The organism is Buchnera aphidicola BCc, assembly GCF_000090965.1.
Taxonomy (GTDB): Bacteria; Pseudomonadota; Gammaproteobacteria; order Enterobacterales; family Enterobacteriaceae; genus Buchnera_F; species Buchnera_F aphidicola_F.
On record NC_008513.1, the window covers coordinates 230687 to 346029 of the forward strand.

The window sequence follows — 115343 nt, forward strand, 5'->3', positions numbered from 1 at the left end:
ATAAATATAAAAAATTTTTAGAAAAACTAAATTTTAATTATTTTATATATGTGAAAATTATAAACATTAAAAAATATATTATTAAAGATAATCGAAACATATTTAGTAAAATAGATAAAAAAACATTAAAAGAATTTTTTTTAAAAACTTCAGCTATTAATGGAGATATTATATTTATAATTGCAGAAAAATATAATATTGCAAACAATATTAGTAATCTTTTACGAAAGAAAATTGGTATAGATTTAAAAATCACAAATTTAAAAAAAATATGTCCAGTTTGGATTACAAAATTTCCTTTATTTAAATTAGATAAAAAAAATAATTTAAAATCTGTTCATCATCCTTTTACTTCACCTGAAAAAAATAGTAAAAATATTGAATTATTAAATCCATTAAAAATTATTTCTAGTGCATTTGATTTAGTAATTAATGGTTATGAAATTGGTGGAGGTTCTGAAAGAATTTATAATTATCAATTACAAATAAAAATTTTTAATATATTAAAAATTAACAAAAATAAACAAAAAAAAAAATTTGGTTTCTTCATAAATTCTTTACAATATGGAGCCCCTCCTCATTTAGGATTAGCGCTGGGATTAGATAGATTAGTTATGTTATTAACAAACTGTAATACAATCAGTGATGTAATTGCATTTCCTAAAACTAATTCTGCAATTTGTTTAATGACTGGAGCGCCTTGTTGATTATTTAATTAAAAATCAAAATTATAAAAATTAAATTAATAATTCTAAATATGTTTAATATAATCATTACTTTTAAAAATATTAAAATATCTAAATGAGGAATTATGGCCGGACATAGCAAATGGGCTAATACTAAACATAGAAAATCAGCTCAAGATATAAAAAAAAGTAAAATATTTACTAAAATAACAAGAAAAATAACAATTTCTTGTTTAAAGAACGGGACAGATGTAAATAAAAATTTTCAATTAAGAAGAATTTTAGAAAAAGCTAATTTATATAATTTAAAAAAAGATTTAATTCAAAAAGCTATTAATAGAGGAAAAGATAAAAACAAAAACATACAAAAAAAATCTTTTAATATGAAATATGCAGGATATGGTCCTTCTGGAATTGTAATTATTATATTTTGTAATACAGATAATAGTAATAGAACTATTTCTAATATAAGAAATATTTTTTCTAAATTTAAAGGAAAATTAGTAAAATACAATGATATTAAATATTTATTTAATTTTTTTTATTATATTAATATAAATAATATTGTTAATAATAAAGAAATTGTTTTAAGTATAATTAAAAAAAATAATATTAAAAATTTTAAACAAATAGATAAAAATAATATGGAAATAATAATTAAATTAAATAAATTTAAAAAAATAAAAAAAATATTTCTCTCTTCATCAATTGTATTTACTAATGTTAATTTAGTTATTAAACCTAAAAATATATATATTATTAACAATATTTATAAAAGTAAAATCAAAAATATGATAAATTTATTAAAAAAACTAAAAGAAACTACAAAAATAATTCATAATACAAAAATATAAAATTAATTATTCTTAAAAAAAAATATTTTTATAAAATTTTATTTACTTAAATTAATTTTATTATTCTGAATTGATTATATATGTTAAAATATGTATAAATAATTTATAAATTAAAATATATATTATATAAATAATAAAAATATTTTTTTAAATTAATTAGCATATTAATAAAAATATTTTTATACAAAAATAAAATATATTTATTCATATATAATCAAAACAGAAATTTTAATTTAATTAAATTAATAAAATAATTATGTTACATTGATAATTTTACAAGTATTTGTAATTTTACTGTTTCTTTCTAAATCATTTTTTATAATGACAATAATTTCATTTTTTTTTAAAAATTTTTTCTTTTTTAGAAACTTTATTATAACTTTATCATGATTATTAAAATTATTTTTATTAAAATAAATAGGAATTACACCTCGATATAATGTTGATAGACGAAGTTTTTTAACACAATTTGATATATAAAAAATAGGTAATCCTGATGTAATTCTTGATGCTAACAAAGCAATTTTTCTTGATGTTAAAAAAATTATTATTGCAGAAACATTTTTTAAATGATTAGCAGAATACATAGCAGACATAGCAATAGTTTCATCAACATCACTAAATTTTTCATTTAAACGATGTTTAGAAATTTTTGCACTAGGAACTTTTTCAGCTCCTAAACAAATTTTTGACATAGTTTTTACTGTTATTTCAGGAAAACTGCCTGATGCAGTTTCTGCTGATAACATAACCGCATCTGTACCATCTAATACAGAATTTGCAATATCCATAACTTCTGCTCTAGTAGGAAAAGGATTTTCTATCATTGATTCCATCATTTGTGTAGCAGTAATTACTATTCGATTTAATTTTCTAGTCATTGAAATTAATTTTTTTTGTATTCCAATTAACTCATGATCACCGATTTCTACTCCTAAATCTCCTCTAGCAATCATAATAACATCAGATTCTAAAATTATATCTTTCATTACATTGTTTGATGATACAGCTTCTGCTCGTTCAATTTTTGCAATAATTTTAGCTTTACTACCTGATTTTTTTATTAATTTTCGTGCTTTTTGTAAATCTTCTTTAGATCTAGGAAAAGACACAGCTATATAATCTACTCCTAACATTGCGGCTAATTTTATGTCTTTTTCATCTTTTTTTGTTAATGCAGATGCTGATAGTCCTCCTCCTAATTTATTTAAACCTTTATTATCAGATAAATATCCTCCAATAATTACTTTAGTAAAAATTTTTCTATTATTTTTTTTTAAAACTCGTAATTGTATTTTTCCGTCATCTAATAAGAGAATGTCGCCAGAATTAACTTCATTAGGTAAATTTTTATAATTAATACCTACAGAATTTTTATTACCATAATATTTTGGAATACTTAAATCTAATAAAAAATTATCTCCTTTATTTAAAAAAATTTTTTTTTTTTTAAAACTAGAAATTCTAATTTTCGGTCCTTGTAAATCACCAATTAAAGAAACAAAACAATTTAATTCTTTTTCAATTTCTCGAATATTTTTTACTCTATTTATGTGATCTATAGAAGTACCATGAGAAAAATTTAATCTTAATGCATTTGCTCCGGATTGTATTATTTTTTTTAATACACTTTTTTTATCTGTAGATGGTCCCAATGTAGAAATAATTTTTGTTCTTCTAAAAAAATGTATCATACTTAAATTTCCTTTAAAAATAAGAGAAATATTTTAAATAAATATATATAAAAAATAATCAATTTTATATAAAAATATATGTATATTTTATTTATTATAAAAAATTTATTTTTAAATATTATTTTATTTAAAAAATATTATTATTTATAATAAAATATTATAAAAATTTTTTGAATAAATAACATGTATTATTATACCTTTAGTTGTTATAACATTCATTACATATATAAATAATTTTTATTAAATAAATAATATTAAACTAATAAAATATAAATTAATTAAATGTTTATTTATATATAATATATTACATATATATTTTAAAAATTTAATAAAATTAATATTTATAAAATAAAAAAAAATTTTTAAAATTCTTTAATTTTAATATTTTAATAATAGGGTTTAGTATGAAATTACAAATGCATACACATGATTTAATTATTTTTGGAACTAAAGGTGATTTAGCTCAAAGAAAATTGTTTCCAGCATTATATTCGTTAGAAAAAAAAAATAAACTTGTAGATAATACACGAATTATTGGTGTTAGTAGATCAAATACTAATACAAAAGAATATATTCAAATTATTTATAATGCATTAAAAAAATTTTTAAAAGAAAAAATAAATAAAAAAATATGGGAAAAATTCAAAAAACGTTTTATTTTTTGTAAAATGAATATTAATTGTCTTCAAGATTTTAAAAAACTAAAAATAATACTAAAAAAAAAAAAACATATATTACTTAATTATTTTGCAGTATCCTCAAATTTATTTATTAAAATTTGTAAAGGATTGTCTAATATTAATTGTAATAGTAAAACATCAAAAATAATTATAGAAAAACCTATTGGTGATTCTTTAAAATCATTTAATTTTATTAATAAATCTATCAAAAAATATTTTTCAGAAAAACAAATATTTAGAATTGATCATTATTTAGGAAAAGAAGCATTATTAAATCTTATTACATTAAAATTTTTTAATCCATTTTTTAATAATAATTTTAATAAAAAAACAATTGATCATATTCAAATAACATTATCTGAAAGTCTAGGTATTGAAAAAAGATGGAGTTATTTTGATCAAACTGGACAAATTATAGATATGGTTCAAAATCATATGCTACAAATTATTTCTATTTTTGCTATGAATAAACCAAAATCATTAAAGAAAAAACATATTTGCTCTGAAAAAATAAAAATTTTAAAATCATTATATATTAAAAATAATGATATTAAAAATAATATATCATTAGGACAATATAAAAGTGGAAAAATTAATAATAATATTGTTCCATCATATGTGAATGAAGAAAATTCAAAAAAAAATAGTTTAACAGAAACTTTTGCAGCTATAAAATTATATATTAATACAAAAAAATGGAAAAATGTTCCATTTTATATTCGTACTGGAAAAAGATTATTAAAAAAATGTTCTAAAATTATTATTTTTTTAAAAAAATCATCAGAAAACTTACTAAAAAATAATAAAAAAATATTTAATAATAGAATTATTATAAATTTACAATCACCTTTTAATATTAAAATAAAATTTTTTAATAAAATTCCTCAACTAAATTCAAAATTTAAATTAACTTCTAGTGAAATGTTATTTAATTATAAAAAAATTACAAAAAATAATTTTTTTCCAGAAGAATATGAAAAATTATTATTAGAAAGTATGAAAGGAAATCAATTTTTATTTGTTAATTACAAAGAAATTAAATATTCTTGGAAATGGATTGATTCTATAATAAAAATATATAAAAAAAATCCATTATTACTCGAATATTATTCATCTGGTAGTTGGGGACCTAAATCATCAGAAAAATTAATAAAAAAAGATAAGAGAAAATGGGATAATAATTAAATAATTATAAATATATTTTATATATATAGTTATTTAAAATTTTAAATATATTAATTTTTTTTATATAATACTTTTTATATATAACAATAAAATTTTACATATTTGAAAATTTTTTAAATAATTAGGAAAAACAAATTTCATGATACGTTCGATTCTTTTTTTAATTACTAGTATATCAACTATATTCATGTATAGTATTTTTTTAAAAATTTTTGGTATACATATAAATTATATATTTCTAACAATGATTATGTTGACTATAATTTTTTTAACTTATTCAATAATATCATTATTACTTTCAAAAAAAACAGCGTTACAATCTGTAAATGGAGAAATTATTTATGTACCTCGTAATATAAAAGAAAAATGGTTAATATCTGCTATAAAAAATCAATCAAAAAAAATGTGTATTAATATTCCTGATATTGCGATATATAAATCATTGCATATGAATGCTTTTGCTACAGGGTTTCAAAAAAATAATTCTTTAATTGCTGTTTCTAGTGGTTTGCTTAATAATATGAATAAAGGAGAAATTGAAGCTGTTGTTGCTCATGAAATAACACATATTACAAATGGAGATATGATAACAATGATTGTTATACAAAGTATTGTTAATATTTGTGTTATTTCTATATCATATTCTTTAATTAAATATTTTTCTAATATTTTTATGTCGTATAAAATACATAGAGAGTATAAAAAAATTCAAAAATCTTTTATTTTTTATTTTTTAAAAAATATATTACAATTTTTTATTAAAATTTTTTCTACTATAATAGTTATGTGGTTTTCACGAAATCGAGAATTTTATGCAGATATTGGAGCAGTTGAATTAGTTGGAAAAAAAAAAATGATTTCAGTATTAAAAAAATTAAAAAATAGTGATATACCTAAAGAATCAAATTCTATAATTACATTATGTATACATGGAAGAAATAATATTATATTAGATTTATTATCATCACATCCTTCATTAGATAAAAGAATTTTAGCTATAAAAAAAAATACTAAAAAAAATAAAATATAAATATGTTATTATATTAAATATAATTTTATTATTTAATAATAATTATATTTAATATTTTAAGAAATATAAATTTTTTATTCATTTTAAGATATTATTTTATTAAAATAATAAAAATTATTTAATTTTATAAAAATTTTTATTAAATCTATATTAGTTAATATAATTAAATATTTTTATAAATAACATAAAAAATATATATTTTTGTATATATTTTAAAAATAAAATATATAATAATATAATATTTATTTATATTATTATAAAATATTGACAAATAACTATTTACAATATTATTATTTTTTAATCATTTTCTGGAGTACTTTTCATGTCTTCTTTTTTAGATCCAACTATTTGGATGGGTCTGTTTACATTAGTTTTTTTAGAAATTATTTTAAGTATTGATAATGTTATATTTATTGCTATTTTATCAAAAAAATTACCTAAAAATCAACAAAATAAAGCAAGATATACTGGTTTAATATTTGCATTATTTATGCGTTTTGGGTTGCTTGGTATAACATCAAAATTAATATCTTTAACAAAACCAATTATAATAAACAAATTTTTTATTTTTTCGGGAAAAGAAATTATTTTATTAATAGGTGGTATTTTTTTATTTATAAAAACAATATTTGAATTATTTAATCATATTTATATATTTGATAAAAAAAAAAAAAAAAAAGATCTTAGATCAAGCTTTTGGTATATAGTTATTCAAATTGTAATATTAGATGTAATTTTTTCTATTGATTCAATAATGACTGCTATTGGTACAACACATAACCTTTTTATTATGATAATAGCAGTAACAATATCAACTATTTTAATGATTTTTTTATCTAAATTATTAATTAAATTTATTAATTCAAAAAAATCTATTATTACATTATGTTTAAGTTTATTACTAATGATTAGTTTAAACTTAATTATAGAATCATTAGGTTTTTATATATCTAAAAAATATTTATATATATCTGTTGAATTTTCATTATTCATAGAAATTATAAATCAAATTAGAATTAATAAAAAAAAAAAAAAAGAATCAAAAAAATTATTTAAAAAAAAAATATTATCATTAATTTCTTATATAATTAAAAAATATAATAAGAAACATAATTTTATTAATCAAAAATTTTTATTTAATAAAAAAAAAAATATTAAATATTTAAATAATGATATAAATGATAATAATAATATTATTAAAGAAATAAAAATAGTAAATCAAATATTTCATTTAAATAATTATTCAATCTATAAAATTATGATTCCTAAAGAAAAAATTAAATGGATTAATATTAATGATAGTTATCAAAACATAAAAAAAAAATTATTAAATATTCCGTATAAAATAATAATATTATGTAATTGGAAATTTAATGAAGTTATAGGTTTTATTAAAAAAGAAAAATTAATTAATTTAATTAATAAAAATAAAAATATAAACAATTATATTGAATATAATTCATTAATTTTTGTTCCTGATTCATTAAATATAATTAATATTATAAAAATTTTACGTTATTCATATAACAATATTATTTTAATAAATAATAGATATGGAAAAGTTGTTGGAATATTAACTATAAAAAACCTTTTTCAAACTGTTTTTGGAAATTTTTTGGATATTAATAATACTCCTAAAATTATTTTAAATAAAAAAAAATGGATAATGAATGGTTCGATTAAATTAAAAAATTTAGAGAAAATTTTAAAAATTAATTTTAAAGAAGTAAATTATAAATGTTTTTCATTAGCAGATTTTTTAATCTATAAATATAAAAAAATTCCTAAAACAGGAAAAATAATAATTTATAAAAATTATTATTTTAAAATATTAAAATCTAATTTATATAAAATTTATTTAATACAAATAAAAAAAAATGATATTAATACAAAAAATAAAAGGAATTATTAATGAATTTTAAAAAAAATATTTTAGCAATTGATACCTCGTTACATTCATGTTCTATTTCTTTGTTATATAAAAAGAAAATTTATAGTTTATTTAAGCTATGTTCGAATGCACATGAGAAAAATATATTTTATATGATTAAAAAAATATTAATCCAATCAAATACTACTTTAGATGAAATTAATTTCATCGCATGCACTATCGGACCAGGAAGTTTTACAGGAATTAGAATTTCTATAGGAATTTCGCAAACTATTTCTACTATATATAATATTCCTATTATTGGTTTTTCTACATTAAAAATTTTATCAGAACAAAGCTGGAGAAAAAATTATGTTAAAAATGTTTTACTTATTATTAAGATTTCTAAAAATCAAATTTTTTGGGCTAAATATATAAAAAATAAAATTGGTTTATGGATTGGAGAACATACAGAAAAATTATTTTCCAATATGAATATTATTAAAAAAAAAATTAAAAAATATACTGGAAAATGGTCTTTAATTGGTTTTGAAAAAAAAATAAAAAAAAATTTTAAAAAATCAGTTAAATTATTTCAAACAAATATTTTTACTCCACATTCAAATGATATTATTACTTATGCAGTAAAATATTTATTATTGTACAAAAAATACAACATAAAACAAATATACCCAAAATATTTATATAAAATATAATAAAAAAAATTATATTTAATTATTTAATTATTATTTCACATTAGTAATATTAATTTCTAAAATTAGTAAATTTTTTTTTCTTTTTTCTATTTGAATAGACATTTTATTAGGCTGAATTTTTATATATTTCGCAATTACTAATAGTAAATCATTTTTTAATTGCGGAAGATAACTTGATTGATAAAAAAATTTTTTTTTTTTCTTAATTAATGTTTTCAACCTTTTTTTAGCTAAACTAGCTGTATATTGTTTTTTTGATATAAATAAATTTAATATCATTATATTTATCTCCTAAATAACCATTGTAAAAAACTCTTTTTTTCTTCTACTATAAATCTTAATGGTATTTTATTTCCTAATAATCTTTGAACCGTATCCTGATATGCTTTTCCAGCAATGGATGTATTATTTAATACGATAGATAAACCTTGATTAGAAGATTTTAATATATTTAAGTCTTCCGGAATTACTCCAATTAAAGGAATTTGAAGTATATCAATAATATCATCAATACTCAGCATATCACCTTTAACAACTTTTTTTGGATCATATCTTGTTAACAATAAATGTTCTTTAACTGGTTTTTTATTTTCTTTAGATCTTTTAGATTTAGAAGAAATAATTCCTAAAATTCGATCTGAATCTCGTATAGAAGAAATTTCAGGATTTGTAACAACAATTGCTTCATCACAAAAATAAAGTGCAATTAAAGCTCCGGATTCTATTCCAGCAGGTGAATCACATATAATAAATTCAAAATTCATATTAGAGAGACTTTTTAATACATATTCTACTCCATTAGTAGTTAATGAATCTTTATCTCGTGTTTGTGATGCAGGAAGAAGAAACAAATTCTTTATTTTTCTATCTTTAATTAATGCTTGTTGAATTGTTGCTTCTTTATTAATTACATTTATAAAATCATATACTACTCTTCTTTCACATCCCATAATTAAATCTAAATTTCTTAAACCAATATCAAAATCTATAACTACAGCTTTTTTTCCAAGTAACGCTAAACCTGTAGCAATAGAAGCACTTGATGTTGTTTTTCCTACACCACCTTTTCCTGAAGTAATAGTTATAATTTTAGTCATATTAAACTTACCTTATTTAGTTAATTAAATTTAATTTAATGATTATATTTTATAAAAATTTTTTTATTAACCAAACTAATTTCTACACTATTTTCTAAAAATTTTATCGGAATTTGATCTACTGTGCAGTATTCTCCTGCTATTGATATTAATTCTGCTGATAATTTTGTACAAAAAATTTTTCTAGTTTCATCTCCATGAGCTCCTGCTAATGCTCTTCCTTTCATATTCCCATAAATATGTATATTACCATCTGCAATTAATTCCGCTCCTGGACTAACATTATTTGTTATTATTAAATCTGTATTAGGTGCATAAATTCTTTGCCCCGAACGTATTAATTCATTAACTAAATAACTTTTTTGATTTTTTATGAAAAGAGAAGAATAATGATTTTTATTACTATTTTTATTAAAAAAATTTTTCTTTTTATTAAAATTTAATAATGTTTTTTTTTTTTTAAACAAAATAGGTAATCCAGATTTTAAAATATCTAGTTTAACTGATTCTTTTTTACAACCAAAAATACCAATTAAAAATAATCCAATAGAAAAAAAAAATTTTTTAAGATTAATCCAATTAAAATTAAAAGCTAGTTTTTCTATATTTAATGCTATTGGTATATTTTTAAAAAAAATAGGAGATTTTTGGATTTTTTTAAGTAAAAATTTTTTAAAATATTTAAAATTTATATTTTCTAAATAAATTACTAAAGCAGTAAAATTATTATTTTTAAAAGTTATTAACTTATTTTTCATATATTTTTACCTAATTACTAATAATAATATTTAATATAAAAAAATATATTTATATAAAAAATTTTTTTTGAATATAAATATTAAATGATATTTTTAAAAATATTTTTGTTATAATATTTAAAAATTTATATAAAAAATTTACTTTTTTTATATTTTAAACAATTTTTGAAAATAAAATTATGAATAAAACAGTAATTAAAACATTTCAAATATCAAAAGAATACAAAATATTAAAAAAAAATTTTCAATTATTTAAAAACAAAACTACAATTATATCAGGAATAATACCTAGTGTTTTTTTAAAAATTAATATAATAAAAAGATTTATTTTTTATGTTAATTATTTTAATCTTTATCTTAAAATACTTAAAAAAAACAGTAAAAATGTTATTTTTAATAATTTTAACCATAAAAATAAATTATCTTCATATAAACAATTAATTTTTTTTTTAACAAAAAATAAAAAAGAATTTAAGTTACACTTAACATTTTTATTATCTCATATATCTAAAACTTGCGTGATATATGTTGTTGGTGAAAAAAAATGTGGAATTAATAGTATTAGTAAAATTTTTTCTAATTATTTAATATTTAAAAAAATAGATTATGCTAGAACATGTTCTTTATATAAAGCAAAAATAATGAAATTACCAAAATTTTATTTACATAAATTTATAAACATCTATATTTGGAATAATATAACTATTCAAAGTTTACCAGGAGTTTTTGGATATAAAAAAATTGATACTGGTAGTAAATTACTAATATCAACCTTTAATAAAAAAATCAATGGTAAAATATTAGATATTGGTTCAGGTACAGGAATTTTAAGTATAGCTCTAGCAAAAAAAAATCCATTAATAAAAATTACATTAACTGATATTTATGACGCGGCTATTTGGTGTAGTAAAAATAATCTCATAAAAAATAATTTAATTGGAAAAGTTTTATTTAGTGATATTTATTCACATATTAAAAAAAGATATGATCTGATTATATCTAATCCACCTATTCATTATAATTTAAAAATTAATTTAAAAATATTAAAAAAAATAATAAAAAATTCTAAAAAACATTTAAAAAAGAAAGGAGAATTACGAATAGTAATTAGTTCTTTTATTTCGTTAAAATATATTATTAATTTTAATAAAATTAATTTTAAAATTTTACTTAAAAATAAATCTTATACAGTAATACAAATTACTAATTAAAATTTAATAAAAATATACCCAGAGCGGGAATTGAACCCGCAAAGCTATTAAAAGCCGAGGGATTTTAAGTCCCTTGTGTTTACCAATTTCACCATCTGGGCATGATATATTATATAAAAAAATTTATTTAATAGGCGCGTTCTGGAATTGAACCAGATTCAACGGATTTGCAATCCGCTACATAACCATTCTGCCAACGCGCCATATATGATTATGAATTCAATATATAAATAATAAATATGGAGGAAGAGGGATTCGAACTCTCGGATAATTTCTCATCGGCGGTTTTCAAGACCGCTGCCTTAAACCACTCGGCCATTCCTCCTAAAAAATTATTATTATATATTATACAAATTAATTATTTAAAAGTAAAGAAATACAAAAAATATTCTATGAAATACATTTCATAAAAATAATTAAATAAATTTTTAATTTTATTAAAAAAATTATTTAGAATTTATTTTTAATTCAATATTTACTTTTTGATTTTCAAAATATGGATCATTTAATAAATTTTTCCCTGTAAAAAATTTATTTAATATAATATTATTTTTTAAATCTATATTATTTATTCCTTGTATAATAATATTTTTTTTTAAAATTCCATTATTTACAAAAAATTTAGAAATTTCTAAAGCTCTTTTAAAAGACATAATTTTATTTTTTTTTGTTTTTTTTAATTGATTATTCATATTTCCTGTAATTATAAGATAAATTTTATCTTTTTTTATTTTACTAATTTTATTTATTAAAACATTTAAAAAATCATTTGATGTAGAAGATAATTTAAAAATTTTAGGATGAAAAAATATTTTATCTTTAATATTTTTATATTTATTAAAACTTTCATAATTTTCTAAAAAAAGTTTATTATTACTTTTTTTAAAAAGATTTATAATTTTATCTTTAACAGGATTAAATTTCCATGAAAAACCTATATTAACATTATCAGTAAAAGTAGATATCTTATTTAATTGTAATTTATGAAAATGTTTGTTTAAATTAATATCTATATTACTATGTAAATATTTATTAATTAACAGTTCTAATCCAATAGAAAATAATGGAGAAAATTTTTTATATTTCTTTATCATAAATATATCTTTTAAACATGTATTATGAATATTAGCTTTTATTTTTGCTCCAATTTTTGTATAAATATTTAAATATTTTTTTAAAGGATACATAATATTCGTAGCATATTCAACATTAGAAAAATATGCGTTTAATGTATTTTTTTTTATATCTTTAATTTTATTTTCTAAAAGATTTAATTTTAATTCAAAATTAAGATAAGGATTTTTCTGATATTTTGTAAAAAAACCAGGATTTAAAGAAATAATTTTTTTTGTAATATTTTTATAATTTTTTAAACATAAAATTTTATAATTATAAAATGATTTTAAAGGATTTAATGAATTAAATTGAATGCCAAAATTCCATTTTTTTTTTACAGTATTTGATTCAGCATGAGCAACAGAAAAAATACTAGATAATAGCAAAGTACTGACTATAAAAAATTTTTTCATATATTTTCCTTGATTTTTAAAATTATTAAATAATATTAATAATATTAATATATTATTATATATTAAATACAATTATTTTATAAAAATAATATATTAAAAAATAAATATGGGATATTTTATAAAAAATATTATCTATGATAACTAAATTTTATATTTAAATAAAAATAAAAATATCATTTAAATATAAATTTAAATTTTAAAATATTTAATATACAAATATATTATTAACATTTATTTTTAATATTTTAAAATTAAATTAAATAATTATACTATTTAATTATATATTTTTCTTACATAATATATCAACAGATAAATAAAATTTATTAAATAAAAAAATGATATAAAATAAATATGCAAAAAAAATTATAATAAATATTTTAATAAATTTATGATTATAAAAATAATTTAAATATTATTTATAAAATTTTTATAATTAATACAACTATACATACTTAAAATAATAAAATTTAAGTTATTGAAAATAATAGCAGATAAAAAAATTATTTAATTTATATATAAAAAAAATTTACTATTTTTATATTATTGAATATTATAATTTAAAAATATAATAATAATAAATTGTATTTAAATATAATAAATCAAATTAATTATTTAATTTAATTTAAATAAAAAATAAAAATTATATAATTTTATATATAAATAATTTTATTCAAAATAAATAATTATTAAGATAAATATAAAATTTTTTATATGATAATATTCAAAAAAATAAAAAAAAAATTTATTAAATTAAATTATATAAAAATTTACATAAATTTTTTTTTATAAAAATTATTTATTAAATAATATAAATTTATATTTATAATATTAAAAGTAGGAATAATATATGAATAATATAATAAATTCTATAATTACATTAGATGATAGAAATTTAATTAGTAAAGAAACTATAATAAATCAAGATTATGATAATATAGATACAGAATTTTATAAAAAATATGCTTACAACATTCAAACAAATTCTAGTGATGATCAAATAACAAACAAAAAAATAGTAGATATAAATTCAGATGATAATTCATCATTACAATCTTATTCAAATTCTTCAATTGATGAAGACACAGAAACTGGTTGGTTTTCTGTTTTTGATGATGATGGATATGAAGGGTTTTTACGTGAAGGTCATATTGCTATTAATGAAAATCGCGAATTATGTATGAATAATTATACGTTATTAAATACTGATGAAAAACCTATTATAGTTCCTGAAAATAAAAAAATTTTAATTAAAATGGACGGTACAATTGTTACTAAAGAAGATAATAATGAAATAAATTATAAACCAATATTTTTAGGACAATTAAAATTCATCACTTTAAATAATAATGATGTTATATCTCGTAATGAAAGTGAAATTTTTGATTTAAGTTATTCTGGTTTAGAAAAATATAAAAACAACAATTTAGAAACAAAATCTAATTATGTGTTAAAAAATACTATCAGAAAAAATGATATTAAAAAAACAAATAATTTGATAAATACATTAAATGTTATAAGATCACTTGAATCTGATATGAAAATTAATTCATAAAATAGTATACAAATAAAATTTTTATAATTTATTTTAAATAAAAAATATTTTTTATTTGACAGAACACATTGTATAGAAACTAGATGAAAATCTGTTTCTATACTATATTTTTATATTAATTTTATTTTAGTAAACATATTTATTACAAAGAAATATAGTTTTTTATTTAAAAAAATAAATTTTATTAAATAAATTATTAAAATAAATAATAAAAATATGATTAAAACTATAACTATTTCATATAGTACATTAGGAAATTATATTTACCATGAAATCAATTTATTTTTTTTTTAAAATAGTTCTATTAACTATTTTAATTAATTTTTTTATATATAATCAATCATTTTCTTACAATAAAAAAATCAAGAAGAATAATATTATTCAATTAAATAGTAAAATATTAAATAAAAATAAAAAATCTAAACATAACAATCAATCATGGTTTAATAACTATAAAAATTATAGTGTTGGTGATACTATATTAGTAATATTTAATGAAAAAAACATTTTTAAAAACAAAGTTATAAAATATTTAAATAAAAAATCAAATAATACAATTTATGCAACTCCATTAATTAGAGAAAATTTTTTTTTAAAAAAAAAAAAAAAAACAAACGATTTTAACATCAAAAAAAAAATATATATAAATAATAAAATGATATTTAAAATATCAACTACAGTTATTAAAATTTTAAAAAACAAATATCTAAAAGTTTTAGGAAAAAAAAAAATTATTATTAATAATAGTATACAAACAATTAAATTTCGTGGAATTATTGATGCTAAAAAAATAAATTTAAATAATTCTATTCATTCCTCTAAAGTTTCTAATTTTATAATTCAATATATACATAAAAACATAAAAAAGAATATTTTATTCTTTTATATAAAAAAAATTATTCATTTTTTCTTTTAATATATTAATTATATAAATAAAAAATTATTCATTTATCTTTCATAAATAAAAAAAAATCTAAAAATATGAATATTTTATACAAATTTAGATATATTATAATATTTATATATATTATTTTAATAAATATATCTTATGTTTCTGCAGAAAAAATAAATAATCTTGTATATATTAAAGGAAGTAAAGATATACAACTTATAGGATATGGTTTAGTAGTAGGACTAAATGGAACTGGAGATCAAACATTACAAACACCTTTTACGTATCAATCATTAAATAATATGCTTATAAAATTTGGTCTTCATACTAAAAATAGTAAATCTATACAAACGAGAAACACCGCCGCGGTTATAGTTACAGCAATAATTTCACCATTTGATTGTATAGGGAAAAAAATTGATATTACTGTATCTTCTATTGGAAATGCAACTAGTCTAACTGGTGGAACATTACTCATGACTCCATTAAAAAATATAGATAAAAAAATTTGTGCTATAGCTCAAGGAAATATTCTAATAAAAAAAAAAATAAAAAACAAAGAAAATAATCCAAATCGAAAAAAAATTATCAACGGAGCTATTCTTGAAAAATCAATTTCAAATAATATTTATAAAAATAATAATGGGAAAATTTTTTTAAAATTAATAAAAAAAAACAAAAAAATATTAAAAAAAATTTTGAAAAAAATTAATTATTATTATCCTAATATTGCTTATTTAATAGATAAAAAAACTATAAAATTATATCTTCCAAAAAAAAAAAACTTACAAGAAAAAATTTTACGTAATATTCTGAATGTTTCAATTTCGATGAAAAATAAAAAATTTAATTATATAAAAAAAAATAATCAAAAAAAAATAAAAATTTTTGGGAATATTTATTTTCATTAATTCTATTTTTTATTTATTAATTAAATTATTAATATATTAAAATTTTTAATAAAAATTTTAAATTTATAAAAATTTAAAATAATATTATATACAATATAAAATTACAATATATAATTGTCACATACTATTAATTTATTTTATTAAAGATAAATATATGAATATCATTAATTCTTTTAAAAAAATAATAATTATTAAAAAACATATGTCAGAACAAAGAATAGATAATTTTTTATTTAAAACTTTTAAAAAATTGCCAAAAAGTATGATATATAGAAGTTTAAGAATAGGTAAAATAAAAATAAACAAAAAAAAAGTACATCCATATTATAAGTTAAAAATTAATGATAATATTACATTTTTTTCTATTAATATTGAAACAAAAAAAAAAAAAATTAATTTATCAAAATCTATTATACAATTATTTATTAAAAATATCTTATTTGAAGACAATGATTTAATTATTTTTAATAAGCCTTATGGTTTCGCTGTACATGGAGGAAGCGGGATAAGTTATGGAGTAATTGAAATATTTAGAAAAATTCGTTCTGATTTAAAATTTCTTGAACTTGTACATAGAATTGATAAAGAAACTTCAGGAATATTAATTCTTTCAAAAAAACGTTCAATTTTAAAAAAAATGCATATAAATTTACGTGAAAAAAAAATATATAAAGAATATTTAGCTATTTTACATGGATATTGGTCTAAAAAAAATAAAATAGTTAAACTTCCATTATTAAAAAAAAAAAACATTAAACAAAAAAAAAAAGTTTGTGTTCATAAAGAAGGAAAATTAGCACAAACAAATTTTGAAATAAAAAAATATTTAAATAATAAAACATTAGTAAAAATTATACCAATCACAGGAAGAACACATCAAATTAGAGTTCATACTGCACAATTTGGACATCCTATTGTGTTTGATAACCGATATGGAAAAATAGAAAAAAAAAAAAAAAAAATTATTAAAAAAAATAGTAGATTATTGCTTCATGCATTTAAAGTTTCTTTTCTTCATCCCAGAAATAATGAAAATTTTTCTATTACAGCACCATTGGATAAAAAATTTCAAAATTGTTTAAAATATTTTTCAAAAAATATTTTTTAAAAATTTTCTAAAATATTAAAAAATATTTGAATAATTATATTATATAAAAAATTTTACAAAAAGAGGAAAAAATGGCTGTACAAAAAAGTAAGCCTAGTAGGGCAAAAAGAGGAAAAAGAAGGTCTCATGATCATGTAATTCAGCATGCATTATCAATAGATAAATTATCAAAAGAAATACATATTCGACATCATATAACTAAAAAAGGATATTATAAAGGTAAAAAAACATTATTATTTCATTTATTGTCAAAATAAAAGTACAGTAATTTTAACATGTATAAATAATTAATTAATGAAATAAATTTTTTATTTAAAAAAAAATATTAAATTAAAATATGATAAACTATATATTATAGTATATTTCTTAAAAATTTTTATATTTCATTAAAAATAAAATATTTTTAATGAAATATTTAAATATTTTTTAAATTAATATTCTAATTAATAATTAAAATATAAAAAATTTATATTTATTATTATAAATAATATATATAATTAAAATTTAAATATTATATGAAAAAATATTCAGTAATTTTTCCAGGAAATGGTTTACATAATATGGAATTTTTAAAATTTTTTTTTAAAAAATATAATATTATTCAAGAAATATTTAATGAAGCATCTGATATATTACATATAAATATATATAAAAAATTTTTTCAAAATAAAAATTATTTAATTAATTATAAAGATATATATCAATTAATATTTATTTCTTCTATTTCCATATATAAATTATTAAAACAAAAAATATATTTAAATCCATATATAATGGGTGGACACAGTTTAGGAACATATTCAGCTTTAGTTTGTAATAAAAATATCTTATTTAAAGATTCTCTTAGAATCATTCAAATACGTAACAAAATATTATTATTATCAGCAAAGAATAATCGATTATTAACTCTGGTTATTATTGGTTTAAATTATACAATCATAAAAAATATATGTATATTAGTATCAACAAAAAAAAATAAAGCATTTATATCAGCAATTAATTCAAATACACAAATTACCATAACTGGAAATTATTCTACTGTGTATACAGTAGGAAAAATTTGTAAAAAACAATTTTTAGTAAAAATTATTCGATTACCAATGGTTTTTAGTTCTCATTGTGAACTTTTAAAAAAATATAAAAAAAGATTTTCTTATTATTTAAAAAAAATAAAAATTTTTGAAAGAAAACGTCCAATTATTAGTAATAATGATTCTAAACTATTATATTCAAAAAAAGATATATTTAATTCTTTATTAAAACAAATATATACTAAAATTCAATGGAATGACAATATTAAAAAAATAATTTCTATAGGTATAAAAATCTTCATTGAAATAGGACCTGGGCAAATATTAAGTAATTTAAATAAAGAACACAAAAAAATTTTGTCATATCCTACTAATAGTAATAAAAAATTATTATTAGTAAAAAATATAATAAAAAAACTATGAAAAAAAAAATTGCTTTAATTACAGGAGCTAGTGGAGGAATAGGAAAAAGTATTTCTAAAGAACTAATAAGAAAAGGAATATATGTAATAGGAACTACTACTACGAGAAATGGACTAAAAAAATTAAATAAAACATTTAAAAAAAAAGGAACTGGAGTAATAATTAATTTTCTTAAAATATCTATTATTAAAAAAAAAATAAAAAAAATAATTAAAAAATTTCATACTATTGATATATTTATACATAATGCTGGTATTATAAATGATAGTTTATTAATTACAATGAAAGATACAGAATGGAATAATGTTATAAATATAAATTTATCTACTATATTTTATATTACTAAAATACTTTTACCAAATATGATAAAAAATCGGTATGGCAGAATAATAATAATTAGTTCTATAATTGGTTCTCTTGGGCAAAGTGGACAAACAAACTATGCTGCATCAAAATCTGGATTAATTGGATTTTCAAAATCCTTAGCTATAGAAGTAGCTTCAAAAGGAATTACTGTCAATGTAGTATCTCCTGGATATATCATGACAAATATGACAAAAAAATTTTTATTGGCTAATAAAAAAAACATTTTAAAAAAAATACCAGTAGGTTTTCTTGGAAGAACAAAAGATATTGCTTATGTTGTATCTTTTTTATCTTCTAAAAAATCTTCATATATAACAGGACAAAATATTCATGTAAATGGAGGAATGTATATAGATCTTAATACATAAATAAAAATTTCACTCTATATAAAATAGATTTTTCTTTTTTTTGATAATAATTTTTGAGATAAATATATGAAAAATATCAACTATCGTGTAAAAAAAATAATTGCAAAACAATTTCAAATTAATATTAAAAAAATTTCATTAAATAATAATTTAAAAAATGATTTAAAAATTGATTCATTAGATTTTGTAGAATTAATTATGTTATTAGAAGAAGAATTTAACATTAAATTATTTGATATTGAAGCGGAAAAAATAAAAAAAATTAAAGATATAATTCCGTATATAAAAAAAAAAAAACTAAAAGAATAAATATTCTTATGAACCTCTATCCTTGGTTAGTTAACTACTATAAAAATATAATTAAAAAATATCACATTAGTAAACTTCATCCAATTATTTTAATAAATTCACCGATAGGAACCGGAATATCAAATTTGATTTTAAACATTTGTCAATGGATATTATGTCTTTATAAAAACAAAGAAAAATATTGTAATAATTGCTCATCTTGTTTATTAATAAAAAATAATGTACATCCAGATTTTTATTTTATTAAAAATAGTTTTAGAAAAAAATATATTAAAATTAATAAAATTAGAAATATAATTAAATGTATATATCAAATGTCTCAACAAGGGAAGGAAAAGATTATTTATTTCCAAAATATTAATTATCTTACTCCTGAAGCAAGTAGTTCTCTATTAAAAACATTAGAAGAACCTCCAAAAAATACTATATTTTTTTTACGTACTACAAATATCTCAAAAATTGATCATACGATTAAAAGTAGATCTATAATCTATTATATTAATACTTTAGATGAAAATAAAAATTTATTTTGGTTAAAAAAAAAAAATAAAAATTATAAAAAAAAAAAAATATTAACAGCATTAAGAATAAATAATAATATACCATTAATTACACATAAATTTTTAAATACATATTTATTAAATGAAAGAAAAAATTTTATGTTAGAAATATATAATAATACAATTAATAAAAGTAACGTTAATTTAATACAATTAATTAATACATATCACGAAGATAAAATAGCTAACTGGATTATTTGTTTAATATTAGATGTTATAAAATACAAAACATATAATTCTAAAAAAATAATAAATTTAGATCAAATTAAGTTAATTAAAAAAATTGCGAAAATTAATAATATTAAAAAATTAAATAAACATATAAAATCTTGGATTATATATAAAAGAATATTATTTTATTCAGATTATATTGATAAAAAATTAATTTTTACAGAACAAATTTTATTATTTTCAACTCTTTTATAAAAAGAAATTATATATTTAATATCTTTTAACAAGGAAATAAAAATGTTTTTAATTGATACACATTGTCATATTCATAATATATGTCAATTAGATAAAAAAATGAATTTAGATAAAATTTTAAAAAATGCTTATAAAAAAAATATAAGAGCATTTTTATCCGTATCAACTTCTATTTTAGATTTTTACAATTTATTGAAACTTACTAAAAATTATAATAATATTTTCTTATCTTGTGGTTTACATCCTAATTATTTTCATACAAATGAAGATCTCAAAAAATTAAAAAAAAATATTAATAATAATAAAGTTATTGCTATTGGAGAAACTGGATTAGATTTTTTTAAATCAAAACAAAAAAAAAAAAACCAAATAAAACTATTTGAATATCATTTACATCTATCTAAGAAAAAAAAAAAACCAATTATTATACATAATAGAAATTCTGATAAAGAATTATTAAATATATTAATTTCTAAAAAAGAAAAATTATATTCTGGAATAATTCATTCCTTTACTGGAAAAAAAAAATTTGCAAGAAAATTATTAGATTTAGGATTTTATATATCTTTTTCTGGTATAATAACATTTAAAAAATCTGAAAAACTAAGAGAAATTTTAAAATTTATACCATTAAATAGATTATTAATAGAAACAGATTCTCCTTACTTATCTCCCGAACCTTATAGAGGAAAAAAAAATCAACCATCATTTTTATATTTTATCGCTAAATGTATTCAAAAATATATAAAAATAGATTTTTTGAAATTTATTAAAATACTAAAAAAAAATTTTTTAAGATTATTTCAATTAAAAAATAATATTTATTTTTTACAATAAAATATAGTTTTTTTTATTAAAAAGTTTATAATAAATAAAAATTCTAAATTTAAATTAAGAAATTAATTTAAATTTACAATATTTTATTAAAATTTTAATAAAATATTAAAAAAAATATATATAAAATATCTAATTTGTATTAGAATAGGTACAATTATAAAATTAATTAAATATTAAAAATATTTAATATAATTTAAACGAAAGTTTTATAAAAATAAAAATTTTATAATAATTTTCATATTATTAATAATAATAAATTTATATATTTATTATATATAAAGTATTAAATTTATTATTTCAATTATAAAAATATATATTATGTTTGCACTAATTCATATTAAAACAATGATATTTTTATATAATATATTATAATTTTCAATATAAAAATATTATATAATTATAAATATAATCTAAATATTTTCAAAGCTTCAAAAAAAATAAAAATCTTTATTTTGATTAATTCAAATAAAGATTTTTAAAAATCTGCATGCCTAATCGTTCTCGGAAATGGAATAGATTCTCTAATATTTTTAATACCAGTAATAAAAATAATTAATCTTTCTAATCCCAAACCAAAACCAGAGTGTGGTATAGTTCCATATTTTCTTAAATCTTTATACCAAGAATAATTTTTTGAATTTAAACCTACTTTATTCATATTTTTTTCTAAATACATGATTCTATCTTCTCTTTCTGATCCTCCTATTATTTCTCCTATGTTAGGAACTAAAATATCAAAAGCAGCAACAGTTTTGTTATCGCTATTCATACGCATATAAAAAGCTTTTAATAATCTTGGATAGTTTCTTACTATTACAGTAGATTTAAAATATTTATGTACTAAATATTTTTCATGACTTGAAGATAAATCTTCTCCCCAATTAATATTTTCATAAGAAGAATTTTTATTTTTTTGTAAAATATTAATAACTTCGCTATATTCAATATTAATAAAATCTTTATATAAAAAATCATTTAAATATGAAATAATGTTACGATTTAATTTTTTTTGTAGAAAAATTAAATCAGAAATACAATTATCTAAAACATAACTAATAGAAAATTTTAATAATTTTTCTGCAAATTTAGAGATATCATTAATATTTGAAAAAGCTTTTTCTACTTCTAACATCCAAAATTCTGTTAGATGTTTTTTAGTATTTGAATTTTCTGCTCTAAAAATAGGTCCCAAAGAATAGACTTTAGATAAAGCACATGCATAAGCTTCTAATGTTAATTGTCCAGAAACAGTTAAAAAAACATCTTTTTTAAAAAATTTTTTATTATTATTATTGGTGTATTGGTTATTATTATCTAACATAGATACTTTAAACATAGAACTAGAACCTTCTGTATCAAGACTAGTAATAATAGGAGTTGATACCCATAAATATTGCTTGTTAAATAAAAATAAATTTAAAGATTGAAAAACTATATTTCTAATTCTAGAAATAGCACTAATTAAATTTGTACGTGGTCGTAAATGACAAAATTTTCTAAGATGTTCTATAGTATGTTTTTTTGCTGATATAGGATATTTTTCAGGATTTTTTATCCAACCAATTACTTTAATTTTATTAGATTGAATTTCATAAATTTGTAAATTTCCTGGAGATAAAACTAAAACTCCAGATATAATAACTGAACAACCTGTAGTAAGTTTAATAATTTCTGTTACATAATTATATAAAGATTTTTTAGCAATAACTTGAATAGTATTAATTGATGATCCATCAGTTATAGTTAAAAAAGATATTCCTATTTTTGAAGTTCTTTTACTTCGAATCCATCCATTAATTGTAATTTCTTTATTTAAATATTTTTTTTTTGTATAAATGTCTAATATAGAAGTTATAGGCATTATTGTCACCTTTATTAAAAATTAATTTTAAAATTTATAATATATATATAATTATTTATATATAAATTTTTTAATAATGTTAATAATCATTATTTCTAATAGAAAAATAAAATACTAAATTTATTTAAAAATATATTTATTTAATAAATTGTCGATATATTGTATCTTTACAATGTATTGAACAACAAGAACTTAATTGTATTGAACAAAAAACACATTGAATAAATAAATGATTACAAGAACTATTATAGCAATTAATATGTAAACGATTTGTATATTTATTACAATTAATACATTTAGAAAAAATATCATTTGTGATTTTAATTGATAAACGAGCATCAAAAACAAAAATTTTTCCTTGAAAATAATTAGGTAAATTATATTTTTTTGTTTGTTTTATATATTTTAAAATACCCCCATGTATTTGATATATTTTTGAAAATCCATAATTTTTTAGAAGTACTGTAGATTTTTCACATCGTATTCCTCCAGTACAATACATAATAATTTTTTTTTTTTTGTATAATTTTAAAGATTCTGGTAATTTTTTTAATTGTTCACGAAAAGTATTTGCAGGAATAGTTAAAGAATTATAAAAATGACCAATTTCATATTCATAACTATTACGCATATCAACAAAAACACAATCTTTATTAAAAATATATTTATTTACTTTATGAGCTGTTAAATAAATTCCATGATTTTTATTATTAAAAAAAAAATTTTTTATTTTACTAGATACAATTTGTTTTTTTATTTTTATTCTTAAATCAAAAAAAGCAATCTGTTTTTTTTCAATAGAATAATTTATATACATTTTTTTAGTTTTTTGATTAATATTTTTAAAAAAGTTTTTTATATATTTAAATTTTAAATAAGGAATACTAATCGATGCATTTATACCTTCTGTAGAAATGTATATTCTCCCTAAAATATTTTCTTTTACTAAAATTTTTTTAATAAAAAATAATAATTTTTCAGGATTAGAAATAAAAAAATATTTATAAAAAGAAGCTATAATATATTTTTTGTTTTTATAATTTTGATAAATATTTTTTAAATTAGAATTTAAAACTAAACAATTTTTTTTATATATCATGTATAATCCAATTTTATTCAAAAAAAACTATTTTTAAAAATATTTTTAAAATTAAATTTTTTTTAATAATATTTTTTTTTGATAATTAATTTTTTTTAAAATACTATAATTTCTTTTTAACAAACTTCTTTTTTCTTTAATTAAATTTGAAGGAGCATGAATTAAAAAATTAGTATTTAAAAATTGAGTTTTTAATATTTTAATTTGTTTTTCAAGAAAAATAATTTTTTTATTTAAACGTTTTAATTCTAAATCAACATTTAAAAAAGAATTAATAGGAATAAATATTTCCATATTATCAATAAATCGAACAATGGATGATGGAAGATTAGAAATTTTATTAATTTCAATAATTAATTTTAAATAAGCTATTTTTTTTAAAAAAATATTATTTTCTTGTAAAAAAATTTTTTTATTAAATGGAATATTTTTTAAATAAATTATTAATAAAGTTGTTCGAGAAACTCTAGTATCTAACCGAACACAGCGAAGAATAGAAATAATTTTTTGAAACCAATTCATAAATTTTTTAATATATATATTATTTAATCCTATATTATATATAGGAAAAGAATTCATAATTATTTTTGAATTAAATTTTTTATTTAATTTTTGTAACATTTTCCAAATATATATACTAATATATGGCATAATTGGATGTATCAATAGTATAATTTTTCTTAATAAAATACATAATGTATTTTTAATTGAATTAATTTCACAATTAAAACCATTTTTAAAAATAGGTTTAATCATTTCTAAATATTGATCACAAAATTTGTTCCATATAAATTTATATAATACAACTGAAATATTATCAAATCTAAATTTTTTAAAAAAAAAATGATATTTTTTAATAACATCATTTAATTCAATTAAAATCCATTTATCTATTAAAGTAAAAGAAAAATTCTTCTTAAATACATGTTTACTAATATTTTTAATAACAAAACGACTCGCATTCCATATTTTATTACAAAAGTTTTGAAAACCTTTCAAACGATTCATATCCCAACTAATATTTCTACTAGTAGATGCTAAGGATAAAAAAGTATAACGTAATGCATCCACACTATGTTTAGAAATTCCGTCTGGAAAATTTTTTTTAGTACTTAATTTTATCTGTTTTATCTTTTTTTCATTAAAAGAATTATTTATTCTTTTATGAATTAAATCAGATAAATGAATTCCATTTACCATATCTATTGGATCTAGTGTATTTCCAAAAGATTTAGACATTTTTTTTCCTAATTCATCTCGTATTAATCCAGTAATATATATTTTTTTAAAAGGAATTTGAGGATTTCCATTTTTATCTTTTATGATATGCATTGTAATCATAATCATTCGAGAAATCCAAAAAAATATAATATCAAAACCACATACTAAAATATTAGTAGGATGAAAATCATTAAATTTTTTAATATCTATAGGCCAACCTAATCCAGCAAAAGTCCATAAACTAGAAGAAAACCAGGTGTCTAAAACATCAGGATCTTGATAAAGAAAAACGTCATTCTTTAAAAAATATTTTTTTCTAACTGATGATTCATTTTTTCCAACATATATATTATTTTTCTTATCATACCATACTGGAATTTGATGTCCCCACCATAATTGACGTGAAATACACCAATCTTGAATATTATACATCCAAGATAAATACATATTTTTATATTGTTTAGGTATAAATTTAATTTTTTTTTCTTCTATAGCTGTAATAGCAATTTTAGCTAATGATTTAGTACTTAAATACCATTGATTAGTTAACATGGGTTCTAAAATTGTTTTACTACGATCACCATAAGGTATTCCTATTTTATAAGAAACAGATTTTTTTAAAAAATTTGTTTTTTTTAATTTTGAAAGTATAATTTTTCTTGCAATAAAACGATCTTTATTTTGCAAATCTTTAGGGATATCAGAATCAAAAATATTTGTTTTTTTTCCCGTATAATCAAAAATATTTAATTTTTTTAATATTTTTCCGTTTTTTTTAAAAATATTAATCATTGGCAATTTATTACGTACTCCAATAGAATAATCATTAAAATCATGAGCTGGAGTAATTTTCATGCATCCTGTTCCTTTCTTAATATCTATATTAATATCACTAATTATAGGAATAATTCGATTAATAATAGGAACATAAACTAAAGATCCAATATATTTTTTATATCTTATATCATTAGGATTAACAGCTAAAGCAGTATCTCCTAATAATGTTTCTGGGCGTGTTGTAGCAATAACAATATATTTTTCATATAAGTTTTTTTTATTTTTTTTTTTTACAAAAAAATACTTAATATACCACATAGTATTATTACTAATTTTATTTTCTACTTCTAAATCAGAAATCACAGTTTTTAATTGTGTATCCCAATATACTAATTTCTTACTTCTATATATTAAACCATCTTCATATAATTTTATAAACACTTTATTAACAGCAATAGAAAAATTTGAATCTAATGTAAAACGTGTTTTTTTCCAATCAATTAAAAGACCAAGTCGTTTAATTTGATTAAACATAATCAATTCAGATTTTTTTTTCCAATCTAAAATTTTTTTTACAAATTCTTTTCTTGTATATAAATTTTTATTTTTTCCTTCTTTATGTAATAAATAACGTTCTACTACCATTTGTGTAGCAATTCCAGCATGATCTGTACCCATTTGTAATAATGTGTTTCTTTTACACATGTGTTTATATCGTATTAAAACATCCATAATAGTCTGTTGAAACGCATGACCCATATGTAAAGAACCAGTTATATTAGGGGGTGGAACCATAATACAAAAACTTTTTCCTTTAAAATAATAATTTTTATGAAAAAAAAAATTATTATCATTACAATATTTTTGTACTTTTTTTTCTATAACATCGAAATCATAATTTTTTTTCATAATTTTCTTCAATAAGAAATATTTATCTAAAATAAAATAAAAAATTTTATTATAAATAATTTAATTTATAAAAATATTAAAAAATTTATTTTTATACAATAAACATGATTTAATAATTATTAATATAAATATATTTAAAAAATATTTGTATATTAATATTTTAAATATTTAATTAAAAAAAAATTTTCAAAAACAATTTTAACATTTTTTTATAAATAAAAAAAATAATTTTTTATTAAAAATAATATATGTTTATGTATATTTTAAAAAAAAATTTAATAAATTAAATTGTTTTTTTTAATAAAACATTTGTTTATAAAAATATATAATTAAAATATAATATATTTATTTATAAAATAATTATTTTTTAAATTTTATAAAATTCTTTAATATTTAAATTATTAATAAATTTTTAATAATATATTTATATATGAGATATATACATGAATACAATTTATAAAAAAAGTTTTTTAAAATTATCAGATCTTAATTACCAAGAAATTATTTATTTAATTAAATTATCAAAATTTTTTAAAAAAAAAAAAAAAGATAAAAAGGAAAAAAAATATTTAAAAGGAAAAAATATAGTATTAATTTTTGAAAAACAATCTACTAGAACTAGATGTGCATTTGAAGTAGCTGCTTACGATCAAGGAGCTAATACAACTTATTTAAGTCCTACAGATACACATATGGGATATAAAGAATCAATTCATGATACTGCTAAAGTATTAGGAAAAATGTATGATGGAATACAATATCGAGGTTATCATGATAATATTCTTAAAAAAATACAAAAATATTCAAAAATACCTGTTTGGAATGGATTAACTAATACATTTCATCCTACTCAAATTTTAGCAGATCTATTAACTATGACTGAAACATTACCAAAAAAATCAATTCAAGAAATTACATGTGCATATATAGGTGATGCTAAAAATAATATCGCAAATACATTATTAGAAGCTGCTAATATAACTGGATTAAAATTAAATATAATCTCTCCAGAAAACTATTGGCCTAAAAAAAATATTAGAGATATAAAAAATAAAAAAAATATACTTTATACTAAAAATATAGAAAAAGGCGTATATAAAGTAGATTTTATTTATACTGATGTATGGGTGTCTATGGGAGATAAATCAATGAAATGGAAAAAAAAAATAAAAGAATTATATGATTATCAAGTTAACCAAAAAATGTTGAATATGACAAAAAATTCAAATGTAAAAATACTTCATTGTCTTCCTGCTTTACATGATAAAGAATCTACATTAGGATTAAAAATACATAAAAAATATAATTTAAAAAATGGATTAGAAATTTCTAATAATGTTTTTTTTTCTAAAAAAAATCTTTGTTTTGAACAATCAGAAAATAGATTACATACAATTAAAGCCTTATTAGTTTCATGTTTGCATAAAAAAAAAATTTTAATATAAAATATTCATTTATATATTTGGATATAATATAATAATATAAAAGAGAAACTTATGTTTAAAAAAAATATAGTATTTGGTCCTTATTCACCTTGTATAAAAATTAATAATTTATTTTTCTTTTCTGGGCAAATTCCTATATGTTTAAAAACAGGATTAATGCCTAAAAATTTATCTGAACAAACTATTTTAACATTAAAAAACATTAAAAGATTATTATATAAAAATAAATTAAATATAAAAAACATAATTAAAACTACTATTTTTACAACAAATATGGATAAATTAAATGAAATTAATTTATCCTATAAAAATTTTTTTAAAAAATATACTAATGTATATCCTGCACGATCATGTATTGGCATATCAAAATTACCTAAAAAAGCAAAAATAGAAATAGAAGTAATAGCAGCTTTATGAAATAAATATGCCACTTAGTGGCATAAAATTGATATTTTAAAAAATAAAAATATATAATTCAATTTTATAAAAAAAATAAAAAACAAATTAATTTTATATTCTTTTACTTTTTATAAATTTTCTTCTTTTATTTTCTTTTATTTGAACAACAGATGACATTAATTTTATATTTATTGGTTTATTTAAAATACGTGTATGTAATAAACGTGTAAATAAATGTTTTGAATAACTTTTTGGTAATTCAATAGTGGAATAATTAGAAAAAAGTCTAATATTTCCAATTAATCTACTGCTAATATCACCTTCATTTGCTATAGCTCCTACAATATGACGAACTTCTACTCTATCATTACGACCTATATCAATACGATATAAAATCATATCTTCCATCTTTTTATAATTTTTATTAGATTTATTGTTTAAAAATCTTCTATTATTTGTATATTTTTTTTGATTATTAAACGAAATAAAAGAATTTCTTTTAAAAGAAAGAGGAGAAGATTTTTTATCAGGTGGAATAATAAGGGGTCTTTCATTTTGAACTAATTTTAATAATGCTGCAGATAAATTTTCAAAATTCCAACCATCTTTTAATTTTAATTTTGATAATAATGATTTATATAATTTTAAATTTTTATTATTTAATTGTTCCTGAATTTTATTTGAAATATTTTGTAATCTTTTTTCTATTAGAATTTCAGATTTAGGTAATTGAATTTCATGAATAGGATGTTTAATGATTCTTTCAATATTTTTTAATAATCTATATTCTCTATATTCAACAAATAACAATGCACGACCAGTTCTACCAGCTCTACCAGTTCTACCGATTCTATGCACATATGATTCTGCATCAGTAGGAATATCATAATTAATAACAAAACTAATTCTATCAACATCTAAACCTCTAGCTGCAACATCAGTAGCTATTAAAATATCTAATTTACCATTTTTTAAACGTTCTAAAGTTTGTTCTCGTAATACTTGATTCATATCACCATTTAAAGCAGCACTATTGTATCCGTTTTTTTCTAATGCTTCTGATACTTCTAAAGTAGCATTTTTTGTACGAACAAAAATTATAGTAGCAGAAAAATCTTCTACTTCTAAAAATCGAATTAAAGCATCAGTTTTTCTTCCTCTTACAATCCAATAACTTTGTTGAATGTCGGGACGAGTAATACCAGTAGATTGTATTTTTATTTCTTTTGGAGTATTCATAAATCTTCTAGATATTCTACGAATAATATTAGGCATAGTAGCTGAAAATAATGCTGTCTGATGTTTTCGAGGTATTTTTGACATTATAGTTTCAACATCTTCTATAAAACCCATACGTAACATTTCATCAGCTTCATCTAAAACAAGACTAGAAAGATGAATTAAACTTAAAGTTCCTCTTTTTAAATGATCTAATAATCTACCTGGTGTTCCTACAATAATTTGAGGACCTCTTCGTAATGCATGTAACTGTATTTCATATCTTTGACCACCATATAAAGCTAATACTTGTGTTCCTATTAAATATTTAGAAAAATCAGAAAATGATTTAGCTACTTGTACAGCTAATTCACGTGTAGGAACTAATACTAAAATTTGTGGAAATTTTAAAGAAATATTAATATTATTTAATAAAGGTAAAGCAAAAGCTGCAGTTTTTCCACTACCTGTTTGAGCCATTCCTAAAACATCTTTTCCTGATAATAAATAAGGAATACAAGCAGATTGAATAGGAGAAGGTTTTTCATAACCTAATATTTTAAGAGATTTTAATAAAAAAGAATTTAATCCAAAAACAGAAAATGAGAGATGAATTTGTGTCATTCAGAGTATAAGCCTCTTATTTTTGCAACAATGGCCAGTCTACAATTCATATTTTTATAAAATATAAAATATATTTTTTATTTAAAAGTATACCGGCTAAATTGAATGTATATAAATTTTTAAAAAAACAAAAGTAATTTTAATAAAAAAAAATTTTATTAAAATTCTTAATGTTTTTTAATAAATTCATTAAGAATTTATTATACAATAAAATTATCTAATAAGATAGTACATATATTTTATTCAAAATATAAACAAATTTTTTTTAAAAAATATAAATTTTAAATATTCTTCATACTTAATCTTATTCGACCTTGTCGATCAACCTCTAAAACTTTTACAAAAATAATTTGATTAATTTTTAAATGATTTATCACTTTATCAATTCTTTTATTAGAAATTTGAGAAATATGAATTAATCCTTCTTTACCAAATCCGATAGAAACAAAAGCTCCAAAATCTAAAATTCTTGTAACTTTTCCTGAATAAATTTTTCCTATTTGTATATCTTCAGTGATTTCTTGTATTCTTTTAATTGCATATTTAGCTTTTTCACCATTAATTGCAGAAATTTTTACTATTCCATCATCTTTAATTTCAATAACAGTACCAGTTTCTTCTGTCAGCATTCTAATAATTGAACCTCCTTTTCCAATAACATCTTTTATTTTTTCTGGATTTATTTTTATAGTATAAATTCTAGGAGCAAATTTTGAAATATCACTTCTAGGAATTTGTAAAGTATTTTCCATAATATCTAATATTTTTAATCTAGCTGATTTTGCTTGATATAAAGCAGATCTAATAATATCACTAGTAATTCCAGAAACTTTAATATCCATTTGTAAAGCAGTAATACCTAATCTACTTCCTGATACTTTAAAATCCATATCACCTAAATAATCTTCATCACCTAATATATCAGAAAGAATTATATAAGAATCATTTTCTTTAATTAAACCCATTGCAATTCCAGCAATTGCGGATTTAATAGGAACTCCAGCATCCATTAAAGCTAAAGATGCACCACAAACAGAAGCCATAGAAGAAGATCCATTAGATTCAGTTATTTCAGATACTAAACGAATTGTATATGGAAAATCTTCAATATTTGGCATAACAGCTAAAAAACTGCGTTTAGCTAACTTACCATGTCCTATTTCTCTTCTTTTTGGAGATCCTACTATTCCTATTTCTCCTACTGAATAAGGTGGAAAATTATAATGAAATAAAAAATTATCTGTTCTGTCTCCTAATAAATCATCTAAATTTTGTGCATCTCGAGATGTCCCTAAGGTTGCTGATACTAAAGCTTGTGTTTCTCCTCGAGTAAAAAGAGCAGATCCGTGAACTCTTGGTAATATACCTGTTCTTACATCTATTTTTCTAACCTCATTGTTGATACGACCATCTATTCTTAATTTTCCTTTTAAAATACGTTTTCTTACAATATTACGTTCTAAAAAATAAATACTTTCTTCAATTTTTGAACTAGTTAATTGACTATCGTTGTTTAATAATTCTGAAGTAACTTTTTGTTTAATATCATTTAATTTTTTTAATCTCTCTTTTTTCTTTAAAATATAATATGCTTTATTAATGTCTTTTTTTATTTTTTTAGAAATTAAATTAAATATCTGTTTATCAGGTTTATAAATATTTTTATATATATTTGGTATTTTATTTGCTTTATCAGAAAACAAATAAATATTATCAATTAACGATTGTTGAGATTCATGACCAAATAATATAGCATTTAAAATATTATCTTCAGACAATATGCTAGCTTCAGCTTCTACCATAAAAATAGTATTTTTAGTTCCAGAAACTACTAAATCTAAACTACTTTTTTTTATTTTTTCTATAGAAGGATTTAAAATATATTTATTATTTAAAAAACCAATACGAGCTGCACCAATAGGACCTAAGAAAGGTAATCCTGATAAACATAATGCTGCAGATGAACCAATTATAGAAATAATATCAGGATTAATTTGTGGATTTACAGAAATAACTGTTGCAATAATTTGCACTTCATATAAAAAATCTTTAGGAAATAAAGGTCTAATTGGTCTATCAATCAATCGAGAAATTAAAATTTCATTTTCACTAGGTCGTCCTTCACGACGAAAAAATCCACCGGGTATTCTACCAGCAGCATAAGTTCGTTCTTGATAATTTACTACTAAAGGAAAAAATTTTTGCCCAGGAATAGTAGTATTATCACTAACAATAGTTATTAATACTGTAGTATCATCCATACTTGCTAAAACTGAAGCAGTAGCTTGTCGAGCTATTACTCCGGTTTCTAAAATAATATTATGTTTTCCATACTTAAATTTATGTATAATTGGTTTTAACAAAATTAATATCCTTAAAATAAAATAATTTGAAAATATATTTATATCTATTAAAAAATTTTTAATAATAAATTTATTTATTTAAATAAAAAATAACCTAAATATATAGAAAAAAGCTATATTAGCTCTTTTCTATAAATAAAATTTATACTCAATTTATTAATAAAAATTTATTAATATAAATTACTTTACATAAAATTAATGACGTAAACCTAATTTTTTAATTAGAAAAAGATAATTTTCATATTGATTAGATTTTAAGTAATCTAATAATTTTCTACGACGAGAAACCATATTTAATAATCCTTTTCGACCACAATGATCTTCTTTATGCAATATAAAATGTTTTTGTAAATAATTTATTTTTCTAGTTAATAATGCAATTTGAACAGATGAAGATCCAGTATTAAGATAAGATTTTCCATATTTCATTACTAAATTCTTTACTTTTAATGTATCTTTTAGCATATATATCCTATATTTAATTTGTAATATACTTTATATAAAAATATTATTTAAATAATAAAAATTAACTACATAAAACACATTTTGGAGTTAAAATTCCAAATTTATTAATTTTACCTATTCCTAAAAATATATTATTTTTTTTAGTTATAACTTGAACTAATCCAATAGTAGAAAAGAAATTCAACGCAATCTTTATTTTTTTTTGAAAGTTATTTATATCAGAATGTAATATTTTTATTATAGGATACTTAAAAAAAAAAGAACTTACAGGTAATAAAAATGTATTTAACATATTAAACAAATAAAATTTATGTATTTGTTCTATATTTTTATTTTCTATAAAATGTAAATTTGATAATGTTACTAATTTTGATGAATTATAAGGTTTTATATATAATCGACGTAAAAAAATTACATGTCCTCCGCAAAATAATTTATTACCAATATCATTTACTAAACTTCTTATATAGGTTCCTTTAGAACATATTACTGTAAATTCTAAAAAAGGGTTAACAAATTGAATAAAATTTATTTTATAAATAAATAGTTTTCTTTTTTTTCTTGGAACTAAAATTCCTAATCGAGCATATTTATATAATGGAATTCCATTATATTTAATCGCAGAAAACATAGGAGGAACTTGATAAATTTCTCCAATAAAAGAATTTAAAATTTTATAAATATCATTAGTATTTATATTAATAGATTTAATTTTTAATTTTTTACCAGATAAATCACCCGTAGAAGTAGTTTCTCCTAATTTTGCTATAACATGATATTTTTTTGCTGAATCAGTTAAATATTTAGAAAATTTAGTCGCATTACCAAATAAAATGGGTAACATTCCTGTAGCCATAGGGTCTAAAGATCCAGTGTATCCAGCTTTTTTAGCTAAAAAAATTTTTTTTATCTGTTGTAATATTCCATTAGAAGAAATACCTTTTGGTTTATCTAATAATAATATTCCATTATAATTTTTATTATTTTGAAAAACCATTCATTAACCTATAATATATAATTAGGATATTATTTATTACTAAATTAATTAAATATTTTTAATTAATTCAGAAATAAAAATACCATTAATAAGGGAAGTATCATAAACAAAAAATAATTTAGGAACAATACGCAAATATATTTTTTTATTAAGTAATGAACGAATATATCCAGTTGCATTTTGTAAAATACCTAATATTATTTTAATATTTTTTTTATCATCATAATTAAGAAATGTAATAAATACTTTTGCATAACTTAAATCATAAGATAATTTTACTTCTGTAATAGTAATAAAAGAATTTAATCTTGGATCTCTTAAATTTTTTTGAATAATTACAGCAATTTCCTTATATAAACTACGTTCTAATCTCATAGATCGACTAAAATCTTTTAACATAAAATTTCCTAGTAATATCAATATATTTTTATTTTAAAAAAATGAAGATTTAATTTTTATATTAAAATATAAATATATTATTTTATTATTTGGAATAATTCAATAATATCACTGATTTTAATATCATTATAATTTTTAATTCCTATACCACATTCCATACCGCGACGAACTTCTAAAACATCTTCTTTAAAATGTCGTAGTGATTCTAATTCACCTTCATAAATAACTATGTTATTTCTTAAAATTCTTATTGGATTATTTTTTTTAATTATACCTTCAATTACCATACACCCTGCAATTAATCCAAATTTTGGAGATTTAAATATATTTCTAACTTCTGCTAATCCAATAATTTTATTTTTATTTTTCGGAGTTAATAATCCTAATTTAATATTTTTAATATCATTAATTAAATCATGTATTATAGAATAATATCTAATATCTAAATTTTCTAATTCAATAATTTTTCTTGCGGAAAAATCTGCTCTAATATTAAATCCAATTAATATAGAAGTAGTAGTCATACTAAGAGATACATCAGTTTGTGTAATAGCTCCTACTCCAGACATAATAATATTAATTTTAATAGATTTATCAGATAACAATTTTAAGGAATCTAAAATAGCTTCTAAAGAACCTTGAAAATCAGTTTTTAAGATAATATTTATACTTGATTGATTTTTTATATTAATATTATCAAATAAATGATCAATAGTAGTTTTTTTTTGATTAGAAAATTTTAATTCTCGTAATTTTTTTCTGCGATATATAGAAACAGCTCTAGCTTTTTTTTCATTATTAACAACAGTAAACAGATCTCCAGTATTAGGAACACCAGATAAACCAAAAACTTTAATAGGAATTGAAGGAGATGCAGATAATACATCTTTATCATATTCATTTTTTAGTAATTTAATTTTACCATATTCTAATCCACAAATAACAATATCATTAATATGTAAAATACCTTCAGAAATTATTATTGTTGCTACCGGACCACATTGTTTGTCTAAATATGATTCAATAACTATACCTTCAGCCATGCTTGTATATGAAGATTTTAATTCTAATATTTCAGCTTGAAGTAATATATTAGATAATAAATTATCAATTCCAAAACCTGTTTTTGCTGATACTAAAACAAATATGTTTTCTCCTCCAAATTCTTCAGGAATAATAGAATATTTAATTAATTCTTTTTTAATAATTTCTAAATTATTTTTAGTTTTATCAATTTTATTAATTGCGACTATAATTGGAACTTTAGCATTTTGAGCGTGTTGAATAGCTTCTATAGTTTGAGGCATTACGCCATCATCTGCAGCAGCTACTAAAACAACAATATCAGTAACATTAGTACCACGAGCTCTCATGGCAGTAAAAGCAGAATGTCCAGGTGTATCTAAAAAAGTTATTGTTCCTTTTTTAGTATTTACATGATAAGCACCTATATGTTGTGTTATACCACCTTTTTCTTTAGAAGCAATTTTAGAAGATCTAATATAATCTAATAAAGATGTTTTTCCATGATCTACATGCCCCATAATTGTTACTATAGGTGGTCTTTTTTTTTTTTTAGAAATATTTAAATTACGATTTTTCATTAAAGAAACTTCTAACATATTTTCTTGATGTAAAAATACTTGATAACCCATGTCTTCTGATACTAATTGAGCTGTATCTTGATCTAAAATTTTTTCAGAAGTTGCAGAAATACCTAAATTTAATAAATTTTTTATAACTTTAGAACTTTTAATTGCCATTTTTTTAGATAAATTAACTACTGATATAAAATCTCCTATAATTATTTTTTTATTAAGAATTTTAGACGGTTTAACAAATTTTTGTTGTAATTTAGAATTATATATTTTTGTTTTAGAAATTCTTTTTTTATTAGAAAAAAATCGTTTTTCAGAATTTTTTGAAATAAATATTTTTTTTTTTTTATTATTTTTTATATTTTTTTTATTTTTATTAATATTAGTATTCTCTTTATAGTTGTTTGTTAATTGATTGAAATTTTCTTTTTTTCTTTTTTTTTTAGATTCTAAATTTTTAGAATCTTTTTTTTTAATTCTTAAAATATTTTTTTTATTTAAAATATTACTTTTTAATATTTTTTCTTTTTTTTTTTCAAAAAAAGAATTAATATTTTTTTTATTTTCTTCTTTATTCACAGATTTTAAACTTATAGATGTATTATTTTTTGAACAAATATTTTTTTTTTTCATTAGTATTTTTATTTTTTTTTTTTAAATTTCACTGATTAAATAATCTCTTAAATAATAAATATATTTCAATAAAATATTTAATATAAAAAGTTTTATTTAAATTTTGTTTATTAAAAATCAAATTTTTAAAAAAATTTATATTATATATTAAAAATATTACAAAACTTTTTTAAAAAAATTTAATACTTATTAATATATCTTTTATTATATTAATAAGTATTTTCATATTTTAATTATTTTTATGAATTTTCATTAAACCAACAAATATTCCGAGCTTCCATAATTAATGACCAGCTTGTGCGGAAGAAAAGAAAAGAAATATCATGAAGATCATCAATACTTTGTTCTGCTAGATGTTCTAAAGTACATATTTTTTTTTCTATTAACTGTTGAATAATAAATTTATTAATATTTTTTAAATTTGCAAATTCAGAATTTAAATATTTTTTTTTATATATTTTAATAGATTTCTTTTTGTCATTTTCTAAAATAAATATAGCTTTTTTCTGCATGTTTAAAACAACATCTGTTTTAATTCCTTTAATTGATAATAACTGATTAATAGAAGCATAAGCAATTGATTTAATAGAAGAAAAACCAGAATGAATTACTAATAAAATATCATTTTCTGTAAAATTAAATTTATTTTTTAATATATCAAAAAAATTATTTTTTTTTGATTTTTTTATTTTAATAATAGGATTAGAAGTAATTATATTTAATTCCCATCCAGTTAATTGAGAAGCTAATCTTACATTTTGTCCATTTCTACCAATTGCTTGTGCTAAATTACATAATTTAACTTCTATATTAATTACATGATTAGTATTATCCAAAAAAATAGAAGATACATCAGCGGGTGCCATAGAATTAATAACAAATTTTTTCGGATTATTATCCCATAAAATAATATCAATTCTTTCTCCACATAATTCATTAGAAACAGCTTGAACTCTAGAACCCCTCATTCCTACACATGCTCCTACTGGATCAATTCTCTCATCATATGTGGTAACAGCTATTTTAGAACGTAAACCAGGATCACGTGCAATTGCTTTAATTTCTATAAATTTTTCTCTAATTTCAGGTACTTCAATACGAAATAATTCAATTAACATATCAGATTTTGATCTACTTATAAATAATTGAGCACCTTGTTTTTCATAAGAAATATTATATAATATACCTCTAACTCTATCATTAATTCGAAAATTTTCTCTTGGTAACATATCTTCACGCATAATAATACCTTCAATATTATTACCAACGTCTAAAATAATATAATCTCTACTGATTTTTTTAACAATACCTATAATAATTTGACCTTTTTTTTTATCGAATTTATTAAGAATTATTTCTTTTTCAGCTTCTCTAACTTTTTGTATTATTACTTGCTTAGCAATTTGTGTAGCAATACGATCAAAAGTTACAGAATCAATGCAATCTTCTATATAATCACATAATTGAATTTTTTTATTTTCAAATCGAGCAGCTTCTAATGTAATCTCTTTTGTTGGATTAAATACATTATTAACCACTAACCATCTTCTATATGTATTAAAACTACCTGTACTACGATTTATGCATACTCTAATATTAATATCTTGATTATATTTTTTTTTGGTAGCAATTTCTAAAGCACTTTCTAAAGCTTGAAAAATCTTTTCTCTTGGAATAGATTTTTCATGTGAAACAGCATCTACCACAGATAATATTTCTTTGTTCATATCAGTTATCCTTAAATTAAAAATGGATATATTGAACTAAATAAAGAATTCAAAGAAAAAGAAAATTTTTTTCAATCAAAATAAAAAATAATATTTTTATATACAAAATTAATTTTAATATATTTAAAATCTTATTTTTAATTTTATTTAAAATATTACTAAACTAATTAAATTTAATAATAAAAAACCCCGAATTTTTCGGGGTTAAAATTTTAAATAACTATTTTAAATATAAATACACATAATATAAAAAATAAAAAAGAAAGAAAAAAGAAATACATTCTATACCGAAGATGGGAATCGAACCCATATACTTATTTAAATTAAGTACTATCACCTCAAGATAGCGTGTCTACCAATTTCACCACTTCGGTCAAAATTTTTGTTTTTTCAAATATAAATATTATATAAAATAAGTTAAAATATTTAAATAAAAAAAAACAAAAATATTTTTAATAAAATATATTTTATATATATAAATATCAATATACTTTAATAAAATTTTTAATATAAAATTTATAATAATTACATATGTAAATTGTATATAGCCCAATTACTATATCTACATAAGATTAAACATACCAAAAAAAATATTATTAATAAGATTAATATAACATAAATAAATACATTACTTTTAGAATTTTCAGTAAATAATTGTGATGAATAATCGTTTGTTGTAGTAGATAATTCATTACTAGTACTAGATTGAAATAAAATAATAGCAATTAACATAGAAGAAATAAGGGTAAAAATGATAAATAAAAATGTATACATTTAAAACACCATAAAAATATTTTTTAAAAAAAATTATATATTAATAATTAATATATAATTTTATGCTATTAAAAAATTATTTGTTATTGATAATGAAATTATATTTAAAAAATTAAGAAATTAAATTCTATTAATATCTTAAAATTTTTTTTTAAATAGTAATATAATTTATTTTATAAATAATTATAGTTAAAATTTTCTTTATTAAAAGAGTATACACATTTTTAAAAAATAACAATGATATCTATTCTTTAGAATAGATATCATTGAAATAAATGAAATTAATATATTTTATTAAAAATTTTAATAATTTTTAAAAAATAATTAAAATCATTTTTATGAAAAACATTTGTATAAATTTTTTTTATATTAAATTAATATTTGTAGATATCTTTAAAATCAAAAATATTAATTAATATATTTTTTTTTTTTTTTAAGAACATGTTATTTTCCTTGACATTAAATCTTTAATTTGTGAAGAGTTTATTGTTTCATATTTAAGTAATGCATCTTTCATTGCATGTAAAATATCTATATTTTCATTTAAAATTTTTTTCGCACGTTGATAATTGATATCAATTAATAATTTTACTTCTTCATCAATAATGCGAATTGTTTCATTAGATATAAATTTTGAATTTATAACTGATTTTCCAAAAAAAACTTCTTTATCTTCTTCTGAATATAATAAAGGTCCTAATTTTTCTGAAAAACCCCATCTAGTTACCATTTTTCGAGCTAAATTTGTAGCTACTTTAATATCATGATCAGAACCAGTAGAAACTTTTTTAATACCATATATTATTTCTTCTGCTAATCGTCCTCCATATAAAATAGATATTTGACTTTCTAATTTTTGACGATTAACGTTTAAAACATCATTTTCAGGTAAAAATAATGTCATTCCTAAAGATTGCCCCCTAGGTATAATGGTTACTTTATGAATTGGATCATTATCAGGAACAAGTTTACCAACAATAGCATGTCCAGCTTCATGATAAGCAATTGATTCTTTTTGATGTTCTGTTAAAAATATTGATTTTCTTTCAGAACCCATAATTATTTTATCTTTTGATTTCTCAAATTCTATCATAGAAACTGAATTTTTATTATTACGTGCAGCTAATAAAGCAGATTCATTTACTAGATTTGCTAAATCAGCACCTGAAAAACCTGGTGTACTTTTTGCAAGTACTTCAGGAATAACATCATCAGAAATAGGAATTTTTTTCATATGAATTTTTAAAATATCTTTTCTTCCTTGAATATTAGGTAAAGAAACTATAACTTTTCGATCAAATCTTCCCGGTCTTAATAAAGCGGGGTCTAATACATCAGGACGATTAGTTGCTGCAATTAAAATTATTCCTTCATTACCTTCAAAACCATCCATTTCAACTAAAATTTGATTTAAAGTTTGTTCACGTTCATCATGACCACCTCCAAAACCAGCTCCTCTTTGTCTACCTACAGCATCAATTTCATCAATAAAAATTATACAAGGAGCATATTTTCTTGAATTTTCAAACATATTTCTAACACGAGCAGCACCTACACCAACAAACATTTCAACAAAATCAGAACCGGAAATTGTAAAAAACGGAACATTTGCCTCACCTGCAATTGCTTTCGCTAACAACGTTTTACCAGTTCCTGGTGGACCTACCATTAATATTCCTTTAGGAATTTTACCTCCTAACTTTTGAAATTTTTTAGGTTCTTTTAAATATTCAACTAATTCTGAAACTTCTTCTTTTGCTTCATCACATCCTGCAATATCAGAAAAAGTAATCTTAATTTTATTTTTAGACAATATTTTTGCTTTACTTTTACTAAATGACAAAGCTCCTTTTCTATTATTATTTTGAATTTTTTTCATAAAAAAAATCCATGCTCCAACTAATAAAAATATAGGACACCAAGAAATAATAACAGAAACTAAAATACTTTGTTCTTCCGGAAGAATACCAGTGATACTAATATTTTTTTGTAATAAAGTATCTAATAATTTAGGATCATAAATAGGAATATATGTCATGTACTGAGTTAAATCTTTCCTAGTAACTAAGACTTCTTTTCCATTAATTTGAGCATTTTGAATTTTATTATTATTAACTTCTAATAAAAAATTAGAATAACTAATTTTTTTATTACTTATATTATTAAAATTTATATTTTGAAATAACGAAGTTAATAAAAAAATACCAAAAAACCATAAAATTAAATTTTTAACCATTTTATTCAAATGATAATCTCCACTATATATTATAATATTAAAAATAAAATAAAATTATTTCTTACATCCATAAGCTATAATAAAAACTTCACGAGAATTGACACGAGAAGCATTAGGTTTATAAATTTTTACTAATTCAAATATATTTCGAATTTTTTTCATATATTTATTAAAACCATAACCTTGAAATAATTTAATTATTAAATATCCATTATTTGATAATACATGTCTAGAAATTTTTAATACAATATTACTTAATTTAAACATATTAGAATTATCAATAACAGAATAACCACAAATATTTGGTGATATATCAGACATAACTACATTCCAAGAATATTTGTCTAAAAATAAAAATATTTTTTTTAAGAAATCTGAATTAGATATATCTCCACAAAAAAAAACAATATCTTTTAAAAATCGCATAGGTAAAATATCACATGCAAAAATTTTTCCTGATTTTCCAATTTTTTTTAAAGTATATTCTGACCAACCTCCTGGATTAGAACCTAAATCTATAACATTCATTCCTTTTTTAAATATTTTTTCTGATTCATCTATTTCTTTTAATTTAAACCATGATCTAGATCTTAGTTTTTTTTTATTTCTTTCTTTAATATAAGGATCATTAAAATTTCTTTTTAACCAATTTTTAGAACTTTTACTTCTTTTTTTTAAAATCATTATATTTTTTTTAATAAGATTAAATTATAAAATTTATAAAAATTTTATTTAATTATTTTTAAATATTAATTTAATAAAATTTAAATTATATATAAAAAATTTAAATATTAACTTTTTAAAAATAAATTTTTTACAATAAAAAAATATTTTTACAAAAAATATTTAAGTTTATTATACATAAAAAAACAAATTTCTAAAATTAAAATAAGATTTTTTATATATTAAATTTTTAATTTCAAAAAAAAATTTTTATATAAACAATATTTTTAATTAAATATATTCAATTTTTTTAATAATATATTTTATATAACCTGTAGGTGTATTAACTTTTATAATATCATTTTTTTTTTTTCCAATTAAAGCTCTTGACATAGGTGAATGAATAGAAATTGAAAATTCTTTATAATTTGCTTCATCGTCACCAACAATAGTATATACAAAAATATTACTAGTACTAATTTGCAATACAGTTACTGTAGATCCAAAAATAACAATACCTTTAAAAGGTATTTTAGTAATATCAATTATTTGAGCACGTAATAATTTATTTTCAATTTCACAAATTCTATTTTCACAAAAACTCTGTTCTTCACGTGCTGAATGATACTCTGCATTTTCTTTTAAATCACCTAATTGACGAGCGTTTGCAATTGCTTTTACAATACAAGGTCTAGTAATGTATTTTAATTTTTTTAATTCAGATTTTAATTTATTAAAACCCCGTAATGTCATTGGAATTTTATTAAACAAGCTTATAACTCCTTTATCAAAAAATTTTATATATAAATATTATTTATTATAATATAATAATTCATATTTAAAAATAAATAATAATAAATTTTTATTAAAAAATATAATTTAAAAAATATTTAATATTTTTTTTTAAAAAAAATCTAAAAATAAAAAATATAAAATAATGAATATTATTATTTATAATTATTTATTTTTATTAAATCAATTATAAAATTTATATTTTATAAAAATTCATTTTTTCATTTTAATGAATATTTTAATATTATAATATTTTATGTTAAAATATTTAAATTTATATTATTAATATAATAAAAAATTTTTATATATATTAAAAATAATGTATATTTTTTATTTAAAAAAATTTCTAAATAAAATATATATTAAAATTTTTTTTAAAAAAAAGAGTAAAAATATGAATTTTATTCAATTAAGTAAATTAATTAAAAAAAAATTAAACTTAAAAAAAGTATTAATTTCAAATTATAATAATAATATTTTAATTACAGCAATAGGAAATTTTTTTTTAAATATGAGTTCGTTTGAAAAACAAAAACATATATATAAAGTATTAATACCATATTTTTTAAATAAAACTATACATGCTGTTACTATAAATACATATACTATATCAGAATGGAATAATAAACAAAATAGCAAAAATAATTAAATATTATATTTTTAAAGATATTAAATTATTTTTAATAAAAATCTTTAAAAATCCTAATATTATTAAAGATTTTAAAAATATAATGTATTTTATATTTCAAAATTTATTATTATGTATTTTATATAAAAATTTAATTTTTTAATATTAAAAAGATATTTTTTAAAATATAATATTCTTTATTAAAATTTATATATTAAATATATAATTTAATTTGAAAAATTTTATCAATTAAAATTATTTAATAAATTTAAATGATTTATTAAATCAAATAATTTTGTATAAAATAAACAAAAAAATTTTTTTTGTAGTTAATTATAAAATTTAGAGACATTCATTATGTATGCGATACTTTTAGATCGTAATAAACAATATAAAGTAACATGTGGAAAAATAATTAGATTAGAAAAAATAAAGATGAATATAGGAGAAAAAATAATTTTTAAAAAAATAATATTTTTATCTAAAGATGAGAAAAGTTTTATAGGAAAACCTATTCTATCAGATGTTTATATAGAAGGATTAATATCTAAACATGGAAGAGAAAAAAAAATTAAAATTATAAAATTTCATCGTCGAAAACATTATAAAAAAACTCAAGGTCATAGACAATACTACACAGATGTTAAAATAAAACAAATTATATATTAAATATACAAAAATATATTTTAAAAATATAAGGAATTAAAATGGCACATAAAAAAGCAGGTGGGTCATCAAGAAATGGGCGAGATTCACGTTCAAAAAGATTAGGTATTAAAAAGTATGGAGGTGAATATGTATCTTCAGGAAATATTTTAGTTCGACAAAGAGGAACAAAATTTCATCCTGGAGAAAATGTTAAATGTGGTAAAGATTATACTTTATATTCTATTATAGAAGGTATAGTAAAATTTAAAAAAAGAGGAAAACTAAAAAAAAAATATATAAGTGTAATAAAATTGAATAATTTAAATAAAAAACTTCAAAATCGCCAAATATCTATAAAATATTAATACATATTTCATGATTTAAAACATATTATAAAAGAGAGAAAAACATGAAATTTGTTGATTCTGTTATTATTAATGTATCTGCGGGAAAAGGAGGAGATGGTTGTATTAGTTTTAGAAGAGAAAAATTTGTACCTAAAGGAGGTCCAGACGGAGGAAATGGAGGTGATGGAGGAAATATTTGGATAGTTTCAAATACTAATATAAATACATTAACAGATTATAGAATTAAAAAAATATTTCAATCTGAAAATGGTAAAAATGGTTTAAATTCAAATCGTTCTGGTAAAAATGGAAAAGATATTTATATACCAGTTCCGTTAGGAACCAGAATCATAGATAATGACACTAAAAAAATTATTATCGAAATTTTAAAAATTAATCAAAAATTTTTAGTAGCGAAAGGTGGAAAACGTGGTTTAGGAAATACAAATTTCAAATCTTCTATTAATCAAACACCAAGAAAAAAAACTTATGGTACATTAGGTGAAAACAAAAATATATTATTAGAATTAATATTAATAGCAGATATTGGAACATTAGGTTTACCAAATTCTGGAAAATCTACATTAATAACATCTATGTCTAATGCAAAAACTAAAATAGATATTTACCCTTTTACTACATTAATTCCTATATTAGGAACAGTAAAAGCAAAAAAAAAAAAATTTATTATAGCTGACATACCAGGAATTATTAAAAATGCTTCGTTAGGTATAGGTTTAGGTATAAAATTTTTAAAACACTTATCTCGTTGTAAATTATTACTACATATTATTGATATCACTATAAATAAAAAAAAAATAAACAAAATTAGATATATTATATTAAAAGAATTAAAAAACTTTAATAAAAAATTATTTCAAAAAACTAGATGGTTAATCTTTAATAAAATTGATTTATTAAAACCTAAAAAAATCTCCCAAATAAAAAAATATATAAAAAAAAAAATAGAAAAAAACAAAAAATATTATTTTATTTCAGCAAAAAAAAATATTGGAATAAAAAAATTATCTAAAGATATAATAAAATATTTATATAAAAAAAATAAAGAATATATTTAAAGTAATATAAAAATATTCTTTTTATATTTTAAATATTTTTTTTATAAATTTTATTTATATAAAAACCCGGAAATAAAAACCGGGTTTTAAAAAATAATTATCTTTTTGAAAATTGAGGTTTTTTTCTAGATTTTCGAAAACCAAATTTTTTTCGTTCTACTTTTCTAGAAGTACTTCTTAATGTATTATCATATGAAATTAATGCTCGAGTAATACCTTGACGAATTGCCCCTGCTTGACCAGATATACCACCACCTTTTACAGTAATATAAAAATCGAAAATTTTCAACATATTTACTAAATCTAAAGGTTGTTGGACAATCATGCAGGAAGTTTCTCTACCAAAATATTTTTCTAAAGGACGTTTATTAATAATAATATTTCCATTTCCTTTACATAAAAAAACACGTGCTGAAGAACATTTACGTCGTCCAGTACCATAATTAATATATTTAGACATATGTACTAAAACCTTATTATTTATAAGATATTTTAAATATTTAAAAAAACTGGTTTTTGTGAAATTAAATTATGTTGATTAAATGGAAAAACTTTTAATTTTTTAAAAATTTTTTGACCTAAAGATCCTTTAGGTAACATTCCTTTAATAGCTTTTTTAATTATACGTGTTGGATGATGTAACATCATATATTTAAAAGTATATTTTTTTATACCACCCACATATCCTGAATGATGATAATAAAATTTATTTTTTTCTTTATTTCCTGTAACTACTATTTTAGATGCATTAATAATAATTATATAATCACCCACATCAATATGTGGAGTAAATTCTGGTTTATTTTTTCCCCTTAAAAATATTGATACCTGACTAGCTAGACGACCTAAAATTTTATTAGTAGCATCAATACAATACCAATTTTTTTTAATACTTGTTATTTTAGCAGAAAAACTTTTCATAATATAAATTTCCTATTTATTAAATAATTAAATTAATTATATATATTTTTTTATTATAATATAAAATTATTTTATTTATTTTATTTAATAAAATTATATTAATTAAATACAAATATTCATATAATATATAAAAATATATAATAAATATTTAAAATCGGAGATTAAAATGAAAAAAAAAACTCTTAATTATTTAAGAAGTCAAATAAATTATATTAATTATAAAATAATTAAACTATTATCACAACGAGAATTAATATCAATTGATATTCTTAAAAATAAAATATGTAATAATTTTAAAATTCAAGATAAAAAACGTGAAGTACAATTATTCCAAAAAATAGAAAAAATTAGTAAGAAAAAAAAAATAAATTTAGTATTTATAAAAAAAATTTTTAAATTAATTATAAAAAATTCTATATATATTCAAAAGTTTTGGAATAAAGAAATTTTTAAAAAAAAAAAAATATATAATTGTGGATATTTAGGACCTATCGGTTCATATTCATATATCGCTTTAAATACTCTTATAAGAAAAGAAAAAAAAATTTTTTTAGAAAATGCATACAAAAATTTTGAATCAATTATAACGGATTTAAATAAAGAAATTTGTAAATACGCAATATTACCTATAGAAAATAATATATCAGGAATTATTCCTGAAGTATACGAGATACTAAAAAATCAAGAAGAAATATATATTATTCAAGAAGTATATATAAAAATTAAACATACTTTGTTAACTATAAAAAATAGTATTTTTTCTGAAATCAAGAATGTATATAGTCATCAACAACCATTTAAACAATGTAGTAATTTTCTTAAAAACTTTCCAAAATGGAAAAAACATTGTTTTAATAGTACTTCTGCTGCTATGACTCATTTATTAAAAGAAAATAAAAAAGATACGGCTGTAATTGGAAATATTGTCGGTGGTTCATATTATAATTTAAAAAAAATTGCAACAAATATTAGTAATAAAAAAAAAAACATAACTAGATTTATTCTAATATCTAAAAAACCTAGAAAATTATTAAATTTTGTTTCTAAAAAAATAACTATGTTATTAACAATTATTAAAAATAAAAAAAACAAAAAAAAAATATTAAATATTTTTAGAAAAAAAAAAATAATACTTTTAAAATTAATAAAAAATAAAAATATAAATAAAAAAAAAGAAATAACATATTTTATAGAAATTCAATTAGATATTGAATCAAAGAAAATACAACATTTATTATTTAAAATTAACAAATATACAAAAAGAACAAAATTTTTAGGTTGTTATCCTATTGAAGAAAAATTAAATAATAGTATAAAATAATTGTAAATTAATATTTATTAAAAAATAAAAAATTTTATATTACAATAATAATTATAACTTGTATAAAGGAACAAAATAATAATTATGTTTAATAATTTAACAAAAAAAATAACTAATATTTTTGATAAAATATCATATAAAAGTTATTTAGAAAAAAAAACAATAAAAAAAACATTAAATAAAATAAAGTTAGCATTTTTAGATGCAGATGTTGCATTAAATGTAATTAAATTATTTTTAAAAAAAATAAAAAAAAAAATAAAAAAAAAAAAAATTAATAAAAATTTAAGTCCTAGTCAAAATTTAATAAATATAATACTAAAAGAATTAATTAAAATTTTAGGAAAAAATCATTATTCTTTTAATTTTTTATTTAATCAATTAAATATTTGTACTGTTATTGGTCAACAGGGGGTAGGAAAAACGACGAGCACTGCAAAATTAGCATATTTATTAACAAAAAAATATAAAAAAAAAGTCTTAGTAGTATCCACTGATATATATAGACCAGCTGCTATTGTTCAATTAAAAAGATTAATAGAAAAAACAAAAGCAAATTTTTTTCCATCTGTAGTAACACAAAAAATAATGACTATTATTAAATCAGCTATTAAAGAAGCTAAAAGAAAAAAATATGATGTATTATTAATTGACACAGCAGGAAGATTACATAACAATAGTAAAAAAATTCAAGAATTAAAAAAAATACAAGAATATACTCAACCAAATGAAACATTGTTAATTATTGATTCTATGATAGGGCAAGATTCAATTAATTTAATTAATAAGTTTAATAAAGAATTTAATTTATCAGGAATTATTCTAACAAAATTAGATAGTGATACAAGAGGAGGAGTTGCATTATCAATTCGTACATTAACAAAAAAACCAATAAAATATATTGGAACTGGAGAAAAAATTTATGATTTACAAATTTTTCATCCTGAAAGAATTGCAAAAAGAATTTTAGGAATGGGAGATGTAATCTCTTTAATAGAAGATATTCAAGATAAAATAAAAAAAAAAGAACTAAATTTATTAAATGAAACTACAAAAAAAGGAAAAATTTATAATTTAAATGATTTTTTAATACAAATTAAACAAATTAAAAAGATTGGAGGAATTAATTCATTAATTAATAAATTACCAATAAATATAATTTCTTCTAATTCATTATTCAATGATATAGATGAAAAATCTTTTATAAAAATTGAAGCTATGATTAATTCTATGACTAAAAAAGAAAGAGAATTTCCTACAATTATAAAAGCTTCTCGAAAAAAAAGAATTTCATTAGGTTCAGGAAATACTATACAAGAAATTAATATTTATTTAAAAAAATTTGAAAATATTAAACGAATTATGAAAAAAATTAAAACAAATAAAAAAAACAAAATATTTGAAAGTATTAAAAATTATTTAATAAAATAGATAATATTTTTATATTATGCAAATATTATTTTAAATTATAGAACAGGAAAAAAAATGATCAAAATAAGATTATCTAGACATGGAATGAAAAAAAAACCATTTTATCAAATAATTATAGCTAATGTAAGATCCTCTAGAAATGGTAAATTTATTGAACGCGTTGGATTTTTTAATCCTTTTGCCAAAAAAAATGAAGAAAAAATACGAATTTCAACTAAAAGAATACAATATTGGTTAGAAAAAGGAGCTAAAAAAACGAATAGAATTAAAAATTTATTAATACAATTTAAAAAAATATCATCAAATAACATTAAAATATAAATTTTTACTTAACAATTATGATTACAATAGGAAAAATAGGTAAACCATATGGAATTCTAGGTTGGTTTCATATGTTTTCTTATACAGAAAAAAAAAATAATATTTTTAATTATTTTCCGTGGAAATTAGAAAAATCAAATATTTTATTATATAAAAATAATATTATACATTATAAAACACATACAGATCATTTTTTAATAAAAATAAAAGATATAAATAATCGAACACAAACTTTAAATTTTATAAAACAAAATATATTAATCAAAAATTTTCAATTACCAAAATTAAAAAATAAAGAATATTATTGGAATGATATTTTCTCATGTTATATATTTGATTTAAAAAAAAAAAAAATAGGATCTATAAAAAATATTATAGACAATAAATTTTATTGTACTTTAGAAATTTTATATAAAAAAAAAAAAATATATATACCTTTTATACAACCAAATTTCATCAAGAAAATAGATATAAAAAAAAAAATTATAGTTATTGACTTAACTAATTTAAATAACCAATTAATTTAAATATACAAAAAATGATATATTTTACTGTTATTAGTATTTTTCCAAATTTATTTAAAAATATTTTTAAATATGGAATAATATCCCAAGCAATCAAAAAAAAAATAATTCAAATAAATATATTAAATTTAAGAGATTATAGTAATAATAAAAGAAAAAAAATAGATGATAAAGTATACGGTGGTGGTTCTGGAATGTTAATTATGTTTTTACCTTTATTTTTAGCTGTTAAAACAGCTAAAAAAAAATATGGAAAAAAAAGTATTGTTATATATTTATCACCACAAGGAAAATTATTAAACCAAAATTATTTAAAAAATTTTATTAAAAATAAACATATAATATTTATTTGTGGACGTTATAAAGGTATAGACGAACGTTTTATAAAAACGCAAGTAGATGAAGAATGGTCTATTGGAAATTATATTTTAAGTGGGGGAGAAATACCTGCAATAGTATTTATTGATGTAATTACAAGAATGATACCTGGAGTTCTTAACAATAAAAAATCTTTGATTGAAGAATCATTTTCAAATAATCTTTTAGATTGTCCTAATTATACTAAACCAAAAAAAATTTTAAATTATTCTGTTCCAAAAGTTTTATTATCAGGAAATCATAAAAAAATAAAAGAATGGAGAATAAAACATGCATTAAAAAATACAATTTTAAAAAAACCAAATATTTTAAAAAGAAAATAATTATATATAATATATAATTAATATTATTTAAAATATCATAAATAAATAAATTTAAACATGAGTCATTACAATGAATAATTATATAAGAAATATAGAAAATCAGTATAAAAAAAAAAATATTCCATCATTTAAATCTGGAGATTCTATTATTGTAAAAATTTGGATTTTAGAAGGAGAAAAAAAACGTATTCAATCATTTGAAGGAATTGTAATAGCAAAAAGAAATAGAAATCTTAATTCTAGTTTTACAGTACGAAAAATATCTAATGGAGAAGGAGTAGAAAGAAAATTTTTAATTCATTCTCCAAATATACATGAAATTAAAATTGTTAGAAAAGGATTAGTAAGAAAAGCGAAATTATATTATTTACGTAGTCGTATCGGAAAATCTGCTAGAATAAAAGAATCTTTAAAATAAAAATTTTAAAAGCAGTCAAAATAAAAGAATTGACTGCAAAAATTCATAATTTTATATTACAATATATCAATTATAGATAATTTATTTATTTTAATAGTTACTAGTAATCTTATAAATACCAGAATATTTTATCCATATTTTTAAATAAAAACTTATATCATAATCAAAAAATGAATTTTTTCTTATAATATAAACAGATTTCTATAACTTATATACTGAATCCAACCAATATCTTTTTTTTAATTATACAAAAAATTTTACTATTTAAAATTATATAAATTTCTAAAATAGAAAAAATCAAATTTTTTAAGGTAATATCGACCTTATCTCTAAATAACATTACAGTGTATATTTTATACTTAATATTTGTAATAATTGTTAATAAAATACTTTGTTTTTCTAATAATAAAATTATCTTATTTATATAAGGAATTAATATATTAATATTAAAATTTTTGTCTTTTATTATTAATGATTTTACTATTTATAAAATAAATGTTTAATTATTCTATAAAAAATATTTTAAAATTCAATTTTAATAAAAATATTAGTATATTAATTTAGTATACTTACATTATTAATACTAATAGATTTATAAAAATTAGATAATTTTTCATTATTAATAATAGTAAAAAATTAAGAAGATATTTTTTCTAATTTTTTATAAAATATAGAAATTTTTATAAAAACATTTTCTTCTAAACTATTTTAATTTTTATAGAAATCAAATATTTAATTATCTAAAATTTAAAATAACTAAAAAAGATTCTATAAAAAAGTTAGTAAAAGGGGAAAAGGAAAAAAAATTTCTTTATTCTAAAATTCTATTACTAATTCTTTATTTAATTTTTTAAAAAAACTATTAAATTTTTTAATTTCTTCTTTTATTATAAAAATTTATCTTATAATTATTATTATAATCTATAATTACTTTAATATTAATAACAATTAATAAGATCATATCAGTAATTAAAAATTAATAATTAGTAAAACTAATCAAAATTTTTTTATATTTATAAATAAAAACAGTATATACATTCATAATATGAAAATTTTTTCTTCTTTCTAATTTATTAATAATATTTAAAATATTAATTTTTTCTTTAGATAAATATTTTTTAAAAAAATTTTAATAAAAATATTAAGATTTCTTATTAAAATATAAATAATTTTTATATTTTATATTTAAAATTCTAATTAAAGTTATTTTATTAATTATATTAATAAATTTAATTAGATTTTTAAGTCTAATTAAATGTTTATAAAAATAGTAGACATATCTTATACTACTTTTATTTTTACTTTATGAATATAAATATATATACTTTTTTTTTTACTTTATTTTTTAAAACTTATATTTTTTTTTAATTAAAAATAAACGCCCTAAAAATAATATTTTTATTTTTTATATCATTTAAGAAAAATAAAAATCATTTATAAAAATTAGATATATTTAAAAAATCAGTTATATTATCTAACATATAAAATTAAAATTATAAAAATAATTAATTATACAAATATATCTTATATTTTTTATAAAAAACTATAATTTTTTTTTTAAAATGTTATTATATAATAATATAATTATTTTAATTTATAAATTTTTATTTATATGGTAGATATTATGAAAAAAAAAATTAATATATTGTTAATTAACGGACCTAATTTAAATTTATTAGGAACAAGAGAACCAGAAATATATGGAAAAAAAACACTAGAACAAATAGTTAATAAAATTAAAAAAAAATCAATTCTTTTAAATGTTACTTTATATGATTTTCAATCTAATGCAGAACATAAAATAGTAGAAAAAATACATAATTGTAAGAAAAATAATATACAATTTATTTTAATTAATCCCGGTGCTTTTACTCATACTAGTATTTCTATACGAGATGCTTTATCAGCTATAAATATACCATTTTTTGAAATTCATATATCTAACATCTTTGCTAGAGAAAATTTTAGATCTCACTCCTGGATGTCTGATATAGCACAAGGTGTTATATCAGGTTTTGGAAATTACGGATATCAAATAGCATTAAAGACTGCAGTAAAATTTTTATTAGAAAAAGAAAAATAATTAATTTTTATTTTTTATAAAAAACAATATATATAATATTTATATATTAAAATTTTTTGATTTTTTAAAGATATTATTTTTATAATAAATATTTAATTTTTTTCTTAATGTACCTCTATTAATTCCTAATATTATAGCTGCTTGAGTTTGATTTCCTCTAGTAAATTGCATAACACTATCAAATAATGGTTTTTCAATTTTAGATAAAAATATTTTATATAAATTATTTTCGTTTTTATCTATTAATTTAAAAAAATAATTTTTTAATGCTAATTTAACACAATCTTCTAAAGAAAACGCAAATTTTTCTTGATTAATGATTTTTGATACAATAAATTGACTATTATTTTTATTTTTTTTAAACATATATACACTTAAATAAATTTATATTATTAAAATAATAAAAAACATTATATAAAAATTTTTTATAAAACATTTTTTTTAAAATTAATTCATATCTTCTGAATATAAAACATTAATTAATGATAACATATCTTTTGGGGGATAGATAATCCAATTTTTTTTTTTGTTCGTTTTTGGATGTATAAAATTTAACATTCTAGCGTGTAAAGCTGGTCGATTAAATTTAGATAAAAAATTTTTCATTTTTTTAGAACAATTAGAAAAATTAGATTTAATACCTTTAGAATATATTTTATCTCCTAATACTGGATGAAAAATTGATGATAAATGTACTCTAATCTGATGCATTCTACCAGTTTTTAATTGAATTCGAAGATATGTGTGATTTTTAAAAATTGTTATTACTGAATAATATGTAATTGCTTGTTTACCTCCTATACCTACGGTCATTTTTGTACGATTGTAAATATCACGTTTTATTGGTTTTTCTATTTTTCCGTCTACTTCTATTCTTCCGATTACAATAACATCATATTCTTTAATAATTTTTCGTTTTTTGAACAAATTAATTAAAAAATAATATGTAGAAATTGTTTTAGCTACTACTAAAATTCCTGTAGTATTACGATCTAATCTATGAACTATTCCCGCTCTAGGTATCAATAAATTATCAGGATAATGAAAAATTAAAGCGTTTAATAACGTTCCAGATGTATTCCCATAACCTAAATGAACTACAAAATTAGTTGGTTTATTTATAATTAATATTTCAGAATCTTCAAAAATTATATTTAAAAATATATTTTCTTTTTTAATTTTAATAAAATTTGATTTTTTATTTATTATAAGAGATATTCTATCTTTAAATAAAATTTTTTTTTTGGTTTATTAGCTGTAATATTATTTACTTTTATAAATCCTGATAAAATCCATTTTTTTATAGAAGATCTAGAAAAAGAATTTAAATGTTTTACTAAAATTTTATCTAATCTAATACTTTTCTCTTTTAGTTTTGGAACTATAAAATTAATTTTTTTTAAATTTGACATATTAACCTTGTTAAAATTTTTATATTAAAATTTATAATAATATTCTTTTATTAACAATAAATTTAATATAATAATCCTTATTTTTAAAAAATTATATTAAATTATCAATAAATAATTTATTAATATATCATAAAAGTATTTGACTAATATACAAAATATATTATTAAATAATAAAAACTATTTTTATTTTTAAATAACATTTTAAAAGAACAAAAATATGAAAACTGACAAAATTCGTGCTATGTTTTTACAATTTTTTAAAGAAAAAAATCATAAAATTTTTAAAAGTAGTTCTTTAATACCTAAAGATGATAATTCTTTATTATTTACAAATGCTGGAATGAATCAATTTAAAAAAATATATTTAAAAAACAAAAAAAAAAATCAATTATCTATTGCTACTTCACAATATTGTATTAGAACTGGGGGAAAACATGATGATTTAAAAAAAGTTGGTCATACTCCATATCATCATACATTATTTGAAATGTTAGGAAACTTCAGTTTTGGTGAATATTTTAAAGAAAATGCTATTAAATATGCTTGGGAATTTTTAACACATAAAAAATGGTTAAATTTATCTAAAAAAAAAATATGGATTACATATTATTATAATGATAATGAAACAAAAAAAATTTGGTTAAATATTATTAAAATAAAAAATACTCATTTAATTAAAATATATGATAAAAAAAATATTAAATATAATTCAGATAATTTTTGGAAAATGGGAGATTTAGGTCCTTGTGGTCCTAGTACAGAAATTTTTTATTACCAAAAAAAAAATAGAAAAGAAAAAAAATCAATAAAAAGTTATAAAGAACTAGAAAAATATTGCTTAGAAATTTGGAATTTAGTATTTATGGAATTTAATCAAATTACAAAAAAAAAAATAATTAAATTACCAATTCCATCAATAGACACAGGTATGGGATTAGAACGTATTTCTGTTATTTTGCAAAATGTTAAATCTATATTTCATACAAATAATTTTATTCAATTAATAGAAGCTATTAAAAAAAAAATAAAAATAAAAATAAAAAAAAAAAATAATGTTTCATTAAAAATAATTTCAGATCATATTAGAACATCAACATGTTTAATTGCAGAAAATATATTGCCTGGAAATGAAGGAAGAAATTACGTATTAAGAAAAATTATTAGAAGAGCTTTATGTCATGGATATTTTATAGGATTACAAAAACCATTTTTTTATAAATTATCAGAATTAATTATTTATAATATGAAAAAAATGAATTATGATTTTCATATTCAAGAAAAAATTCATAAAATAAAAAAAATATTATTTTATGAAGAAAAACAATTTTATTATATTTTAGAAAATGGATTACAAAAACTAAAAAAAATTATAAAAAATATAAAAAAAAATAAAATTTGTGAACAAAAAATATTTACTTTATATGATACATATGGATTACCTATTCAAATAACACAAAAATTTTGTAAAAAAAAAAATATATCATTTAATATAAATAAATTAAATTTAATTATCAAAAATAATAAAAAAAAACAAAAAAATAAAGAAAAAAAGAAAAAAAATTTTTCTTTTATTACTTTTAAAAAAAAATCAATTTTTGATGGCTATCATATCTATGAAAAAAAATCTAAAATTATTCAAATTATTTATAAAAATAAAAATGTATTAAAATTATCTAAATCTCAATTAGGAATTATTATATTAGATATAACACCATTTTTTAGTAAATCTAGTGGTCAAATAGGAGATTCAGGAAAAATATTAAACGATAAAGGAATTTTTATTGTTCAAAAAACAAAAAAATTTGATAATTATATCCTACATATAGGATATATAAAACATGGTTGTATAAATATTAAAGATATTGTTCATGCTAAAATCAATAAAAAAAAAAGAAAAACAATACAATCAAATCATTCAGCTACACATTTATTAAATGCTGCTTTATGTAAAATTTTTTCAGAAAAAATCATACAAAAAGGTTCATTTATAAATGATAAATATTTAAGATTTGATTTTTTTTGTAATAAAACTCTTACTGAAGAAAAAATAAATTATTTAGAAAATATTATTAATAAAAAGATTCAAAAAAATATACCTATTAACTTTGTTATTACATCTTTTAAAAAAGCAAAAAAAAAAAAAATAAAATTTTTATTAGAAAAAAAATATAAAAAAACTGTTCGTATAATTTATATTAAAAATTTTTCTATTGAATTATGTAACGGAACACACCATGATAATACAGGAAAAATTGGATGTTTTAAAATTATTGCATATAATAATATTGGAAATGAAATAAAAAGAATTACCGCAATAACTGGTATGGAAGTAATACAATATTTTAATGACAAAGATAAAATAAATAAAAAATTAGAAAATTTATTTTCAACTAATATTCATAATATTTATTTAATAGCTAAAAATATAGTAAATAAAAATAAAAAACTTTTAGAAGAAAATATAAAATTAAAAAACAAAAATATTATAGAAATTTCAAAAATTTTAATATCAAAGGCGTATTTATCAAATAAAAAATTTTTAATTATTGAAAAAACATCATATATAGAATATAAACTACTTAGAAAATTATCAGATATACTTAAAGAAAAATTAAAATCATTAATTGTTATATTAATTAATGATAACAATAAGAAAATAAATTTTTTAATTAGCATTACTAAAAATTTAAAACATATTATAAATTTAAATAATATAAAAAACATTATATTTTCAGTAATTCCAGGAACTGGAGGAGGAAAAAAAACAATTATTGAAGGTAAATTTAATATAGATAAAATTCATTTATATAAAATAGATAAAATAAAAAAAAAAATTATTAAATATATTAATAAATATAAATAATAATAATTTTTTAAAAATTTAAAATTATTAACAATTTTAATGATTAAAAATAAATTTGTTTATATTATTATAATATAAACATTTTTTTACAAAAAGGGATAAAAAGAAAATGCTTATTTTAACTCGTCGAATTGGCGAAACATTAATAATCGGCGATGAAATAACAGTAACTCTTTTAGGGATTAAAGGAAATCAAATTCGTGTTGGTATTAATGCTCCTAAAAAAATTTCTGTACATCGAGAAGAAATATATAAAAAAATTCAATTAGAAAAAAAAAATCTACTTTAATTTATTAAAAATAAATTTTATTCTGTATTTTTAAAAAAAAATACAGAATATTATATTTATAAAATAAAAATTTTAAATTTTTAAATTTTTTATTTATAAAAAATGTTTTTTATTTTAAATAAAATTTAAATTGATTTATTAAAGAAAAAAAAGTAAAATAATAATAAATTTTTAATAAAAATATTTAATAAAACCATTGGTGAGATGGCCGAGTGGTTTAAGGCGCTCCCCTGCTAAAGGAGTATATATGAAAATGTATCGAGGGTTCAAATCCCTCTCTCACCAATATAATAATATAATTTATGCATCCGTAGCTTAGTTGGATAGAGCACTCGGCTACGAACCGAGAGGTTGAAGGTTCAAATCCTTCCGGATGCAAAAATCATATATTTTTTATATAAATAATATATAAAAATATTTAATATAAGAAAAATAATTTTTTTTATAAAAAAAGATATGAGAATAAGAATAAATTTATAAATATTTTTAGAAATGGAAATATTTAGATGAAAATATTAAAATTTAATTACATAAGTTTATTTTTGTTTCAACAACATTAAAAAACATATTTATAATAAAATAAATTATTTATTTAAAGCTAAATCAAGCATTTGATTTAAATTTAACATTCTAGATTTAAAATGTTTAACACAATGAATAGATTTTTGTTTTTCTAATTCCAATTCATATGAAATATTTAACGCAGTAATAAAAATTAACTGTTCTATATTTGTAACACCAGTTTTTTCTTGTAAATCTTCTAAACGTTTATTTAAAATATTTGCTATATAGTATAGATCAGAAGAATTTTTATCTGGACAATTGACTTTTATAAGTCTACCAAAAACTTCTATATCTAAAGATTTTAATGACATAAAATTTTTCTCTATAAAAATTTAATTATAAAAAATATTTAATTATAAAATTATTGTTCGAACATAATTGGAATAACTTATTAATAAAGTATCAGCCTTTCGAATACAAAATAAACCTACAGAAACTACTCCGGGAATATTATTAATAATTTTTTCTAAATTAGTAGGGTATATAACATTTAAATTATATGCATCAATAATATAATTACCATTATCAGTAATAAAATTTTTTCTGTATTTTACGAATCCACCCATTTTTAGAATTTCTCTAGAAACAAACATAAGTGACATAGGAATAACTTCTATGGGTATTGGAAAATTATTAAATGTATTAACATACTTTGATTTATCAATAATACATAAAAATCTTTTTGCTGCAGAAGCTATAATTTTTTCTCGAGTTAAAGCCCCTCCTCCACCCTTAATCATTTCTAATGAAGAATTTACTTGATCAGCACTATCTATATAAATATCTAAATTTTGTATAGAATTTAAATCATAAATTGGAATATTAATTTTTTTTAATAATTTTTCTGATTTTTTTGAACTGACTACAACACCTTGTATATTTGAAAAAATTGTATATAACTCTTTAATAAAAAATTCTATAGTAGATCCTGACCCAATTCCAATAATAGAATTTTTTTTTATATATGACAGTGCATATTTTGCTACAGATTTTTTTAACGTATCAAACATATATCACCCATATAAAATACATTAAAAAGAAAAATTTTTAAAAATAAAAAAAAATTTATCTGGGGTACCTGGATTCGAACCAGGGATGCCGGTATCAAAAACCGGTGCCGTAACCTCTTGGCTATACCCCAAAAATTTAAATTAATTTTTAATATATAACAACAAATTATTTATTAATAATACATACGGAAGGCGAGATTTGAACTCGCAAACTTTTCAGTGCCAGAACCTAAATCTGGTGCGTCTACCAATTTCGCCACTTCCGTAAAATTTTATTTTTAGGGCTACAACGAGAATTGAACTCGTGACCTCAGCGTTATGAGTGCTGCGCTCTAACCAACTGAGCTACGTAGCCAATTTATAAAAATTAATATTTAATTTATAATTTTACATAAATATTTTTTTTTTTACAATAAATATTTATAATATTTTTTTTTATTTTTCTATTTTTAAAAAAATAAATTATTTATAATATAAATATAATTACTTATATTTATATTTATATTTAATTATTATTAAAATTTAATAAAATAAATAATTTAATAAATAATTAATAAAGGCAATGTATGAAAAAAAAAAGAAACAGTAATTTTATTATTAATATAGTAAAAAAATCATTAATACAAAATTCAAAAAAAAAAATAAAAACACGTTTTCCTCCAGAACCTAATGGTTATTTACATATAGGACATGCAAAATCAATTTGTTTAAATTTTAATATTGCAAAAAAATATAATGGAATTTGCAATCTTAGATTTGATGACACTAATCCAAATAAAGAAAAAATAAAATATATTAATGCTATTAAAAAAGATATCCGATGGTTAGGATATAAATGGAACGGTAAGACTAAATATACTTCTAATTATTTTGATAAAATGTATAAATATGCTATAAAGTTAATTGAAAAAAAATTAGCATATGTAGAAGAACTAAACAAAACTGATATTAAAAAATATAGAGGAACATTAAAAAAACCAGGAATAAATAGTCCATATAGAAATCGAACAGTACAAGAAAATTTAATTTTATTTAATAAAATGAAACTTGGCATGTTTCCAGAAGGATCTCTTTGTTTAAGAGCTAAAATAGATATGAGTTCTCCATATATTATATTGAGAGATCCCGTATTATACAGAATTATTTTTTCTAAACATCATCAAACAAATTATAAATGGTATATTTATCCAATGTATGATTTTGCACATTGTATTGCAGATACAATAGAAAAAATTACACATTCCCTATGTACTTTAGAATTTCAAGATAATCGTCAATTATACAAATGGATATTAAAAAAACTAAATTTTAAGAATAAAACACCTAAACAATATGAATATTCAAAATTAAATTTAGAATACACTATTGTATCTAAACGAAAGATACAAAAATTAATTGATAATAAAATAGTAAAAGGATGGAAAGATTCAAGATTATATACTATATCTGGACTAAGAAATAGAGGATATACAAAAAAATCAATTAATACTTTTTGTCAAAAAATTGGAATAACTAAACAACAAAATACAATAGAAATATCATTATTAGAATCATGTATAAGAAAAGAACTTAATATGAATTCTCCAAGAAGAATGGCAATTCTTAATCCAATTAAAGTAATAATTACTAATATTTCAAGAAAAGATATTAAATATTTAAATATCCCAAATCATCCACAAAAAAAAGAAATGGGAACTAGAAAAGTACTTTTTTCTAATAAAATATATATTGAAAAAAAAGATTTTTCTGAAAAAAATATAACAGGATATAGAGGATTAATTTTAGGAAAAAGAGTACGATTAAAATATTCTTATATTATTAAAGCAAACAAAATCTTAAAAGACAAAAATAATCAAATAATTTGTATTTTATGTACATATTATTCAAAAAAAAAATATAATAATATATATAAAGATAAAAATATTGGTATAATTCACTGGATAGCAAAAAATAATTCAATTGTAGCTGATTTTCAATTATTTGATACATTATTTACTACTAAAAATCCTGAAAAAGAAAAAAATATTTTAAAATTTTATAATCCAAAATCGTTTATTATTAAAAGAGGATATGTAGAATCAATTATTCAAAAAGAAAAAATAAAACATGCATATCAATTTGAAAGAATTGGATATTTTTATAAAAGAAAAAAAAGAAAAAATATAGAAGTATTTAATAGAATTGTATCATTAAAAAAAAGATATAAAAATAATTAAGACAATTTATTTTAAAAAAAAAATTTTATTAAATAAAATTAAATTTTCATTAAAAAATTAATATATTTTAAAGGCTATAATATGTCAAAAATAAAAAAAATACTTTCTAGAGAAATTTTAGATTCACGTGGATACCCAACTATTGAAACAGAAGTACATTTAAAAACTGGATATTTTGGATATTCTTCAGTTCCATCAGGAGCATCAACAGGATCAAAAGAAGCATTAGAACTTAGAGATAATGATAAAAATCGTTTTTTTGGTAAAGGAGTTAAAAAAGCGGTAAATTATGTTAATACCGAAATTTTTCAAGCATTAAAAAATAAAAATGCAGAAGAACAAAAAGAATTAGATAATCTAATGATAAAACTAGATGGCACAAAAAATAAATCAAGATTTGGAGCTAATGCAATATTATCTGTATCTTTATCTTTAGCTAAAGCAATAGCTTTAGAAAAAAATATACCTTTTTATTCTTATATTTCTGAAATTAATTATTCAAAAAATAATTTTTCTATTCCATTACCTATGATTAATATTATCAATGGTGGAATGCATGCAAATAATAATATTGATCTTCAAGAATTTATGATACAACCTATAGGAGCAAAAAGTATCTTACAAGCTGTCCAAATGGGATCAGAAATTTTTCATATGTTAGGAATTATTTTAAAAGAAAAAGGATATTCTACATGTGTAGGAGATGAAGGAGGATATGCTCCTAATCTTAAATCTAATGAAGAAGCATTATCTATGATTAGTTTAGCTGTTGAACGTTCTAATTATAAATTAAATGAAGATATAACATTTGCAATAGATTGCGCGTCTTCTGAATTATTTAATAAAAAAACTAGAAGATATAGACTAAAAAATGAAAATAAAGAATATAATTCAATAGAATTTACTCATTATTTAGAAAAATTAACTAAAAAATATCCAATTCGATCTATAGAAGATGGACAAGATGAAAGTGATTGGAAAGGATTTCAATATCAAACAAAAATATTAGGAAAAAAGATACAATTAGTAGGTGATGACTTATTTGTTACTAATAAAAAATTTTTAGAATATGGAATTAAAAAAAAAGCAGCAAATTCTATTTTGATTAAATTAAATCAGATTGGAACATTAACTGAAACATTAGAAACTATAAAAAAAGCTCAAGAAAACAAATATAATGTAATTATATCACATAGATCTGGAGAAACAGAAGATACTAGTATTGCTGATCTTGCAGTAGGTACAAATGCTGGACAAATAAAAACTGGTTCAATGTGCAGATCAGATCGTACATCTAAATATAATAGATTAATAAAAATAGAAGAATCTTTAAATACACAAAAAAAAACATTTAAAAAAAAATTAAATTTATTTAATTAGTTTAAAGATAATTTAAATTAATTTTATTTATAAAATATTATATTTATTAAATAGAGAAGCATTCTTTATTTAATAAATATATAAAATTAAAAATATAGAAATAAAATGAAAAAAAAAATTATTATAATTGATGGTCATTATTGTTTATATCAAAATTATTTTTCATTTATAAAATTGAAAAATAAAAATGGATCTTCCACAGGAGTTTTGTATGGATATATAAGACTTCTTAATAAATTAATTGAAAAATTTAATCCAAAAAAAATTATTATTGTGTTTGATACACCAAAAAAAACAAATCGACATAAATTATTTACTAAATATAAAAAAAATAGAATTTCTATGCCGAATGAACTTAAAAAACAAATTAATCCATTAAAAAAAATTATTAAAGCTTTAAATATAACAATTATAAGTATAAAAAAAATAGAAGCAGATGATATTATTGGAACAATATCAAGAATTTTTACAAAAAAAAAATATTATATTTTTATATATAGTGCAGATAAAGATATGACTCAATTAATTAAAAAAAATGTTTTTGTTATACCAGGTAGTATAAAAAAAGTATTAAATAAAAATGATATTTTTAAAAAATATGGTGTATATCCCAAATCTATAGCAGATTTTTTATGCTTAGTTGGAGATTTTTCTGATAATATTCGTGGAGTATTAGGAATAGGAAAAAAAACAGCAAAAATTCTTTTACAATCTTTTTCATCTATAAAAAAAATTTATAAAAATATAGAAAAAATTTCATTTTTACCTATTAAAAATATTAAAAATATTAAAAAAAATTTAGAAAAAAACAAAAAAAATACATTTTTATCATATCAATTAACTAAAATTAATAAAAATATAGAATTACCAAAAATACATTCTATAATAAAAAAAAATACATTAAATATTGAATTTATAAAAAAAAAATTTGAATTTTATCAATTAAATGAATATTTAAAAAAAATAAATGATAATACATTTTCAATTTTAAATATTTATAATAAAAAAAAAAAAATGAAAAAAAAACATAAATATATAGAAATCGTAAAAAAAAAAATATTATTAAAATTAATTAATAAAATAATTAAAAAAAAAATATTTGCAATATCTATATATGAAAAAAAAAAAAATGAAAAAAAAAAAAAATTTTATTTATCTATAACAATAGAAAAACATGAAACATGGTGGTTTATTTATAAAAAAAAAAAAAATATTTCTATTAAAAAAATATTAAAATATTTAAGACCAATATTAGAAAACAATAAATATTATAAAATTGGAAAAAATTTAAAAAATGTTTTTCATATTTTTCAAGAATATAATATTCTATTTAGAGGAATACATTTTGATACTACAATCATAAATTATTATTATAAATTGAATTATAAAAAAAACAAAAAATATCAAAATTTAATATATAAATATAAAAAAAATAAAAAAGAAAAGAGTTTTAAAAGAAAATTTATAATAATGCAAGAATCTTTGATCTCATTAAAAATATATTTTTTATTTAAAAAAAATATAAAGAAAAAAAAGAGGGAAAATTTTCAACTAATCGATATGTCCTTATTACCAATATTAGCTGAAATAGAAAATAATGGAGTTTTAATAAAAAAAAAAATATTAAAAAAACAAAAAAAAAATCATGAAAAAACTTTAAAAAAATTAAAAAAAAAAATATTCAAAATAACAAAAGAAAAATTTAATATTAATTCATCAAAACAATTACAAAATATTTTATTTAAAAAATTTAATCTTCCTAAAATATATAAAACAAAATTAGGTAATATTTCTACCAATGAAATAGTATTAAAAAAATTATCAAAAATTCATATTTTACCAAAAATTATTTTACAATTTAGATTAATAAAAAAAATCATAAATACTTACTTAAGAAACTTAATAAAATCAATAAATAATAAAACTAATAGAATTCATACTACATATAATCAAATAAATACTTCAACAGGAAGATTATCTTCAAAAAATCCTAATTTACAAAATATTCCAATTAAAACAAAAATAGGAAGAAAATTAAGAATTGCATTCATAACAAAAAAAAAATGGTTATTATTAACAGCAGATTATTCTCACATTGAATTACGAATTATAGCTCATTATTCAAAAGATAAAAATTTAATAAAAGATTTATTAAAAAATAAAGATATCCATATTAGTACTGCATCTCATATTTTTAATAAACCATTAGAAAAAATAAAAAAATATCATAGAAATATTGCAAAAACTATTAATTTTTCTATTTTATATGGCATTAGTCCTTTCGGTCTTTCTAAAAAATTAAATATTTCTATAAAAAAATCAAAAAATTTAATTTATAGATATTTCTTAAAATATAACAAAATTAAAAGATTTATTAAAAACACATATAAAACAGCAAAAAAAAGGGGATATATAAAAACATTGTTCAAAAGAAAATTATATATTCCTAATATAAATTCAAAAAATATTTATTTAAAAAATAGTGCAAAAAGATTTTGTATAAATCTTATGATACAGAATACAGCTTCAGATATTATAAAAAAATCTATGATTACATTACATCACTTATTTAAAAAAAAATTTCCTAAAGATATTAAAATAATTATGCAAATTCATGATGAATTAATATTTGAAATCAAAGAGAAAAAAAAAGACAAAATAATTGATGTAATTAAAAAAATTATGGAAAATAATACTAAATTAATTATTCCATTATACATTACAACAAAAATAGGTAAAAATTGGAAAGAAATAAAAAGTATATAATTTATTATATTTTACTTAAAAAATACCATTTAGATAATATTTTTCTAATAAATTGAATATTATTTTTATAAAATTTTGAAAAACTACATATGGTTATATTCATATGTAAATGTGAAATTTTATTATATTTTAATAATTCAATTTTTTTTTTTTCTCTTTTTGAAATTTTGTCACTTTTAGTTAAAATAATTAAAACAAATAAATTTCTTTTTTTTAAAAATTGTAAAATAAATTCATCAAATGATTTTAAAAAAAAACGAATATCAGATAATAAAACAATTCCTTTTAAACATTCTCTATTTTTTAAATAGAAAAATAAACTTTTTTCTAATAATTTTTTATCTAAATAATTAATTTTAGAATATCCATATCCAGGAAAATCAACAATTCTAAAATCTGATAAAACATGAAAAAAATTTATTGTTTTAGTTCTACCCGGTAATTTACTTATTCGAGCAATTTTATTATTTCCAGATAAACAGTTAATCATAGTAGATTTACCTACATTAGAATAACCTAAAAACGCTACTTCTATTCCGGAAAAAGTTCCTAAATTTGAATAATTAATTATACTAGTAATAAATTTCATGTTATAAAAATTTATATTATTCATATTTTCTTACCAAAAAAACAAATATTTATATTTAAAAACAAATTGAATTAATTTAAAAATATTTATTTTTATATAAAATAAATATAGTAATATACATTATATATTAAAAATATTTATATATAATAATAAAATTAATTTTTAATTTAAAAATTAATATTTTGAAAAAATTATAATTTTTTATAATTTTGATTATTTTCTTTAAAAATGGTATAAAAATGAAAAAAATAATAGCTCATGTTGATCATGGAAAAACAACATTATTAGATCAGTTACTAAAACAATCGGGTACATTTAAAAAACATGAAGAAAAAATAGATAGAATTATGGATTCAAATGAATTAGAAAAAGAAAGAGGAATTACAATATTATCTAAACATACATCAATAATATGGAAAAATTATCAAATCAATATTATTGATACTCCTGGACACGCTGATTTTGGAGGAGAAGTAGAAAGAATATTATCTATGGTAGATTCTGTTTTATTAGTAGTAGATGCCTATGAAGGACCAATGCCACAAACAAGATATGTAACAAAAAAATCTTTTTTATATAAAATTAAACCAATTCTAGTAATTAATAAAATGGATAGAAATCCTATAAGAACAGATTGGGTAATAAATAAAGTATTTGATTTATTTGTAAATTTATCCGCAAGTGATGAACAATTAGATTTTCCAATAATATATACATCAGCTTTATTAGGAACTTCAGGGGAAGATCCTAATAATATGCAGAAAAATATGATTCCTTTATTAAATGCAATTATTAAATTTACTCCTGAACCTAAAAAATCAAAAAATAATTTTTTTCAAATGCAAATATCACAATTAGATTTTAATAATTATTTTGGTATGATTGGAATAGGAAAAATACAACAAGGAAAATTAAAAAAAAATCAAGTTGTTTCAGTTCTTAGAGATAAAAAAAAGATTTATACAGGAAAGATAAATAGTATCTTAAAATTTTATGGATTAGAACAAAAAAAAACAGAAACAGCATCAGCGGGAGATATTATAGCAATTACAGGTTTAAATAACATATCAATTTCAGACACTATTTGCGATCCTGAATTTTTGTGTTCTTTACCAAAATTAAAAATTGATAAACCTACAGTAAATATGTTTTTTTGTGTAAATCAATCACCTTTTTGTGGAAAGGAAGGAAAAAATATAACATCACGGCAAATATTGGAACGATTAAAAAAAGAAACAGTAAGAAATATTTCTTTAAAAGTAAAAGAAACAAAAAATTCTAATGTATTTTCTGTTTCTGGTAGAGGAGAATTACATTTATCGATTTTATTAGAGCAATTACGAAGAGAAAATTTTGAATTAGAAGTTTCAAAACCAAAAGTAATTTTAAAAAAAAAAGATAATGTATTAACTGAACCATTCGAAATAGCAATACTTGATATTAAAAAAAATCATCAAGGACAAATAATAAAAAAAATAGGAGAGTTAAGAGGAGAAATAAAAGAATTAACAAATCAAGAAAATGATAGAATTCAAATAGAATGTATATTATCTAGTAGATCATTAATTGGATTTAGATCTGAATTTATGAATATTACTTCTGGTAGTGGTACTTTTTTTTCTTCTATTAGTCATTATGGTCCTATACAAAAAAAGCAATTCGGGCAAAGAAAAAATGGAGTATTAATTTCAAAAAATACTGGCATAGCTGTATCTTTTTCAATTAATAATTTACAAAATAGAGGAAAAATGTTTATCTCTCATGGAGAAAAAGTTTATGAAGGACAAATTATTGGAATACATAATAGATCTAATGATCTAACGGTAAACTGCTTAACTGGAAAAAAGTTAACTAACATGCGTGCTTCAGGTACTGATGAAGCAATACATTTAGTTAAACCAATTAAAATTACATTAGAATATGCATTAAATTTTGTTAATGATGACGAATTAATTGAAATAACACCCAATTCAATACGATTTAGAAAATTATATTTAAAAGAAAGTGATAGAAAAAAAGCAAAAAAAGAAAAAAAAATATACTACTATAATTAAAAAAAATTAAAATAATTTATAAAAGAGAATCTTTATATACAAATAAAAGATTCTTTTTCATAATTTAAGCATATTAATAAAATTTTTATAAAAATATTTTTATATTTTATATAATATATATTTTATAAAAATTTTCTTTGTTTGATGATAAATAAAAATTATTTTTTTTATTAAAAAATTTTTCTTTCATACGTACTTGTAATAAAATTTTATTTTTATAAACTTTTACCCAAGATAATATTATTCCAGAAATATATTTATTTCCTTCTTTATCTTTATATTTAACATTTTCATTATTAATAGGAATAGTATTACCAATTCTTCCTATTAATGCACATATAATAAATTTGTTAATTTTTTTGTTTTCATATTTACATAACATTTCTTGTCCATAATAACACCCTTTTGTAAAACTAATTGCATTCCATTTTTTTAAATCTAATGTTTGTAATATAAATCTACCAGATATTGTTTTATTGACTATAGGAAAACTAGATTCAATATCTAAAGATATCCACTGTTTATTATTACTAAATAATATTTTTTTTTTATTATCATTTAAAAAATTATGTAACATATTTCCTTTTGTTAAGATTAAAAATCTTTTCACTGGATAATTAATTTTTAGAAAAATAATATTTTTAATTTTTGTAACCATATTTTTTTTTTTAAAATGTATAAAAAAAAAATTTTTCAATAAATAATAAGAATTAGATCCACATAATCCAAATAAATGAAATTTTTTTTCTTTAAAAATTTTTATTTTATAAAATAAAGAATATTTTTTTAATTCTATTAAATGTTTATCGCATACTGAATTATTAATAATATAAAAAAAAGAATCTTTATATTTAAATATAAAAAAAATAGCTAAAACTTTTCCATTAATATTACAATGCGCGCCTATTTTATATTTATTTTTATTAATTGTATTTATATTTATTGTAAATTGATTATTTAAATAATTTCTTTTGTCTTTTCCTTTTACTCGTATAATAGACCATTGATCTAATTCTATAAAAGTACTAGATAAATTTTTACTTAAATAAATTTTATTATTATTTAAAACATTATTTTTCATATAAAATTAACCTATTTAATAAAAATCTAAAAAAATTTTATAATATATTTATATTATAAATATATTTATATTATATAATAATATTTTATAAAATATATTTATATAAAATTTTATCTTATATAAAATAAATATATATAATTAAAAATGAGAACAAAATGTTAGAAATTTCTATATTAAAGAAAAAAATAAAAAAATTAAAAGATAAAATAACAATATTAAAGAGGAATCTTTGACTATTTTTATATAAAAAAAAAAATAAAATTAATAAATTTTAAAATAAAAAAACTTTTTAAAAAAAAAAAATTTAAAAAAATATCATCTTTATATAAAAAAAAAAACAATTTTTTAAAAAAAATTAATATATTTAAAAAATTCAAAAAAAAAATCAAAGATATAAAAAATTGGATAAAAATATTTAAATTAGAAAATGATATTAATATTCTTAAAGAAATAAATATACAATATAAAGCAATAAAAAATAAAATATATGTTTTGGAATCATATATGATGTTTAATCATAAAAATGATAAAAATAATTGTTATTTAGATATACAATCTGGTTCAGGAGGTTTAGAATCACAAGATTGGACAAAAATGTTATTAAAAATGTATTTAAAATATTTATATAAAAAAAAATTTGTAACTAAAATAATTTCTGAAACAGTTGGAGATAATGGAGGAATAAAATCCATTACTCTAAGTATTAAAGGAAAATTTGCATTTGGTTGGTTAAGAACAGAAACAGGAATACATAGGCTAGTTAGAAAAAGTCCTTTTGATGCAGGAAAAAAAAGACATACTACATTTAGTTCAATATTTGTATATCCAGCATTAACAAATAATATTGATATAAATCTTCAATCTAAAAATTTAAGAATTGATGTATATAGATCTTCTGGAGCTGGAGGACAACATGTAAATCGAACAGAATCAGCAGTTCGTATAACACATCTTCCAACTGGAATAGTAACACAATGTCAAAATAGCAGATCACAACACAAAAATAAAAATACAGCAATAAAACAATTAAAAGCAAAATTATACGAAATAGAAATAAAAAAAAAAAAAATAGAAAAAAAAAAAATAAATAAAAAAAAATCAAATATTCGATCAGGAAATCAAATTCGTTCATATATATTAGATGATTCAAGAATAAAAGATATGAGAACTAAATTAGAAAGGAAAGATATTAATAATGTTTTAAATGGTGATATTCATGAATTCATTAAAAAAAGTTTAAAAATGGGATTTTAAATATGTCAAAAACTTTAAAAATAATTCAAAAAAAAAAATCCTTAGAAAAAGAATTATATACAAGAAAAAAAAAACTAAAAAAATTAAAAAAATTAGGTTTTAATTTTCCAAATACTTTTCATTATATACATACAATTAAAGAAATAAAAAAATTATATAATAATTATACAAAAAAAGAATTAGAAAAAATTAACTATAAAACGAAAATTTCAGGAAGAATAGTAAATAAAAGAACTTTTGGTAAAGCGTTATTCTTTGTTATACGAAATAATAATCATGACATTCAAATATATATTAAAAGTAATTATTTTCCAAAAAATTATTATCAAAAAAATATTCTTGAATTAGATTTAGGTGATATTATTGGGGTAAAAGGAAAAATATTTAAAACAAATACATGCGAGTTATCAATTTTATGTAAAAAAATATATTTATTAACTAAATCTTTAAGATCTTTACCTGATAAATATTTTGGATTAAAAAATCAAGAAATTAAATATAGAAAAAGATATTTAGATTTAATATCTAATAATAAAATTATTAAAATTTTTCAAAAAAGATCATTAATTATATCTAACATAAGATCTTTTATGAAACAAAAAAAATTCTTGGAAGTTGAAACTCCTATGTTACATCCTATCCCAGGTGGAGCTAATGCAAAACCATTCATCACTTATCATAATTCATTAAACGAAAAAATGTATTTAAGAATAGCACCTGAATTATATCTTAAAAAATTAATTATTGGTGGTTTTAATAAAATATTTGAAATAAATAGAAATTTTAGAAATGAAGGTATATCAACAAAACATAATCCAGAATTTACAATGATGGAAATTTATATGTCTTATAGTAATTATATTGATATAATGAATTTATTAGAAGAATTATGTATTTTTTTAGTAAAAAAAATTTCTAAATCATTAATTATTATGTATAAATCAAAAAAAATAAATTTTAAAAAACCTATAAAAAAAATGACAATGATTGAATCTATTTTAAAATTTAATAAAAATATTGATATATCTAATTTTAAAAATATAAAAAATATAAAAAAAACTGCAACAAATCTTAATATTAAAATTGATTCAAATGCATCTTTAGGAGAAATTACAAATTTAATTTTTGAAAAAACAACAGAAAAAAAAATTATTCAACCAACATTTATTACTGAGTATCCAATTGAAATTTCTCCATTAGCAAAAGAAAAAAATAAATATTTTGCAGAAAGATTTGAATTTTTTATTGCAGGTTATGAAATAGCAAACGGTTTTTCTGAATTAAATGATCCAGAAGAACAAAAAAAACGATTTAAATTACAAATATCTAAAAAAAATTATACAGATAAATCAAAAAATTTTTCTTATGATAAAGATTATATTATTGCTTTAGAACACGGTTTACCTCCTACATCTGGATTAGGAGTAGGAATTGATAGATTGATTATGATTTTAACTAATCAAAAAACTATAAAAGATATTATTTTTTTTCCTTTATTAAAAAAAATTTAATATTAATTAAATTAAATTAAATAAATATTTTTATATATAAAATTTTTAAATAAAATATATTTATAAAAATTTTTAAAAAAATATTTATATTTTAGGATTTTTAATATGACACATATATATAATTTACAAAAAAAGATGCTTACAAGAAAAAATTTATTATTTTTAATAAAAAAATATAAAACTCCAATATGGATATATAATTCAGAAATTATTAAAAAACAAATAAAAAAACTAAAAAAATTTGATATTATTAGATTTGCTCAAAAATCTTGTTCTAACATTCATATTTTAAAATTAATGAGAAAAAAAAACATAAAAATTGATGCAGTTTCGTTAGGAGAAATAGAACGAGCATTACTAGCTGGATTTAAACCAAAAAATAATAATATTGTTTTTACATCAGACATTATAGAAAATAAAGTCTTAAAAAAAGTTATTAAATATAAAATACCAGTAAATGCTGGTTCTATTGATATGTTAAAAAAAATTGGAAAAAAATCATTGAAACATCCAGTATGGATTAGAATTAATCCAAAATTTGGTGACGGACATCATATTAAAACAAATACTGGTGGAGAAAATAGCAAACATGGGATATGGAATCCTAAAAAAGCTTTATCTGTTATAAAAAAATATAAATTAAATCTTATTGGATTACATATACATATAGGCTCCGGGATAAAAACAAAAAATTTACATAAAGTTTGTAATGCTATGAAAAAATATGCAATTAAATTAAAAACAAAAATAAAATTTATATCTGCCGGAGGTGGAATTAGTATTCCATATAAATCTAAAGAAAAAGAAATTAACATAAAAGATTATTTTTCACAATGGGATAAAACAAAAAAAAAAATTTCTTCTATATTAAATTGTTCTATTCAATTAGAAATTGAACCTGGTCGATTTTTAACAGCTCAATCAGGAATTTTAATTGCTAAAGTATATGCAATAAAAAAAATGGGTAAAAACATTTTTGTATTAATAAATTCAGGATTTAATGATTTAATTCGACCTATTTTATATGGTAGTTACCATAAAATAACTGTATTTCATAAAAAAAAATCAAAGAAAAAAAGAAAAAAAATAAAAACTATCTTTGCTGAACCGTTATGTGAATCTGGTGATGTTTTTACAATAAAAAAAAATGAAATTATTTTTCATAGAAAAATACCACAAGTTAAACTTGGTGATTATATTATTATACATGATACCGGAGCTTATGGATCTTCTATGTCATCAAATTATAATAGTAGACCATTTATTCCAGAAATCTTATATAAAAAAAACAATTTTGTACAAATTAGAAGACGCCAAACAATAAAAGAAATGTTATCATTAGAAACATTAATATAATAACTAAAAAAAATATAAATAAATATTATTTAAAAGTTAAAAATTATTTATGAAAAAAAACAAAAAAAAAAAAAAATATATATTTAAACTTGGGGATGTCAAATGAATGAACATGATTCCTCAATCATAGAAAATATATTAAAAAAAACAAATTTATATATAATTACAAAAAAACCAGAAATATCTGATATTTTAATTTTAAATACATGCTCTATTAGAGAAAAAGCTCAAGAAAAATTATTCCATCAATTAGGACGTTGGAAAAAACTAAAACAAAAAAATTCAAAAATATTAATTGCTGTAGGAGGATGTGTTGCTGTTCAAGAAGGAAAGAAAATTTATAAAAGAGCAAAATTTATTGATATAATTTTTGGACCACAAACATTACATAAATTACCTAAGTTATTAATAGAATCAAATAAAAAAAAAAGTCTTATTATAAATATTAAAAAAAAATCATTAAAAAAATTTAATTATACAATAAATAAAAATACAAATATAAAAAAAAAATTTTCTTCATTTGTAACTATTATGGAAGGATGTAATAAATATTGTTCTTTTTGTATTGTTCCATATACAAGAGGAAAAGAAGTTAGTAGAAATAATAAAAAAATAATTTCAGAAATAATAGAATTATCTAAAAAAGGAGTACGTGAAATAACACTTTTAGGACAAAATGTAAATGCATATAAATTTTCTGATACTTTTAATAAAAAAAATTATAGTTTTTCAGATTTATTATACTCAATATCAGAAATCCCTAGAATTGATAGAATTCGATTTATTACCAGTCATCCTGTGGAATTTAATAACAATATAATAGAAGCATATAAAAAAATTCCTAAATTAACAAATTTTCTACACTTACCGGTACAAAGTGGTTCTAATAAAATTTTAAAATTAATGAAACGAGGATATACTATAGAAAAATATGAAAACATTGTAAATAAAATAAAAAAAATACGTCCAAAAATAAATATTAGTTCAGATTTTATTATCGGATTTCCAGGTGAAACTAAAGAAGATTTTCAAAAAACAATTTATTTTATTTCAAAAATTAATTTCGATACAAGTTATAGTTTTATTTACTCAAAAAGACCTCGAACAAGAGCTTCTAAACTAGAAGATAATGTAACGATGGAAGAAAAAAAAAAGAGATTATATAAAGTTCAACAAAAAATCAATCAACAAGCATTTCAATGGAAAAGAAGAAGTACTGAACAAATAGTTTTAGTAGAAGGAATTTCAAAAAACAATATACAAGAATTATATGGAAGAACAGAAAATAATAGAACAGTTTTTTTTGAAGGTAATCCTAAATTTATTGGAAACTTTATAAAATTAAAAATTATAAGTATTAAATATAATACTTTTCTAAAAGGAAAAATTATTTCTAATAATTATTTTTAGTAATAGAATAATTAAAAATTTTGTAAAAAATTGATGAATATAAAGAAAAACTTAATGAAAATTGATATTCAAAATGTATGTAAGAAAAATATTTTTTTTCCAAAAAAAAAATATTTTTTTTTATGGTTAAAAAATATTTTTAAAAATAAAAAAATAGAAATAACTATTAGAATAGTTGACATGTTAGAAATGAAATTTCTTAATAAAAAATATAAAAAAAAAAATTCTTTAACTAATGTACTATCATTTCAATCACCGGATTCGATAAAAATTAAACATAGATTTTTAAATTATATAGGAGATATAATTTTATGTGCTCCATATATTAACAAAGAGGCAAATATTTTAAAAAAAAAAAAAATAGAACTTTGGGCGCATATGACTATTCATTCAACTTTACATTTACTACATTATTCACATAAAGATTCTAAATCAAAAAAAAACATGCAAAAAACTGAAATATATATTATGAAAAAGTTAGGATATAATAATCCATATAATTAAATAATATATAATTTATTATTAAATTTGAAAATATTTTAAATACATAAAAAACTATGAAAAATAATAATTATAATCCTAAAAAGATTGAAAAATATGTTCAAAAATACTGGGTAAAAAAAAAAATATTTTTTACTAAAATAGATAAAGAAAAAAAAAAGTTTTATTGTTTACCTATGTTACCTTATCCATCTGGCAAATTACATATGGGTCATGTAAGAAATTATACAATAAGTGATGTTATATCAAGATTTCATAGAATGTTAGGAAAAAATGTTTTACAACCTATAGGATGGGATTCATTTGGTTTACCTGCAGAAGAAACAGCAATAAAAAATAATATATCACCAAAAAAATGGACATTTAAAAATATAAAAACAATGAAGAAACAGTTACAATCTTTAGGATTTAGCTATGATTGGAATAAAGAAATTACTACATGTAATCCTGAATATTATCGTTGGGAACAATTATTTTTTATAAAATTATTTAAAAAAAAATTAATTTATAAAAAAAAATCAATTGTTAATTGGTGTGAAAAAGACAAAACAGTATTAGCAAATGAACAAGTACAAAAAGGAGTATGTTGGAGATGTGGAACTAAAATAAAACTAAGAAAAATATCTCAATGGTTTATAAAAATAAAAAAATATGCAGATAAATTTTTAAAAGATCTAAAATTATTAAAAAAATGGCCAAAAGAAGTTATTTCTATGCAGAAAAATTGGATTGGAAAATCCAAAGGATTAAAAATAAAATGTAAAATATATAAAAAAAAATATTTTTTAAAAATATTTACAACAAAACCAGAAACTATTATGGGTATATCTTTTTTTGCAATTTCTATGTATCACCCGTTAATAAATTTATTTCTTAGAAAAAATATAGAAATACAAAAATTTTTAAAAAAAAATAAATATTCAATTAACACAGAATTTCAAAAAAGTAACATACTTTTTGGTATTAATACACATTTATATGTAATTCATCCTATAAATAAAAAAAAAATACCATTATGGATTTCTAATTATGTCAAATATAATTATGCTACTGGGGCTATTATGAGTGTACCTTGTAGTAATAAAATTGATTATAACTTTTCTAAATTATATAATATACCATTCATCAAAATATTCTCAAAGAAAAATAAAAAATTATTAATAAATAGTGATAATTTTAATAATTTAAATATAAAAAAAGCTAGAAATAAAATTTCTAATTTTCTAATTAATAAAAAAATTGCGAAAAAATATATATATTATAAAATACAAGATTGGTGTATATCTAGACAAAGATATTGGGGAACTCCTATACCTATAGTTATAGATAATAAAAAAAATATTATTACTGTTCCTAAAAAAAAACTACCAGTTATATTACCTAAATATATATATAAAAAAAAATCATTACAATCTCTATCATTATATTCTTTATGGTTAAAAACTAAAATATCAGGAAAAAAAGTAACAAGAGAAACAGATACCTTAGATACTTTTATGGAATCATCTTGGTATTATGCGAGATATACTAATCCTAAATATGAAAAAGATATTATTGATCCTAAAGCATCAGAATATTGGTTACCTGTAGATCAATATATTGGAGGAATTGAACATGCAGTTATGCATTTAATATATTTTCGATTTTATCATAAATTATTATATGATTTTGGATATGTACAATCTAAAGAACCTGTAAAAAAATTAATTTGCCAAGGCATGGTTATAATTGATTCATTTTATAAATATAATAAAGATGGTAGTAAAAAATGGTTATCAATATCTAAAATAGAAATAAACAGAGATTCAAAAGGAAAAATAATAAGTGCTATTGAAAAATCCAGTCAAAAAAAAATTATTTATGCTGGAAAAATAAAAATGTCAAAATCAAAAAATAATGGTATTGATCCAGTTAATATCATTAAACAATATGGAGCAGATTCTTTACGTTTATTTATTATGTTTGCTGCTCCAATAAACATATCATTAGAATGGAATTCAAAAAATATTATTGGAATGCATAGATTTTTAAAAAAAATATGGAATTTTGTATTTATAATAATAAAAAAGAAAAAAGAAAAAATAAAAAAAATAGATCTTAATAAAAATAAAAAAACATATATATATAAATTAAATACAATAATAAAAAAAGTAACATATAATATTCAAGAAAGAAATTCTTTTAATACAGCAATTGCTGAAATAATAAAATTTTTTAATTATCTAGTAAAATTATATAAAATATATAATATAAAAAAAAAAAATTTAATATTTTGTATTAGCACTATCATAAAAATGTTATATCCTTTTACACCTCATATTTGTTTTATTTTATGGAAAAAAATATATGGAAAAAAAAGTTGTATAGAAAAAGAAACTTGGCCAAAATTTAATAAAAAATTTTTTTTAAAAGAAAAGAACAATATAATTATTCAAATTAATGGAAAAAAAAAAGATATAATGAAAATTCATGCAATAATATCAAAAAAAGAAATTATTAAATTAATTTTAAAAAATGAAAAAATAAAAAAACATTTATATAAAAAAATAATCAAAAAAACTATTTATATTCCTAATAAAGTTATTAATTTTGTATTATAAAAAATTAATTAAATTTTAATTTATAAAATTTAAAAAGAAAAATTATGTTTACTGATCCAATTAATTTAAAAAAAAAAATAAAAAAAAGAAATATATTTACATTTATTATTTTAGAATCAAAATATTTTTTAATTAAAATAAATAAAAAAATTATTTTAAAATATTTTAGAAAAAAAAAATATAAAAAAAAAGAACTAATTATAAATAATGAAGATGATTGGAAAAATATTATTAATATGTTTAAAAAACAAGATTTATTTGCTAAAAAAAAAATATTTTTTATTACAATAAATAGTTTATTTATATCTATAAATACTAAATTATATATGAATCAAATAAGAAATTATTCGAATAAAAAAATCATAAATATCCTTTTTTTTCCAAAATTAATTTATTCAAATTTTAATCTTGTCTTTTTCAAAAATTATATTGAAAATTCTGGAATTATTATAAACAATTCTAATACATATATTAAAAATATACATTTTTATATAAATCAGAAAATAAAAAAAAAAATTCTTATTAAAGAAAATGCAAAAAAAATTTTATTAAAAAAAAAATATAGAAATATTTCTTTTTTTATAAATTTTTTAAAAAATATTTTTTTATTATATCCAAAAACTGTTATAACAAAAAAAATGATCTTGAATTTTTATAAATCTACTAAAACTTTTAATTATATTGATTGGTTAATATCCATTTTAAAATATAAAAAAAAAAGATCAATTAAAATTCTTAATATATTAGAAAAACAAAAATATGATTATTTAATTTTAATAAAATCATATAAAATATTATTATATTTTATAATATACAAACAAGAAAAGAAAAATTTTAATAATATATTTATAAATTCAAAAAAACATATTAATCAAATAAAAAAAATATATTTATCTTTTTTAATAAAAATAAAAAATATAAAAACAATACAATTAGCATTAAAATTATTAAAAAAAATTGAATTATGTATTTTAAATAATGAAAAAAAAAAAATAATTTGGATGCATTTAAAAACTTTATCAATTATTTTTAATTAAATATTTAATAATATTATTATAATATTTAATTAAAAAAGATTAATTACATAAAAAAATGATAATTAAATTAAATTTATTAGGATTACGTTGTCCAGAATTAATTATAAAATTACGACAAAAAGTAAGAAAATTAAAAACTGGACAAAAAATTTTAGTTAAAGCAAATGATGAATTTAGTAAAAAAGACATAAAATTATTTTGTAGATTTATGAAACATAAATTAATATCAATTACTATAAAAAAAAAATTTTTTTTATACTATATAAAAATTGGAAAAAAGAAAAAATATTAAGAAATTTATTGAGATATCAAAATATTTAAAATACGACGTAATGGTTCAGCTGCACCCCATAATAATTGATCACCAACAGAAAAAGCAGATAAATATTTTTTTCCAAAATTTAATTTTTTAATACGACCAATAGGAATGTTTAATGTATTTGTAACTTGTAAAGGATTTAATTTACTTATTGTATGATCTATATTATTTTTAATTATTTTTACCCATGAATTATGAGAAGATAGTAAGTATTTAATTTCTTTTATAGAAATATCTTTTTTTAATTTTATTGTAAATACTTGACTATGACAACGTAACGTAGGAACTCTTACACAAATTCCATCAATAGGTATATTATACTTGTAATTTAAAATTTTATTTGTTTCAACAAAACCTTTCCACTCTTCTTTTGTTTGTCCATTTTCCATTAAACTATCAATCCAGGGAAATACATTTCCTAATAAAGGAACTTTCATAAAATTTTTAGGACAATTTTTACTATTTAATAAAAAAGTAATTTTTTTTTCTATTTTAAGAATAGAACTTGTAGAAGTAGAAAGATAAGAAGAAATATTTTTATACACATAACCAATTTGATTTAGTAATTCTAACATGCTTTTAGAACCACTACCAGAAATAGATTGATATGTTGCTACAGAAATCCATTCAATAAGATTATTTGTAAATAATCCACCTAAAGCAAGTAACATTAAACTAACGGTACAATTACCTCCTACAAAAGTTTTTATTCCTTTATTTATTCCTAATTTTATTGCATTATAATTTATAGGATCTAAGACAATAATTGCATCTTCTTTCATTCTTAAAAAAGAAGATGCATCAATCCAATATCCTTTCCAGTGCATATTTTTTAATTTAGTATAAACTTTTTTTGTATATTCTTGCCCTTGACATGAAACTATAATGTCTAAAGACATTAAATATTTAATATTATATGCATCTTTTAAATTATTTGAAATACAATTTTTAATATCAGGAGAATTAAAATTTAATTGAGATGTAGTTAAAAATACAGAATTAAAATTCTTAAAATCATTATTTTTACGTAAACGATTTAATAAAACTGATCCCACCATACCTCTCCACCCTACAAAACCTACTAATTTTTTCATCATTATTTTCTCTATCTAAAGCACTTATTTCATTAAAAAATAATATTTTATAAGTTTTTTTAATATTTATATTATATATAATAATAATTTAATTTTTATTAAAAATAAATAATTTTTTAATTAATAAAGATTTTTATTTTTTAAATACTTTAATTATTGTATGAAATTTAAAATTTAAATATTTATTTATTAAATAACATTAACTTTTTAAATAAAAAGTTAGTATAATAAAAATAAATTAACTATTATATAATTCATAAAAGGAAAAATATAATGTACATGAAAAATATTAATTTAAAAAATAAAAGAGTATTTATTCGATTAGATTTAAATGTTCCTATATATAAAAAAAAAATTATTTCTACTGAACGCATAGATCGATCTATTCCGACTATATTATTAGCATTAAAAAAGAATGCTAAAATAATCTTAGCTTCTCATTTAGGAAGACCTAAAGAAGGAATATATAATAAAAATTTTTCTTTATTTCCAGTATTTGAATATTTAAAAAAAAAACTTCCTAAAATAAACATTAATTTTTCTAAAGATTATTTAAATGGCATTAATATGAAAAATAATCATATTACAGTTTTAGAAAATGTAAGATTTAATCGAGGTGAAACTAAAAACGACATAAATTTATCAAAAAAATATGCTAATTTATGTGATATTTTTGTTATGGACGCTTTTGCTACCGCGCATAGAATAGAATCTTCAACATATGGAATATGTAATTTTGTAAAAAAATCATGTATTGGACCATTATTATATTCAGAAGTAAAAATTCTTAAAAAAATATTATATAATCCATTGAGACCAATGGTTACTATAGTTGGAGGAGCAAAAGTATCAACAAAATTTAGTTTATTAAAATCATTATTAAAAATTACAGATTATTTATTAGTAGGTGGAGGTATTGCAAATACATTTATTTCTACTTTTTACCCCGTAGGAAAATCTTTATATGAAAAAAATTTTCAAAAAAAAGCTATAAACCTATATAAAACAAAAAAAGTCTTTATACCTATTGATTCTCGTGTAAGTTCTAAATATTCTATAAAATCAGAAGCAATAATAAGACCAACTTCAAAAATATTACCAAATCAACAAATACTTGATATTGGAGATAAAACAATAAAAAAATTTCAAGAAATAATAAAAAAATCAAAAACAATTTTATGGAATGGTCCAATGGGAGTTTTTGAATTTCCAAATTTTAGAATAGGTACTGAAAAAATTTCAAAAACTATTGCAAATAGTAATTGTTTTTCTGTAGCCGGGGGGGGAGATACAATCGCGGTTATTGATTTATTTAATTTAAAAAAAAAAATATCTTATATTTCAACGGGTGGTGGATCATTTTTAAAATTTATAGAAGAAAAAACATTACCTATCATTGAAAAAATAAAAAAACTAAATCAATAGCTATTAAATTTAAAAATTCGATAATATTTTTATATTGATAGAGGAAGAAAATAAATAATGTGTAAAATTTTAGATATAATAAAACCAGGTGTATTAAATTCTGAAGAAATGAAAATAGTTTTTTTATTAGCTAAAAAAAAAAAATTTGCTATACCAGCAATTAATTGTATTAACACTGATTCAATAAATATTGTATTAGAAACAGCAGCAAAAATGAGATCTCCAGTAATTATTCAATTTTCATATAGTGGTTCTCAATTTTTTAGTGGTTTAGGGTTAAATCTTGAAGAAAAAAAAAAATCAGTTATTGGTGCTATATCTGGAGCTAAATATGTACATATGATTTCAAAGTATTATAAAATTCCTGTTATATTACATACAGATCATTGTGATTTTAATCATCTTTATTGGATTAATGATTTATTATCTTATGGTAAAAAATTTTTTAAAAAAAAAAAACGTCCGTTATTTTCATCACATATGATTGATTTATCTAAAGAAACAATAAAAAAAAATATTATTTTATCTTCTAAATATTTAAAAAAAATAACAGAATTAAACATGATGTTAGAAATAGAATTAGGTTGTACCGGTGGAGAAGAAGATGGTATTGATAACACAAATATAAATAAAAAACTTCTATATACAGATACTAAAGATATTTATTATGCATTTAAAAAATTAATTAATATTAGTAATAATTTTATTATTGCAGCAGCATTTGGAAATATACACGGAGTATATCAACCAGGTAAAATTTCTTTAAAACTTTCTATACTAAAAAAAGCTCAAAAATATATTGAGAATATAACAAAATTACCTAATAATCAAATAAATTTTGTTTTTCATGGAGGATCTGGAACAAGTATAATTGACATACAAAAATCAATTGATTATGGAGTAATAAAATTTAATATTGACACAAATATGCAATGGAATTATTGGAAAGGTGTATTAAATTTTTATAAAAACAATAAAAAATTTTTAAATACTCAATTAGGAAATCCATTAGGAAAAAATCAACCAAATAAAAAATATTACGATCCTAGAGTATGGATCAGATATGCGCAAAAACAATCTATAAAATATTTAAAAAAAATTTTTATACAATTAAATTCGAAAAATACTTTATAAATATTTTAAAATTTTTTTTTACTAGAAAAAAAAAAATAATGTATTATATTTTATTTGTATAATCAAAAAAACAAAAAAAAATTAAATATATATTTCTTTAAATTTGTTTTTTTATAAATAAATAAAAATTTAATTTAATTAATAAATATTTTTATAATTTATAAAAATATTTATTAAAATTAAAAATTAAAAAAAAATGCAAAAAAAAATTTTTATTATAAAAAAAATAATTGATCAATTAAATATTAATAATTATATTAATAATGTTAATTTTTGTTTTTTAATAAACAAAAGTTCTTTTTATTCTTATTTAATTAATCTATCTTGTTCTTTCATCGTAATAATTACTGGTTTTTGTATAAGTCAAATTTTTGCTAAAGGAACTCAAAAATTATTATCTATACGTCATATTGACAATACAGTTTCTGGATTTTTAGCTACTTTAGCTCGCTACATAATACTTGCATGTACATGTGTTATTGCATTAGGACAAATAGGTGTGCAAACAAGTTCAATTATTGCAATTGTAGGAGCTGCTGGAATGGCAATAGGATTAGCTTTACAAGCATCATTATCAAATTTTGCAGCAGGAGTATTATTAGTATTATTAAGACCATTAAGAACTAATGAATATGTAAATTTAGGAAATGCAGAAGGAACTGTTATAAATGTTCATATATTTTATACTACTCTAAAAACTTTAGATGGAAAAATAATAATTATTCCTAATGGAAAAATAGTTTCTGGAAATATTATTAATTATTCTAGAGAACCTATGAGAAGAAATCAATTTGTTATTAATGTTGCATATGATTCTGATGTAGATTTAGTAATTTCAGTATTACAATCAGTTATTGATCAAGAAGAACGTGTATTAAAACATCCAGGAAATTTTGTTGGATTAAATGAATTTTCTCCTTCATCATTAAAATTTGTTGTAAAATGTTGGTGTCATACAAAAGAATTAAATTCAGTATATTCTGATTTAATGTTAAAATTTAAAAAAGCATTAGATAAACATAATATAACTATACCATATCCTAAAATGGATGTTTATTTATATAAAAAAATACATAAAATATTAAAAATAAATAAAAAAAAATAAAAAAGAAAGAAAAAATTAATACTTACTTAATCTATAATATAGAATTTTCTAATTTTTATATTATAGATTTTTAATATAAAAACATACATATGTTAAAAATATATCAATCAAACAAAATAAATTTTCTTTTAAAAAAAATTTGTAAAAAAATTTATATTAAAAAAAAAAAAAAAATTCTTATAAATGAAATATTTTTAATTGAAAATAAATACGTTCAAAAATGGTTAGAACTATATATAGCAAATAAAAAAAAAATTAATTTTAATATTAAATTTATTTTACTTTTTAGATTTTTAAATAATTTTTTTAAAAAAAACAATATAAAAAAAAATAAAAAATTAATAATTTTTGAAAAAAAATACTTACAATGGATTATTATTTTAATAATTTATAATACATATGATTGTTCATTTCTTAAAAAATATGGAATACAATATAAAAATTTCGAATTTTGCTCACATATAGCAAATATATTTATTCAATATATTTATTTTCAACCTCATTTAATATATGAATGGGAAAATAACAAAAAATCTAAAAAAAAAGAAAAAAAAACATATCAATGGCAAAAAAAACTATGGAACTTAATAATAAAAAAAATTAAAATGTTAAAATGTAATAATTTTACAGAAATTATTAGTAATTTTATAAAAAAAATAGAAAAAAAAAAAAAATTAAAAAAAATACCTAAAAAAATATTTATATTATCTAATCAAAATATAAATATTTTAATGTATTTTATTTTATTTTCTATAAAACATATTACTAAAATATATTTATTTGAATTTAATCCATTAGATAGAAAAAAAAATAAAACAAAAAAAATAATTAATTATTTTCAAAAAAAATTCCAATATATAAAAAATCCTATAAAAGAAAACATTAAAATAAAAAAAAAATATTTTTTTTATAAAAATAATAAAAAAAAAATTTTATCTTATTTAAAAAATGATATTTTAAAAAAAAAAATATATAAAATTAATTCAAAAAAAAAGATAAATATTAATGATAATTCTATATCTATTAATCAATGTAAATCATACATACATGAAGTACAAATAGTTAATAACTATATACATAAAACACTTGAAACAAACAAAAAAATAAAACTTGATGATATTTTAATAACAGCAAGTAATATAGATATTTATATTCCATATATTCAAAAAATATTTAATTTTTCACAAAACAAAAATTTATTAATAAAAAAAACAGGAAAAGAAGAAGAAAAAAAAAAAGAAATTTTGTTAACAATTAAAGATTTATTGAATATTAAAAATAATTATTTTAAACCTTTTTGGATATTATCCCTTCTTAATATAAAAATATTAAGAAAAAAATTTTCTATTAAAAATCGTGATATTAAAACTCTAGGAAAATTAATATCTCATTTAAATATTGCATTTGGTTTTAATAAAAAACATTATAAAGAATTTTCTATTCCTGATTTAAAAACATATTCATGGGAATATGCAATTAAAAGAATAACATCTGGATTTATTTTTAATAATAAAAACACTATTTACAATAATATTTATACATACAATATATCTAATGATAAAAAAAATATTTTATTAGGTAATTTTATTAATTTTATTAAACAATTAAATAAGTTACGAAAAAAAATATATAAGAAAAAAAAAATAGAAAAATGGATAAATATAATTTCTATAATTATAAAAAATTTTTTTTATATAGAAAAAAAAGATAAAAAATTTTTTTTTCTATTAAAAAATATATGGAAAAAAAATATATTTTATGGAATTAAAATTAATTTTTTAAAAAAAATATCAATTGAATTTTTCATTAATGAATTTTTTAAAAATCATTCTTTATTATATAAAAAAAATCAATTTTTATCAGGAAATATTAAATTAATAAATTTAAATAAAATAAATTTAATACCTTTTAAAGTAATTTGTATATTAGGATGTACACAAGAAAAAATATCTTTATTTAATAATCAAGATATATTAAATTTAATAGAAAAAAAAAATAAAAATAATGAAAATATTTTTTTAAAAACAATTTTTTTAACAAAAAAATATTTATTTTTAAGTTATATAAAAAATAATTATATACAAAATAAATATTATCCTTCTAAATTTATATTAGATATTATTTTTTATATAAAAAACAATTTTTATTATTTTAAAAAAAAAGAAAAAAAAAAAATTCAAAAAAAAAATTTTTTAAATAAAATTTATAAAAAAAATAAAAATAATATAATTAATTCTCTTTTTTCAAAAGAGAAAAAAAAAATCATTAAAACAAAAAAAAATCAAAAAAAATACAAAAAAATAAACATAACAATTCAAAAAAAAATAAAAATAAAAAAATTAATAAATTTTTGGAAGAATCCTATTGAATATTTTTTTAAAAATACTCTTAAAGTAAATATTAAAAATTATGAAGAAAATATGTTTATTGAAGATGAATATTTTTCTATAAAACCATTAAATAAATATAAAATTAATAGTTTAATATTAAAAAATATGTTATTAAATAAGAAAACAGACTATCATATTAAAGAATTTCAATTAAAAAATAAACTACCACAAGAAAAAATAGCAAAAATATTATGGTATGAAAAAATAAAAAAAATTAATATTTTGTCAAATCAAATAAAAAAGATAAGAAAATTTCCTAAAAACATTCATATTTATTATAAATTTAAAAAATATTATTTAAGTGGAAAAATTAAAGAAGTTAATAAATTAAATTTAATACAATGGAATGTTAATAAAATAAAATTTAAAGATATAATAACTACTTGGATACAACACATAATTTATTGTGCTTTTGAAAAACCTAAAAAAAGTATTTTATTAAGCACTAATAATAAAAAAATAGAATTCTTAAGTATAAAGAAAAAAATAGCAAAAAAATATTTAAAAAAATATATTCAAGGATTTATAGACGGACATAAAAAACCAATATTAATATTAAATTCAGGAATTCATTGGTTACATACAATTTTTTTAAAAAAAGAAAATGTCTTAAAAATAAATAAATATAATTTAAATCTTGCAAAAAAAAATTTCTTAAAAATATGGAATGGAAGCAATTTTTTCTTAGGAGAAAAAAAAAATATTTTTATAAAAAAAATAATACCTATATTAAACAAAAATCTAATAAAAAAAATATGTAATTCTTGTAAATATTGGATATTACCAATATTTAAAAATACAAATATTAAAAAATATCATCTACAATAAATTAATTAAAAAAATATGCAATATATACCTTTAAACACAAAAGAAATACCTCATTTTGGTATTACTTTAATTGAAGCATCAGCAGGAACTGGAAAAACCTTTTCAATAATTATTTTTTATTTACGTTTAATTTTAAACATTGGTATAAAAAAATCATATTCTTCTCCTATACCAATAAAAAAAATATTAATTGTTACATTTACAGAAACCGCAAAAAATGAATTAAAAGAACGATTATATAAAAAAATTTGTCAATTATATTACATGAGTATTAATAAAAATTATTATGTTAAAGATCTAAAAGATTTTAAAAAAGAAATAAAAGATTTTAAAAAAATTTCAAAATTACTTAAAAAAGCTAAAAAAAACATAGATCAAATTAATATATATACTATACATAGTTTTTTTCGAAAAATTTTAATAGAACAAAAATTTTTATGTAAAAAAAAAATATATCAAAATATTATTACAAATATAAAAAAAATACAATTTGAAGCAACTAAAGATTTCTGGAGAAAGTATGTTTATTATCAAAATATAGAAATTATTAAATTAATCTTTAAAAAATGGAAAAATCCTTTAGAACTATTTAAACATATATATATATGGATTAGTCAAATAAAAATAAAAATAAAACACGATTTTAAAAAAAAAAGTTCATTAATAAAAAAATATAATTTAATTATTAAGTTAATTAATAAAGCTAAAAAAACATGGAAAATAGATAAAAAAAAAATAAAATTTTTGATAAAAAAAATATATTTAAATAAAAAAAAAAATAATAAAAAAAAAATAAAAATATGGTGTAAAAAAATACAAATTTGGTCAGAAAAAAAAACTATAAAATATTCAGTACCAAAAATATTAAAACATTTTATTTTAAAAAAAATCAAAAAAAAAAAAGAATATCTATTTTTTTTATATATTAAAAAAATTTTTTTTTATTATAAATTATTTTTTAAATATTTTATTTATCTAGCATTAAAAAAAATACCTAAATTAATAAAAAAGAAAAAAAAAATGAAAAAAGGATTAGAATTTAATGATTTAAATACAATTATGTGGAAAGAAATAAAAAAAAAAAAAATCAATTATAAAAAAAACATTCTAAAAAAATATACAATTTCAATGATTGATGAATGTCAAGATATTGATAATTATCAATTTAATATTTTTTATAAAATATATAAAAAAAAAAAAAAAAAATCATTAATACTTATTGGTGATCCTAAACAATCTATATATAGTTTTAGAAATTCAAATATATTTTTATATTTAAAATATAAAAAAAAAATACAAAAATGTTTTTTTTTAAAAAAAAATTTTCGTTCATCAATTAATATGACTAAAAGTATTAATACACTTTTTTCAAAAACAAAAAATCCATTTATTTTTAAAAAAATTAATTTTCAACCATCATTAGCAAACAAAAAAAATAATAAAAATAAACTTGTTATTAACAATATTACACAACCAGCTTTAAAATTTATTTTTAAAAATAAAAAAACAATAAATAAAAATGAATATTTTACTTGGATTTCTAAAATGTGTGCATATTCTATTAATAATTTGTTATCTAATAAATCTACTAAAAAATCTTTTATTATTTTTAAAAACAAAAAAAAACGTAGTATTAAAAATACAGATATAGCTATTTTAGTAAAAAATAAATATGAAGCTAATATTATTAAAAAAGAATTTAAAAAATATGGAATTAAAACAATTTATACATCAGAAAAAAAAAATATTTTTCAAACAAAAGAAGCTAAAGAAATTTTATTTATTATTGAATCACTTTCTGATTTATCTAATATATTAAAATTACAAAAATTACTTATGACTAAAATATTTAGTAAAAATATATATGATATTTATTCAATTAATAATAAAAAAAAAACATATTCTTCTTTAATAAAAAAACTAAAAAAATATTATCTAATCTGGAAAAAAAAAAATATATTTTTTATGTTTAAAAAAATAATATTCGATTTCTGTTTTCAAAAAAAAAACATAAAATTAAAAATTAATAATATTAATATATATAATATCATTCAATTATGTGAAATTTTAGAAGAAAAAAACAAAAGTATTAAAAATAAATTTTTATTAACAATTTGGCTTAGAAAAAAAATTCTAAAAAAAAATATTGAAAAAAATAAATCAAAAAATTTAATTCAAAACAAAAATATAAATGATAAAAAATTTATTAAAATAATTACTATTTATAAATCTAAAGGACTAGAGTATCCTATAATTTGGATTCCATTTTTTAGTAGTTTTCAAAAAAAAAAAAATCAAATTATCTATTGTAAAAAAACACTAAAAAAAATAGTAAATTTAAAAAATGAAAAAAAAAATATAATATCTTTAGAAAAAGAAAGATTATCTGAAGATATACGTTTATTATATGTTGCTATTACTAGAAGTATAATACACTGTTGTATTGGATTAGCAGTAATTAAAAACAAAAAAAATGAAAAATATACAAATTTTCATAAAAATTGCTTAGGATATTTAATACAAAAAGGAAAAAAAAAAAAATTTAAAAATTTCAAAAAAAATTTATATGATTTACAAATACCTGGATTAATTGAAATAAAAAAATCAAATAAAGTAAAAAAAAAATTTTTTAAAAAAAAAAAAAGAAAAAAAAAAAACATATTTTTTTTTAATAAAAAAATCAAACAATATTCCTGGACAAATACTAGTTTTTCTAAAATTATAAAATATAATCAATTAAAAAAAAATATAATTAATATAAAAAAAGAAAATTTTATAAATAAAATTAATTATAATAAAAAAACTTCTCAGATTAATCTCCACTCTTTTCCATTAGGAAAAGAATTTGGAATCTATTTACATGATGTTTTTAAAAAAATAAAATTTTTCAAAACAAAAAAAACAAAAAAAATATTAAAAAAAACAAATTTTTTATCATTTTCAAATATATTAATAAAAAAATTATATTTATGGATAAATATTTTCTTAAAATTTCCATTAAATAATGAAAACCTTTCTTTAGAAAAAATAAGAAAAAAAGAACATCAAAAAGAAACAAAATTTATTATACCAATAAAAAAAAAAATAAATATTAAAAAATTTAATTTAATAATTAAAAAATTTGATCCTATATCAAAAAAATGTAGTAATATTTTTTATAAAAATTTTTTTGGAATATTAAATGGAAGCATAGATTTAATATTTTTATGGAAAAAAAAATACTATATCATAGAATACAAATCTAATTGGTTAGGACCAGATAGTAGTTATTATAATTCAAAAAATATAAAAAAAGAAATAATTAAATATCGTTATGATATACAATACCAAATTTATAGCTTAGTATTACATTGTTATTTAAAAAAAAAACTAAAAAATTATAATTATAATACCCATTTTGGCGGAATTTTTTATTTATTTCTTAGAGCATTTGATAATAAAAATAACACTGGAACATATTTTATTAAACCTTCATATTTATTAATTAAAAATTTAGAAAATCTTATATATGGAAATTAAAATGTTATCTAAAAATATAAAAAAATTTTTTAAAATAATAAAAATTGCAAAAAAGAAAAAAGAAATAAATTGTATAGATTATTACACATGTATTAATAAAAAAATTTCAAATTATTCACCTGAAGTTATATTAGTAATTCTTTACTTAATATATTCAGCTCGACATGGACATAGTTGTATACCAAAAAAACATTTTGTTAAAAAAAAAATAAAAAGAAAAAATGTGTTTATAAAATTATTAAATATTGTTAGTAAAAATAATATTAATTGGTTTAATACTGTAATAAGTAGCATGTTATGTAGTAACGGCACACAAAAAACACCTCTTGTAATTGACAAAAAATATATTTATTTATATAAATATTGGTATTCAGAAAATAAAATAATTGAATTGCTTTATCAAAAAAAAAGTAAAAAAAAAAAAAATAAAATAGAATATAAAAAATTAATAAAAAAATATTGTTCAAATTATATTGATAAAAATCAAAAAAATGCAGTTAAAAAAGCTTTAATTCATAATTTGTTTTTTCTTCTTGGTGGTCCAGGCACAGGAAAAACAAATATAATAGCTTATTTAATTTTAATTTTAATTAAAATATCAAAAAAAAAAATAAAAATTCAATTGACAGCTCCTACAGGAAAAGCGGTAAACAAACTAACTCAATCTATATATAAAATATTAAAAAAAAAAAACATTCAAAAAAATGAAAAAAAAATGATACCTAAAGAAGGAATTACATTACATAAATTATTTAAAATTCAAAAAGAAACTAATAAAAATAATGCGAAATATATAAAAAGAAAAAAAAAAATTGATATTCTTATCATTGATGAATCATCTATGATTAGTTTAAATATAATGGAAATAATATTAACATGTATAAAAAAAAAAACAAAAATAATTTTTGTTGGAGATGTATATCAATTACCTTCTGTAGAAACTGGATCAATTTTAAAAAAAATATGTAATTTTAAAAAAAAAAAAAAAGAAAAAAAAAAAATTTTTTTTGTATTAAAAAAAAATTATAGATTTAATAAAAATTCAGGAATTAATTTCTTAATTAATCAATTAAAAAAAAAAAAAATCAAAGATATTAATAAGATTTATAAAAAAAAATATAAAGATATAATATGGAAAAATTTAAATACATCAAATGATTATTTAAATATGCTTAAAAAAATAAAATTATATTATAAAAAATATTGGAATTATGTAAATAAAAAAAAAAATCCAAAAAAAATTATTCATAAATTTAATAAATATCGTATATTATGTATAATAAATAAAGGTATATTTGGAACTAAAAAAATAAATCAATATTTAGATAATTATTTTATAAAAATAAATAATAAAAAAAAAAAAAAAGAATTTTGGTATCACGGAAAACCTATTATAATTAAAAAAAATAATATATTTTTAAAATTAATGAATGGAGATATAGGAATTTGTTTATATAAAAAAAAAAAGAAAAAAATTTATTTTTTATTATCTACTGGAAAAATAAAAAAATTTAATCCAGAAATTTTATTTCATTATAAAACTGCTTGGTCAACTACCATTCATAAATCTCAAGGATCAGAATTTTTATCTGTAAATATTATTATTCCAAATTATTTCTCTAATAAATTTTCTAAAGAATTATTTTATACTGCTATTAGTAGAGCTCAAAAAAAAGTTACAATTTATGCAAATAAAAAAATTTTAAATAAAATTATTAATAATAATAAAGAAAGGTATTCTGGTTTAAAAAAAAAAATAGAAGAATTAAATATTTTTTCTTAATAAAATTATGGTTGCGGGGATTGGATTTGAACCAACGACCTTCGGGTTATGAGCCCGACGAGCTACCTGACTGCTCCACCCCGCTATCAATTTAATTAATTATAACATAATATTTAAAATAAACAATATTTTTATAAAAATAAAAATATAGAATACAAAAGAACAATAAATTTAATTTATATAGAATATAAAATAAAATTTGTTTATACTATTAAAATAAATCATAATATATATATTATAAAAAATATTTTATATATAAAATAGAAAGGTATTTCTACCATGAAATCAAAAAGAAGAAAAGCTAGAGAGTTAGCAATACAAGTGTTATACTCTTGGCAAATATCAAAAAAAATTGTACTATTTGAAACTGAAAAATATGTTATAGAACAAAACAAAAAATATTCTTTAGATAAAATTTATTTTCATAAAATAGTTACTGGAGTCATAAAAAATATATTTTATATCGATAAAATAATTAAAAAAAATATATCAAAAAAAAAAAATAGATTAGATTATATAGAACAAGCAATACTTCGATTGGCATCCTATGAAATTATTAAAAGATTAGATATTCCATATAAAGTAATTATTAATGAAGGAATAGAATTAGCTAAAATATATGGATCAAATAAAAGTCATAAATTTATAAATAGTATATTAGATAAAATAATTACTAATAAAAATAATATCAAAATAAAAAATTTTTAAAAAATATCAAAAAATTTTTAACAATATGTATTTCTTATAATAAAAATGAACATAATTAAAAAAAAAAAATGGAACATAAAAATTGCAGAAAAATTGCAAAACAACTAAACGTTAATATGAGTAAAAAACATTGGATAATAATTTTTCTTATGAGAGATTTTTATAATAAATATAATTTAACACCAAAAACAAGAATGTTTTTACAGTATTTAAAAAAAAAAAAATATTTTTGACTAGTCAAGATTTATTTATCCTATTTCCAAAAGGATTTATTAAATATGCTAGTCAAATATCAGGATTACCAATTAATAATAATTGTTTTTAAAAAAAATTTTTAAAAATTATTTAAACTCATTAAAAAACTTATCATAAAAATAATAAATATAGAAAAGAAAAACATAATTCGAGACCAAATTTTAATTGTAAAATATCTAGAATTACTTAAAAAAGAAAAAATAAACCATAGAAAGATAAAAAAACTAGTATACAAAAAATAAAAAAACTTTACATAACCAAAAAAATATAATAAAAAATTAAAAAAAAATAAATTCAAAATACATATTGAAATAAAAATTATTGTTTTTAATTTTCCATATAAAATCGGAAATACTGGAAGATTTAATAATTTATAATCTGAATATCTATATATTATTATAGAATAAGAATGTGCAATTTGCCAAAAAGAAAACATAAAAAACAAAATTGTACAACATCTATTTAAACAATTATTAACAGCAACATACCCTATAATAGGTGGTAAAGATCCAGAAACACTACCTACAAAAGTTGAAAAATATGTTTTTCTTTTAAATAAATAAGAATATAAATAAACATAAAAAAAAAATCCAAAAAAAGAAATTATTGTACATAAAAAATTTATATATATATAAAAAACTAACAAGCCTAAAATTAATAATATAATAGAAAAAAAAAATAATATTTTTAATAAAAAAACATTAGTATTTATACATAAAAATCTATTTTTAGTTCTATTCATTTTTTTATCTATATCTCTATCAATAATATTATTTAATATACAAGATGATGAAATAATAAGTATTAAACCAAAAACTGTTTTTAAAAAAAAAATTTTTGATAACTTTTCATTTAAAGCTAAAAAAAATCCTCCAGATAAACAAATAATATTTCCTAAAATAATCCCGGGTTTTATCAATTCAATAATATTAAATATTTTATTATTTTTAAAAAAAACAAAAAAAATTGATATTAATGATTTAAATTGTCGAAAATCCATAAAGATCCTATACTAATAATACAGATAATAATGATAGTAAATATTAATGATAATATAATTAAAAAATTTTTTTGAGAAATATTAATTTCAAAAAAATATTTAAAATATAAAAGTAATTGTATAATAATTAAATTATAGAATAAATATTTGTTTTTTTGAAAAAAATAATAATCTTTATATAATAAAAAAAAATAAAAAAAAACAAAAAACAATGAAATAAAAAAACCAATAAAAAATTTTTTCTTTAAAAAAATAAAAATAATATCTTTAAAAGTATATTTTTTTTTTACTAACATATATTAATACCCCAAATAAATTATAATATTTATTATTTTAATTAAAATAAACACAAAAAATAAGAATAATCCAAATTATATCTAAAAAATGCCAAAACAAACAACAACATATCAATGATATGTATAAAAAATTAGAGAATTTTAAAAAAAAAAATTGAAAAATTGATATTATTATCCATAATAATCCAAAAATAACATGTAATCCATGTATACATAATAAAACATAAAAAGAAGAAAAATATCCATTTGTATTAGGAAAAAATCCTTTTTCAATAATATTCAAGAATTCAAAAAACTCTAAACTTATAAAAGTAGATCCTAAAATTAATGTTATAAATAAAAAAAATAATATACATTTCTTATAAGATTTTTTTAAAAAATATTTTATTAAACTAAAAGATAAAGAACAAAATAATAAAATTAAAGTTTCTAAAAAAAGGACGAACTTTGAAAATAATTTATTTTCTCTTAAAAAACCATTATATCCATGTCGTGACATTATTATATGCACAATGAATAATACAGAAAAAATAATACAATCACTCATTAAATAAATCCAAAAACCTAAAATACTATTATTTTTTAGTGAAGAATATGAAACATAATCTTTTTTATTATTCATATTAATTCCTTATATAAAAATATTACTTAATAAATGAAATTTAAAAATTATTTTTTTAATAAATGTTTGTTTTCAATATCTTTTATTTTTTTTATTGAAATAAAATATCCTTTATCAAATGTAAAAAATTTTTTTAATAAAATAAAAAAAATGCCAAACAATGAAACCCATACTAACCACCAGATATGCCAAACAATAGAAAAACCAAAAAAAGTAGAACAACAACCAATTGCAATACCAAAATAAGAATTACTTGGCATATGAATTTTTGTAAAAATATTATTTTTTATATTACCCTTATTATTTACTTTATCAAACCAAAAATTATCTATAGTTTTTATTTGTGGTATAATTGCAAAATTATATATTGGTGGAGGAGAAGGAATAGACCATTCTAATGTTCTTCCATTCCAAGGATCACCAGTATTATCTTTATATTCTAATGTATTACGATTTTTAATTGAAACAATTATTTGTATAATTTGAAATAAAATACCTAAAAAAATAAAAAACACACCAATAGCAGAAATAGTCAATAACCCATGATATTCACAGTCAATATTTTGACTTAATCTACGTGTCATTCCCATACAACCAAGTATATATAGTGGCATAAACGCTGTAAAAAAACCTGTTATCCAAAAAACAAAAGCACATTTTCCCCAATATTCATTTAATTTAAATCCAAAAATTTTTGGAAACCAATAAGTAATTCCAGCAAAACAACCAAAAACAACACCACCTATGATAACATTATGAAAATGTGCAACTAAAAATAAACTATTATGAAGTACAAAATCAATAGGAGGTATTGATAATAATACTCCAGCCATTCCTCCAATTGTAAAACTAATTAGAAACCCAATAGTCCATAACATAGAAGAATGGAATCTAATACGTCCACGAAACATAGTAAACAACCAATTAAAAATCTTTACTCCAGTAGGAATAGCTATAATCATTGTAGTAATGCTAAAAAAAGAATTAACATTAGCCCCTGAACCCATTGTAAAAAAATGATGTAACCATACAATGAATGATAAAACAGTAATAACAATTGTTGCCCAAATTAAAGAAATATATCCAAATAATGATTTTTCTGAAAATGTTGAAACAACTTCAGAAAAAATACCAAATATAGGTAGAATCAATATGTAAACTTCTGGATGTCCCCATATCCAAATCAAATTAACATATAACATCATATTTCCACCCAAATCATTTGTAAAAAAATGAAAACCAGCATATCTATCTAATGATAAAAATAATAATGTAATAAATAAAACTGGAAAAGAAATTAAAATAAGAATATTAGTACATAAAGAAGTCCAAGTAAAAACAGGTAATTTAAACATTGACATACCAGGAGCACGAAGATTAATAATTGTTACTATAAAATTTATAGATGTTAATATTGTTCCAATACCAGAGATTTGTAAAACCCAAATCCAATAATCAACTCCTACACCCGGACTGTATATAATTCCAGATAATGGAGGATATCCTAACCAACCAGTTTTAGCAAATTCTCCTACTCCTAAAGAAATCATTAATAATACTGATGAACTAGCAGTTAGCCAAAAACTTATATTATTAAGAACAGGAAAAGCGAGATCTCTAGCTCCAATTTGTAAAGGAATTACTAAATTCATTAAACCTATTACTAATGGCATTGCAACAAAAAAAATCATAATTACTCCATGAGCTGTAAACACTTGATCATAATGATCAGATGAAAAAATACTAGTATGCTCTGGTAATGATGAAAAAAATTGTTGTAATCTCATAATTATTGCATCTGAAAAACCTCTAAGAAACATAACAAAAGATAAAATAAAATACATAACAGAAATTTTTTTATGATCAACAGAAGTAAACCATTCATTCCATAAATATTTCCATTTTTTCACATATGTAATATATACACATACTAATAATGAAAAAAGAAAAATTAAAAAACAAGTTCCTATAATAATTGGTTCATGATATGGTATTGAATTAATTGTTAATTTTCCAAACATTAGAAACAATCCTTATAATAAAAAAGTATAAATATTATTTTTAGAAAAAACATTTAATTATGTATTATGACAAGAATTAAATATTTTAATTATTTTATAAAACAATAATGGATCAGTATATGAAAAATATTCATTTTTATATTTTTTACTATTTTTTGATAAATTTAAAAATTGTTTTTTAAAAGATAAAAACTTTTTTTTTGATTTAACTTTTTTAATCCATTTATTAAAATGAAATAAATCATTTTGAACATAAACTTTAAATTTCATATTAGAAAAACCATTACCACTATAATTTGAAGAAATACCTTTATAAATTCCGTTACTTAAAGCTATTAAATTTAATTCTGTTTTCATTCCAGCCATAGTATATATTTGACTACCTAAATTAGGAATAAAAAAAGAATTCATAACAGAATTAGAAGTAATCTTAAAATTCACTGGAACATTTTTAGGAAAAGATATTTCATTAATTGTTGCAATTTTATAATAAGGATAAATAAATAACCAACGCCAATTTAAAGAAACTACTTCAATTGTAATAGGTTTATTAATATTTACTTTTAATTTTTTACTAGGTTCTAAACTATGTGTAGTATTCCATGATAAAAATGCTAAAAAAGAAATTATAAAAATTGGAATTAACCAACATATAATTTCTAAAAAATATGAATGTTTCCAATTTGGAGTATATTTTTCAGATGTATTTGAATGTCTATAATAATAGACAATAAAAAAAACTAACATTAAAACAGGAAAAACAATAATAAACATAATTTTAAAAACTAATAGCATTAATTCAAATTCTAATTTTGAAATATAACCTGAAACATTTACACATATTTTTTTACTCATATATATCATAAAAAAAAATATTATAGAAACAAAAAAAATCATTAATAATTTAAAAATATTATATTTACTAAATTTTTTCATAGTTTTTAAACCTATATAACATAATATATTTGTTTTTTCTTAATAAAAAATACTTTAAAATATAAAAAACATTTTTTATATAAAATAATTATTTGTAATAATAAAATTTATTAATCTATTAAAATTAAATATAATAAAATGTTTAACAATTCTAAATTGACAGTAACGATAATTATACTGTATATTAAAAATAATAATGTATTTATATATATAAAAATTTTAAAAATTAATTTTATAACACAATTCATAATAAATAATAAATAATAAATAATAACATTATTACATAGCGAATTATTTTTTCAAAATAAAATATTAAATTTATAATAATAAATATTATTTATAATATTTTTAAAAATTTTATTAAAAATTTAAAATTCAAAATAATATCAAAATATAAATAAAAATATTTATCATAATTATAAATATTATGATCTTAATAATTATTAATTCAATAATAAAATAAAAAATTATAATTAAATCTACTATAATGAAAAAAAAAATTAAAAAAAAAATTAAATCTATATTTGATATATTTTATCTAAAAATTTCTAAAGTTACTCATTTTAATAAAAATTATAGAAAAAATTCAAAACATTATATGATAATAATATCTGCATATGAATTTAATAAATTATCTTTATTAGAGCAACATAAAAAAATTTATAAAATTTTCTTTAAATATATTCCAAAAAAAATTTATTCTATACAAATACAAACATTTACAGTATTTCAATGGAAAGAAAAGAAAAAAAAAATATTTTTACCAGTATCTTGTATAAATTCTTAAAAATAAAATTTTTAAATGAATGAATATATATTTGTATTTAAAAATAAAATCAAAATAAAAATATTTATTTCTAAAATATTTTTTATAAAAATATATATGAAAATATTTAAAAATATTTAAAATATATAAAATTTTATATAAAAAGTAATATAAATAAAAAAAATTTATATTAATTTAATATAAACATTTTTTAAAGAGAAATTAAATATGAATAATATTAAAAAAAAAAATCAACAAAAAAACAATTTACTTATACCATTTGTAATTGAAAAAACAAATCATGGAGAAAGATCATATGATATATTTTCTAAATTATTAAAAGAAAGAATAATTTTTATTACTGGGATAATCGATGATAATATCGCTAGTATTGTTATATCTCAAATATTATTTCTAGAATCAGAAAATAAAAAAAAAGATATTTTTATATACATAAATTCTCCTGGAGGTATTATAACATCAGGATTATCAATTTATGATACTATGCAATTTGTTCAACCTAAAATTAATACAATATGTATTGGACAAGCGGTCTATGCAGCTATATTATTATGTTCAGGAAACAAAGGAAAAAGATTTAGTTTACCTCATGCTAGAATTATGTTACATCAACCATTAGGTGGTTTTAAAGGACAAGCATCAGATATTATGATACACGCTCAAGAAATAAAAAAAATAAAAAAAATAATAAATAACTTATTATCTTATCATACCAAACAACCAATCAAAAAAATAAAAAAAGATACAGAACGTGATTACTTTTTTTCAGCACAAGAAGCTATTAAGTATGGTTTAATTGATTCTTTTTAAAAAAAAGAAATATTTATAAATAAAAATGTTTTAAATAATCATAGAGAAAAAAATGGATAATACAATTGATAATCAAGATATTATATTATGTTCTTTTTGCAAAAAAAATCAAAAAAAAACAAAAAAAATGATTACCGGTCTATCAGGACATATTTGTGACCAATGTATTTTACTGTGTTATGATATTCTAAATAAAAATAAATTTCAAAAAAACAAAAAAAAAATTAAATTATATACACCAAAAATTATAAAAGAATATTTAGACAAATTTATTATAGGTCAAAAAAAAGCAAAAAAAATAATTTCAGTAGCTGTATATAATCATTATAAAAAAATTAATTATTTATTAAAAAAAAATCGTTCCCTAGAATTGGGAAAAAGTAATATTTTAATTATAGGACCTACTGGAACTGGAAAAACTTTAATAGCTGAAACATTAGCAAAATATTTAAAAGTACCATTCGCTATAGCAGATGCTACTACTCTTACAGAAGCAGGATATGTAGGAGAAGATGTTGAAAATATTTTAAGAAAATTAATAGAAAACAGTAATTTTGATATAAATAAAGCAGAAAAAGGTATTATATATATTGATGAAATTGATAAAATTACAAAAAAATCAGAAAATCTTTCAATTACTCGTGATGTTTCAGGAGAAGGTGTACAACAATCATTACTTAAAATAATAGAAGGAACTATTGCATCAGTTCCAATAAAAGGAACAAGGAAACATCCACAACAAGAAACATGGAAAATAAATACCTCAAAAATTTTATTTATTTGCGGCGGATCTTTTTTTGGATTAACAAAAATTTTATCTAATCGTTTAAATAAAACATCTAATATTGGATTTAACAAAAAAATTAAAAAAATAAAAAAAAACAAAAAAAAAAACAATTATTTAAATAAAATACAACCACAAGATTTAATAAAATTTGGTTTAATTCCAGAATTTATTAGCAGATTACCAATTATTGTTACATTAAAAAGTCTAAAAAAAAGTGATCTAATTAAAATACTCTGTAAACCGAAAAATGCTCTTATAAAACAATATAAAAAGTTGTTTTCTTTAGAAAAAGTAAAATTAAAATTTGATAATACAGCTCTAAAAGAAATTGCAAAATATGCTATTAAAAAAAAAACAGGGGCAAGAGGATTACGATCAATATTAGAATCAGTTTTATTAAACACCATGTATAAAATACCTACATTTAAAAACATAAAAAGTATACATATTGATTCTTCTGTTATAAAAGGAATTCATCCGCCAAAATTATTTTTTTTAAAAAAAAAAACAAAAAAAAATAATATATAAATTTTATATTATATCAATGTATAAAAATATTTTTATAAAGTTAAAATAACATCTATAAAACTATAAAAAGTTTTATATATATTTAAAATTCTAATAGAGAGATATATATGAATGCTGGGTATTCTAAAAATGTTGATATTCCAATATTACCCTTACGGGATATTGTAATTTATCCGTATATGGTTACTCCTTTATTTATTGGTCGAAAAAATTCAATCAAATGTATAGAATTTTCTATGCAAACTAATAAAAAAATACTTTTAATCACACAAAAAGAACCAACTATAGAAAATCCAAAAAAAAATGATTTATTTAAAATTGGTACTATAGCAAAAATCTTACAAATATTAAATTTGCCAGATGGAACTGTAAAAATTTTAGTTAAGGGAAAAAAAAGAGCAAAAATAGAAAAAATAAAAAAAAATAATAATTATTATTTAGCAAATATAAAATTTATTAAGCCTATTAAAATTGAAAAAAAAGAAAAAACAGTACTTATAAAAACAACAATAAAACAATTTAAAAAATATATTCAATTAAATAAAAAAATTTCATTAGAAACATTAGATAAATTAAAAAAAATTAAAGATATTGAAAAATTTAGCGATATATTAGCATATCAAATGCCTTTAAAAACAAAAGATAAACAAAAACTATTAGAAATGTTTAATACTAATAAACGTTTAGAATTTTTAATAGGAATTATGGAATCAGAAATTGAATTATTAAATATAGAAAAACGCATAAGAAATAGAATTAAAAAACAAACAGAAAAAAATCAAAGAGAATATTTTTTAACTGAACAAATTAAAGCAATACAAAAAGAATTAGGTGATATAGAAAATTCTATTGATGAACATGAAAAATTAAAAAAAAAAATAAATTTAGCAAAAATGCCTAAAGAAGCAAAAAAAAAAGCACAGAATGAATTAAGAAGATTACGAATGATGTCACCTTTATCAGCTGAATCTACAGTAGTAAGAAATTATATTGAATGGATAATACAAATTCCTTGGTGTAAAAAAAGTAAAATAAAAAAAAATATTCATATTGCTCAAAAAATATTAAATAATGATCATTTTGGACTTAATAATGTCAAAGAAAATATCTTAGAATATTTAGCAGTTCAAAATAGAAAAAGAAAAATAAAAGGTCCAATTTTATGTTTAGTTGGTCCTCCAGGAATTGGAAAAACTTCTTTAGGAAAATCTATTGCACGTGCTACAGGAAGAAAATATATACGTATGGCATTAGGAGGAATTAGAGATGAAGCTGAAATAAGAGGACATAGGAGAACCTATATTGGTTCCATGCCAGGAAAATTAATGCAAAAAATAGTAAAATCAGGTGTAAAAAACCCTCTTTTTTTACTAGATGAAATAGATAAAATGGCATTTGATATACGTATTGATCCAGCCGCTGCATTACTAGAAGTACTAGATTCAGAACAAAATAATTCTTTTAATGATCATTATTTAGAAATTGACTATGATTTATCAGAAGTTATGTTTATTGCTACATCTAATACTATGAATATACCAACACCATTATTAGATCGAATGGAAATTATAAGATTGTCTGGATATACTGAAGAAGAAAAAATAAATATTGCTAAAAAATATTTACAACCAAAACAAATGAAACAAAATGCTTTAAAGAAAAAAGAATTATGTATTCAAGATAACGCTTTTACAGATATAATTAGATATTATACTCGAGAATCAGGAGTAAGAAATTTAGAAAGAGCAATTTCAAAAATTTGTCGAAAATCTGTTAAAAAAATATTATTAGATACTAAAATTAGTGATATTGTGGTAAATAAAAAAAATTTAAAAAAATATTTAGGTATAAAAAAATATGAATATGGGAAAACAAATAAAAAAAATCATATTGGACAAGTAGTAGGACTAGCATGGACAGAAATGGGGGGCGATCTATTAACTATTGAATGTTCATGTGTACCAGGTAAGGGAAAATTGATATACACTGGATCTCTTGGAAAAGTTATGCAAGAGTCTATACAAACAGCTTTAACAGTTGTTAGATCACAAGCTAATAAATTAAATATTAAAAAAAATTTTTATAATAAAAATGATATACATATACATGTACCAGAAGGAGCAACACCAAAAGACGGACCTAGTGCAGGAGTAGCAATGTGTACAGCTATAGTATCCTGTCTTACAAATAATCCTGTCTTATCATGTATTGCTATGACTGGAGAAATTACATTAAGAGGAAAAGTATTAAATATTGGTGGACTTAAAGAAAAATTGTTAGCTGCTCATAGAGGTGGTGTAAAAAAAGTGTTTATTCCTTATGGAAATAAAAAAGATTTATCTGAAATACCTAAAAATATACTCTCTAAATTATATATACATAAAATAAAAAACATAGAAGAAATTTTTATTCTAGCTTTAGAAAAAAATCCTTATATAAGACATATAAATAAATAACAATGTGAAGAAAAAATTGAATAAAGTTTATCTTTATACAACTTAGCTAGTTAGAATACATATTCTTACTAGCTATGAAAATTCTATTTTATAAAACTATAAATTAGTAAACAATAAGGTTAAAATGATTAAATCATCTTTAAAAAATTTTTATAAAAAAAAAATTTTAATAATAATTACTATAGTTATTACATCTTCAATAATATTAAGTAGTTTATCTAGTTTTTTTATACAAAAAAGATCATTACCGATCTTAACAGTAAATCAAGAAAAAATATATCCTGAAGTATTAAAATTAATTTATAAAATAATAAAAAAAAAACAAAATAAAACAATTAAAGAAATATTTTTAAAAATAATATCTAAAGAAGAATACAAAAAATATATTTTTCAACAAATAATTATAGATGTTATAAACGAATCTCTTTTAAAAGAATACATTAAAGATATAAATTTTTATATTTCAAAAAAGAACATTAAAAAAATTATATATTCTTCAAAAAATTTTAAAAAAAAAAAAAAAATCAATTATAAGAAATATTTAAAATTTATTAATTATATACAATACACACATAATGAATATATAAATTCATTACAAAAAAAAATATCTGTAAAATATCTTATAAAACTCTTATCTAAATCTATTATTCTACTAAAAAAAGAAATTCATAATAAATTAAAAAAAATTATTGAAAGAAAAAACATACAAGTAATTCATTTTAATACTAAATTAAACAAATTAGAAAAAAAAAAAAATAAATCAAAAATAAAAAAATATTTTTTATTAAATAAAAAAAAATTTTATTACCCAGAATCTTGTATTATAAAAATAATTCATTTAAAAAAAAAAAAAAAATAAGTAATATAAAAAATAATTTCATTAATTTTTATTTAAAAAACATTAATAAAAAAAAAAATATAAAAAATATAAAATTTTACAAACTAATAGTTTAAAAAATGCAAAATTTTTATTAAACAAATTAAAAGAACAAAAAAAAAAAAAAAAATCATATAAATTCAATAATTTAAATAAAAACTTTAATTTAATATCTTTAGGCTGGATAAATAAAAAAAAAGTACCGAATTATATCAAAAAATTAAAATTAAAAAAAAATAAAGATTATTCGAAAATAATATTTTATAAAAAAAATTTTTTTATTTTTTTTCTAGATTCAATTTATAAATCCAAGTTAAATAAAAATAATATTAAAAATACTAAAATAATAAAAAAAATAAAAAATAATAATTATTTTTTTGAAAAAAAATTTTTTAAACAATCTATTAATAACACAATAAAAATAAAAAATAAAAAATTAGAAAATTTATTTATTAAAAAAAACATAAAAATATTTAAAACAAAACCAATTAATTATCAAAATATAATGAAACATAAATATTTAAAAAATTTAAGGATGTATATAAAAAAAAAATTTTTTTTATAAAAAATCTATTCAAAATAATTCAAAAATCCATATTTATAAAAAAAAAAAATAATGATATTTATTTACTACAGATACACTCATATACCTCAAAAAAACTACAAAATAAAAAAACAATATATAAAAAAATTTTAAATATTTTAAATCTTAAAGAAAAAAACAAAAAAAATTATTTAAAAATAAAAGATTTCTTTTTAACACCAATGAATCAAAAAAAAAAATTTTTACAAAAAAATTCTGTATATTTATATAATAGTCAAACATTATCAAGACAAAATTATGAAGAAATAATGCAAATACTTAATAATTTACCTCCAATAAAAAAAAATCATTATATATATTTATTATATAAACAAAAAAATAAAAAATATGAATTAATTATCATTAAAAAAGAATTTTTTAAAAAAATTGAAAAAAATGAAAAAAAAACCATTATTAAAAATATAAAAAAATATTTAAAAACAAAAACAATTAATAATATTTTAAATAGTTTATATAAAAAATCAAAAATTATTCTGAATTTTAATCAAACAAAATAAATTTTAGTATTTAAATAAAATTAATTTATTTAAAAAAAAATTAATTATTTACTTTATTTTCAAAAAAAAAAAATTCATTTTTTATAAAATAAGGAAAAATTATGGAAATATTTAAAAAATTAAAATGGTATTTTTTTCAGGAATGGAAAAAATATATAGGAACAATCGTAATATTAATTTGTATAACATTGTTACAATTATTACCATCAAAAATTATTGGTATTACTATTGATTTAATTTTAAATAATAAAATATCAACATATAATGTATTTCTAAAATTATTAAAAATAATTTTTATATCTATAATAATTTATATACTAAGATATTTTTGGAAAATTTTATTATTTAGTACATCTTATAATTTAACTTCAGAATTAAGAAAAAAATTTTGTAAATCACTATTAAAAAAAGATTTTTATTTTTTCTCGAAATATAAAAATGGTGATTTAATTACTAGAATTACAAATGATATTGATCGAGTAGTATTTTCTACTGGAGAAGGTATATTAACTATTATTGATTCAATTATAGTTGGGTTTTCAATATTTTTTATGATGTGTATACAAACTAATTGGAAATTAACTGTATTTTCATTAATTCCAATGCCTATTATGGCGTATGTAATAAAAGGATATGGAATTCAGTTATATAAAAATTTTCAAAAATCACAAAAATATTTTTCTTTATTAAATAATCAAGCACAAGATAGTTTAAATAATATAAAAATGATACGAAATTTCGGATTAGAAAAATCAGAAATAAAAAAATTTTCTTTAATAAATAATTTAGTAAAAAAAAAAGATTTTCAAGTATCTAAAATTGATTCTAAAATTGAACCTATCATTCATAATTCTATTGCTTTGTCTAATTTATTTGCAATCTTAGGTGGAAGTTATTTAATTTCAAAAAAACAAATAACTTTTGGTCAATTAACTAGTTTTATTTTATATTTAGGATCTATGATTTGGCCTATATTAGCATTTGCATGGATGTTTAATATTCTTAGTAGAGGAAAAGTATCATTAAAAAGAATATATGAAATTATTGAAATGAAAAAAAAAAAAAACAAAAAAAAAGAATATAACATTAATTATAATAAAAACAATTTAAAAATAAAAATAAAAAAATTTTATTATCCAAATAGAAATAAAAATTCATTAAAAAACATAAAAATAAAGATACCTAATAAAACAACTTTAGGTATATGTGGACCTACAGGATCGACTTTATTCGATATTCAAAGATATTTTGAAATACCAAATGGATATATTAATTATAATAAACAAAATATTAAAAATATACCAATTAAAAAATGGCGTAATATTATTTCAATTGTTAATCAACAACCATTTTTATTTTCTGACAATATTTTAAATAATATCTCTTTTGGAAATTCAAAAGCTACATTTAAAGAAATAAAATATGCAGCAAAATTGGCATGTATACATTCTGAAATAAAAAAATTACCTAAAGGATATCAAACAAATATTGGAGAAAAAGGTATTAAATTATCAGGAGGACAAAAACAAAGAATCACAATAGCCAGAGCATTTCTGTTTCCTTGTAAAATTTTCATATTAGATGATCCTTTATCATCTGTAGATCATAATACAGAAAGAAAAATAATAAAAAATATTTATAAACACACAAAAAAATATCAATTAACCACAATAGTAATTACACATAGATTATCAATATTGAAAAAATTTAAAAAAATTATTGTTTTAAAAAACGGAAAAATTTTACAAAAAGGATCACATAACAAACTATTATCTGAAAATAATTGGTATCGTAATATGTATAATTATCAAAAATATAAGATATAAAAATATATTTTTATATATTAAGGAAAAAAAAATGAAAAAAAATAAATATTCTTCATGGAAACTAATAAAAAGATTATTATCATACTATTCTAAAAAAAAATCTTTATTATTCATTTCATGTGTATTTATTATGTTATCAACAATAACAGAAATATTAAGTCCCATTATATTAAGTAATTTTATTCAAAATATACTTAAATATCGTATTATTAAGCTAAAACCTATATTATATCTTATTTTTTCTTTTATGATATTACAAATATTAACCTCATATTTTTGTTATTTTTATACTATTTATTTTACTAAAATATCAACAAGTATTATTAAAGAAATACGAAAAAATATTATGTTTATTGCATTAAAACAACCTATGGAAATATTTGATCAAAAACCAATTAGTTCTATAGTTACAAAAATTACAAATGATACAGAATCAGTAAAAGAATTTTATGAAACTATTTTGTCTTCTTTTTTAAAAAGCATTATATTATTTAGTATGATATTAATATCTATGTTTATTTTAGATTGGAAAATGGCTTTGATTAGTTCTATTATAGCTCCATCAATTATACTTATTATGATAATACATCAATATTTAAGTAAACCAATTATTAAAAAAACAAAACTTCTTATATCTAAATTTAATAATACAATTAATGAAATTATTAATGGAATATCAGTTATTCAACAATTTAATCAAGAAAAAAAATTTATTAAAAAAATAAATAATATTAATAATAATTATTATATTTATAAAATAAAAACATTAAAAATTGATGGGTTATTATTAAGACCGTTATTAAATATAATTTCTTCTATTATTTTATCATCAATTATATTTATTACAAAAGCTTTTCCAAATAAAATATTAGAAATGAGTATACTACATACATTTATTAATTATTTAAGATATTTAAACGAACCTTTAGTTACAATTATTAATCAACAATCATTATTACAACAAGCTCTTGTTTCTTTTGAAAGAATATTTAAATTTATTGATTCCCCAATAAAAATATACGGAAATAATTATTCAATGTTTAAAACAGGAAAAATAAATTTTAAAAATGTGTATTTTAATTACCCTAATACTAAAAGAAAAATTTTAAAAAATATTACTTTAAAAATTCAAGATAAAAGTTATATAGCATTAGTCGGTAAAACTGGAAGTGGTAAAACAACATTATCTAATTTAATATTAGGACATTATCCAATTCAAAAAGGAGAATTATTATTAGATAATAAAAAAATTAATACAATTTCAAATTGTACATTACGAAAAAATGTTTCTTTTGTTCAACAAGAACCAACTATTTTACATGATTCTTTAATTAAAAATGTTTCATTAAATAGAAAAATAAAAAAAAAAAAAATTATCAAAGCTTTATACAAAAGTCAATTAAAAGAACTAATAGAAAATTTACCAAAAGGATATAAAACAATTTTAGAAAAAAATGGAAATTCTCTGTCTCAAGGACAAAAACAGTTAATAGGTATTGCAAGAATACTAATATCAAATCCAAAAATATTAATATTTGATGAAGCTACTGCTAGTATAGATTCAGAATCTGAACAAAAAATACAAAAAATTTTAGCAGATATTAGAAAAAAATCTACTGTAATTATTATTGCTCATAGATTATCTACAATTGTAGATGCTGATCTAATTATAGTGTTAGATAAAGGAAAAATAATTGAAATGGGTAATCATAAAAAATTATTAAAAAAAAAAAAAATATACTACAACATGTATATACATCAAAATAATAACAAGAAAAAAAAATAAAATATTTTGTATACACTCTTGTCAATAAAAACAATAACACCTACTTATTTAAGTTGGCTGCTTCTTCCCAGACCTGACCATTTTTTTAAACTTATAGCGTTATATCATTAACAAGAGTGTAATATATAAATATGTAGAAAATTTCTATCTATATACTTATAATAAATATTATATAGGAATAAATAAAATTAATCAATAAAAACATTATTACTTTAAAGTGAAAAAAATGAAATATAAAATTTTATCTAATAAATGGAGACCACAAAATTTTAATCAGATTATAGGACATAAATATACTGTAAAAATGATAAAAAATAGTCTTAATTTTAAAAAAATTCATCAATCATGGTTACTTTCAGGAATGCATGGAGTAGGAAAAACTACTATAGCTAGAATTTTAGCAAAATGCTTAAATTGTAAAATTGGAATTACATCTATACCATGCAGAAAATGTAAAAATTGTTTATCACTTGAAAAAGGAAAATTTTTAGATTTTATAGAATTAGATGCAGCATCTAAAACTAAAGTAGATGATATTAAAATCATGCTTGATACTACTAAATACGCGCCTATGTGTGGTAGATTTAAAATTTATTTAATTGATGAAGTTCATATGTTATCTAAACATAGTTTTAATGCTTTATTAAAAATACTAGAAGAACCACCAAAATATATTCAGATATATATAGCTACAACAAATATACATAAAATACCAAAAACAATAATTTCTAGATGTTTACATATAAAACTATCATATATTACACTGCATAATATATATAACTTTTTAAAAAAAATCACAAAAAAAGAAAATATAAAAATTAAAAAAGAAGCATTAAAAATTATTTCTAATACTTCTCAAGGTAGTATTAGAAATGCTTTAAATACTCTTGAATTTATTAGATCCTCAGTAAAAAATAAAACAGAAATAAAAAAAAAATATATATTTAAATTATTAGGAATACTTGATAAAAAAAATGTTCTAAAACTAGCTATAGAAATAATTAATAATGATTTTAATAAAATATTTAATATATTAAATAATGCAGAAAAAATTGGTATACAATATTCTAATATAGTATCATCTTTAATTATATTTTTTCATAAAATTTCTTTAATAAAAATTAATCAAAAAAAAAAAAAAAAATATAATAAAATATCCAAATATAAACAAAAAGTTTATATATTATCTAAAAAAATTTCCTTTAAAGATTTACAATTTTATTGTAAAATTCTTCTTCAAGGAAAACATTATTTAAATAATTCACCAAGTCCTAAAATTGGATTTGAAATAATGTTATTTCAAATATTTCAGTATATAAAAGAAAAAAAATAATTATTTTATATAATTAATAAAATAATTAATGAAACTAATAAAAAAATACAGATATCTCTATAAGTAAAATAATTTAAAATAAATTTAAAATTGGATAAATAACATGTATACAAAAGAAAAAATCAATGAGTTAATGGAAAAAGCACAAGTCATGAAAAAAGAAATGGAAAAAATACAAAAAGATATAAAAATGACGAAAATAAAAGGAGAATCAGGTGCTGGTTTGGTAACTATTTTTATGAATGGTAATTATAATTGTAGAAAAACAAAAATAAATGATGAAATTTGGAATGAAAAAAACAAAATTTTAATTCAAGATTTAATTACATCAGCTATAAATAATGCTGTTAACAAAATAACAGAATTACAAAAAAAAAAAATTATATTAAAAACCCCATTTCATAATGAATAAAATATATCAAATAATATAAAACATATGACAAAAAATCAGATATAATATATAAAAATTAAATAATTTATAAAACAAATTATTTATCTATATTTTAATAGGTATTCAATATGAATAATAAAAATAAAATAACACATACATTTCAATCAGAAGTAAAAGAATTACTACATCTAATGATTCATTCTTTATATTCAAATAAAGAAATATTTTTAAGAGAATTAATATCTAATGCATCAGATGCAATAGAAAAAATAAGATTTGAAAAACTATATAGTTTAAAAAAATATAGAGAAAATTTATATACACCTAAAATAAAAATTTCCATTAAAAAAGATGAAAAAAAAATTATTATTTCTGATAATGGTATAGGTATGACATATAAGGAAGTAATAAAAAATTTAGGAACAATTGCAAAATCAGGAACAAAATCATTTTTAAATAAAATTCAAAATATTGAAAAAAAAGAAAAAAATGATTTTATCGGACAATTTGGAGTAGGATTTTATTCATCTTTTATTGTTTCCAACTCTGTTTCTGTTTATACAAGACATGCAAAAGAAAAAAAAAACATTGGAACACTTTGGATATCAGAAGGTAAAGGAAAATATTCTGTAGAAAAAATTTCTAAAGAAGAACATGGAACAATAGTAGAATTATCATTAAAATCTTCTGAAAAAGAATTTTTAGAAATTTGGAAAATAAAAAATATTATAAAAAAATATTCAGATCATATTTCCATACCAATAGAAATAGAAAACTACGACGAAAAAACAAAAACAATTTCTTGGGAAAAAATTAACAAAGCACAAGCATTATGGACAATTAATAAAAATAATATTACTAAAAAAAAATATCAAGATTTTTATAAATATCTTACTAATGATTCAGAAAAACCATTACTTTGGAGTCATAATAAAGTTGAAGGAACACAAGAATATATTAATTTATTATATATTCCTAAAAAAGCAACATGGGATATTTGGCATCAAGAAAACAAACATGGTTTAAAGTTGTATGTTAAACATGTTTTTATTATGGATGAAGCAACACAATTTCTTCCAAATTATCTACGTTTTGTAAAAGGAATTATTGATTCCCAGGATCTTCCGTTAAATATTTCTAGAGAAATATTACAAGATAGCTCAATTACTCATATTTTACGAAAATCATTAACTAAACGTATTTTAAATATACTAAATAATTTATCAGAAAATAATATTAAAAAATATCAAAAATTTTGGAATGTGTTCGGAATAATTATTAAAGAAGGAATAGCTGAAGATTCTGAAAATAAAACTATATTATCTAATTTATTACGTTTTTCTTCTATAAAAAAAGGAAACATAGAACAAACATTATCTTTAAATGAATATATAAAAAACATGAAAAAAAATCAGAAAAAAATATATTTCATTACTTCAGATAGTTATAAATCAGCTTTAAATAGTCCGAATTTAGAAATATTTAAAGAAAACGATATTGATGTATTAATATTATCTGAAAAAATTGATGAATGGATGATGAATTATTTAACTGAATTTAATAATATAAAATTTCAATCAGTAAGTAAATTAGATGATACTATAGATAGTCTTTTATTAAAAAAAAATGTTTCTAATGAAAAAAACACATTTAATGAATTTATTGAAAAAACAAAAAAAATATTGAAAAATAAAGTTAAAGATGTAAAAATTACATATCGTTTAAAAAATACACCAGCTATAGTATTAACTGATACCAATGATATGAGCACACAAATGGCAAAAATATTTAGTGCTGCTGGACAACCAATTCCAAAAATAAAATATATTTTAGAAATTAATCCATTACATCCATTAATAAAAAAAATAGAAAAAATAAAAAATGAAAAAGATTTTTCTAATTGGATAAAAATAATATTTGATCAATCAATTCTATCAGAAAAAGGTAGTTTAGAAAATCCACATAAATTTATTCAAAGAATAAACAATTTCTTTATATCATAAAAATTTTATTTATAAAAATATCACTTATTTAAAATTGATGTATAATAAAATAATTTTTATAAAGGAAAATTTTTTATAATGCGTATTATTATGATAGGTCCACCTGGTAGCGGTAAGGGTACACAAACACAATTATTATCAAAATATTTTCATATTCCTTGCATTTCTACAGGAGAAATACTACGAAAAGAAATAAAAAAAAATAAAAAAACAAAAAAATATATTAAAAAAACAATTAATAAAGGTAAATTAATTAAAAATTCTTTTATTATTAAAATAATAGAAAAAAACATAAAAAAAAAAAAATTTTTTAATGGATTTATATTAGATGGTTTTCCTAGAAATATTGAACAAGCAAAATCTTTAAGTAAAAAAATAAACATAGAATATATAATATATTTAAAAATTAAATATGATGATATTATTAAAAGAATAACAGGAAGATTAATTCATGCATCTTCGGGACGAACATATCATAAAATATTTAATCCTCCAAAAATAAAAAATAAAGATGATATAACTCAAGAAAAATTATGTTCTAGAAATGATGATAATGAGAAAACCATAAAAATAAGATTACAAGAATACAAAAAACATACTAATCCATTAATTAAA

At 18.1% G+C, this 115343-nt stretch carries 98 protein-coding genes, 10 tRNA genes and 1 other RNA gene (2 of these 109 running past the window's edge); 66 read left to right on the forward strand and 43 right to left on the reverse strand.

The features are described from left to right. Both aspS and BCC_RS01030 read left to right on the forward strand, forming a co-directional pair. Positions 1–707 carry the final stretch of an aspartate--tRNA ligase gene (gene aspS / locus BCC_RS01025; protein WP_011672587.1) on the forward strand. The gene continues 1009 nt to the left of window position 1, outside the view, so only the last 707 of its 1716 coding nucleotides appear in the window; the start codon falls outside the window, past its left edge; it ends in the stop codon at positions 705–707. Positions 708–811: 104 nt separating this feature from the next. After that, positions 812–1540: a YebC/PmpR family DNA-binding transcriptional regulator gene (locus BCC_RS01030; protein WP_011672588.1), complete on the forward strand. Its 729-nt coding sequence runs from the start codon at positions 812–814 to the stop codon at positions 1538–1540. A 254-nt stretch (positions 1541–1794) separates the two neighbouring features. On the opposite strand, the gene pyk is transcribed toward BCC_RS01030, so the two are convergent. Next, a complete protein-coding gene (pyk, locus tag BCC_RS01035; RefSeq protein ID WP_011672589.1) occupies positions 1795–3234 on the reverse strand; it encodes a pyruvate kinase in 1440 nt (479 codons plus the stop codon). Positions 3235–3638: 404 nt separating this feature from the next. On the opposite strand from pyk, the gene zwf reads away from it, so the two are divergent. The 4 genes from zwf (at position 3639) to tsaB (ending at position 8715) form a co-directional block, all read left to right on the forward strand. Further along, entirely contained in the window at positions 3639–5099 is a 1461-nt protein-coding gene (gene zwf, locus BCC_RS01040; protein WP_011672590.1) for a glucose-6-phosphate dehydrogenase, read from the forward strand. 139 nt (positions 5100–5238) lie between these two features. Next, positions 5239–6129: a protease HtpX gene (gene htpX, locus BCC_RS01045; protein WP_011672591.1), complete on the forward strand. Its 891-nt coding sequence runs from the start codon at positions 5239–5241 to the stop codon at positions 6127–6129. A 322-nt stretch (positions 6130–6451) separates the two neighbouring features. After that, positions 6452–8041 (forward strand): TerC family protein, encoded by a 1590-nt coding sequence (locus tag BCC_RS02070; RefSeq protein WP_011672592.1) that lies wholly within the window; start codon positions 6452–6454, stop codon positions 8039–8041. Then, positions 8041–8715 carry a tRNA (adenosine(37)-N6)-threonylcarbamoyltransferase complex dimerization subunit type 1 TsaB gene (gene tsaB / locus BCC_RS01055; RefSeq protein ID WP_011672593.1) on the forward strand — a complete coding sequence of 225 codons (675 nt, stop codon included), beginning with the start codon at positions 8041–8043 and terminating at the stop codon, positions 8713–8715. The genes BCC_RS02070 and tsaB overlap by 1 nt, the downstream gene beginning before the upstream one ends. A gap of 30 nt (positions 8716–8745) precedes the next feature. Here tsaB and minE read toward each other — a convergent pair whose 3' ends face one another. From minE to minC, 3 genes are read right to left on the reverse strand one after another with little or no spacing between them, the layout of a single operon-like run. Continuing rightward, complete coding sequence (minE, locus tag BCC_RS01060) at positions 8746–8994, reverse strand: cell division topological specificity factor MinE (protein WP_011672594.1); 249 nt, start codon at positions 8992–8994, stop codon at positions 8746–8748. A gap of 5 nt (positions 8995–8999) precedes the next feature. After that, positions 9000–9812: a septum site-determining protein MinD gene (gene minD, locus BCC_RS01065; protein WP_011672595.1), complete on the reverse strand. Its 813-nt coding sequence runs from the start codon at positions 9810–9812 to the stop codon at positions 9000–9002. Positions 9813–9847: 35 nt separating this feature from the next. Next, positions 9848–10570 carry a septum site-determining protein MinC gene (gene minC, locus BCC_RS01070; RefSeq protein ID WP_011672596.1) on the reverse strand — a complete coding sequence of 241 codons (723 nt, stop codon included), beginning with the start codon at positions 10568–10570 and terminating at the stop codon, positions 9848–9850. A 179-nt stretch (positions 10571–10749) separates the two neighbouring features. Here minC and BCC_RS01075 point away from each other — a divergent pair, with 179 nt between their 5' ends. Then, a complete protein-coding gene (locus tag BCC_RS01075; RefSeq protein WP_011672597.1) occupies positions 10750–11781 on the forward strand; it encodes a methyltransferase in 1032 nt (343 codons plus the stop codon). Positions 11782–11796: 15 nt separating this feature from the next. Here BCC_RS01075 and BCC_RS01080 read toward each other — a convergent pair. The 4 genes from BCC_RS01080 to BCC_RS01095 form a co-directional block, all read right to left on the reverse strand. After that, positions 11797–11882: transfer RNA gene (locus tag BCC_RS01080), tRNA-Leu, on the reverse strand. 31 nt (positions 11883–11913) lie between these two features. Beyond that, positions 11914–11984: transfer RNA gene (locus BCC_RS01085), tRNA-Cys, on the reverse strand. A gap of 37 nt (positions 11985–12021) precedes the next feature. Next, a tRNA-Ser gene (locus tag BCC_RS01090) sits at positions 12022–12106 on the reverse strand. 121 nt (positions 12107–12227) lie between these two features. Beyond that, positions 12228–13310: an outer membrane beta-barrel protein gene (locus tag BCC_RS01095; RefSeq protein WP_011672598.1), complete on the reverse strand. Its 1083-nt coding sequence runs from the start codon at positions 13308–13310 to the stop codon at positions 12228–12230. Between the two features lie 847 nt (positions 13311–14157). Here BCC_RS01095 and BCC_RS01100 point away from each other — a divergent pair. From BCC_RS01100 to BCC_RS01145, 10 genes are all read left to right on the forward strand, one after another. Further along, positions 14158–14862, forward strand: a complete 705-nt coding sequence (locus tag BCC_RS01100; RefSeq protein ID WP_011672599.1) for a FlgF — start codon at positions 14158–14160, stop codon at positions 14860–14862. A gap of 268 nt (positions 14863–15130) precedes the next feature. Then, on the forward strand, positions 15131–15778 hold the full coding sequence (locus tag BCC_RS01105) for a flagellar basal body L-ring protein FlgH (protein WP_011672600.1): 648 nt from the start codon (positions 15131–15133) through the stop codon (positions 15776–15778). Positions 15779–15843: 65 nt separating this feature from the next. Continuing rightward, entirely contained in the window at positions 15844–16665 is an 822-nt protein-coding gene (locus BCC_RS01110) for a flagellar basal body P-ring protein FlgI (protein ID WP_011672601.1), read from the forward strand. A 154-nt stretch (positions 16666–16819) separates the two neighbouring features. After that, positions 16820–17773, forward strand: coding sequence for an RluA family pseudouridine synthase (locus BCC_RS01115; RefSeq protein WP_011672602.1), 954 nt, complete (start codon positions 16820–16822; stop codon positions 17771–17773). A gap of 71 nt (positions 17774–17844) precedes the next feature. After that, entirely contained in the window at positions 17845–18030 is a 186-nt protein-coding gene (rpmF, locus tag BCC_RS01120; RefSeq protein ID WP_011672603.1) for a 50S ribosomal protein L32, read from the forward strand. Positions 18031–18288: 258 nt separating this feature from the next. Then, entirely contained in the window at positions 18289–19227 is a 939-nt protein-coding gene (locus BCC_RS01125; protein WP_011672604.1) for a hypothetical protein, read from the forward strand. Then, positions 19224–19961 carry a 3-oxoacyl-ACP reductase FabG gene (gene fabG, locus BCC_RS01130; RefSeq protein WP_011672605.1) on the forward strand — a complete coding sequence of 246 codons (738 nt, stop codon included), beginning with the start codon at positions 19224–19226 and terminating at the stop codon, positions 19959–19961. Before BCC_RS01125 ends, fabG begins: the two co-directional genes overlap by 4 nt. A gap of 66 nt (positions 19962–20027) precedes the next feature. Continuing rightward, complete coding sequence (acpP, locus tag BCC_RS01135) at positions 20028–20270, forward strand: acyl carrier protein (protein WP_011672606.1); 243 nt, start codon at positions 20028–20030, stop codon at positions 20268–20270. Positions 20271–20278: 8 nt separating this feature from the next. Further along, positions 20279–21256: a DNA polymerase III subunit delta' C-terminal domain-containing protein gene (locus BCC_RS01140; RefSeq protein ID WP_011672607.1), complete on the forward strand. Its 978-nt coding sequence runs from the start codon at positions 20279–20281 to the stop codon at positions 21254–21256. Positions 21257–21298: 42 nt separating this feature from the next. Beyond that, complete coding sequence (locus tag BCC_RS01145) at positions 21299–22093, forward strand: TatD family hydrolase (RefSeq protein WP_011672608.1); 795 nt, start codon at positions 21299–21301, stop codon at positions 22091–22093. A gap of 475 nt (positions 22094–22568) precedes the next feature. Here the strand turns inward: BCC_RS01145 and asnS are convergent, their stop codons facing one another. The 3 genes from asnS to BCC_RS01160 form a co-directional block, all read right to left on the reverse strand. Further along, on the reverse strand, positions 22569–23954 hold the full coding sequence (asnS, locus tag BCC_RS01150; RefSeq protein WP_011672609.1) for an asparagine--tRNA ligase: 1386 nt from the start codon (positions 23952–23954) through the stop codon (positions 22569–22571). A 136-nt stretch (positions 23955–24090) separates the two neighbouring features. After that, entirely contained in the window at positions 24091–25053 is a 963-nt protein-coding gene (locus BCC_RS01155; protein WP_011672610.1) for a rhodanese-related sulfurtransferase, read from the reverse strand. Between the two features lie 51 nt (positions 25054–25104). After that, the gene (locus BCC_RS01160; protein WP_011672611.1) at positions 25105–27960 is read right to left on the reverse strand and encodes a valine--tRNA ligase; all 2856 of its coding nucleotides are present in this window, start codon (positions 27958–27960) and stop codon (positions 25105–25107) included. Positions 27961–28403: 443 nt separating this feature from the next. Between BCC_RS01160 and argF the strand changes: the two genes are divergently transcribed. Together argF and BCC_RS01170 are read left to right on the forward strand one after the other, a co-directional pair. Next, entirely contained in the window at positions 28404–29405 is a 1002-nt protein-coding gene (gene argF, locus BCC_RS01165) for an ornithine carbamoyltransferase (protein WP_011672612.1), read from the forward strand. Between the two features lie 51 nt (positions 29406–29456). Next, positions 29457–29822 carry a Rid family detoxifying hydrolase gene (locus BCC_RS01170; RefSeq protein WP_011672613.1) on the forward strand — a complete coding sequence of 122 codons (366 nt, stop codon included), beginning with the start codon at positions 29457–29459 and terminating at the stop codon, positions 29820–29822. Between the two features lie 93 nt (positions 29823–29915). On the opposite strand, the gene BCC_RS01175 is transcribed toward BCC_RS01170, so the two are convergent. The 12 genes from BCC_RS01175 to greA form a co-directional block, all read right to left on the reverse strand. Next, positions 29916–31646 (reverse strand): DEAD/DEAH box helicase, encoded by a 1731-nt coding sequence (locus BCC_RS01175; RefSeq protein ID WP_011672614.1) that lies wholly within the window; start codon positions 31644–31646, stop codon positions 29916–29918. A 281-nt stretch (positions 31647–31927) separates the two neighbouring features. Beyond that, positions 31928–34009 carry a polyribonucleotide nucleotidyltransferase gene (pnp, locus tag BCC_RS01180; RefSeq protein ID WP_011672615.1) on the reverse strand — a complete coding sequence of 694 codons (2082 nt, stop codon included), beginning with the start codon at positions 34007–34009 and terminating at the stop codon, positions 31928–31930. Positions 34010–34204: 195 nt separating this feature from the next. Next, entirely contained in the window at positions 34205–34474 is a 270-nt protein-coding gene (rpsO, locus tag BCC_RS01185; RefSeq protein ID WP_011672616.1) for a 30S ribosomal protein S15, read from the reverse strand. Positions 34475–34535: 61 nt separating this feature from the next. Further along, positions 34536–35471 carry a tRNA pseudouridine(55) synthase TruB gene (truB, locus tag BCC_RS01190; RefSeq protein WP_011672617.1) on the reverse strand — a complete coding sequence of 312 codons (936 nt, stop codon included), beginning with the start codon at positions 35469–35471 and terminating at the stop codon, positions 34536–34538. Positions 35472–35519: 48 nt separating this feature from the next. Next, positions 35520–35870 (reverse strand): 30S ribosome-binding factor RbfA, encoded by a 351-nt coding sequence (gene rbfA, locus BCC_RS01195; protein ID WP_011672618.1) that lies wholly within the window; start codon positions 35868–35870, stop codon positions 35520–35522. Positions 35871–35947: 77 nt separating this feature from the next. After that, a complete protein-coding gene (infB, locus tag BCC_RS01200; protein WP_011672619.1) occupies positions 35948–38101 on the reverse strand; it encodes a translation initiation factor IF-2 in 2154 nt (717 codons plus the stop codon). 239 nt (positions 38102–38340) lie between these two features. Next, positions 38341–39828: a transcription termination factor NusA gene (gene nusA / locus BCC_RS01205; RefSeq protein ID WP_011672620.1), complete on the reverse strand. Its 1488-nt coding sequence runs from the start codon at positions 39826–39828 to the stop codon at positions 38341–38343. Positions 39829–40113: 285 nt separating this feature from the next. After that, positions 40114–40202: transfer RNA gene (locus BCC_RS02100), tRNA-Leu, on the reverse strand. A gap of 151 nt (positions 40203–40353) precedes the next feature. Further along, positions 40354–40602 (reverse strand): preprotein translocase subunit SecG, encoded by a 249-nt coding sequence (gene secG / locus BCC_RS01210; RefSeq protein WP_011672621.1) that lies wholly within the window; start codon positions 40600–40602, stop codon positions 40354–40356. Between the two features lie 433 nt (positions 40603–41035). After that, a complete protein-coding gene (gene ftsH, locus BCC_RS01215; RefSeq protein ID WP_011672622.1) occupies positions 41036–42838 on the reverse strand; it encodes an ATP-dependent zinc metalloprotease FtsH in 1803 nt (600 codons plus the stop codon). A gap of 54 nt (positions 42839–42892) precedes the next feature. Then, the gene (locus tag BCC_RS01220; protein WP_011672623.1) at positions 42893–43522 is read right to left on the reverse strand and encodes a ribosomal RNA large subunit methyltransferase E; all 630 of its coding nucleotides are present in this window, start codon (positions 43520–43522) and stop codon (positions 42893–42895) included. Positions 43523–43792: 270 nt separating this feature from the next. Beyond that, positions 43793–44272 (reverse strand): transcription elongation factor GreA, encoded by a 480-nt coding sequence (gene greA, locus BCC_RS01225; protein ID WP_011672624.1) that lies wholly within the window; start codon positions 44270–44272, stop codon positions 43793–43795. Between the two features lie 415 nt (positions 44273–44687). Between greA and BCC_RS01230 the strand changes: the two genes are divergently transcribed. The 4 genes from BCC_RS01230 to cgtA all read left to right on the forward strand — a co-directional run bounded on the left by BCC_RS01230 (position 44688) and on the right by cgtA (position 46995). After that, positions 44688–44942 carry a hypothetical protein gene (locus BCC_RS01230; protein ID WP_011672625.1) on the forward strand — a complete coding sequence of 85 codons (255 nt, stop codon included), beginning with the start codon at positions 44688–44690 and terminating at the stop codon, positions 44940–44942. A gap of 336 nt (positions 44943–45278) precedes the next feature. Further along, complete coding sequence (gene rplU, locus BCC_RS01235; RefSeq protein ID WP_011672626.1) at positions 45279–45590, forward strand: 50S ribosomal protein L21; 312 nt, start codon at positions 45279–45281, stop codon at positions 45588–45590. Between the two features lie 38 nt (positions 45591–45628). Beyond that, entirely contained in the window at positions 45629–45934 is a 306-nt protein-coding gene (rpmA, locus tag BCC_RS01240; RefSeq protein ID WP_011672627.1) for a 50S ribosomal protein L27, read from the forward strand. A gap of 44 nt (positions 45935–45978) precedes the next feature. After that, a complete protein-coding gene (cgtA, locus tag BCC_RS01245; RefSeq protein WP_011672628.1) occupies positions 45979–46995 on the forward strand; it encodes an Obg family GTPase CgtA in 1017 nt (338 codons plus the stop codon). Positions 46996–47092: 97 nt separating this feature from the next. On the opposite strand, the gene rpsI is transcribed toward cgtA, so the two are convergent. Next, positions 47093–47455 (reverse strand): 30S ribosomal protein S9, encoded by a 363-nt coding sequence (rpsI, locus tag BCC_RS01250; protein ID WP_011672629.1) that lies wholly within the window; start codon positions 47453–47455, stop codon positions 47093–47095. Positions 47456–47487: 32 nt separating this feature from the next. Beyond that, complete coding sequence (gene rplM, locus BCC_RS01255; RefSeq protein ID WP_011672630.1) at positions 47488–47916, reverse strand: 50S ribosomal protein L13; 429 nt, start codon at positions 47914–47916, stop codon at positions 47488–47490. Positions 47917–48082: 166 nt separating this feature from the next. On the opposite strand from rplM, the gene BCC_RS01260 reads away from it, so the two are divergent. The 7 genes from BCC_RS01260 (at position 48083) to aroQ (ending at position 54715) form a co-directional block, all read left to right on the forward strand. Next, positions 48083–49237 (forward strand): bifunctional chorismate mutase/prephenate dehydratase, encoded by a 1155-nt coding sequence (locus tag BCC_RS01260; protein ID WP_011672631.1) that lies wholly within the window; start codon positions 48083–48085, stop codon positions 49235–49237. A gap of 84 nt (positions 49238–49321) precedes the next feature. Next, positions 49322–50668 carry a signal recognition particle protein gene (locus BCC_RS01265; RefSeq protein WP_011672632.1) on the forward strand — a complete coding sequence of 449 codons (1347 nt, stop codon included), beginning with the start codon at positions 49322–49324 and terminating at the stop codon, positions 50666–50668. A 54-nt stretch (positions 50669–50722) separates the two neighbouring features. Then, positions 50723–50989 carry a 30S ribosomal protein S16 gene (gene rpsP, locus BCC_RS01270; RefSeq protein ID WP_011672633.1) on the forward strand — a complete coding sequence of 89 codons (267 nt, stop codon included), beginning with the start codon at positions 50723–50725 and terminating at the stop codon, positions 50987–50989. Between the two features lie 17 nt (positions 50990–51006). Beyond that, on the forward strand, positions 51007–51516 hold the full coding sequence (gene rimM, locus BCC_RS01275; protein WP_011672634.1) for a ribosome maturation factor RimM: 510 nt from the start codon (positions 51007–51009) through the stop codon (positions 51514–51516). Between the two features lie 11 nt (positions 51517–51527). After that, a complete protein-coding gene (trmD, locus tag BCC_RS01280; RefSeq protein WP_011672635.1) occupies positions 51528–52214 on the forward strand; it encodes a tRNA (guanosine(37)-N1)-methyltransferase TrmD in 687 nt (228 codons plus the stop codon). 70 nt (positions 52215–52284) lie between these two features. Further along, on the forward strand, positions 52285–52632 hold the full coding sequence (gene rplS / locus BCC_RS01285) for a 50S ribosomal protein L19 (protein ID WP_011672636.1): 348 nt from the start codon (positions 52285–52287) through the stop codon (positions 52630–52632). Positions 52633–54256: 1624 nt separating this feature from the next. Beyond that, positions 54257–54715, forward strand: a complete 459-nt coding sequence (aroQ, locus tag BCC_RS01290) for a type II 3-dehydroquinate dehydratase (protein ID WP_011672637.1) — start codon at positions 54257–54259, stop codon at positions 54713–54715. A 39-nt stretch (positions 54716–54754) separates the two neighbouring features. Here the strand turns inward: aroQ and BCC_RS01295 are convergent, their stop codons facing one another. The 3 genes from BCC_RS01295 to BCC_RS02120 form a co-directional block, all read right to left on the reverse strand. Next, the gene (locus BCC_RS01295) at positions 54755–55081 is read right to left on the reverse strand and encodes a helix-turn-helix domain-containing protein (protein WP_011672638.1); all 327 of its coding nucleotides are present in this window, start codon (positions 55079–55081) and stop codon (positions 54755–54757) included. 81 nt (positions 55082–55162) lie between these two features. Then, a complete protein-coding gene (locus BCC_RS01300) occupies positions 55163–55951 on the reverse strand; it encodes an RluA family pseudouridine synthase (RefSeq protein ID WP_328283813.1) in 789 nt (262 codons plus the stop codon). Next, complete coding sequence (locus tag BCC_RS02120) at positions 55921–56127, reverse strand: S4 domain-containing protein (RefSeq protein ID WP_236607825.1); 207 nt, start codon at positions 56125–56127, stop codon at positions 55921–55923. Before BCC_RS02120 ends, BCC_RS01300 begins: the two co-directional genes overlap by 31 nt. A 217-nt stretch (positions 56128–56344) precedes the next feature. Here BCC_RS02120 and alaS point away from each other — a divergent pair, with 217 nt between their 5' ends. The 4 genes from alaS (at position 56345) to BCC_RS01320 (ending at position 59657) form a co-directional block, all read left to right on the forward strand. Next, complete coding sequence (gene alaS / locus BCC_RS01305; protein ID WP_011672640.1) at positions 56345–58990, forward strand: alanine--tRNA ligase; 2646 nt, start codon at positions 56345–56347, stop codon at positions 58988–58990. 109 nt (positions 58991–59099) lie between these two features. Next, positions 59100–59279, forward strand: coding sequence for a carbon storage regulator CsrA (gene csrA, locus BCC_RS01310; RefSeq protein WP_011672641.1), 180 nt, complete (start codon positions 59100–59102; stop codon positions 59277–59279). A 198-nt stretch (positions 59280–59477) separates the two neighbouring features. Then, positions 59478–59564, forward strand: a tRNA-Ser gene (locus BCC_RS01315). A 19-nt stretch (positions 59565–59583) separates the two neighbouring features. After that, positions 59584–59657, forward strand: a tRNA-Arg gene (locus BCC_RS01320). Positions 59658–59863: 206 nt separating this feature from the next. Here the strand turns inward: BCC_RS01320 and zapA are convergent. The 5 genes from zapA to BCC_RS01345 form a co-directional block, all read right to left on the reverse strand. Then, complete coding sequence (gene zapA / locus BCC_RS01325) at positions 59864–60154, reverse strand: cell division protein ZapA (RefSeq protein ID WP_011672642.1); 291 nt, start codon at positions 60152–60154, stop codon at positions 59864–59866. Between the two features lie 42 nt (positions 60155–60196). Next, the gene (rpiA, locus tag BCC_RS01330; protein ID WP_011672643.1) at positions 60197–60853 is read right to left on the reverse strand and encodes a ribose-5-phosphate isomerase RpiA; all 657 of its coding nucleotides are present in this window, start codon (positions 60851–60853) and stop codon (positions 60197–60199) included. 59 nt (positions 60854–60912) lie between these two features. Next, positions 60913–60984, reverse strand: a tRNA-Gln gene (locus BCC_RS01335). 53 nt (positions 60985–61037) lie between these two features. Next, positions 61038–61119, reverse strand: a tRNA-Leu gene (locus BCC_RS01340). A 15-nt stretch (positions 61120–61134) separates the two neighbouring features. Continuing rightward, positions 61135–61208 (reverse strand) — tRNA-Met (locus BCC_RS01345). Between the two features lie 211 nt (positions 61209–61419). On the opposite strand from BCC_RS01345, the gene BCC_RS01350 reads away from it, so the two are divergent. From BCC_RS01350 to polA, 3 genes are all read left to right on the forward strand, one after another. Continuing rightward, positions 61420–63069, forward strand: a complete 1650-nt coding sequence (locus BCC_RS01350; protein WP_011672644.1) for a glutamine--tRNA ligase/YqeY domain fusion protein — start codon at positions 61420–61422, stop codon at positions 63067–63069. Between the two features lie 81 nt (positions 63070–63150). After that, the gene (gene eno / locus BCC_RS01355; protein ID WP_011672645.1) at positions 63151–64449 is read left to right on the forward strand and encodes a phosphopyruvate hydratase; all 1299 of its coding nucleotides are present in this window, start codon (positions 63151–63153) and stop codon (positions 64447–64449) included. 105 nt (positions 64450–64554) lie between these two features. After that, positions 64555–67215 carry a DNA polymerase I gene (polA, locus tag BCC_RS02075; RefSeq protein WP_011672646.1) on the forward strand — a complete coding sequence of 887 codons (2661 nt, stop codon included), beginning with the start codon at positions 64555–64557 and terminating at the stop codon, positions 67213–67215. 4 nt (positions 67216–67219) lie between these two features. Here the strand turns inward: polA and yihA are convergent, their stop codons facing one another. Continuing rightward, a complete protein-coding gene (gene yihA / locus BCC_RS01365) occupies positions 67220–67828 on the reverse strand; it encodes a ribosome biogenesis GTP-binding protein YihA/YsxC (RefSeq protein ID WP_011672647.1) in 609 nt (202 codons plus the stop codon). Between the two features lie 215 nt (positions 67829–68043). On the opposite strand from yihA, the gene typA reads away from it, so the two are divergent. Beyond that, positions 68044–69858, forward strand: a complete 1815-nt coding sequence (gene typA, locus BCC_RS01370) for a translational GTPase TypA (protein WP_011672648.1) — start codon at positions 68044–68046, stop codon at positions 69856–69858. A gap of 106 nt (positions 69859–69964) precedes the next feature. On the opposite strand, the gene ygfZ is transcribed toward typA, so the two are convergent. After that, a complete protein-coding gene (gene ygfZ, locus BCC_RS01375; RefSeq protein ID WP_011672649.1) occupies positions 69965–70939 on the reverse strand; it encodes a tRNA-modifying protein YgfZ in 975 nt (324 codons plus the stop codon). Positions 70940–71094: 155 nt separating this feature from the next. Between ygfZ and prfB the strand changes: the two genes are divergently transcribed. The 8 genes from prfB (at position 71095) to BCC_RS01415 (ending at position 80900) form a co-directional block, all read left to right on the forward strand. After that, positions 71095–72193, forward strand: a protein-coding gene (gene prfB / locus BCC_RS01380) for a peptide chain release factor 2 (RefSeq protein ID WP_011672650.1) whose coding sequence is annotated in 2 segments (ribosomal slippage) — positions 71095–71169 and positions 71171–72193 — 1098 coding nt in all. Because the reading frame shifts where the segments join, the coding sequence is not laid out codon by codon here. Positions 72194–72195: 2 nt separating this feature from the next. Further along, a complete protein-coding gene (lysS, locus tag BCC_RS01385) occupies positions 72196–73704 on the forward strand; it encodes a lysine--tRNA ligase (RefSeq protein WP_011672651.1) in 1509 nt (502 codons plus the stop codon). Positions 73705–73809: 105 nt separating this feature from the next. Beyond that, positions 73810–75060, forward strand: coding sequence for a diaminopimelate decarboxylase (gene lysA, locus BCC_RS01390; protein WP_011672652.1), 1251 nt, complete (start codon positions 73810–73812; stop codon positions 75058–75060). A gap of 102 nt (positions 75061–75162) precedes the next feature. Continuing rightward, positions 75163–76470 carry a tRNA (N6-isopentenyl adenosine(37)-C2)-methylthiotransferase MiaB gene (miaB, locus tag BCC_RS01395; RefSeq protein ID WP_011672653.1) on the forward strand — a complete coding sequence of 436 codons (1308 nt, stop codon included), beginning with the start codon at positions 75163–75165 and terminating at the stop codon, positions 76468–76470. A 54-nt stretch (positions 76471–76524) separates the two neighbouring features. Next, positions 76525–76974, forward strand: coding sequence for an rRNA maturation RNase YbeY (gene ybeY, locus BCC_RS01400; RefSeq protein WP_187284225.1), 450 nt, complete (start codon positions 76525–76527; stop codon positions 76972–76974). 53 nt (positions 76975–77027) lie between these two features. Continuing rightward, entirely contained in the window at positions 77028–79571 is a 2544-nt protein-coding gene (leuS, locus tag BCC_RS01405; RefSeq protein WP_011672655.1) for a leucine--tRNA ligase, read from the forward strand. Positions 79572–79615: 44 nt separating this feature from the next. Continuing rightward, entirely contained in the window at positions 79616–80608 is a 993-nt protein-coding gene (locus BCC_RS01410) for a hypothetical protein (protein ID WP_011672656.1), read from the forward strand. 55 nt (positions 80609–80663) lie between these two features. After that, positions 80664–80900 (forward strand): sulfurtransferase TusA family protein, encoded by a 237-nt coding sequence (locus BCC_RS01415; RefSeq protein ID WP_011672657.1) that lies wholly within the window; start codon positions 80664–80666, stop codon positions 80898–80900. A 5-nt stretch (positions 80901–80905) separates the two neighbouring features. On the opposite strand, the gene asd is transcribed toward BCC_RS01415, so the two are convergent. Next, positions 80906–82021, reverse strand: coding sequence for an aspartate-semialdehyde dehydrogenase (gene asd, locus BCC_RS01420; RefSeq protein WP_011672658.1), 1116 nt, complete (start codon positions 82019–82021; stop codon positions 80906–80908). Between the two features lie 273 nt (positions 82022–82294). On the opposite strand from asd, the gene BCC_RS01425 reads away from it, so the two are divergent. The 6 genes from BCC_RS01425 to recD all read left to right on the forward strand — a co-directional run bounded on the left by BCC_RS01425 (position 82295) and on the right by recD (position 94205). Further along, on the forward strand, positions 82295–83446 hold the full coding sequence (locus BCC_RS01425; protein ID WP_011672659.1) for a phosphoglycerate kinase: 1152 nt from the start codon (positions 82295–82297) through the stop codon (positions 83444–83446). A 57-nt stretch (positions 83447–83503) separates the two neighbouring features. Further along, complete coding sequence (gene fbaA, locus BCC_RS01430) at positions 83504–84580, forward strand: class II fructose-bisphosphate aldolase (protein WP_011672660.1); 1077 nt, start codon at positions 83504–83506, stop codon at positions 84578–84580. 229 nt (positions 84581–84809) lie between these two features. Continuing rightward, on the forward strand, positions 84810–85685 hold the full coding sequence (mscS, locus tag BCC_RS01435) for a small-conductance mechanosensitive channel MscS (RefSeq protein WP_049760651.1): 876 nt from the start codon (positions 84810–84812) through the stop codon (positions 85683–85685). A gap of 89 nt (positions 85686–85774) precedes the next feature. Then, positions 85775–88903 (forward strand): exodeoxyribonuclease V subunit gamma, encoded by a 3129-nt coding sequence (locus BCC_RS01440; protein ID WP_011672662.1) that lies wholly within the window; start codon positions 85775–85777, stop codon positions 88901–88903. A gap of 15 nt (positions 88904–88918) precedes the next feature. Further along, a complete protein-coding gene (recB, locus tag BCC_RS01445) occupies positions 88919–92422 on the forward strand; it encodes an exodeoxyribonuclease V subunit beta (RefSeq protein ID WP_011672663.1) in 3504 nt (1167 codons plus the stop codon). A 1-nt stretch (position 92423) separates the two neighbouring features. Then, positions 92424–94205, forward strand: coding sequence for an exodeoxyribonuclease V subunit alpha (recD, locus tag BCC_RS01450; protein WP_011672664.1), 1782 nt, complete (start codon positions 92424–92426; stop codon positions 94203–94205). A gap of 8 nt (positions 94206–94213) precedes the next feature. Here recD and BCC_RS01455 read toward each other — a convergent pair. Next, positions 94214–94290: transfer RNA gene (locus tag BCC_RS01455), tRNA-Met, on the reverse strand. Positions 94291–94484: 194 nt separating this feature from the next. Between BCC_RS01455 and nusB the strand changes: the two genes are divergently transcribed. Further along, positions 94485–94913, forward strand: a complete 429-nt coding sequence (gene nusB, locus BCC_RS01460; protein WP_011672665.1) for a transcription antitermination factor NusB — start codon at positions 94485–94487, stop codon at positions 94911–94913. Between the two features lie 68 nt (positions 94914–94981). Beyond that, positions 94982–95146, forward strand: a complete 165-nt coding sequence (locus BCC_RS02105) for a TusE/DsrC/DsvC family sulfur relay protein (RefSeq protein ID WP_148209411.1) — start codon at positions 94982–94984, stop codon at positions 95144–95146. A gap of 101 nt (positions 95147–95247) precedes the next feature. Here BCC_RS02105 and BCC_RS01470 read toward each other — a convergent pair whose 3' ends face one another. The 5 genes from BCC_RS01470 to cyoA are packed head-to-tail and all read right to left on the reverse strand — an operon-like array spanning position 95248 to position 100043. Continuing rightward, on the reverse strand, positions 95248–96168 hold the full coding sequence (locus BCC_RS01470; protein WP_011672666.1) for a protoheme IX farnesyltransferase: 921 nt from the start codon (positions 96166–96168) through the stop codon (positions 95248–95250). Then, positions 96141–96464, reverse strand: a complete 324-nt coding sequence (locus tag BCC_RS02110; RefSeq protein ID WP_011672667.1) for a hypothetical protein — start codon at positions 96462–96464, stop codon at positions 96141–96143. Before BCC_RS02110 ends, BCC_RS01470 begins: the two co-directional genes overlap by 28 nt. 37 nt (positions 96465–96501) lie before the next feature. Then, positions 96502–97086, reverse strand: a complete 585-nt coding sequence (locus BCC_RS01480; protein WP_011672668.1) for a cytochrome c oxidase subunit 3 — start codon at positions 97084–97086, stop codon at positions 96502–96504. 47 nt (positions 97087–97133) lie between these two features. After that, complete coding sequence (gene cyoB, locus BCC_RS01485) at positions 97134–99107, reverse strand: cytochrome o ubiquinol oxidase subunit I (protein ID WP_011672669.1); 1974 nt, start codon at positions 99105–99107, stop codon at positions 97134–97136. 57 nt (positions 99108–99164) lie between these two features. Then, positions 99165–100043, reverse strand: a complete 879-nt coding sequence (cyoA, locus tag BCC_RS01490) for a ubiquinol oxidase subunit II (RefSeq protein WP_011672670.1) — start codon at positions 100041–100043, stop codon at positions 99165–99167. Between the two features lie 487 nt (positions 100044–100530). Here cyoA and BCC_RS01495 point away from each other — a divergent pair, with 487 nt between their 5' ends. The 8 genes from BCC_RS01495 to BCC_RS01530 all read left to right on the forward strand — a co-directional run bounded on the left by BCC_RS01495 (position 100531) and on the right by BCC_RS01530 (position 111001). Beyond that, entirely contained in the window at positions 100531–100830 is a 300-nt protein-coding gene (locus BCC_RS01495; RefSeq protein ID WP_011672671.1) for a BolA/IbaG family iron-sulfur metabolism protein, read from the forward strand. 207 nt (positions 100831–101037) lie between these two features. Next, complete coding sequence (locus BCC_RS01500) at positions 101038–101640, forward strand: ATP-dependent Clp protease proteolytic subunit (protein WP_011672672.1); 603 nt, start codon at positions 101038–101040, stop codon at positions 101638–101640. Between the two features lie 52 nt (positions 101641–101692). Next, entirely contained in the window at positions 101693–102955 is a 1263-nt protein-coding gene (gene clpX / locus BCC_RS01505) for an ATP-dependent Clp protease ATP-binding subunit ClpX (RefSeq protein ID WP_011672673.1), read from the forward strand. Between the two features lie 107 nt (positions 102956–103062). Beyond that, positions 103063–105411, forward strand: a complete 2349-nt coding sequence (gene lon / locus BCC_RS01510; RefSeq protein ID WP_011672674.1) for an endopeptidase La — start codon at positions 103063–103065, stop codon at positions 105409–105411. 124 nt (positions 105412–105535) lie between these two features. Next, positions 105536–106270 carry a SurA N-terminal domain-containing protein gene (locus BCC_RS01515; protein WP_041749141.1) on the forward strand — a complete coding sequence of 245 codons (735 nt, stop codon included), beginning with the start codon at positions 105536–105538 and terminating at the stop codon, positions 106268–106270. Positions 106271–107053: 783 nt separating this feature from the next. Continuing rightward, positions 107054–107389, forward strand: coding sequence for a hypothetical protein (locus BCC_RS01520; protein ID WP_041749142.1), 336 nt, complete (start codon positions 107054–107056; stop codon positions 107387–107389). Positions 107390–107490: 101 nt separating this feature from the next. Continuing rightward, a complete protein-coding gene (locus BCC_RS01525; protein ID WP_011672675.1) occupies positions 107491–109215 on the forward strand; it encodes an ABC transporter transmembrane domain-containing protein in 1725 nt (574 codons plus the stop codon). Positions 109216–109246: 31 nt separating this feature from the next. Beyond that, entirely contained in the window at positions 109247–111001 is a 1755-nt protein-coding gene (locus BCC_RS01530; protein ID WP_011672676.1) for an ABC transporter transmembrane domain-containing protein, read from the forward strand. Between the two features lie 16 nt (positions 111002–111017). On the opposite strand, the gene ffs is transcribed toward BCC_RS01530, so the two are convergent. Further along, an RNA gene (ffs, locus tag BCC_RS02090) (signal recognition particle sRNA small type) lies at positions 111018–111114 on the reverse strand. Positions 111115–111227: 113 nt separating this feature from the next. On the opposite strand from ffs, the gene dnaX reads away from it, so the two are divergent. The 4 genes from dnaX to BCC_RS01550 form a co-directional block, all read left to right on the forward strand. Beyond that, positions 111228–112334 carry a DNA polymerase III subunit gamma/tau gene (gene dnaX / locus BCC_RS01535; RefSeq protein ID WP_011672677.1) on the forward strand — a complete coding sequence of 369 codons (1107 nt, stop codon included), beginning with the start codon at positions 111228–111230 and terminating at the stop codon, positions 112332–112334. 103 nt (positions 112335–112437) lie between these two features. Next, complete coding sequence (locus BCC_RS01540) at positions 112438–112746, forward strand: YbaB/EbfC family nucleoid-associated protein (protein ID WP_011672678.1); 309 nt, start codon at positions 112438–112440, stop codon at positions 112744–112746. Between the two features lie 107 nt (positions 112747–112853). After that, positions 112854–114728, forward strand: a complete 1875-nt coding sequence (gene htpG / locus BCC_RS01545; RefSeq protein WP_011672679.1) for a molecular chaperone HtpG — start codon at positions 112854–112856, stop codon at positions 114726–114728. A 90-nt stretch (positions 114729–114818) separates the two neighbouring features. Further along, positions 114819–115343, forward strand: partial view of a nucleoside monophosphate kinase gene (locus BCC_RS01550; protein WP_236607826.1) — the 5' portion only. 114 nt of this gene lie beyond the right edge of the window; only the first 525 of its 639 coding nucleotides appear in the window; it begins with the start codon at positions 114819–114821; its stop codon lies off the right edge, out of view.

Excerpts from the sequence above, each read along its gene's own strand:
- BCC_RS01030 (WP_011672588.1), top strand. The coding sequence starts at position 812 with ATGGCCGGACATAGCAAATGGGCTAATACTAAACATAGAAAATCAGCT.
- pyk (WP_011672589.1), bottom strand. The coding sequence starts at position 3,234 with ATGATACATTTTTTTAGAAGAACAAAAATTATTTCTACATTGGGACCA.
- zwf (WP_011672590.1), top strand. The coding sequence starts at position 3,639 with ATGAAATTACAAATGCATACACATGATTTAATTATTTTTGGAACTAAA.
- htpX (WP_011672591.1), top strand. The coding sequence starts at position 5,239 with ATGATACGTTCGATTCTTTTTTTAATTACTAGTATATCAACTATATTC.
- BCC_RS02070 (WP_011672592.1), top strand. The coding sequence starts at position 6,452 with ATGTCTTCTTTTTTAGATCCAACTATTTGGATGGGTCTGTTTACATTA.
- tsaB (WP_011672593.1), top strand. The coding sequence starts at position 8,041 with ATGAATTTTAAAAAAAATATTTTAGCAATTGATACCTCGTTACATTCA.
- minE (WP_011672594.1), bottom strand. The coding sequence starts at position 8,994 with ATGATATTAAATTTATTTATATCAAAAAAACAATATACAGCTAGTTTA.
- minD (WP_011672595.1), bottom strand. The coding sequence starts at position 9,812 with ATGACTAAAATTATAACTATTACTTCAGGAAAAGGTGGTGTAGGAAAA.
- minC (WP_011672596.1), bottom strand. The coding sequence starts at position 10,570 with ATGAAAAATAAGTTAATAACTTTTAAAAATAATAATTTTACTGCTTTA.
- BCC_RS01075 (WP_011672597.1), top strand. The coding sequence starts at position 10,750 with ATGAATAAAACAGTAATTAAAACATTTCAAATATCAAAAGAATACAAA.
- BCC_RS01095 (WP_011672598.1), bottom strand. The coding sequence starts at position 13,310 with ATGAAAAAATTTTTTATAGTCAGTACTTTGCTATTATCTAGTATTTTT.
- BCC_RS01100 (WP_011672599.1), top strand. The coding sequence starts at position 14,158 with ATGAATAATATAATAAATTCTATAATTACATTAGATGATAGAAATTTA.
- BCC_RS01105 (WP_011672600.1), top strand. The coding sequence starts at position 15,131 with ATGAAATCAATTTATTTTTTTTTTAAAATAGTTCTATTAACTATTTTA.
- BCC_RS01110 (WP_011672601.1), top strand. The coding sequence starts at position 15,844 with ATGAATATTTTATACAAATTTAGATATATTATAATATTTATATATATT.
- BCC_RS01115 (WP_011672602.1), top strand. The coding sequence starts at position 16,820 with ATGAATATCATTAATTCTTTTAAAAAAATAATAATTATTAAAAAACAT.
- rpmF (WP_011672603.1), top strand. The coding sequence starts at position 17,845 with ATGGCTGTACAAAAAAGTAAGCCTAGTAGGGCAAAAAGAGGAAAAAGA.
- BCC_RS01125 (WP_011672604.1), top strand. The coding sequence starts at position 18,289 with ATGAAAAAATATTCAGTAATTTTTCCAGGAAATGGTTTACATAATATG.
- fabG (WP_011672605.1), top strand. The coding sequence starts at position 19,224 with ATGAAAAAAAAAATTGCTTTAATTACAGGAGCTAGTGGAGGAATAGGA.
- acpP (WP_011672606.1), top strand. The coding sequence starts at position 20,028 with ATGAAAAATATCAACTATCGTGTAAAAAAAATAATTGCAAAACAATTT.
- BCC_RS01140 (WP_011672607.1), top strand. The coding sequence starts at position 20,279 with ATGAACCTCTATCCTTGGTTAGTTAACTACTATAAAAATATAATTAAA.
- BCC_RS01145 (WP_011672608.1), top strand. The coding sequence starts at position 21,299 with ATGTTTTTAATTGATACACATTGTCATATTCATAATATATGTCAATTA.
- asnS (WP_011672609.1), bottom strand. The coding sequence starts at position 23,954 with ATGCCTATAACTTCTATATTAGACATTTATACAAAAAAAAAATATTTA.
- BCC_RS01155 (WP_011672610.1), bottom strand. The coding sequence starts at position 25,053 with ATGATATATAAAAAAAATTGTTTAGTTTTAAATTCTAATTTAAAAAAT.
- BCC_RS01160 (WP_011672611.1), bottom strand. The coding sequence starts at position 27,960 with ATGAAAAAAAATTATGATTTCGATGTTATAGAAAAAAAAGTACAAAAA.
- argF (WP_011672612.1), top strand. The coding sequence starts at position 28,404 with ATGAATACAATTTATAAAAAAAGTTTTTTAAAATTATCAGATCTTAAT.
- BCC_RS01170 (WP_011672613.1), top strand. The coding sequence starts at position 29,457 with ATGTTTAAAAAAAATATAGTATTTGGTCCTTATTCACCTTGTATAAAA.
- BCC_RS01175 (WP_011672614.1), bottom strand. The coding sequence starts at position 31,646 with ATGACACAAATTCATCTCTCATTTTCTGTTTTTGGATTAAATTCTTTT.
- rpsO (WP_011672616.1), bottom strand. The coding sequence starts at position 34,474 with ATGCTAAAAGATACATTAAAAGTAAAGAATTTAGTAATGAAATATGGA.
- truB (WP_011672617.1), bottom strand. The coding sequence starts at position 35,471 with ATGGTTTTTCAAAATAATAAAAATTATAATGGAATATTATTATTAGAT.
- rbfA (WP_011672618.1), bottom strand. The coding sequence starts at position 35,870 with ATGTTAAAAGATTTTAGTCGATCTATGAGATTAGAACGTAGTTTATAT.
- infB (WP_011672619.1), bottom strand. The coding sequence starts at position 38,101 with ATGAAAAAAAAAAATATTTGTTCAAAAAATAATACATCTATAAGTTTA.
- nusA (WP_011672620.1), bottom strand. The coding sequence starts at position 39,828 with ATGAACAAAGAAATATTATCTGTGGTAGATGCTGTTTCACATGAAAAA.
- secG (WP_011672621.1), bottom strand. The coding sequence starts at position 40,602 with ATGTATACATTTTTATTTATCATTTTTACCCTTATTTCTTCTATGTTA.
- ftsH (WP_011672622.1), bottom strand. The coding sequence starts at position 42,838 with ATGGTTAAAAATTTAATTTTATGGTTTTTTGGTATTTTTTTATTAACT.
- BCC_RS01220 (WP_011672623.1), bottom strand. The coding sequence starts at position 43,522 with ATGATTTTAAAAAAAAGAAGTAAAAGTTCTAAAAATTGGTTAAAAAGA.
- BCC_RS01230 (WP_011672625.1), top strand. The coding sequence starts at position 44,688 with ATGAATTTTATTCAATTAAGTAAATTAATTAAAAAAAAATTAAACTTA.
- rplU (WP_011672626.1), top strand. The coding sequence starts at position 45,279 with ATGTATGCGATACTTTTAGATCGTAATAAACAATATAAAGTAACATGT.
- rpmA (WP_011672627.1), top strand. The coding sequence starts at position 45,629 with ATGGCACATAAAAAAGCAGGTGGGTCATCAAGAAATGGGCGAGATTCA.
- cgtA (WP_011672628.1), top strand. The coding sequence starts at position 45,979 with ATGAAATTTGTTGATTCTGTTATTATTAATGTATCTGCGGGAAAAGGA.
- rpsI (WP_011672629.1), bottom strand. The coding sequence starts at position 47,455 with ATGTCTAAATATATTAATTATGGTACTGGACGACGTAAATGTTCTTCA.
- rplM (WP_011672630.1), bottom strand. The coding sequence starts at position 47,916 with ATGAAAAGTTTTTCTGCTAAAATAACAAGTATTAAAAAAAATTGGTAT.
- BCC_RS01260 (WP_011672631.1), top strand. The coding sequence starts at position 48,083 with ATGAAAAAAAAAACTCTTAATTATTTAAGAAGTCAAATAAATTATATT.
- BCC_RS01265 (WP_011672632.1), top strand. The coding sequence starts at position 49,322 with ATGTTTAATAATTTAACAAAAAAAATAACTAATATTTTTGATAAAATA.
- rpsP (WP_011672633.1), top strand. The coding sequence starts at position 50,723 with ATGATCAAAATAAGATTATCTAGACATGGAATGAAAAAAAAACCATTT.
- rimM (WP_011672634.1), top strand. The coding sequence starts at position 51,007 with ATGATTACAATAGGAAAAATAGGTAAACCATATGGAATTCTAGGTTGG.
- trmD (WP_011672635.1), top strand. The coding sequence starts at position 51,528 with ATGATATATTTTACTGTTATTAGTATTTTTCCAAATTTATTTAAAAAT.
- rplS (WP_011672636.1), top strand. The coding sequence starts at position 52,285 with ATGAATAATTATATAAGAAATATAGAAAATCAGTATAAAAAAAAAAAT.
- aroQ (WP_011672637.1), top strand. The coding sequence starts at position 54,257 with ATGAAAAAAAAAATTAATATATTGTTAATTAACGGACCTAATTTAAAT.
- BCC_RS01295 (WP_011672638.1), bottom strand. The coding sequence starts at position 55,081 with ATGTTTAAAAAAAATAAAAATAATAGTCAATTTATTGTATCAAAAATC.
- BCC_RS02120 (WP_236607825.1), bottom strand. The coding sequence starts at position 56,127 with ATGTCAAATTTAAAAAAAATTAATTTTATAGTTCCAAAACTAAAAGAG.
- alaS (WP_011672640.1), top strand. The coding sequence starts at position 56,345 with ATGAAAACTGACAAAATTCGTGCTATGTTTTTACAATTTTTTAAAGAA.
- csrA (WP_011672641.1), top strand. The coding sequence starts at position 59,100 with ATGCTTATTTTAACTCGTCGAATTGGCGAAACATTAATAATCGGCGAT.
- zapA (WP_011672642.1), bottom strand. The coding sequence starts at position 60,154 with ATGTCATTAAAATCTTTAGATATAGAAGTTTTTGGTAGACTTATAAAA.
- rpiA (WP_011672643.1), bottom strand. The coding sequence starts at position 60,853 with ATGTTTGATACGTTAAAAAAATCTGTAGCAAAATATGCACTGTCATAT.
- BCC_RS01350 (WP_011672644.1), top strand. The coding sequence starts at position 61,420 with ATGAAAAAAAAAAGAAACAGTAATTTTATTATTAATATAGTAAAAAAA.
- eno (WP_011672645.1), top strand. The coding sequence starts at position 63,151 with ATGTCAAAAATAAAAAAAATACTTTCTAGAGAAATTTTAGATTCACGT.
- polA (WP_011672646.1), top strand. The coding sequence starts at position 64,555 with ATGAAAAAAAAAATTATTATAATTGATGGTCATTATTGTTTATATCAA.
- yihA (WP_011672647.1), bottom strand. The coding sequence starts at position 67,828 with ATGAATAATATAAATTTTTATAACATGAAATTTATTACTAGTATAATT.
- typA (WP_011672648.1), top strand. The coding sequence starts at position 68,044 with ATGAAAAAAATAATAGCTCATGTTGATCATGGAAAAACAACATTATTA.
- ygfZ (WP_011672649.1), bottom strand. The coding sequence starts at position 70,939 with ATGAAAAATAATGTTTTAAATAATAATAAAATTTATTTAAGTAAAAAT.
- lysS (WP_011672651.1), top strand. The coding sequence starts at position 72,196 with ATGTCAAAAACTTTAAAAATAATTCAAAAAAAAAAATCCTTAGAAAAA.
- lysA (WP_011672652.1), top strand. The coding sequence starts at position 73,810 with ATGACACATATATATAATTTACAAAAAAAGATGCTTACAAGAAAAAAT.
- miaB (WP_011672653.1), top strand. The coding sequence starts at position 75,163 with ATGAATGAACATGATTCCTCAATCATAGAAAATATATTAAAAAAAACA.
- ybeY (WP_187284225.1), top strand. The coding sequence starts at position 76,525 with ATGAAAATTGATATTCAAAATGTATGTAAGAAAAATATTTTTTTTCCA.
- leuS (WP_011672655.1), top strand. The coding sequence starts at position 77,028 with ATGAAAAATAATAATTATAATCCTAAAAAGATTGAAAAATATGTTCAA.
- BCC_RS01410 (WP_011672656.1), top strand. The coding sequence starts at position 79,616 with ATGTTTACTGATCCAATTAATTTAAAAAAAAAAATAAAAAAAAGAAAT.
- BCC_RS01415 (WP_011672657.1), top strand. The coding sequence starts at position 80,664 with ATGATAATTAAATTAAATTTATTAGGATTACGTTGTCCAGAATTAATT.
- asd (WP_011672658.1), bottom strand. The coding sequence starts at position 82,021 with ATGAAAAAATTAGTAGGTTTTGTAGGGTGGAGAGGTATGGTGGGATCA.
- BCC_RS01425 (WP_011672659.1), top strand. The coding sequence starts at position 82,295 with ATGTACATGAAAAATATTAATTTAAAAAATAAAAGAGTATTTATTCGA.
- fbaA (WP_011672660.1), top strand. The coding sequence starts at position 83,504 with ATGTGTAAAATTTTAGATATAATAAAACCAGGTGTATTAAATTCTGAA.
- BCC_RS01440 (WP_011672662.1), top strand. The coding sequence starts at position 85,775 with ATGTTAAAAATATATCAATCAAACAAAATAAATTTTCTTTTAAAAAAA.
- recB (WP_011672663.1), top strand. The coding sequence starts at position 88,919 with ATGCAATATATACCTTTAAACACAAAAGAAATACCTCATTTTGGTATT.
- recD (WP_011672664.1), top strand. The coding sequence starts at position 92,424 with ATGTTATCTAAAAATATAAAAAAATTTTTTAAAATAATAAAAATTGCA.
- nusB (WP_011672665.1), top strand. The coding sequence starts at position 94,485 with ATGAAATCAAAAAGAAGAAAAGCTAGAGAGTTAGCAATACAAGTGTTA.
- BCC_RS02105 (WP_148209411.1), top strand. The coding sequence starts at position 94,982 with ATGGAACATAAAAATTGCAGAAAAATTGCAAAACAACTAAACGTTAAT.
- BCC_RS01470 (WP_011672666.1), bottom strand. The coding sequence starts at position 96,168 with ATGGATTTTCGACAATTTAAATCATTAATATCAATTTTTTTTGTTTTT.
- BCC_RS02110 (WP_011672667.1), bottom strand. The coding sequence starts at position 96,464 with ATGTTAGTAAAAAAAAAATATACTTTTAAAGATATTATTTTTATTTTT.
- BCC_RS01480 (WP_011672668.1), bottom strand. The coding sequence starts at position 97,086 with ATGAATAATAAAAAAGATTATGTTTCATATTCTTCACTAAAAAATAAT.
- cyoB (WP_011672669.1), bottom strand. The coding sequence starts at position 99,107 with ATGTTTGGAAAATTAACAATTAATTCAATACCATATCATGAACCAATT.
- cyoA (WP_011672670.1), bottom strand. The coding sequence starts at position 100,043 with ATGAAAAAATTTAGTAAATATAATATTTTTAAATTATTAATGATTTTT.
- BCC_RS01495 (WP_011672671.1), top strand. The coding sequence starts at position 100,531 with ATGAAAAAAAAAATTAAAAAAAAAATTAAATCTATATTTGATATATTT.
- BCC_RS01500 (WP_011672672.1), top strand. The coding sequence starts at position 101,038 with ATGAATAATATTAAAAAAAAAAATCAACAAAAAAACAATTTACTTATA.
- clpX (WP_011672673.1), top strand. The coding sequence starts at position 101,693 with ATGGATAATACAATTGATAATCAAGATATTATATTATGTTCTTTTTGC.
- lon (WP_011672674.1), top strand. The coding sequence starts at position 103,063 with ATGAATGCTGGGTATTCTAAAAATGTTGATATTCCAATATTACCCTTA.
- BCC_RS01515 (WP_041749141.1), top strand. The coding sequence starts at position 105,536 with ATGATTAAATCATCTTTAAAAAATTTTTATAAAAAAAAAATTTTAATA.
- BCC_RS01520 (WP_041749142.1), top strand. The coding sequence starts at position 107,054 with ATGAATCAAAAAAAAAAATTTTTACAAAAAAATTCTGTATATTTATAT.
- BCC_RS01525 (WP_011672675.1), top strand. The coding sequence starts at position 107,491 with ATGGAAATATTTAAAAAATTAAAATGGTATTTTTTTCAGGAATGGAAA.
- BCC_RS01530 (WP_011672676.1), top strand. The coding sequence starts at position 109,247 with ATGAAAAAAAATAAATATTCTTCATGGAAACTAATAAAAAGATTATTA.
- dnaX (WP_011672677.1), top strand. The coding sequence starts at position 111,228 with ATGAAATATAAAATTTTATCTAATAAATGGAGACCACAAAATTTTAAT.
- BCC_RS01540 (WP_011672678.1), top strand. The coding sequence starts at position 112,438 with ATGTATACAAAAGAAAAAATCAATGAGTTAATGGAAAAAGCACAAGTC.
- htpG (WP_011672679.1), top strand. The coding sequence starts at position 112,854 with ATGAATAATAAAAATAAAATAACACATACATTTCAATCAGAAGTAAAA.